Raw genomic sequence first — 112,822 nt, 5'->3', positions numbered from 1 at the left:
TCGGCAGGTTCGGCTTCATCATCTCCCAGACTTCGTTGGACACGGTGATGCCGTTGCCGTTCAGGTCCATCGAGAAGGGGGTGATGATATGCGCCTCGGTGCCGTAACCGATTGTCGCGGCCAGCGGCTGACCGGCGAGCATGTGCGCCCCGTCCAGCGTGCCCGAGATCACGCCGTCCAGCAGCACCTTCCAGTTGGCCTGCGCTTCCAGTGTCACGAACAGGCCCTCGTCATCGAAGAACCCTTGCTCATAGGCGACGGCGAGCGGCGCCATGTCGGTCAGCTTGATGAAGCCGAAGGTCAGCACGTCTTTTTCGAGGTCCAGCATCTCGGCCGAGGCCGGCGCGGTGAGCGCGGTCGAAGCGGCAAGAGCAACGATCAGTTTCTTCATGGTTTCAGGTTCCCTTTGTGTGTCCCGAAGGCCGAAGCCAAAACGAAAAAGCCGCTCGAATCGTCATCGCGGGGAGGAGGTCGCGACACGGTTCGAGCGGCTTTGCTCAGTATGATCCCAGTCACTGGGAGGAATTCGTAGGCGGACATCGTTGCCCGCCTGTCATCATGAGTGCGCCCGTTTCGCGATGCGCTCAACAAAACCTTTGCCGCAGACAACGAAAAAACGCTGCGGTGCAGAAAGTGCTTAATTCTTGTGCGTGATTTTCGACCGGATCGTCGCGTCCGGGTCAAAAGTGCGCCGGTCGAAGAACAGATCGGGCGGCAGGGTCAGGCGCCCATACTCGCTCGCCACCGGGGTTTCGACCTCGATCGAGCCCTCGATCTTCGAGGAAGCGCCGGGCAGATCGAGGGCGATTCCCTCCAGCGCGGCGCGGTAAAGATCGGGGCGGAAGACCTGCGCCGCCTGTCGCAGCGACTCTTCCCGATCAAGCCCCATACGCGCGGCAAGCTGGTTCGCGATCCACTGGGCCTGACTGCGCCACGGAAAGTTCGCCGCGCCTTTGTGAAAGCCGACGAACCCGTCGACGGTGCGCTGCTCGCCCCGGCTGGAAATGATGAGATTGCCGGACAGGGCCCGTTCGATCACCTCGGGCGGCAGGTCGAGGTATTCGGGCCGCGACAGAAGCTCGGCGGTCAGAAGCCGCGATTCCGGGTCCGCGATCCAGCGCCCCGACCGATAGACCGCGCGGATCAGGCGCGCGGACAGCCCGGTTTCGGCGGAGGCCCAGTCCGAGCGGACGGCCAGCACCTTTTCGGGCGAGAAACTCCAGATCGACTTGCCGGGCAGCAGCAGTGCGCCGACGCCGTTCTCGACGGCGATGGACCCCCACGGTTCCCCCACGCAGAACGCGTCGATCTCGCCCGCCTCTATGGCATCGGCCATAAGCGGCGGCGGCATCGTCTTGATGTCCACCCCCTGCGGCGCGGGCAGACCCAACGAGGACAGCCAGTAATAAAGCAGTTCGGCATGCATCGACAGCGGGAAGGGAACGCCGATGCGCAACCGGTCCACCTTGGCGGCGATCAACGCCTCGCCCGCCGATCTGGCGTCGCGAAAGTCGAAGCCGTGCCCGTTGTCGCGCAGCCGGTCCTCAAGCGCACGCGACACCCCGATGACCGTGCCGTTCACCGACAGAACGGCCAGCGCCGACAGATCGGCCCCGGCCCCGCCCAGCCCCATCGCGGTCGCGACGGGCACAGGCGACAGCATATGCGCCGCATCGACACGGCCGAACACGAGCATGTCACGCAGCGACGACCAACTCGGCGCGCGCACGAGGTCGAGCGTCAGACCTTCTTCGGCCGCGAACCCCATCTCCTGCGCCACGATCAGCGGCGCGGCATCGACCAGCGGGATGAACCCGACGGACAGCACAGCACCCTTCATGACAACAGCCCCGCCGTCGTCACAAGCGCCTGCGCCACGTCGGCCACGCGCTTGTTCTGGTCCATCGCGGCCTTGCGCAGGATCGCATAAGCCTCGTCCTCGTCCACCTTCCGCGCCTTCATGATGATCCCCTTGGCGCGGTCGATCAGCTTGCGCTCTTCCAGCGCCCGCTTGGTCGTCTCAAGCTCCACCCGCATCCTTTGAAACATATTGAACCGCGTGACGGCGGCATCGAGGATCGGCTTGAGCCGGTCCGATTTCAGCCCGTCGACCACATAGGCCGACACCCCGGCCTCGATCGCGGCCCGCGTCAGCCCCTCGTCCGACGTGTCCACGAACATCGCCACGGGCCGTTCGAGCGGACCGGAGGCCAGCGCCAGTTCTTCCAGCGTGTCGCGCGACGGGTTCTCGATATCGACCAGAACCACGTCCGGTTTCAGATCCTTGATCTTGCCCGCAAGGTCGTTGGTTTCCGCGACGACCGTCACCTCGAAATCCCCGGCGACGCGCAGGCTTTCCTCGATCAGGATGCCGCGTTCCCGGTTCTTTTCGACGATGACGACGGAAAGCTTGTCTTTCATGCCCCTAGGCCAAGCCCGCCCCGGCGGATAAGTAAAGGCCCTCCCACAAGGGAAGGGCCTCTTTTCCGACCATTTGCCTAATTTCTAGGCAGCGGGGTCGCTATGCGGCATGGGCCACGGCGGACTGCGACACGCGGCTGACGATGGCGGGGGCCTGATGCACCAACGTGTCGTCCGTCAGGGCGCTGACCATGAAAAGGGCGAAGTCGGTGCGCCGCACCAGCTTCGAGGCGAGCACGTCGTCCTGCGCGTGATGCGACCAGACCGGCAGCCCCTGGCTTTCGCCTTCTTCGAGGTCCGGTCCACGCACCACGGTCCAGAGCCGGTTCGACGCGAAGATCGCATCGGTCGCGCGGTATTGGTCTTCGATATCCACCAGCCGGGTGATGCGGGCGATCCGGGCGACGACGAGGGCCGCCTTGACCTTCCAGCTGAACCGATCCTGCCCGTCCATCGAGATGTGAAGTCCGCAGGAAAAGACGAGCCGCGCGCCGGGATCGGCAAAGTCGAGAACGGCTTTCGCGGTGCCCGAGGCGTAATCGTCGACCCCCCAGGGGACCAGCACGGTGAGAACGCCGTCGCAGCCCTCGACCGCCTTGCGGATCACCTCACGGTCGTTGGTCCGGCCGGGAAAGACTTTGATGCGGTCGCCGAAGCGGGCCAGCTTGCCGACGCTCTCGGGGCGGCAGACCCCCTGGACTTCGTAGCCCATCTTGAGGGCGTGTTCGGTCATGTACTGACCCAGTTTGCCGGAGATGCCGATGATGCAGATGCGTTTCATGGTTTGAGTTCCTTTCGGGTTCATGGTTCAGGCAGCGGCCAGAGCCGGGTTCAGGGGGGTGGGTTCCTTCGGCCCGCGAATTGCGAGCCAAAGGGCAAAGCCGACTTCCGACAGGGTGACGATGGCGAGGAAGCCGATGCGCAGGGTTCCGAACCAGTCGGCATCCGGGAAGGCGAAGGCATAGACGCTGTCGAAGATGTAGCCGAAGCTGCCGACGATCAGGCCGTAGCCGAACAGGCGCGGGACAAGACCGGACTTCAGGACGAGCGTGCCGAGCAGCATCAGGTGCATCCAGAAGAACGCCTGCCAGACCCAGATACCGGCATGGTGCGTGTCGATCATCAGCGCCGCGAGCGCGTTCCTGATCTCGTCGTTCGCCACGATGTCTCCTGTGGCGAGGCTGGTCAGACCGGCCTGGAACAGAAGCATCGCACCCATCACGGCCACCATGGCGAAGCGGGCGAGCATGGCGGCGAAGGCCAGCGTTTCGTTCGTGCGGCGGAAGATCTGGAACAGCATGGTCATGGTCATGACCTCAATCAGCATCACCAGCGTGTCGGCCCCGATCCCGGCGTTGTAGAGGCCGCGCTTGGCGACGAGGTTCGCCATCGTGCCCGCCGGATCGCCGGTAACGATCTGGCTCGGCACGTAACCGATGGCGAAGGCGCCGAAGACGGCGATCGAGAAATAAAGACCACCGGCGAGGCGGCCGTAGTTGCGGGCGGTGGGATCGTTGAAGACTTTCATGACTTGGACCTTTCGGGCAAAGGGGCATCGGTCCGGTGCAAGCGGTGCTCCGGCGGTCAGTCCCGATTTCGTTTTGAATGTTGGTCGGCCTCTCATCGGCCGGTGAGGATGTTTTAGCGCGGGGGCGTCCTCAACAAAATTGACCAATATCGTGGAATTGGTATGCATATCCGTATGGATTGGAAAAACGTCAGTTTCGACTGGAACCGCGCCCGTGCCTTTCTGGTGACGGCGGAAGAAGGCTCTCTCTCCGCCGCCGCCCGCGCGCTTGGCCTTGCCCAGCCCACGCTGGGGCGGCAGGTCGAGGCCTTGCAAGAGGAGCTCGGCGTTACCCTCTTCGAGCGCGCGGGCCGGGGGATGCAGCTCACCCCCGCCGGTCACGCGATGATCGAACATGCCCGCGCGATGGGCGAGGCGGCGGGGCGGCTTTCAAACGTCGCCTTCGGTCAGAACGACACGATGGAGGGGCCGGTGACGATCAGCGCCTCGGATGCCTACGCCGGTCTCCTCCTCCCCCCGATCATCGAAAAGATGACCGAGGCCGAGCCGCGCATCACCGTGAACGTCGTCGTGTCGAACACCGCCTCGGACCTGCTCAGGCGCGAGGCCGACATCGCGATCCGAAACTTCCGGCCCGAAGAACCCGACCTCATCGCGCGCAAGATCCGCGACGCCGAGGCGCGGATGTTCGCCTCACCGGATTACGCCGCCTCCCTTGGTCGGGTCCAAAGCAAGGACGACTTCGCAAAGGCCCGCTTCGTCGGTCTCGACCGCACCGGGCATTTTCTGGGGATGTTGCAGCAGATGGGTTACCCGATCTCCGAGGCGAACGTGCCCGTTCACACCGAGAACTTCCTCGTCATGTGGGCGCTGGTGAAACGCGGCATGGGGATCGGCATGATCGACTCGGTCATCGGCGACGCCGATCCGGGCGTCGTCCGGCTGTGGGAGGATGAACCGACCCTCGGCTTCCCGATCTGGCTCGTCGCCCACCGCGATCTGCACCAGAACCGCCGGCTCAGGTTCGTGTGGGATTTCCTCGCGGACGCCCTGCGATAGGCGGCAGAAGCGTGCCGCGCACAAGCCGGGCAAGCGCCGCGGGGATGGGCGGCACCGTGGACAGGGGATAAAGCAGGCGGTCACGAAGAAACGCCAAGGCCCGGCTGTCCGACTGGTACTGCGGTGTGAAGACGGCCGAGAGCAGTTGATAGCCCCAGACATGCCAGCGGCGGGTGAGGACATAGGCCCTCAGCGCATCGTCCAGATTGCCATGCCGCTCCATCGCCCAGGCCAGAGCACTCGCATCCAGAAGCGCCATGTTCGCCCCCTGCCCGAGTTGGGGCGAGGTTCGGTGCGCCGCGTCACCGATATGCACCATCCCGTCGCCCGCCGTGCGCCAGAGCGTGCCGTGGCCATAGCGCGCCATCGTGAAATCATCCGTCGCACCGATCTGATCCGCGAAATCCCAAGCCTCTGGCCAGTGCGCCTGCGCCTCCCGCTTCCAGGCGTCCAGACCCGCCGCGCGCCATGCGTCGTATCCGCCCGAGGGCAGAGACCAGAACAGCGCCGCCTTGGGCCGATCCGCGCCCGCGGGTGTCCCGATCGGTAGCACTCCCATCATCCGGTCGGCATGGCTGTAGCGTTGGGTCAGCCGGTCCGGCTCGATCACGCCGGGCACCCAGTCCACGACGCTCCAGAGCGCGCCATAGGGAAGCGCCCGCGCCCGGATGGGCGACAGCATCGACCCCGACCCGCTCGCATCGATCAACAGGTCGAACGCCCCGGTCCGCCTGCCACCCTCCAGTACGAAGCGTTGCCCGTCACGCCCCACGACCAGCGATCGCGGCGTGACCCCGACGCCTTCGGCCATGCAGACCTCATGCAAGACCGAGAACAGGCTTGCCCGGTGAATGCCCAGCCCCTGATGCGCCGGGTCGGTGCCGTAGTCGGCAGCCAGCACGATACCCGCCTTCTGATGGCTCGTGCCCTGAATGCGGGTCAGCCCCTGCCCCTGCGCTTCGGCCTTGTCGAGAACGCCAAGCTCGGCCAGCACCGCGCGGCCCACGGGCTGCACGACCAGCCCCGACCCCACGGGGGCGGGCGCGTCGAACTGGTCGAAGATCTCGACCCTGTGACCGGCGCGGGCCAGAAACGCGCCGACCGCCAACCCGCCGATCCCGGCCCCTGCGATTCCGATGGCTCGTGGCCTGCCCGTTCGGACCATACCGATCCCCGCCTGAATTAAGTGGCTGACTGATAACCGCTTTTATCACGGCCTCACGCGAAATGAACCCGCAAGCGATACCTGCTTCCGCAAGCTTCAGCCAGTCGCCGAACAGGGGGTTGTGGACCTGAAACCGCTTTGCCAAATACGGCCCATGTCGAACCTCCTGAACCTTGTCGGCCGCATCCTGATCGCGCTCATCTTTTTCGGTGGCGCGATCCAGAAGGTTGGCGATCCGGCCCCCGTGACCGGGATGATTACCGGCATCGGCCTGCCCGAGTGGCTGATCTGGCCCGTGGCGGCGTTCAACCTGATCGCCGCCGTCGCACTCGTCACCGGTCCCGGCATCAGGATCTGGGCGCTCATGCTCGCTGCCTATTGCATCTTCACCAGTTATTTTCATTGGGATCTTCGGGCGGACCCGTGGCAGGTCACGATCATGGTCAAGAACTGGGCCATCGCGGGCGGTCTTCTGATCCTCGCCAGTCAGGATACGGACGGGGTTTCGACCGGCGGCCGGCGCGCCGCAAAGACCGGGTTCCAGCCGGACCAGAAGTAAGCGAACCGGCGCTGAACACAGCCGCGTGCATTGTCGGTTCACCGCCCAGCCCCTACATTTTCAGGGACTGCAACGGGTGTGGCGGGGAAACCGGTGACTTCGAAAGACGCAAGCACGCGCTCGGGCGAGCGTGAAGGGGTCCGCTACGCGCGGGAACTGAACCGCCATATCACGTGGCTCGACAGCTTCACGGGCGTGGCCCTTGGGGTGCTGGCCGCCGCTTCGGGCATCTACACCTATCTCGGCGTTCGGTCCTTGCTGGACGACACCGGCGCGTGGACGACCTTTGCCGCGCTCAGTTACTCGCTCGCCGTGTCGGTCGGTATCTTCGTGTTCTGGTCCTACATGCTCCGGCTCTTGCCCGCGATGCGCACCGCTGCGTCCCGGCTTGGCCTGATGCTGTCGATGGCCCTCGGCTCGGTCGCCATCGTCGCCATGTCGTCGTGGCTGAACGCCGCCGCGCTTGCGGGGGCCGCCGCCGTCGAACAGCATCTCGCCCACACGGTGCAGGACTATCAGACCGCCCTCGAACGGGCGCATTCCAAGACCATTGCCGGTCAGGCGCTGCAACGGGATGTCGCCCGGGCGCGCGAGACGTTTCAGGATCTCTCGGCGCAGGAGGACAGCGGAAACCTTTCCGGTCTCGCCGGGCGTGGCGCGGTGTTCCGGGTGCTCACCCAGAAATCCGCCGAACTTCAAGGGCTCGAAGACCAGATCGCCGCGCAGGAGCAGGAGGTGGCTGAAGCTTTCGCACAGGGTAACGCCGTTCTCAGCCGGATGCGCGCGCTGTCGGTCGAACCCGGCGCGGTCGAAGCCCGCTCGGTCCGGTTCGCGGAAGAGGCCGTGCGCCTGTCCGGCCTCATCGCGGAATTGCGCCAGTTGAACGTGGCCCCGCTGGTCGCCCGTGCCTCGGCCGACCTGCGCGACAGCGTGGTTCTGCCCGACCTCGACGCTGGTTCCGCCGAGGGGCGTGCAAGCCAGCAATCGACCATCGCCAGCGTCATGACGCTTCTGGCCGACCGCGCCTCGACGCTGGAGACGGCAGCGGCCGAGGTTCAGGCGCTCCCCGATGCCGAAGAGATCGAGTATACGCCCCTGTCCGCCGCCGACGCGGTGATCCGCTACGCGGGCAACTTCGTGCCGTCGTGGGCCGGGGCCATCGCCATCGACCTGTTGCCCGCCGTTCTCGTCTTCGTCCTTATGGTCACCCATGCGGCGATCCGGCAAGGGAACGGAGTCCAGACGGTCGAGGACACCATGACCGTGGCCGAGATGCGGGCGGCGCTCGACGCGGCGCGAAGCCTCGACATGATCCCGCACGACCCCGACCCGACCCCGCCGGAGCGCGACTCCGACAAGCGCCATGTCCGGGCGGTCGACTGAGATGAGCACCGAGACGACCGACGCCGCCGACCCGGCACCGACCGGCATCCGGCGCGCCATCGCGGGGATCGTGGGCGTGCAGGTGGCGATTGCCGCCGCGCTCCTCATCACCGATCTGGCGGGCAGCCTGCCCCGGATCGACCCGCTCACCCGGCAGTCGCCCTCCGGCCCCTCAACACGGCCCTATTCGCCCGACCGCGCGCCATCGACCCTGCCCGGCGAACGGCCCGATACGGGGCCGATGCCCGAACGGCTGGAAGTGTCGGCGGACGGCCCGACGCTGACCCTGACGGGGCAGATCGCCCCCGGTGACGGGGCGCGGATCGGTGACGAACTCCGCACCCAAGCGGGCGCCGGCCAGACGGTCGCCACCATCCGGCTGGACAGCCCCGGCGGCTCGGTCTCGGATGCGCTCGAGATCGGCGAACTCATCCGGGGCAGCGGCATCGACACCGAGATCGCCGCGAATGCGATCTGCCTGTCGGCCTGTCCCTATATCCTCGCGGGCGGGGTCGAACGGACGGTCGCCTCGACGGGACGTGTCGGGGTGCACCAGCATTATTTCGGGGAAAGCACCATCCTCCCCGCCTTCATCGCGGTCGAGGACATTCAGCGCGGTCAGGCCGAAGTCATGGCCTATCTCACGCGGATGGGAATCGGGCTGGGCATCATGGAACACGCCATGCGCACGCCGCCCGATCAGATCTACCTTCTGTCGCAGGAAGAACTGTCGGAATACGACATGGTGACGGCGGCGCAATAGTCCCTATCCGGCCTGCTCGCCCTCGAACGCGTCCGCCTTGACCGCGCCGCGCTGACCCCTTGGACGGTCCCGGCCAACGGTCGTGTCCATCAGGTGCTGCGCCTCGATCTCGGCATTGAGCTTGGCACCCAGAAGCACGACCAGCGCCGAAATCCAAAGCCACATGAGCAGGACGATCGCCCCGGCGAGCGTTCCGAAGCTTTCCTGATAGCTCCCGAAATTGTCGGCATAGATCGAGAACCCGACCGAAGCGGCGCCCCACAACAGACAGGCCAGCACCGCGCCCGGCAAGATATAGACCCAGCGCGCCGACCGACGATCCGGCCCGTAGCGGAACAGGATCGAGAACGCGCCGATGGTGAACATGAGCAGCACCAACCACGGCACGATCCTCACCACCGTCTCGACCACGCCGCCGAGGGGCAGGACATTCAGCACGATGGGCAGCACCACCATGACCCCAAGCGAAAAGATCACGCCGATGACGAGGAAAACGGTCAAGGCGAACACCGTCAGTTTCGCCCGGATCAGACCGCGCTCGTCCTTTTCGGCATAGGCCACGTTCAGCCCCACCATCAGGTTTTCGACCCCCTTCGACGCGGAATAGAGCGCAAGAAGCAGGCCAAGGATCGCGGCGAGCCCCAGCCCGCTTTCATCCGATCCGGTCACGGATGTCGCCTGATCCAGTATGATGCTTGCGGCCCCGTCGGGCAGCACCGCCGCGAATTCCTGCAACGGGTCCGTGATTTCGGCGGGATCGAAGAACAGGCCCGCAACGGCAATCGTGGCGGTGATTGCGGGAAACAGCGACAACAGCGCGAAGAACGCGACGCCCGCCGCGATCAGGGTCAGACGGTTCTCGTTGAACCGCGTCCACACGCGTTTCAGGATCGCGAACCACTCCGCCCCGGAGAACGCGAGCGAGCGATTGGAGTGTTGCACTGTGTCGACCATGACGTCTCGGTGCCCCCTTCGTGTCATTCAGGACTTACCAGACCAACCATGCTTGAATTCCATTGTTCCGAACATGCGCTATTCGGCCCGGCAAAACATGCAGCCACCGAAAGAATTTGCGTGATACGGGGCGTTCCACCTAACGTGGGACATGAACCCTCCGCAGGGCCCGATGGCGAGTCGGCCCTGCAACGTGGAAGTGGAACCCCGGTTGCTCAGACGCCAGCCCCCCGTTTTCAACAAGGCATCGTTTCTGTCCGGTTCGGGCGAAATGGCGGGCCGGATGCGCGATTTCGACTGGACGAACCATCCGCTCGGGCCGCCCGAAGACTGGCCGACCGCGCTGCGGTCCGCGTTGGGTATCGCGCTGAACTCCACCTTTCCGACCTGCATCTACTGGGGGTCGGAACTGCGCCTGCTCTACAACGACAGCTGGTCGACGATCCCCGGCCCGCGGCACCCGGATTGCCTGGGCGAACCCGCGGCCGAGGTCTGGTCCGACATCTGGCACGTCATCGAGCCGCAGTTCACCGAGGTGATCTCGACCGGCGAAGGGCTGTTCGTCGAGAACCAGATGCTGCCCATGCGCCGCTTCGGGGTCGAAGAGGAGACATACTGGACCTACAGCTTCACCCCGATCCGCATGGATGACGGGTCGATCGGCGGGATCTTCAACTCGGGCAGCGAGACGACGACGCAGCTTCTGCAACAAAAGAACACCGCCTTCGTGCTGGAACTGAGCGACGTGTTTCGCAATGTCGCTGATCCGACCGCGATCCGGCCCAAGGCGCTCGCCATGCTGGGCCAGCACCTCGACGCCGACCGGGTCGGCCTGCGGGAACGCGCCGCCGCCGGGCCCGCGACCCAACTCGACATCACCGAACAATGGTGCGCGACCGGAATCAATCCCGTGACACCGCGCCCCGGCGCCGCGACGCTCGACCACAAGATGTGGGCGAGCCTTCTGGACGGCCACGTGATCCGGCTGGACGGAACCGATGCCGACCGGCTGGCCGTCGAGAAGCAGATCCTCGATTCCATCGGATGTGCTGCGGCCCTCGCCGTGCCATGGGCCGAGGATGGCGAGACGACGGCGGTCATCTTCGTCCACTCCATGACCCCGCGCCACTGGACCGATCTCGAGGTCGAGGTGGTCGAAGCCGTTCTCGAACGCACCATGCACCTCGTCGCCCGCGCCCGTGCGGCCGAACGTGAACGCGTTATGACGAACGAGATCAACCACCGCGCCCGGAACCTTCTGTCGGTCGCGCAGGCCATCATCCGGCTCGCGCGGCCCGAAGACCCCAAGACGATGCGCGACAAGCTGGTGTCCCGGATCGGCGCGCTGTCGAAAAGCCACTCCCTGCTGGCGGATTTGAAGTGGGAGCCGGTGGCGCTTAGAACCCTGCTCGATCAGGAACTCGCGCCTTATGTGTCCGGCACGGACGGAACCGCCGAACTCACCGGCCCCGATGTGGTCCTGTCGGCCACCCAATGTCAGGCGCTCGGCCTCGTCCTGCACGAGCTTGTCACCAACGCGGCCAAATACGGTGCGCTCAACGACACCGGCGGTCGTCTGCGCGTGCGTTGGGACGTGACCGACCGCAACACTCTGCGCATCGACTGGTCGGAACGGTGCCGCACCCCGGTCCAGACCACCGACAAGGTCGAAGGCGGGTTCGGCTCACGGCTTCTGAACCTGATGATCGAACGGCAGCTCGAAGGCTCGTATGAGCGTGACCTGCGCCCCGACGGCCTCCATTTCGTCATCGAAATCCCGTGGAGCGCCGCACCGACCCCGGTGCTTGAGCCGCAGGATTAGGGATCAACGGGTAAGTTCGACCGCCGTGATCGCATAGGCGAAGGTGGCCGGGTCCAGTTCGTCGCGCGGCTTTCCGTCGATCTCGGCCTGCGGGTACATCAGGAACGGCACGGTTGCGTTCTCCGCCCCCGGCAGAACGACGTCATGGGCGAAGTTGTAGCCGATCCAGTTGCCTTCCCAGCTTCCGAACAGCCCGGCCCGCGCTTCTTCCACCAGCGGATGATCGAGCGGCAGGTTCCCCTCGCCCTCCTGCAACATCACCTTGCGCACGTCGGCAGGATCGGCCGGAATCCAGCCGTATCCATCGACGAACACCTCGGCCCGGCAATGCTGCGCCTTGGTGACATCCTCGGACCCGGCGCCAAGGCTCTTGTAGCCGAAGGCAGAGGGCGCCACGCGCAGGCCATACACATCGCGCGCCGGAAGCCCGGCGGCCCGCGCCAGCCCCACGTAAAGCGCATTCAGGTCGGCGCATTTGCCCGTCAGATCGCCCACTTCCAGCATCGAGGCGATATCGCCCAGCCCGCAGCCCGGCGTGTCCGGGTTGCGCGCGGTGTTCTCGACGATCCACTCGTAGATTGCCCGCGCCTTGCGCAGATCGGTGTCGGCATACCGGGTAATCATGTCGGCGGTTTCCTTGACGATCCCGTCGGTCGGCAAAAGCTCGGTCGCCGCCGTGTAAAGCGCGCGCTCCTCCGCGCTCAGGCTGGCATCGCTTGTCGGCGCGCTCAGATCCTTGGCCCGGTCCTGCGTTTCGACCCGTGCGACGATGTTCAGCGTCGCCGTCTCGACCCCCGACCATTCGGCGTGCAGATACTGTGCCCCGCTCGGCCCATCCGTCACGATCTCGGCCCTGTCCGCGTTCGTCGTCCACTCCACCGCCTGCGGCTTCATCCAGCCGTCTTCGTGGACCGACGGCACCGGCACCCAGGCCTGTGCGGGCTTGCCGCCCGCTGGCAGATCGACCCGGGTGGTCAGTTCGAACAGGCGCCAGCCCGACGGCTGCGGCTGGAACGCGGCCAGCCCCGCCTTCGGCAGCATCGCCGCGAAAGGGGCCGCCGCGCCAAGTTTCATGAGGCTGCGCCTGTCGATCATCGTCTCGTCTCCTGTTCACGCATCGGCCTTGGGCCGCTTGCTTGGCTTATCGCGTGCACGCGGTCCGGTTTCAATCCGTCCTCGGATGCGCAACCCGGCTTTGCACCGGCCACGACCACGACGCCCTAGACCGGCGCCCCCCGCTCCGGCGTCAGCATGTGGCGGATCAGCGCGATGGGGTGCGAGCGCAAGGTCAGCCGCATCGACACGAAATCCTCGACCACCTGTTCGCCCTCGCTCATCTCGGGGAAATAGGCGGCAGGCTCCACGATCCCCTCGCCGTCCAGATCGCCCGCGAACAGCGGCAGGGGCTTTTCGCCCGTGATCGCCCGCGCCTCCCACAACGCCTCGCGCCGGGACAGCCCGAGGTCGGCGAAAGCATCCGCCTCGGCCAGCCGGGCCAGCAGCCGGGGCGACACGCCGGACCGGCGCCACACGTCCTCGACCACCGCATAGCCGTTGCCGCGCGCCGCCGTGATCCAAGCGGCCTCCTCCTCGGCCATCCCGCGCAACTGCCGGAACCCCAGCCGCACGGCGAGCCCGCCCTTGCCATCCGGCTCCATCACATTGTCCCAATAGCTTGCGTTGATGCAGACGGGCCGCACCTCGACCCCATGTTCGCGCGCATCCCGCACGATCTGCGCGGGCGCATAGAACCCCATCGGCTGCGCGTTGAGCAGCGCACAGCAGAAGATGCCGGGATGGTGACACTTGATCCACGCGCTCGCATAGACCAGCAGCGCGAAACTCGCCGCGTGGCTTTCGGGGAAACCGTAGGAGCCGAACCCCTCGATCTGGCTGAAACACCGCTCGGCAAAGTCCAGATCGTACCCGTTCGCCCGCATCCCCCGAATGAACCGGGTGCGAAAATCACTCACGCTCCCATGCTTCTTGAAGGTGGCGAGCGAGCGGCGCAGCTGATCCGCCTCCTCCGGCGTGAACCCGGCCCCGGTGATGGCAATCTGCATCGCCTGTTCCTGAAACAGCGGCACGCCCAACGTCTTGCCCAGAACCGCCCCCAGCGCGTCGGACGGAAACTCCACCGCCTCCTCGCCGTTTCGCCGCCGGATGAAGGGGTGCACCATGTCGCCCTGTATCGGCCCCGGCCGGATGATCGCCACCTGAATGACGAGGTCGTAGAACGTGCGCGGCTTCATGCGCGGCAGGAAATTCATCTGCGCACGGCTTTCCACCTGAAACACCCCCAGACTGTCGGCCCGGCAGAGCATGTCATAGACGACCGGGTCTTCGGGCGGCAGCGAGGCGAGCGTATGGTCGACCCCCAGATGGCTCTCCATCAGCCCGAACGCCTTGCGGATACAGGTCAGCATCCCCAGCGCCAGAACGTCGACCTTGAGGATACCCAGCGCGTCGATGTCGTCCTTGTCCCAGCAGATGACCGTGCGATCCTCCATCGTCGCGTTCTCGATCGGGACCAGTTCATCCAGCCGCCCTTCGGTGATGATGAACCCGCCGACATGCTGGCTCAGATGCCGGGGAAACCCCTGTATCTCGTCCACCAGATCGAGCACCTGATCGAGCTTGGGATCCTCCGGGTCCAGCCCGATCTCCCGCAGCCGCGCCGACCGCATCCCCGTGCCGCCCCAGCCCCAGACCTGAGACGACATGGAGGCGATGGTGTCCTCGGTCAGCCCCATCGCCCGGCCCACCTCACGGATCGCCCGCTTGCCGCGATAGTGGATGACCGTGGCGCACAGCCCGGCCCGGTGCCGCCCGTAGCGTTGATAGATGTGCTGGATCACCTCCTCGCGCCGCTCATGCTCGAAATCCACGTCGATGTCCGGCGGTTCGTCCCGCGCCTCGGACACGAAACGCTCGAACACCATCGTCCCGATCTCGGGGCTGACGCTGGTGACCCCCAGTGCATAACACACGACCGAATTCGCCGCCGACCCCCGCCCCTGACACAGGATGCCGCGCGAGCGGGCGAAAGCGACGATGTCGTTCACGGTCAGGAAATAGGGCTCGTAGTTCAGCTTGGCGATCAGCGCGAGTTCATGCTCCAGCATCTTCGACACCCGCTCCGGCGCCCCCGCCGGATACCGTTCGCGCAGCCCCCGCCGCGCGAGCCGCGACAGCCGCGCCGAGGGCGTCTCGCCATCCGCGATCTCGGACGGATACTCATAGCGCAACTCGTCCAGCTGAAACCCCAGCCGATCCGCAATCTCACCCGACCGATGCACCGCATCCTCGTGCCCGGCGAAAAGCCGCAGCATCTCACTTTCCGAGCGCAGACGCCGCTCGGCATTGGGTTGCGCCAGATGCCCCAGCGCCTCGACCCGCACGCCTTCGCGTACCGCGCTCAACACGTCGACCAGCTTGCGCCGCCGCCCGTGGTGCATGATCGGCTCGGCACTGGCCACGGTCGGCAGCCCCAGTTCCTCTGCCAGCGCCGCGAGATGCGTGAAGCGCGCCGGATCCCGCCCGTCATAGCGCGGCGCGAGCACCAGATGCATGTCGTCCCGGTATCGCTTGAGCAAAGGCCCGACCCTCTTGCGCAGCCCGGCCCCCGGCGGATGCAACAGCAGTTCCATCCCGTCGAGCGCCCCACCCAGATCGCCGAGCCTGAGCAGACACGATCCCTTCTCGGCCCTGAGCCGCCCGGTGGAAATCAACCGCGACAGCCGCCCCCACGCCGCCCGGTCCCGTGGCAAGGCGGTGATCGCCAGCCCTTCCTCGGTCACGATCCGCGCGGCGGGCAGCAGACGGGGCGCATTGTCGATGGGCAGGCGATAAGGCTCGGGCAGATGCGCGGGCTTCGGCGGACCTATGATGCCCTGCTCGGCCTCCAGCCGCGCCCGTGCCTCGGCCATCTTCGCGATCTCCCGGCTGAACGTATGCGCGCGCACGATCCCGGCGACCGAATTCACATCGGCCACCGCCAGCGCCCGCATCCCGGTCAGCGCCGCCCGATCCACGTATTCCTCGGCATGGCTCCCGCCCGTGAGAAACGTGAAATTCGACGTTATGCAAAGCTCCACGAACATGAGTCGCAAGTATATTCACGTTTTGTTCTCATTTGGAGTCCGATCTAAGGCGCGCCCGCGTCCCTCTTCTCTGGTCTGAAAATACCTCGGGGGTGCGGGGGCAGAGCCCCCGCCTCGGTCGTCGCGGGCTTGCCCGCGGCGAAACTACTGGGCCACCGGCGGGCAATCCCCGGCCATACAGGCCTCCATCGCCTCGAAATCCGCCTCACTCGCCTCGGCAAAGTGATGCGGCATACAGGGATTGACGTCGAGGTAGATCGCCGCCCCATCCGCTTCGACCCTGAGAAACATCAGCGCATCGTCCGAGGCTTGCGGTATCCCGCACCACGGGCCGATGCAGCCCACGACCACCACGATGTCTTCGGCAAACTCGTTCAGAAACCCGTCTGCCCCCAAGGATTTGCCGACCACGCGCCCGTTCGTCAGCCATTCCTCCGGCGCGTCCTCGTCGTAGCTTTCGGGCAGGCCCTCGGCATCGAAACTCAGCGCGCCCCGCACCACCATGTAGCGTTTGGCGGACTCGTCCGCCTCTTGGAACGCCGTCACCGGGTCATAGCGCATGCACGACAGCGCCGCCGCCGGCCCCGGCAGGACCATCGCGGCCAGCGCGAGGCTCAGAGCCGCGCGCGAAATTCGTCCAGAACCGCGCGGTAGATGTCGCGCTTGAACGGCACGATGCGCGCGATCATCTCGTCGGGGTCGATCCATGTCCATGTGCTGAACTCCGGGTGCTCGGTCGCGATGTCGACCTGGTCGTCAGTGCCCTTGAAACGCATCAGGAACCACCGCTGTTCCTGCCCCTTGAACTTGCCCTTCCAGACCTTGCCGCTCGCGACAAGCTCCGGTGGCAGATCATAGGTCAGCCAGTCGGGATGCTCGGCCTCGATGTCGACGAGGTCGGCGCTCACCCCGGTCTCTTCCCAAAGCTCGCGAAGCGCCGCATCGCGCGGCGTCTCGCCCTTGTCCACGCCGCCCTGCGGCATCTGCCAAGCGGTCGCGTCGGTGCCCAGATCCTTGGCATCGATGCGCTGCCCGGCGAACACCTTGCCCTCGGCATTCGCCAGCACCACGCCCACGCAGGGCCGATACGGCAGCGCCGCGATCTCATCCGGTGTCACGGACGGATCACTCGCGCCCGAAGGTCGACAGACCGTGCAGCAGGTCCACGGCGTAGGACAGTTGGAAGTCCTCGTCGCGCAGCGCCGCGGCGGCTTCCGCCTCGGCCCGCTCTTCCTCGATCTGGCGGATTTCGTCCTCGGTCAGGCTGTCGTTGTTCAGCGACCCGCGCAGATCGGCCTCGGTGCGGGGCGGACGACCGTTGGTCTCCTCCTCGTCCTCTTCGGCGCTCGGGCTCGGGATTGGCTGTTCGACCACGATGTCCGGGCTCACGCCCAGCGCCTGAATCGAGCGACCCGACGGGGTGTAATAGCGCGCCGTGGTCAGACGCATCGCGCCATCGCCACGGAGCGGCATGACCGTCTGGACCGACCCCTTGCCGAACGACTTGGTGCCGACGACGACGCCGCGGTGATGATCCTGAAGCGCACCGGCCACGATCTCGGACGCCGAGGCCGAGCCGCCGTTGATAAGCACGACCAGAGGCTTGCCTTCGGTGATGTCGCCGGGCGTGGCGTTCACACGGTCGGATTCTTCCGGGTCACGGCCACGGGTCGACACGATCTCACCGCCTTCGAGGAAGGCATCCGACACCGCGATCGCCTGCTTGAGCAGACCGCCGGGGTTGTTGCGCAGGTCGAGCACGACGCCTTCGACATTGTCCATGCCGCCCATTTCCTCGACGACTTCGGCGAACCCTTCGGTGACGTTCGGATAGGTCTGGTCGTTGAACGTGGTGATGCGGATCACGACCGCCTCGCCCTGCTGGCGCACGGTGGCGGCCGTCAGCTTGATGGTGTCGCGGATGATCGAGATATCGAACGGCTCGTCCTCGCCCTCACGCACGACCGTGATGATGATCTCGGACCCGATCGGCCCGCGCATCAGATCGACCGCTTCGTCCAGCGTCAGGCCAAGCAGGCTTTCGCCGTCCACATGGGTGATGAAGTCACCGGCCAGCACCCCGGCCTGATCGGCGGGCGTGTCGTCCATCGGCGAGACGACCTTGACGAAGCCCTCTTCCTGCGTGACCTCGATCCCCAGACCGCCGAACGAGCCGCGCGTCTGCACGCGCATGGCATCGGCATCGTCGGGCGGCAGGTAGGAGCTGTGCGGGTCGAGCGACTGAAGCATCCCGTTGATCGCGGCTTCGATCAGTTCGCTTTCCTCGACATCCTCGACATACTGGGCGCGGATACGCTCGAACACGTCACCGAACAGATCGAGCTGCTGGTACACGGTCGTCGACCGGTTCCCCTCTTGCGCGAGAAGCGGACCCGCCACCTGCGTGGTCAGAACTGCCCCTGCGAGCGTGCCGCCGACTGCGGCCATCAGAAATTTCTTCATGTCTCGTCTGCTCACTTTCGTCTCGTTTCGGTCGCGCAATCGCGCCGCTCACTCCCCGGATACCGCAAACCAGTCCGCCGGGTCCACAGGCTCGCCGTCTTTGCGAAGCTCCAGATACAATGTCTGGTTCGCTTCTGCGCCTCCTGCGGTGTCGTTGGAAATCAAAAACGCTTGAGGGTCCGTGGGCGCAGCCCCGCCCATGAGCCCTATGGGCGCCCCCTTCGGCAGCACCTCGCCCACCTCGCCGAACAGCTGGCCGAGCCCTGCGAACACCAACAGATAATCCTCTCCCGGCTCCACGATGGCCACCTGACCATAGTCCAGAAGCGGGCCGAGATACCGGATCGTGGCAGGCCACGGAAGCGTGACGAGGGTGAGAGGACGGGTCGCGATCACCCAGCCCGGACGGCGCACGCCTGCCGCGTCCGCCTCGTCCATCCGGCGGATGATCCGGCCAAGCACCGGCAACTCCAGCGTGCCCTGCGCTTCGGTGAAATCCGGGTTGGCGATGGAAACGCTCGTATCCTCGACGGTGGCCGACATCAGGCCCGACGCGAAACTTTCCAGCGTGTCGGCGGTGGCGATCAGGTTCTCCATCGCCTCGGGGTCGGTCGTGATCCGCTTGGGCAGGTCGGTGCGGTTCGACATCGCCTGACTCAGTTCCGTGCGCGCCTGCTGCACCCCGGTCAGACCCTGTTCCAGCGTCACCACCGCCGATTCCTGCAAGGCCCGCAAGACCGCGACCTCCTGCAAGGCGGCGCGCAGCCGCCCCGCTTCGGCATTCAGCGCCGGGGTCACGTCGGACAGGATCATCCCGGTCCGCGCGGTGCCCACCGGCCCCTCGGGATGCAGGAGCAGATGCGGCTCGGGCGACGCTTCGATGGCCTGAAGCACGCCCAGAAGCTGTGCGAGCCGTTCGCTCTCGGCCCGGAACACGCCGTCGATCGCCGCCTCACGCACCCGCGCCTGTCTCAGCCCTTCGCGCAGCGCGGCGAGCCCTGCCTCATAGGCCTGCACGGTCTGCGTCAGCGCCGCCACACGGTCGCCCGCGCCGTCGGCACCGTCCAAAGCCTTGGCGGCTTCCTGCAACAGAAGCATGGCCTGACGCGCGCTTTCCGTGGGGTCGGTCTGCGCCGTCGCCGGGGCCGTCATCGCCAGACACGCGGCGAAAAGGATCGCCGCCCGTCTCACCGGACGATCAGGCTTTCGCCGGTCATCTCGGCGGGCTGTTCGAGCCCCATGAGGTCAAGCAGGCTGGGCGCGAGGTCGGCAAGCCGCCCCGACTTGATCTTTGCCCCCACAGGCCCGTTGAACAGCGCGACCGGCACGGGGTTCGTGGTATGCGCCGTATGCGGCCCGCCCGTGGCCGGGTCGATCATCATCTCGCAATTGCCGTGATCGGCGGTCACGATCATCGTCCCGCCCTCTTCCTTGAGCGCGATCATGGCTTCTAGAACCTGTTTGTCCACGGCTTCCACGGCGGCGATGGCCGCGTCCAGATCGCCGGTATGCCCGACCATGTCGGGGTTGGCGAAGTTCACGACGATCAGGTCGTATTTCTCGCGGATCGCACGCACGAGTTCCCGCCCCACCTCGGGCGCGCTCATCTCGGGCTGCATGTCGTACGTCGCCACCTTGGGCGACTGCGCCATATAGCGATCCTCGCCCTCCTCCGGGTCTTCTTTGCCGCCATTGAGGAAGAAGGTGACATGGGGGTATTTCTCGGTCTCGGCCAGCCGGAACTGCCGCTTGCCCTGCTTGGCGACCCAGGCCCCCAGCGTGTTCACGATGTCCTCGCTCGGAAACACCGTGGTCATATAGTCGTTGTGACCCTTGGAATACTCGACCATCCCCAGAAGCGCGGCGAGCTTGGGCCGCTGCCCGACATCGAACTCCGCGAACCCCGGCTCACCGATGGCCCGCAGAATCTCGCGCGCCCGGTCGGCCCGGAAGTTGACGAAGAAGACGCCGTCGCCGTCATGGATGCCGGTGTGCCCGTCGATCACGACAGGTTCGATGAACTCGTCCGAAACGTCGGCCTCGTAGGACGCCGCAATCGCCGCATCCGCGCTTGCCGCCGTGCCGCCCATGCCCTTGACCATCGCGTCATAGGCGCGGCTCACCCGCTCCCACCGGTTGTCGCGGTCCATTGCGTAATAGCGCCCGGTGACGCTGCCGATGGTCACGCCATCCGGCAGGTCCGCGACGAACTTGGCCACCTGCTCGCGGGCCGAGCGCGGCGCCACGTCGCGCCCGTCGGTGATGACATGCACGCAGACCGGAACCCCCGCCTGCACCAGCGCCTGCGCCGCCGCCACGATGTGATCCTGATGCGAATGCACCCCACCGGGCGAGGTCAGCCCCATGAGATGCGCGGTCCCGCCCGACGCCTTCATGTCGTCGATGAACCGCATGAGCGCGGCGTTCTGAAAGAACGACCGATCCTCGATGGCAAGGTCGATCTGCCCAAGGTCCATCGCCACGACCCGGCCCGCACCGATGTTCGTATGCCCGACCTCGGAATTCCCCATCTGGCCCGACGGCAGGCCCACGTCGTTGCCATGGGTGATGAGCGTCGCGTTCGGGCAGATCATCATCAGCTCGTCGAACGCGGGCGTCTCGGCCAGCGCCACCGCGTTGCCGGAGCTTTCGACCCTGAGGCCCCAGCCATCGAGGATGCACAAAACGACGGGTTTCGGGGTGGTCATGTCTGCCTCGCTCTTGCCTGACGTAGTTCTAGGAGGTCACCGCCGCGAGGGCAATGCGGGAGGGGTTTCGAATGGGCTTGCGCCCATCCGACTGGCTGGGAGGGCCAGCCAAAGTCATGTTTGCAGGCGAACATGACCAACCCAGACCCTCCCGAGGTACTTGTGGACCAGAGAAGGGACACGTTCACCTTTCATTAAGGTTAACGCGCTATACCGAAGTCACGGTACAGGCTGAGGAGCCGATGACCGAGACCGGAGAAGCCCCCTGCGTCCAGCGTAGGGGGTGGACCCCGCCCCCCCCCCCCTGCTTCTCTGGTCCAAAAATACCTCGGGGGAGTCGCGCTTCAGCGCGACGGGGGCAGCGCCCCCCTCAGGCCCGCGCTTTCCGTCCTTCCGCCAGAATGGCCTGCGCATCCCGCAGGAATTCCGCTTCGATATCGCCACGCGCCGCCCGCAGCCCTTCGATATAGGCCTCGTTGTCGAGGATCGAGATCGCCGGATCGTAGTGCTCCGCCGCGATCAGCATGGCGCTGCGGTCCATCTCGGCGAACATCTCGGTCACCCGGTCCGCCTGATCGCGCGAATAGCCCAGCGCCTCCACCGCCGAGCGGCTCATCCGCAACGAACTGTCATAGGTCTCGCGGATGATGTCGCGGCACCCGGCCCACCACAGATCGTAGACATGGGGCCGGTCCACCGCGCGTGCGATCACATGCACATCGGGGTAGTGCTTCTTCACATAGGTCACCAGTTCGGTGATCTGGTGCTTGTCGTCGATGGCGATCACCAACAGCTTCGCGTGCTCGATTCCCGCCGCATGCAACAGATCGGGCCGCGTCGCATCGCCGTAATACGCCTGCACGTCGAATTTCTTGAGCATCTCCAGTTGCCGCGCGCTGAAGTCGATGACGGTGGGCGTGAGCCCGGCCCCGCGCAGCATCCGCGCGACGATCCCGCCCACGCGCCCGTGGCCTGCGATGATGATGTCGCTCGCCTCGTCGATCGCATCCATCTCGCGCTCTTCGGCTTCGGAGAACCGCGGCGCGACCACCCGGTCGTATAGGATGAAAAGCGCAGGGGTCAGCAGCATCGACAGCGCCACGACCAGCAGCAGCCGATCCGCCAGATCGCCGGGGATCACCGCATTCGTGACCGTGAAGGACAGGAGGACGAAGCCGAATTCCCCGGCTTGGGCGAGACCCAGTGAGAACAGCCAGCGATCCGCCCCGCCCACCTTGAACACGTAAGACAACACGTAAAGCACGGCCATCTTCGCCACGATCAGCCCCAGCGTCAGGGCGAGGATCAGCGCGAAATCGTCGAACAGCAGGGCGAAGTTGATCCCCGCCCCCACCGTCATGAAGAACAGTCCCAGCAGAAGCCCCCGGAACGGGTCGATGTCACTTTCCAACTCATGCCGGTATTCGCTGTTGGCCAGCACGACACCTGCGAGGAATGTGCCGAGCGCGGGCGACAGCCCGACGAGGGACATGAGGAGCGCGATGCCGATGACGAACATCAGCGCCGTCGCCACGAAAAGCTCCCTCAGGTTCGCCCCGGCGATGAACCGGAAGATCGGACCGACGAGGTAGATGCCCGCCCCGACCACCACCGCGATGGCCCCCACCGTCACCAGCGCCACGCCCCAACCCGGCAGACCGTCGACAAGGCTCATACCCCCGCCGTGGTCGCCGTCCTCGGCCGCATGGCTCAGACCTTCGACCAGCTCCGGCATTGCGAGCAGCGGGATCAGCGCCAGCATGGGGATGACCGCGATGTCCTGAAATAGCAGGACCGAGAACGACGACTGCCCGCCGTCCGAGCGCATCAGCCCCTTCTCGCCCAGCGTCTGAAGCACGATCGCGGTCGAGGACAGCGCCAACACCAGTCCGACCGCAAGGCTCACCGACCACGGCTGACCCAAAACCAGCGCCACGCCCATGACCAGGAGCGCCGTTAACCCGACCTGCCCGCCGCCAAGCCCCAGAAGGCGCGCGCGCATCTCCCACAGCCGCCGCGGCTCCAACTCCAGCCCGACGAGGAACAGCATCATCACGACGCCGAATTCGGCGAAGTGCTGGATCTGGATCACGTCGACATGAAGCCACGCCAGAACCGGGCTGATGACGATCCCGGCGATCAGGTAGCCGAGCACCGATCCAAGCCCAAGGCGCGAGGCGATGGGCACCGCCACCACCCCCGCGATCAGAAAAACGAAGGCAAGTAGCAGAAAATCGGTCATGAGCAGTCCCCTGTGCGCCGGTCCAGCTTGGCGAAATGCGGGCGCATGTAAAGCTGCTCCGTGCGACGCAACGCCCGTTGACAGGGCGGCGATCCGGGCAGACACCGACAGGATATTGCCCTGACGCCGGTGTTTCCTCGTGAAGCCGAAAATCCTGACGACGCTCGCGAGCTATTCGCGCGACCAGTTCTTCGGCGATCTGATCGCCGGGGTCACGGTCGGGCTGGTGGCGGTTCCCCTCAGCCTTGCCATCGCCATCGCGTCGGGCGCGACGCCGGAACAGGGGCTGGTCACGGCCATCGTCGGCGGCGCTCTGGTATCGCTTCTGGGTGGCAGCCGCGTGCAGATCGGCGGACCGACGGGCGCGTTCATCGTCGTCGTCTACGGTGTCATCGCCGCGCATGGGATCGACGGTCTGATCGTGGCGACGCTGCTGGCCGGGTTGATCCTCGTCGTGGCCGGCGTGCTGCGGGCCGGGAGCCTCGTGGCCCATGTGCCCGAAGCGGTCATCAACGGCTTCACCCTCGGCATCGCCGTCATCATCGCCACCAGCCAGATCGCCGATCTGTTCGGCCTTGCCGTGGCGGACAAGCCGGCGGAGTTCACCGGCAAGATCGCGGCGCTCTGGGCGGCGCGCGATACGCTTCAGATCGACGCGCTGGGGATCGGCGTGGTCACCGGCGCGCTGATCGTCGCGTTGCGCCGCTGGCTCCCGCCGAAGGTGCCGGGCCTGATCCTCGCCGTCGCGGCCGGATCGGCCCTCGCCGCCCTGCCGGGGGTCGAGGTGGAGACCATTGCGGCCCGGTTCGGCGCGTTGCCCGACCACCTGCCCACGCCTGCGATGCCCGACATCACTTGGGCTCTGGTGCGCGAGGTGTTTCCATCCGCGCTGGTGATCGCGTTCCTCGCGGGGGTCGAATCGCTTTTGTCCGCCGTTGTGGCCGACCGGATGATCGGCGGGCATCACCGCCCCCGGGCCGAGCTGGCCGCGCAGGGTGTCGCCAACATCGGATCGGCCCTGATGGGCGGACTGCCGGTGACAGGGGCCATCGCGCGGACGGCGACGAATGTGAAGGCCGGGGGGCGCACGCCGGTCGCCGGGCTGTGGCACGCCGTCACGGTTCTGGCGCTGATGCTGTTCGCCGCACCGCTGGCCGGTCGAATGGCGTTGCCCGCCATGGCGGCCCTGCTGGTCATCACCGCGTGGAACATGGCCGAACCGGATAAGTGGCGCGGATACCTGTCCGCGCCGGTGCGGGACCGGGTTCTGATCTTCCTGACCATGGCGCTGACCGTTCTCGTCGATCTCACGGTCGCGATCGGGGTCGGGGTCGCGCTTGGCTTTGCGCTGTCTCGGGTCGCGGCGGGGCGTGCGCCGCGCGACTGGACTCCGCGCGACCGCTAGACCCGGTGATAGGGGCTTCCGGTCAGGATCGAGGCTGCGCGGTAAAGCTGCTCGGTCAGCATGGCGCGGGCCAGCATGTGCGGCCAGACCATCTTGCCGAACGACAACGACGCTTCCGCCTGACCGCGCAGGGCCGGGTCGATCCCGTCCGCGCCGCCGATGACGAAGGCCACGTCACCCCGCCCCTGATCGCGCCAGCCCGCAAGTTGCTCGGCGAATTGGGGCGAGGTCTGCACCTTGCCTCGCTCGTCCATCGCGACGATCACCGCGCCCTCCGGCACGGCACGCGCCAACAGGGCGGCCTCGGCGCTCATGCCGCCACCCTTCTTGTCTTCGACTTCGTGGATCGTGAGAGGACCGAGACCCAAGCTGCGCCCGGTGCGGTCGAACCGGGTGGTGTAGTCGTCGATTAGGTCGCGCTCGGGGCCGGCACGAAGCCGCCCCACCGCGACGATGTGAACCCGCATCAGGCCTTGGCCGACGCCGGAGCCTCAGGTGTCATCCACATTTTCTCGAGTTGATAGAACTCGCGCACCTCGGGCCGGAACACGTGAACGATCACGTCGCCGGTGTCGATCAGAACCCAGTCGCCCTGATCCTTGCCCTCGACCTTGCAGATGATCCCCATGCTTTCCTTCAGACGATCGCACAGCTTTTCGGAAATCGCCGCGACCTGGCGCGAGGACCGGCCCGAACAGATCACCATGGCATCGGCCATCGCGGATTTCTTCCGCAGGTCGATGGTCACGATATCCTCGGCCTTGTCGTCTTCGAGTGAGGAAAGAACGGTGTCGAGGATATTGTCGCTCGACGGGTTCATGGGCGGCTTTTTCATTCCGCCCGATCCTGCGGCCGACAGTGCGGCCGCGTCTGGATGATGAGACAGGACATAGTCCTCCTTCGTTGCGCGCCGATCGTTTCCCCGACGCCGGGACAGGTTAAAAGTAACATGCTGGTCCGGTATTTCAATTCTAGCGTTGCTCCGGCTCGGCCACTTTTCGCGGATCGTTGAGATGGCGCACCTCCCGTTGCGGGAACGGGATCGAGATGCCGTTCTCCTGAAACGCGTCCCAGAGCGCAAGATAGACATTGCCGCGGATGTTGGTCAGGCCCCCGGTCGGGTCGTCGATCCAGAAGCGCAGGATGTAATCCACGGAGGAGTCGCCGAAGCCGACGATATGGCAGACCGGGGGCCGGAAACTCAGCACCCGGTCGACGCTCGCCGCCGCCTTGATCGCCACCTTGCGCACCAGATGCGGGTCGTCGCCGTAAGCCGTGCCGAAATAGATGTCGAGCCGCACAAAGGCGTTGGTGTGCGACCAGTTCACCACCTGCCCGGTGATGAGATCCTCGTTCGGGATCAGATACTCCTTGCCGTCGCGGGTCACGACGCTGACGTAGCGCGCACCAAGCTGTTCGATCCAGCCGAAGGTATCGCCAAGGCTGATGACGTCGCCGGGCTTGATCGACTTGTCCAGAAGGATGATGACCCCGGACACGAGGTTCGAGACCACCTTTTGCAGGCCGAAGCCAAGACCAACACCGATGGCCCCCGACAGGACGGCAAGGCCGGTCAGGTCCACGCCCACGGCACGCAGCCCGATGAAGATCGCCGCGCCGAACAGCACCAGTTGCAGGATCTTGACGATCAGCACCTGCATCGAAGGGCTGATGTCTTCGTTCTTCCTGATCCGGGCCGCAGAGCTTTGGGTCAGGAACCGCGCGGCGAAGACCAGAGCACCGAGGATCGCGATGGCCTGAATGACCATCCAGATCGACAGGCGCATGTTGCCGGTGTTGATCGCGAACCCATCGAGGATGGAAATGGTTTCATCCTGTAGATTCAGGATGTTGACCGTGACCCAAACCCAGCCCGCCGTCCGCACAACGCCACGCACGAAGGCGTTGGCGATGAACCGGGCGAGGATCGCGATGACCAGCCACGCCAGCGCCAGTTCCGCGATGATCGACAGCAGGTAGGAGCGTGAGGGCCACGTCGCCTCGCGCATGATCCAGACCGTCGGCCAGATCAGCGCCACGAAGACGATCAGTTTCATCCGGCGATGCAGCATCACGCCGAACCGCATCCGCCACTTGGGCCAGTTTTCCCGCCCGCGCAGCCAGCCGTGATATTTCGGGGCGAGCCATTTCGCGATCAGCCACGCCGCCAGTGCGAGCCCCACGGCGATCGCGACCTGATAGGCATTCCAGGGGCGCATCAGGCCCTGCACGAAAACCGTAAGCTGGTCGAACAGGTCGAGCGCCACGTCTTCGGGCGCCGGAACGGGGGCGGCTTGCGGGGTTGCGGCGCCGACCGTCCCGGACTCCGTGGTCGCATTCGGCGTCGCCTGCACCTGGGTGGGTGCGATCGTCCGGTCCCAAATCGTATTCGGGCTGCGCGTGGCCATTTTACTCCCTTTTTCAGGAGGTTGGCAAATGAACCGGCCAGCGTCCAGTTCTAAACCCACCCTCCCGCAACCGTGTCAGCGCGTGATGCGGATGTCCGAGGCCGAAAAGTTGACCACCATCCGATCCGGCACCTGTTCCAGCCCGCAGGCCCTGAGCACCGCGCGGGATGCCGCGTTGTCCGCCGCCACGAACTCGACCGCGCCCGCCGCGCCCAGTTCATCCACCGCGATCAGGTTTGCGATGGCATCGGCCATCTTGCCCAGACCCAGACCGCGGGCCGCCGGATCGACCGCGATCAATCCGACGAACGCCATGCCGGCGAGCCACGAGTGTTCGTTATGAACCAGCGCGGCATAACCGGTCGCGGCGATGGCGCCGTCCGCCGAACGCAGAATGACCGGCCGCGCCGGGATCAAAGCGCCCGAGAGCGCCGGCTTCGAGAAGGGCGCGATCCCGTGCTCGGTCAGGAAGCCCTGCATCTCGTGCAGGACCGTGGCGTCGATTTCCTCGTCCGGGTGCCGCGTGATCCCGTCCGGCAGACCGCCTGCCACGATCTGCCCGCACGCCGCGCGCACCCTGTCGGCATCCGCAAGGAACACGTCCCAGAAGTGCTGTTTGGGCGCGAACCCGGCCAGTTCGTGCTCGGCCTTCAGGATCACCTCGGGGGTCGCGCCCCGGATCTGGACGATCCCCTCGCGACGCATCGCTGCGCGCAAATCGTCCCACCCGAAGGCGTCCGGGTCGTCCGAACTCGTGACCCGGCCATGCACGACCGCGCCGGGCCGATTGCGAAACCCCGCGACCTCGCCATCGCGGGCCGCCTGCAAGGCGCGCATCATATCGTCCCCGTAGAAGGGGTCGTCCTCTGGTTTCATCCGACGTCTCCCAAGCCCCTCGGACCAGCATAGCATGGCATCCGACGCTTGCGAGACTCACGGCCAGCGTATAGATGCTCCCGCATGACACGGATTTTCGACATGGACGACCGCGCCCGCCTGCCTTGGCGGTTCTATGGCGCGACGCTGACGATCCTCGCCCGACTTTGATCGCGGCGCACCTTTCCGCACGTCCAGAATTCGAACATTTCCCCTAGGAGAAAACCCCATGGCCGGGAAAACACTCTACGACAAAATCTGGGATGCCCACGTCGCTGACGAAGCCGACGACGGCACCTGCCTGCTCTACATCGACCGTCACCTCGTCCACGAAGTGACCAGCCCGCAAGCCTTTGAAGGGCTGCGCATGGCGGGCCGCACCGTGCATGCGCCGGACAAGACCATCGCCGTGCCGGACCACAACGTGCCGACCACGCTCGACCGCGTGAACGGCGTGATCGAGAACGAGGAAAGCCGGATTCAGGTCGAGGCGCTCGACAAGAACGCCAAGGACTTCGGCCTGCACTACTACCCGGTTTCCGACGTGCGTCAGGGCATCGTCCACATCGTCGGCCCCGAACAGGGCTGGACCCTGCCGGGCATGACGGTCGTGTGCGGCGACAGCCACACCGCGACCCACGGCGCCTTCGGGGCGCTGGCCCACGGCATCGGCACCTCCGAGGTCGAGCATGTTCTGGCCACCCAGACGCTGATCCAGAAGAAGTCCAAGAACATGAAGGTCGAGATCACCGGCAAGCTGAAGCCGGGCGTGACCGCCAAGGACATCACCCTCGCCGTGATCGGTGAAACCGGCACCGCAGGCGGCACCGGCTATGTCATCGAATACTGCGGCGAAGCGATCCGCGATCTGTCGATGGAAGGCCGCATGACCGTCTGCAACATGGCGATCGAAGGCGGCGCGCGGGCCGGTCTGATCGCCCCGGACGAAAAGACCTTCGACTACGTCAAGGGTCGCGCCCACGCGCCCAAGGGCGCCCAGTGGGAAGCCGCCATGAACTGGTGGAAAACGCTCTACTCCGACGACGACGCCCATTGGGACAAGGTCATCACCCTCAAGGGGGAAGAGATCGAGCCGGTCGTCACCTGGGGCACCTCGCCCGAAGACGTGCTGCCGATCTCGGCCGTCGTCCCGTCGCCCGACAGCTTCAAGGGCGGCAAGGTCGAAGCGGCCAAGCGGTCGCTCGAATACATGGGTCTCGAAGCCGGAACGCCGCTGGACCAGATCAAGATCGACGCGGTCTTCATCGGCTCCTGCACCAACGGCCGGATCGAGGATCTGCGCGAAGTCGCGAAGGTCGTGCAAGGCAAGAAGGTCGCGGAAGGTGTCCGCGCCATGATCGTCCCCGGCTCCGGCCTTGTGCGCGCTCAGGCGGAGGAAGAGGGTCTTGCCGAGATCTTCGAAGCCGCCGGTTTCGAATGGCGCCTCGCCGGTTGTTCGATGTGCCTTGCGATGAACCCGGACCAACTGGCGCCGGGCGAGCGTTGCGCGTCGACCTCGAACCGGAACTTCGAAGGGCGTCAGGGCTACAAGGGCCGCACACACCTCATGTCCCCCGGCATGGCCGCCGCCGCCGCCGTCACCGGTCACCTGACCGACGTGCGCACGCTCAACTGACCAGCCAGCTTGTCCGGCCCGCGCGGGCCGGGTGAGCGAGCATAAGGAAAAGTAGAATGGAAAAATTCGAAAAACTCACGGGCATCGCAGCCCCCATGCCGCTGGTCAACATCGACACGGACATGATCATCCCCAAGGGGTTCCTGAAGACGATCAAGCGCACCGGGCTTGGCGTGAACCTCTTCGACGAGATGCGCTATGACCGCGAAGGCAACGAGATCCCTGATTTCGTGCTGAACCAGCCGCAGTACCGCGAGGCCCAGATCCTCGTCGCGGGCGACAACTTCGGGTGTGGCTCGTCGCGCGAACACGCGCCTTGGGCGATTGCGGATTTCGGCATCAAGTCGATCATCTCGACCTCTTTCGCCGACATCTTCTTCAACAACTGCTTCAAGAACGGCATCCTGCCCATCGTGCTGCCGGAAGAGCAGGTCGAGGTGCTGATGAAGGACGCCGAGAAGGGCTCCAACGCCCGCATGATCGTCGACCTCGAGGCGCAGACCGTGACCACGTCGGACGGCGAGGTTTTCCCGTTCGAGGTCGACCCGTTCCGCAAGCATTGCCTGCTGAACGGTCTCGACGACATCGGCCTGACGATGGAAAAGAAGCCTGCCATCGACGCGTTCGAAGCCAAGGCCGCGCAGGAACGTCCCTGGGTCTGATCGCAGGCCTTATGAGTCAAGAAACGGCGGGGCTTCGGTCCCGCCGTTTTCCTATGGGCGCAGCTCGCGCGTCAGACGCATCGACACCGGAACCATCACGGCGGACAGGCCGAGGCACCAGAGGCCCAGCGCGACCCCCTGCACCGGGAACGCCACGCCCGCGTCGATCAACACGCCGGTGATGCCCGGCCCGATGGCGGTCGACACGACCATGATGACGGTCTGGAGCGAGCGTACGGCCCCCAGATGCCGCGTGCCATACACCCGTGGAAGGAACGCCCCGAGAAACGCATTCGCCGCGCCCATCGACACGCCGCCGATCGCCAGAACCGCGAACCAGACCTGATAGCCTTCGGCGGGGCCGAGCAACAGCAGGGCTGCGCCCATCGGCACCACGACGAGCGGAAGCAGGCGTTCGGGTCCGAACCGATCGCAGGCCCAGCCCGCGACCAGCGCCGACACGACCGAGACGCTGGCCCAGAACACGTAGCCGGGGGCCATTTGCGCCAGGGTCCAGCCCTTCACCTCGGCAATGTTCACCTGCTGAAAGAACAGGACCGTTCCGATGAAGGGCGGCGTCAGGATCAGGGGCAGGATCGCCCAGAACAGCCAATGCCGCACCAGCATCCCGCGGGTCCAGTGGGCACCGTTCAGCCCCGCGCTGGCTTCGGGCGACTGCGCCTCGCCCGACGGCTGGCGATCCTGCGCCAGAAGCACCATGAGCAGGGGAATGACGACGATCAGAATCGCACCCGCCGCCACGCCCCATGCCATGCGCCAGCCGATCCCGCCGATGAGCGCGACGAAGATCAACGGCAGCACCGCCTCGCCCAGCGGATGCCCCATCGAGGCGATGGCGACGGCGCGGCCCCGCGTGGCGTGGAACCAGCGTCCCATCGAGGTGATCGACATATGGGGAAACATCCCCTGCCCGCAGAACCGGAGCAGAAAGACGCCCAGCCCGAGCATCCAGACATTCACCGAAAACGCCATGATCCCCGCCGCCAGCGCGAAAAGCAGGCTCACCAGAAGCGCCAGCCGCGACAGGCGCATCGTGTCCACCAGCGCCCCGCGACTGAACAGGAGCGCGGCCGAGGCGAGCGTCGCGATGGTGTAGAGCCCGCCCCAGCCCCCGTTCGACAGCCCGTGCGCCGCCCGCACCTCGCCCGCGAAGAGCGAAATGAACCACGTCTGCCCGAAGGACGACGCGAAGGTCAGCAGGAAGCCTGTGGACAGCCAACGGGCATTGGCGGTGAGAAACGACAACATACCTTCCGCAATATTCCGCATTCGGGGCAGAGGAAAGTCGACGTTCTGCGCGCCAACGCACTGATACCGGGGGAGTTATCCGATAGGCGGTGACAGGTGCCCGCGATGCCACGCGCCACGGTTTCCGGTATCGAAACAGCTATTTTCCTTGGCCTGAACGATGCAGGTTCTACATCTTGTGGGCGATTTCGTTCTCCGCACCACACGCGGTAGACATACCGACCGCGCCCCATTCCGGCCACAGCATAGGTGCAAAATCGCACCACTCCCCCCACAATACCGCCCTGAATCTTTCGTCAATTCAGACCGTTACTTGCAGCGGGACACGAATGTGGGCAAGATTGTGACAAATAAGAGGCAGGCCGCCACAATTGGCGGCTTCGGTTTGGAAACAGGGAAGCGGCATCGTATCGCGCCCGGCCAGAGCGAGGGTAAAGAGCAGTGACTTCGCGTGTAATCGGCGCGCTCGTACGCGCATGTTTGACGGTCATCCTGATTTTGACCCCGTCACTCATGATTCCGGGCATTCATTCCGAAACGGTCCAGATCGTCGCGCTTGCCGCGATCTTCGCGTTCGCCCTCACAACCTTCGAATACGCATCGACATACCCCGGCCTCGTGGAATTCCGCGAAGCGCCGCCGTTCAACCGGATCAGGTTCGTGTCGCTGTTCTTCACCGTTTTCCTGCTGTCCGCCGTTGCGCGGCACTCGACCGATCCGTCGACCTTCACCGCCTTCGTCGGTGCCGTGGGCAACCTGATCGGCAATGCGATCGACATCCCCTATTCGCCCGTTCGGCTCATCGTCCTGATGCTGCCCGACAACGCGACGGCGGCCGAGATCATCAGCCTGCGCATGGCGGCTGGCATGGCCTATCTCATCTCGCTCATCTCGCTGGCCGTGTTCATCATCACGCTTCGGATCACCGGCTGGCCCAAGCGCAAGGGCGGGTTCAACGTCTGGGTGAACCTGCCGATGTTCGACCCGACCGCCGGTGGCGACGTGGTCGAGCGGCTGGAGCGTGACGCGCGGTTCAACGTGGCGCTCGGGTTCCTGCTTCCGTTCCTGACCCCGGCTGTCATCAAGGCCGCGTCGGGCGTGTTCGGATCGGTCGCGATCACCAACGATCAGACGATGATCTGGACGATCACCGCTTGGGCGTTCCTACCCGCCTCGCTGTTCATGCGCGGCATCGCGATGCAACGGGTCGCGACGCTCATCAGCGAACAGCGTGCGCGCAATTCGTCCCGTGCCGAAGGCGAAAGGCTGGCGCCAGCGTGAAGCTCGGGGGGGCATTAACCTTAATATCCCTTCTGTCCGGCAGCCTCCTCGCGGCCGAACCCGTGATTGTCGCGACGTATGACGCCGAGCTTTACCGCGACGGTCCCGGTCTTCTGCTCGACGACATTCTGGATGGCGACCCGCAGGTCGAAGCGGTGGCCGAAGTCATCGCCTATGCCGATGCCGACATTCTTCATCTGACCGGGTTCGACTGGGATCTGGAAAACCACGCGCTGACGGCTTTTGCCCGGGTGCTGGCCGATCAGGGCGCAGCCTATCCCTACTTCTATGCAAGCCAGCCGAATACCGGCGTGCCTTCGGGTGTCGACCTCGACGGCAACGGGCGCGTGGGCGAGACGCGCGACAGCTTCGGGTATGGCAGTTTCACCGGGCAAGGCGGCATGGCGATCCTGTCACGCTATCCCATCGGCGAGGTGCGCGACTTCTCGCAGATGCTGTGGGCCGAGTTACCGGACAACCCTGCGCCACGGGTCGATGGACTGCCCTTTCCCTCGGAGGAAGCGAGCAAGGTTCGCAGGCTATCCTCGGTCGCGCATTGGGACGTTCCCATCGACGTCGCAGGCACGACGCTCCACCTGCTCGCATGGCACGGGTCGACCCCGGTGTTCGACGGGCCGGAGGATCTGAACGGCGCGCGCGGGGCGGACGAAGCGATGTTCTGGATCAAACTGTTGAACGGATCGCTGCCCTTCCCGTCGCCCGAGGGTCCGGTCGTTCTGACGGGGATCTCCAACATCGACCCGGTGGACGGCGACGGGCGCCATGTGACCATGGCCCGCATCCTGCGCGACCCGTTGATACAGGATCCGATGCCGACCAGTGCGGGCGGGTCTGCCGCCGCGAACCCCGGACATGCCGGCGACCCGGCGCTGGATACGGCGGATTTCGACGATCCGCTGCCGGGCAATCTGAGGGTGGATTACGTGCTGCCGGATGCGCGCCTCAGGGTGCTGGCAAGCGGGGTCGTCTGGCCCGCACCGGACGAGCCGATGGCGGAGACCGTCGAAACGGCCAGCCGCCACCGGCTTGTCTGGGTCGAAGTCGATCTGCCTTAGGCAAGGGCCTGCGTCGTCGCCGGTCGTGTCGTGTCCTGCGGCAGGGCGGCGCGGATCACCTCGCGCAGCGGCGTCGGCTCGAACTCCGGCAGCAGATGGGTCAGCCGGTCGGGCGACAGGCTGTGCGACACCTGCCACAGATACCGCATCTCTTTCAGCTCGCGAGCGAGCTCCCACACCGGGCTGGCGACCGTGATGAGCCACCACGGGAACCGGGTCGCGCGCAGGGGCCCGCCCGTGACCCTCTCGACCTCGGCCTTCAGCGCATCGAGCGTGAGGGCATGGCCGGGGAACGGCACGTCCTCGAACGTCGCGAGCGTTTCGCGCTGTTCGGCGAGCGCGACGGCGGCGCGCGCCCAATCGGGGAGGTAGCACCACGGCTGCAACAGGTCACCGGGACCGGCATAGGTGAAGCGCCCCTTCTCGACCCCGTTCAGAACCATGAGCGACATCACGTCCCCGCCCGCATCCGGGTCGATGAAGTTGCCGCCGCGCAGGATGATCGTCTGGACGCCGCTGTCGCGATAAGCCCGCTCCATCTCGGCCCGGATGGCCCCTTTGCGGGAGTTCGGGCGATGAGGCGTCGTGCCGGACCATTCGCCGGGCGTGTCGCCGTAGACATAGACGTTTCCCGGCACGATCACGGTCGCGCCCGAGGCACGGGCGGCGTCGAGCACGTCGCGGGTGATCTGGGGAATGATCTCGGCCCAGTTGTGGTAGTTGGGCGGGTTCATTCCGTTGACGATCACGTCGCAGCCCATCGCGGCCTGTGTCATGTCTTCGGTGGCGCGGTTGAACCGGCGGACGGTCCAGCCGTTCGTCGCAAAGGCGCGGGCGGCGTGGGTTCCGATCTTGCCGGAGGCGCCGAGGATAAGGACGGTCTTGGTCATGGCTTTCTCCAATGCTTGATAACCTCAAACTAGCCATTCACCGCCAAACAGGAATTGCGAGAAATCGAAGGTCTGGTATTCAGGATTGAATGGAAAACCTCGACTGGTCCCTGATCCGCGCCTTCCTTGCCGTGGCCGAAACCGGCTCGCTTTCAGCGGCGGCCCGGACCCTGGGGTCGAGCCAGCCCACGGTGGGGCGGCAGGTGCGCGAGGTCGAGACGGCCCTTGGGGTGGAGCTGTTCCAGCGGCACGCCAAGGGGCTGTCCTTGACCGAAACGGGTGCTGCGATGTTACCCGCGGCAAAGAGAATGCGCGACTCGGTCGGAGAGATCGCCCTGATCGCAGCCGGGCAGGACATGAGACCCACGGGCACGGTCAGGATCACGGCAAGCGTCATCGTGGCGCATTTCGTGCTGCCGCAGATCCTTGCGCGACTACGCAGGGACGAACCCGGTATCGAGATCGAACTGGTGGCAACCGATTCCAGCGACAACCTTTTGTTTCGCGAGGCCGACATCGCGCTGCGCATGTATCGCCCGGACCAGCTGGACATGGTGACGCTGCATGTTACCGACCTGCCGCTGGGGATCTATGCCGCCAAATCCTATCTCGACCGCGTGGGACGGCCGGACGCGGTCGAGGATGCGTTCAAGCTCGATTGGGTCGGCTATGACCGTTCGGACCTGATGCTGCGCGGGATGCGGCGGCTGGGCTGGGCCGTGGACCGCACCTTTTTCGCGACCCGCACCGACGATCAGGCGGGGAACTGGCAGCTCATCCGCGCGGGCTGCGGGATCGGGATCGCGCAGATCGCGACGGCACAGGATGCGTCCGAGGTCGAGCAGCTGTTTCCCGATATGGCGCTTCCGTCCCTGCCGGTCTGGCTGACCGCGCACGAGGCGATGCGCCGGACGCCCCGGATCGCGCGGGTGTGGGATGCCTTGGCCCAGGGGTTGAAGTCTGCGGTTTCTTGACCCTTCCCGGCCTGCGGGCTAGGCACACGCGAACAGTATTCAGCCCAAGGACACAGTGATATGAGCGTTGGCTCCCTCCTCATCCTCCCCGGCGACGGGATCGGCCCGGAAGTCATGGCCGAAGTGCGCCGCATCATCGATTGGTACGGCGAGAAGCGCGGCCTGACCTTCGACGTGTCCGAAGACCTTGTGGGCGGCTCGGCCTATGACAAGCACGGCGTGCCGCTGGCGGATGAGACGATGGCCAAGGCGCAAGAGGTCGATGCCGTGCTGCTGGGCGCCGTGGGCGGCCCGAAATACGACGATCTGGATTTCTCGGTGAAGCCCGAGCGCGGGCTTCTGCGCCTGCGCAAGGAGATGGACCTGTTCGCGAACCTGCGCCCGGCCCAGTGCTTCGATGCGCTCGCCGATTTCTCGTCGCTGAAAAAGGACGTGATCGCCGGGCTCGACATCATGATCGTGCGCGAGCTGACCAGCGGCATCTACTTCGGTGAGCCGCGTGGCATCTTCACGGAAAACAACGAGCGCGTGGGCGTGAACACCCAGCGGTATACCGAGAGCGAGATCGACCGGGTCGCGCGTTCGGCCTTTGAACTGGCCATGAAGCGGGGCAAGAAGCTTTGCTCGATGGAAAAGGCCAACGTGATGGAATCCGGCATTCTGTGGCGTGAGGTCGTCACTGAGGTCGCCAAGGATTACCCCGAGGTCGAGCTGTCGCATATGTATGCCGACGCGGGCGGGATGCAGCTTGCCCGCTGGCCCAAGCAGTTCGACGTGATCGTCACCGACAACCTGTTCGGCGACCTTCTGTCCGACGTGGCCGCGATGCTGACCGGGTCGCTGGGCATGCTGCCGTCTGCGAGCCTCGGCCTGCCGATGGCGAACGGCCGCCCCAAGGCGCTTTATGAGCCGGTGCATGGCTCGGCCCCCGACATCGCGGGTCAGGGCAAGGCCAACCCCATCGCCTGTATCCTGAGCTTCGCCATGGCGCTGCGCTATTCCTTCGACGAAGGCGCGGAAGCGGATCGTCTGGAAGCGGCGATCGAGACGGTGCTGGCCCAAGGCAAACGCACCGCCGACCTGCTGGGCGAAGAGGGCGTCACCCCGGTCTCCACGACCGAAATGGGCGACGCCATCCTCGAAGCGCTGGAGGCGAGCCTCTGAGGAAAGACCTTTTCCGCGGGGAAAACGCGCGGAGGGTTTTCTTTTTCTAAATCAATGGGAAAGCATCCTGAAAGGCTTGCTCTCCCGCCGCTGAGAACAGAACCGCGCGCCCCTCGGGTGCGCGGGTCGCCCATTTCAGGGTGATAATCCGGTCGAGAAGCGCCGCGCCGAGGCTGCCCGCCAGATGCGTGCGGCGTTCGGACCAGTCGAGGCAGGTGCGGCAGAGCGGGCGGCGCTTGGCCTCGAGCAGGGCGAGGTCGATGCCCAGCGCGGCGATACGCGCGCGCCCCGCATCGGTCAGGTCGATCCGGTCCGCCGTCAGGACGAACCCGCCCCGTCCCGCAAGACTGTCGTAGATCCGCACCCCGGCCGTGCCCGCGAGATGGTCGTAGCACACCCGCGCCTGCCGGAGTTCGGGGTCGCGCGGCCCAGGCCGGTTCCGCAGGTGGCCGTGATGCGCGGCAAGGCCCGCGACCGCTTCGAGCATTTGCGCGACCTCGTCACCGGCCAGACGGAAATAGTGATGCCGCCCCTGCTTGAGCCGGGCGATGAGGCCGACCGCCTCAAGCTTGCGCAGGTGTTCGCTGGCCGCCGCCGCGCCCACCCCGGCCTCGCGCGCAAGTTCACCGGCGGTCAGCGCCCGGCCCGCCAACAGCGCGGTCAGCATGTTGGCGCGGGCCGGGTCGCCGATCATCGCGCCAATGCGGGTTATGTCGGGGCCTTCCTTCATATCCGCGACAGTGGACGCGCGCCCCGCGTCGGACAAGCCGCGACGCTTCGGTCCGGGCCGAAACATCGGTGCACGCCGCCGTGGCAGAACGGCGCGAAAGGAGACCCGACCATGATTACCTGTTTCATCCGGTACGAGATCGAGCCGACGCAAAAGGCGGATTTCGAGACCTATGCCCGCAACTGGGGTCAGGCGATTCCGCGCTGCGGGGCCGACCTGATCGGCTATTTCGCCCCGCACGAAGGCTCGTCCACCCTGGCCTATGGGGTTTATTCCCTGCCGTCGCTCGCCGCATACGAGGACTACCGCGCGAAACTGGCGGCAGACCCGCTGGGGCGCGAGAACTACGACTTCGCCATGCAAAGAAAGTTCATTCGGCGGGAAGACCGCACATTTCTTCGGCTGGCATCCGCTCCGCACGGAAAACCCTGACCGGACGACTTGCATGCGGCGCGAAAACGGGGTTGGGATGACCGCAACCACGGAGCATTCCCATGAACCTTGCAGGCCCGCTCTACGCCCTTCTGGCGTTCGCGCTCTATGCGACGCATGACGTCATCATCAAGTTCCTGGGCGGGACCTATTCCCCGTTCCAGCTGATCTTTTTCTCGACGCTGTTTTCGTTCCCGCTGGTGACGTTCATGCTGATGAAGGATGCGACGGCGGGACATCTGCGCCCGGTTCATCCGTGGTGGACGGCGCTGCGCACCGTGCTTGCGTCGATCACCGGGTTCACGGCGTTTTACGCGTTTTCGGTTCTGCCGCTGGCGCAGACCTATGTGCTGCTGTTCGCCTCGCCGCTTCTCATCACGCTTTTGTCGATCCCGATGCTGGGCGAGCGTGTCGGCATTCACCGGCTGGGTGCGGTCGTGGTCGGGCTGATCGGGGTGCTGGTCGTGCTGCGCCCCGGCGCGACCGATCTGACGCTCGGCCACCTCGCCGGGATCACGTCGGCGGTGTGCAACGCGCTGGCCAGCGTCATCGTGCGCAAGATCGGGCGGGACGAGCGGCCCGTGGTGCTGATGCTCTATCCGATGGCCTCGAATTTCGTGCTGATGGGCATATTGCTCGCCTTCGTCTACAAGCCGATGCCGATCGAACATCTGGGCGGGCTCGGCGTGATCTCGGCGCTAGGATTCGTGGCGGGGCTGGTGCTGATCGCGGCCTACAAGAACGGCGAGGCCGCCATCGTCGCACCGATGCAGTATTCGCAGATTATCTGGGCCAGTGTGTTCGGCTTCGTCATCTTCGGTGAATCCCTGGAAACCGCCACGATGATTGGTGCCGGGATCATCATTTTTTCGGGTCTTTACATCGTCTTCCGCGAAGCGCGGCTGGGCGCGGACTCGCAGACCCCGGTGCTGAGAACCCGGTCGCGCGGGGCCACGGCGGCAAGCTTCCGCATATCACCGATCCTGCGCCGTTCGCGGCCGCACGAACCGGCCGAATAACCCCTTGCCAAGCAAGGCAACGTGGGCTATCCCGCCCGCCACGGTCGGAGTGTAGCTCAGCCTGGTAGAGCACTGTCTTCGGGAGGCAGGGGTCGGAGGTTCGAATCCTCTCACTCCGACCAGATAAACAAGGCGCCTTAGGGCGCCTTTTTTGTTTTTAGACAGTGCTCTGCGGTTCGTTGAACCTGGGCTTAGTCGAACTCCAACGCGCTCGCCGCTTTGCGAAGGTGCTCCGGGCTGTAGCGCGCATACGTCGAGGCCGTTATCCGCGTGTCAGAGTGACCGAGGAACTGGGCGATCTCGTCCATTGAAATGCCGGCTTCGGCCATATGCACGGCCGCCGTGTGGCGCAGCACGTGCGGCGACACATCAGACAACTCGGCCGCCGCGGCAGCAGCCTTGAAACCCTTTTTGATGGACTTCACCGGCCCACCGCCCCATTCCACGACGTGGTTTGACAGAGCGGCCTTGCGCGCTTCAAGAAGAGCAGCACGAACGCCATTCGTCATCGGCACGATCGCCCTCCCTTTCCGGCGTTCATCGCCAGCACGCAGATTGATCTGCCCCTTCTCGAAATCCACGCGATCCCAAGTCAGCTCTAGCACGGCCGTCACCCTCGCGGCCGTCGCCAGCATAAGCCTAATGGCCAGCTTGATGTGCGGCGCGCACTCAGCACTCAGCAACCGCTTAACCTCGTTACGTGTCAGATACCGCTCTTTGGGTGCAGGCTTGCTGGGACGTTCGATATGGGGCGCCCTCTCAATCAAGCCAGTCTTTGCTGCCCAGTTGAGGCAGGTTCTCAATTTGTTGAGCTGCGTCCAGATCGTGCCGTCGCTGATCCGTGCACGCCTTCGATCTGCTGCATAATCCTTACAGTCCTGCACAGTAATCTGGTCAGGGCGAAACGCACCGAACCACGGCAAGACTGAACGTCCCGTGAATTCCATACTGTCGTGCACCGGGCGACCGACGACTGTATCACTATACGCGTTCCAGATCGATCTGACGGTCAGCTCGCTTTTCTCTGCTGCGTATGCGAGCACGAGGTCGCGGGCCTCGGCCTCTGCACTTTCCCGATCGTCCGCTTCAAGGCGAAACCTGCGTCGATTTCCACCTGGCTCATACCAATAGACGACGAAGCGGTCCTTGAGACGACCGATACTGTATTCCTGCATTTCTCATACTCTTCTACGGCTTCAACGGGGATGCGGAACTGGTTGCCGACCAGGAAGTGACCCAGATCATGGCTCTTGCACAACTTGCGCACAGTCTCATCGCTGCAACTCCATCGCTCAGCCAAGGTCTTCGGTGTGTAGGGCGGGGACACTTGTTGCTCTCCTTTCGTCATGACTGCATTTGCTATAGCGCTGGCGACGAGGAACTGCTGATTCAAACTTCACAGATGCGTGATCTGTGATCGCCACATGCCCAGGCGGATGGGGCCCAACAAGAGGCGGACGTGAACCATGAAGCCTCGTTAGGCTTCAGCCTGTTGAAACTGAAACCGAAAAGAAGTTGTGTCGGATAAGCTCGCGAAAAGCGTGTCGCACATAACAGAAGGCTTGGGGTAAGTATGGCGATCAAGAAAAGCGACATTTACAGGTCACTTTGGGACAGCTGCGATCAGCTGCGTGGGGGGATGGATGCGTCCCTCTACAAGGACTACATCCTCACGCTGCTGTTCGTGAAATACGTCTCTGACCGCGCGGGCCAGCCAGACGCGCTGATCGAAGTGCCCGAAGGCTGTTCGTTCTCGGATCTTCGCAACCTCCGGAACAAGCCCAATATCGGCGAGGGTATCGACGAGGCGATCAAGGCGATCGCCGAAGTGAACGATCTCGCCAACATCGTCGACCGTGCCTACTTCAACGACAGTGAAAAGCTCGGCAGTGGTGGGAAGAAGGTCAAGACCCTGACTGCGCTCATCGACATCTTCAGCCGTGAGGAACTTAACTTCACACGCAATCGCGCAGACGGCGACGACATCTTGGGCGACGCATATGAATACCTCATGCGCAACTTCGCGACTGAGTCCGGCAAGAGCAAAGGCCAGTTCTACACGCCGGCCGAGGTCTCTCGTGTCGTCGCGGCCGTCGCAGGAGTGAACCGAGCGACCAGCCCACAGCAGACTGTCTACGACCCCACATGTGGCTCCGGGTCACTGCTGCTCAAGGCCGCGGATGCCGCAGATGTCCGGCTGACCATCTACGGTCAGGAATTCGATATCACGACGCGCGGTCTGGCGAAGATGAACATGATCATGCACGGGCGGGAGGATGCCGAGATTGCGCCGGGCGACGTGATTGGCGAGCCGCAGTTCCTTGTATCGGATACCGCGATCCAGACCTTTGACTTCGTTGTCGCCAACCCGCCCTTCTCATCAAAAGCGTGGAACTCTGGCCTGACCAAAGCGACACAGTTTGGTCGCTTTGACTTGGGCATGCCGCCGGAGAAAAACGGAGACTTCGCGTTCCTTCTCCACATGCTCGGGTCGATGAAAGCCACGGGCTCGGGCGCGATGATCCTACCCCACGGGGTGCTCTTCCGCGGCAACAAAGAGGCCGAGCTGCGCGAAAAGATCCTCAAACGGGGATACATCAAGGCGATCATCGGCCTGCCCGCGAACCTGTTCTACGGGACCGGCATCCCCGCCTCGATCATCGTGCTCGACAAGTCCGGCTCGACCACCGATCGCCCCGTGTTCATGATCGACGCATCCCGCGGTTTCATGAAGGACGGGAACAAGAACCGGCTGCGCGAGCGCGACATCCACAAGATCGTCGACGCCTACACGAGGGAGGCCGAGATTGCCGGATACTCGCGGCTCGTGCCTTACGATGAGATCACGCGCAACGACTTCAACCTGAACATCCCGCGCTACATCGACGGGTCCGAGCCTGAGGACCTCCAGGACATCGAAGCGCACCTCAAGGGCGGCGTGCCGGATCGCGACCTCGACCTCCTGTCGGATTTCTGGGATGTGATGCCGGGCGTGCGCACCACCCTGTTCGGCCCGAACCCGCGCGAGGGGTATTCCGACCCATTGGTCGAGCCTGAGGATGTGCGTAGCACCATCCGCAACCACCCTGAGTTCGAAGCCTTCCGCGAACACGTGCACGGCATCCTCGATGGCTGGGCGCAGGCAAACCGCCCTGCCCTCGTGAGTATCCAGCCCGGGGATCGACCGAAGGCGCTGATCCACACGATCGGCGAGGACATTCTGGCCCGCTTTGCCGAAGCGCCGCTCATCGACCAGTATGAGGCCTATCAGCGGCTCATGTCCTACTGGGCCGAGACGATGCAGGACGATGTGTTCATCATCGCGGATGCAGGTTGGGAGGCCGCCAAAGATCTGCGCGAGGCGCGCAAGGAGACCGACGGAACCAAGGTCAAATGGCTGGAAGAGGCCGATCTGACGGTGAACAAGGTGCGACTTGTGGCCGATGTCATCCCGCCCCGGCTGATCGTCGCGCGCTTCTTCCCTGAATTACAGCAGGCTGTAGATGGCGCGCAGGTCAAGGCCGAGGAACTCGGTCGCGAGATCGAGGAATTGGTCGAAGAGCACGGGATCGAGGGCGGCCTGCTGGCCGATGCGCTGACCGAAGCGGGCAAGCTGACCGCGGCATCGGTCAAGGCGCGCCAGAAATCCGGCGAGGCCGAGCCGGAAGAAGCAACGCTTCTGAAACAGGTGGCCAAGCTGATGACGGCGGAGACGGCGGCGAAGAAAGCGGTCAAGGAAGCCGAGGAGGCGCTGACCACGGCCACGCTGAAGAAATACCCCGAACTGACCGAGGAAGAGATCCGCGCGCTGGTCGTGGATGACAAATGGCTGACCGACATCGCCGAGCTGATCGAGGCAGAGATCGAGGCCCGGACTGAGCAGATGACGGCCCGGGTTCGGGTGCTGACGGAGCGGTATGGGCACACGCTGCCCGAGATGGGAGGGAAAGTCGACGAGCTTGCCAAGAAGGTGACCGGGCACTTGGCTGCAATGGGCTTCAACTGATGGGCCAGACAGCTATCCGTGCGAACCTCATTCGTCGCTCTTGCATCGGCACAATTCCAGACGATTGGAAAGTTGTTTCTGTTTCCGACATTGTTGATCGTAAACCCAATGCGATCGTTGGGGGGCCTTTCGGATCGGATCTCGTCTCAACCGACTATGTTCCCGCCGGTATTCCCGTGGTTCGTGGTGCGAACATGTCGGCATCCACCGTGTCAGGTGATTTTGTTTTCGTTTCTGAGGCGAAAGGCAAAATCCTCGCTGCGAACATGGCCTGTCCAGGTGATGTGGTTTTCACACAGCGGGGGACGCTGGGACAGGTTGCCATTGTTCCAGAGGCACCTTTCGAGAAATACCTGATTTCCCAGAGCCAAATGAAGCTAAGTGCAAACTCCGAGGTTATCCATAAGCCTTATCTACTACACTATTTTGCGAGCTTCGCTGGGCAAAAGCAAATTCTGGATAGCGCCATTCAGACAGGTGTGCCGCACACGAATTTGAGTATTCTGCGAAACTACGCAGTGCCGCTTCCTTCACTGAAAGAACAGGAAGCCATCGCGGAGGCGCTTTCGGATGCGGATGCGTTGATTGAGGGGCTGGAGCGGCTGATTGCCAAGAAGCGGCTCATCAAGCAGGGCGCGATGCAGGACCTCCTGACTGCCAAGCGCCGCCTTCCAGGGTTCTCGGGGGTGTGGATGGAAACAACAATCCAAGACATTGCCTCAGTCGACCCCGAAGCTCTCGGTGCGGGCACCCCGAAAGACCGGATCATTAAGTATATCTCGCTGGAAGATGTGAATCGTGGGGCGCTCAATGGGTGGTCCGAAACGAAGTTCGCAGATGCACCTTCCCGAGCGAGGAGAATCTTGCGAGAAAATAATGTCTTGCTGGGGACAGTCAGGCCAAATTTGCAGTCACACCATCTGTTCGTGCAGCAGGGTGAAGACTGGATTGGCTCGACCGGTTTCGCAGTTCTCCGGGTGCGACCGGAGCTTTGCTCTGCTCGATACCTGTTCGAACTCATCATGAGCAGCATTATTGGCCGTCAGATTGACGAACTCATCGCAGGATCGAACTATCCGGCGATCAGCAATAGAGACGTGAGGAAGCTTGCGGTATCGCTCCCGTCGCTGGCGGAACAGGAAGCCATCTCCCAAATCCTTGGAGACATGGACGCCGAAATCGCAGCTCTCCAAAACCGCCTCGAAAAAGCGCGGCAGATGAAGGAGGGCATGATGCAGAACCTTTTGACCGGACGGATCAGGCTGGTCTGACAATAATTTCACAGACGTATTTTTAGCATGAGGGAGTAACGAGGGATGCCACAGATCGGAGAGGCGGAGCGCCGGGCGCAGAACAGGTTGATCGGCCTTTTGACCGACCGTCAGACGGACGGTCCCGGCGGCCTCGGCTGGCGTTATCTCGGGGACTGGCACACCCGTGAGGGCAACGCCAATATCGAGGATGAACTTTTGCGCCCTTGGCTCCTCTCCCGCGGCTACGAGGAGGAGGTGGTCGCTCAGGCGATCACCAAGCTCAAACGCGAGGCGCGGATGGAAGGCGTCAAGCTCTACGAGGCCAACAAGGTCTTCTACGACGCCCTGCGCTACGGCGTAGACGTGAAACGCGACGACAAAGCCCCGATCACGGTCAAGGTCATTGATTGGGACGATATCACCGCCAACGACTTCGGCGTCGCCGAAGAGGTTGCGATCAAGGGCAAGACCGCCAAGGCCTACAACAAGCGGCCCGATCTGGTGTTTTTTGTCAACGGGATCGCCCTTGGTGTCGTCGAGTTGAAACGCTCGACCGTGGGCGTTGCCGAGGGCATCCGCCAGACGCTGGACAACCAAAAGGCCGAGTTCATCCGCCACTTCTTTACCACCGTGCAGATGGTCTTTGCAGGCAACGACAGCGAGGGGCTGCGCTACGGCACGATCCAGACGCCGGAGCCCTATTGGCTTAAGTGGAAGGAAGAGAGCGACATCACCTCGCGCCTCGATCGCGACGTGACGCAGATGATGGAACCGGGGCGGTTCCTTGAACTCATCTACGACTTCATCCTGTTCGATGCGGGGATCAAAAAGGTCGCCCGCCCGAACCAGTATTTCGCCGTGAAGGCCGCTCAGGAGCGTGTGAAGGCCCGAGAAGGCGGGATCATCTGGCAGACACAAGGGAGCGGCAAGAGCCTGATCATGGTAATGCTGGCGCGCTGGATCCGTGAGAACCATGCGGATGGGCGCGTGCTGCTCCTGACCGACCGCAAGGAACTCGATGACCAGATCGAGACGGTCTTCGGCGACACTGGCGACAAGGTGCGGAAGGCGCGCAGCGGTGACGACTTGATGGCAGCTTTGGCCGATCCGGTGGACCGCGTTATCTGCTCGCTGATCCACAAGTTCGGTAAGCGCGAGGATGACGAGATGGGCGAGCTGATCTCGCAGATCAAGTCCGCGAATATCGGCGCCCCGGTCGGAGACTTCTTCGTCTTCATCGACGAGGCGCACCGCACGCAGTCGGGCAAGCTCGCACGCGCGATGCGGCAGGTGCTGCCCGAAGCGATGTTCATCGGCTTCACAGGGACGCCGCTGTTGAAGGACGACAAGGCGACGTCGCTCGAGACGTTCGGCCCTTACATCGGCATTCCTTACCGCTTCGACGAGGCGGTCGAGGATGGCGTCGTGCTCGACCTGCGCTACGAGGCGCGCGACATCGATCAGCGCATCACCTCGCCAGAGAAGATCGACCAGTGGTTCGAGACGAACACGCGCGCTTTGACGCCGGTGGCCAAAGCGACACTCAAGCAGAGGTGGGGCACTTTGCAGAAGGTGCTGTCGAGTCAAGATCGCCTGAAACAGATCGCCGCGGACATCGTTTTCGACATGAGCACCAAGCCGCGCCTCATGTCAGGTTCCGGCAACGCGATGTTAGTGGCAGGATCCATCCCCGAAGCTTGCAAGTTTTTCGAGGTCTTCAAAAACTCCGGCACCGTTCTCGCCGACAAATGCGCGATCGTCACGTCGTATGTGCGGGGGGCGTCGGAGATCACCGGCGAAGAGACTGGCATGGGCGAGACAGACAAACAGTATGTTCATCGCGTCTATGACGACCTGCTGGGGAATCAGTCAGAGGCCGACTACGAAGAAGAAGCCCTGAGGAAGTTCAAAAAAGAGCCGGGGCAGATGAAGCTCATCATCGTCGTCTCCCGCCTCCTTACAGGCTTCGATGCCCCGACGGCGACTTACATCTATCTCGACAAGCAGATGCGCGACCACGGCCTTTTCCAAGCCATCACACGCGTGAACCGATTGGATGGGGATGACAAGGATTACGGCTACATCATCGACTACAAGGACCTGTTCAAGAACATCGAAGGCGCGGTCGAAGACTACACATCCGAAGCTTTCGACGCGTTCGAGAAACATGACGTCGAGGGGCTCATTGCTGACCGGGCGGAAAAAGCGAACGAAGACCTTCATGCTGCTCGAGAAGCTTGGCTCGCTCTTCTCGACCTTGTCGACCCACCACGCGGCGACGATGAGATATATGGCTATTTTTCAAGCCCGCATGGTATCGACTCCGATCCTGACGCAGATGAGAAATCGAAGCGCAGACAGGTGCTCTATAACCTGGTGGGCAAATACGCGCGGGCATTCGGGAACGTCGCTGCTGACCCAGCGGAATCCGGCTTCAACGATCTGGAGATCGCCGACTTCCGAAAAGAAGTCGAACGGGCAATCGCCATACGTGATGCTGTTCGGCTGCATAGTGGCGACGCCGTCGACATGAAGCAGTTCGAGCCGGCGATGCGGCATCTTATCGACACATACATCAGAGCTGATGCGTCCGAGAAGATATCGGACCTCGACGAAATTAGCCTTGTCGACCTCGTGGCGAGCAAAGGCGCCCAATCAGCCGAGGAGATTGAAAGACGTGTCGCTGGCAAGCGCGAGAACGCAGCTGAAGCAATCGAAAATAACGTCCGCAAGCTCATCATTGATGAAACTCCGGTGAACCCAAAATTCTATGAGAAAATGTCGGAGCTTCTATCGGACTTGGTCGCTATGCGGAAAAGCGATGCCATCGAATACGCCGAGTATCTGGAGAAGATCGCGGCACTGGTGCGCGACGCCAAGGCGGGGCATGGCGACACGTATCCAGATGAAATCAACACGCCGGGCCTCAAAGCCATCTTTGATAACGTTGATCGCGATGTAGATCTTGCTCAGAAAATCCATGACGCGATAAAGACATCCGCTCAATTTGGCTGGCGTGGGAACCTGATGAAGGAACGCCGAGTGCGTCGTAGTTTGGAAGCAGTCTTGGCGGATGAGGACTTGGTCGAGCTCATCCTTGAGATTTTGAAGAACCAAGATGAATATTGAAGTTTTCCATATCGGCGAGACGGCGATCGAAGTGCGTCGTAAGGGAATCAAGAATCTGCATGTTGGAGTGTATCCGCCAGATGGGCAGGTGCGCGTGTCAGCTCCCGAAGAAATGAGCATCGACGCGGTCAAGATGGCAGTGCTGATGCGCACAGACTGGATACACCGAAAACGCCGATCCTTCCTGGCGCAAGAACGGCAGACAGTGCGGCGATACGTTTCTGGAGAAACCCATTTCGTATTCGGACGGCCCTATCGCCTCGAGGTCATCGAGACGAAGAGGAAAGGCGCGAAGCTCTTCACCACAGCCTCTGAACGTATGGTATTTGAGGTTCCGAATGGCGCAAGTGCGGCAGATCGAAAACGGTGGATGACGTCATGGCGGCGATCAGAACTCCGGCGCGCCGCTGGGCCGCGCGTGGATCTCTGGTCTAAGCGCATAGGCGTTGCGCCATCGTTTTGGGGCATCCGCGAAATGCGGACGAAGTGGGGGAGCTGCAATCACAAAAAACGCCTAGTTTGGTTGAATTTAGACCTCTCCGCGAAGCCGAAAGAGGCACTGGACTACGTCATTGTGCACGAGCTAGCTCACCTCGTTTCTCACAAGCATGACGACGTGTTTCGGGACCTCGTTGACCACCACTTTCCGCGATGGCGTCGCGTCCGCTCCGAGCTGAACGCGATGCCGCTGCGCGCTTGGGACGAATAGGTCTCTGTGTCACAAGAACTGTTCCAGGCCGCAGCGCTATGAACTCCACATCCTCAAGGCCGTTCTTTGTCCAGCATCTTGAGCGCGCGCGCGACGTTCTGCTCGCTCCATCTCTTGCCGCGGCGCGTCAAGAGGCCGGCGCCATTTGCTCTTGCGGCAATGTTCTTCAAGGTATCTCGATCACCCGCGCGCCGGAGTTCTTCACGAATGCGATCCAATGCTAAAGCGTTCGCATGTGCGCTTTTTCTCCGGATGGCAGCGGACGATTGTTGGGCCTCGTCGGTCCACCCCGGGCGGCCTTGCAGTGCTAGAGATTTCGACTTTTCCGGGTGCAGCAGGAGGTTATGACTCTGCTCAGATGAGAAATCTTTCAGTGCCAAACCGTGGCGAATTGAGAAGATGGCGGCTTCGTAGTGTCGCAAACTCGATAGAAGCGCTTCCCGCTTGCCGAGGTCTGTGATGCGGAAGAGGCGCGAAAGGTCGTCGATTCGGACTTTGACCCCTGGGTGAAGCAACACAAAATCAAGCAAAGTCGTGAGATTTGGTAAATCATCAATACTGGCTATTCTTCGTGCATAGTCAAAACAGATCTTTTTCGCCGGGATCGCGTGCTTTTCTTCGATTCGGCGGATCAACCGAAGTTGACTTCGCGCAGCCGGATGGTCATCGATAGATCCATGCGGCTTTGCGCCATAGCTAAGAAGCACGTAAAAAAGCATTGTTTTCAGCAATTCATGTTTGTGTAGGCCTACACAAACATGAAAATCCCTCTCTTGCCAAATCTCGGAGGCGAACCGGTATCTGAAAACAGAAGTAGAAGGAACTCCTGAACGCCGGAGACTCCTCTTTCCGTTATGCTCCCAAAGCCGCGTAACTACTTATAGTATTATTATAGATAATAGGTATTTCTAACTACTAACATAAAGTAGACGGAAGCTCCTCTTTCCGGAACGCTTCTCCGGCTCGCGAAGGAACGACTCGGCGCTCAATGGTGACGTAGCCGGCTGTTGGCAGTGCCCTCAAGCGAAACGCGCGTCCGGCCCGCTGAAAATCGTCACCGGCGCGCTGCTTGATCTAGAACCTGCGACGTCATGCGCTGCCAGGCTGGCTGAGCCGCTCGTAGGGCGCGACCAGCGATCTTTTTGATACCCGATAGCGGCCAGCATCAGGTTGACGCACTGAGCGCTCCCCAGCGCGCCTGTGCGGATTGAGCATGTCCATCCTAGGTGACTGTCATCCGCCATGTCCTCCATTCTCACGGACTTGATCGTCAGGACTTGGGACCAACAAGCCGGTGTAAGAAACCTAATCCGTGCGGCGTGTTGCAGGCAGCGCTGGTCCGCGCGTGAGCCGTGCCACCACTGCGGCCGACGTGGTGACGAGCAGTTCCGCCAAGGACTTGGACGAGCGCTGCTCCTTCGCGACCAAGTGCAATCGAACCCGCCGCGCTCTCAGAGGCGCTGTGCTGCTCGCTGAGTGCATCCGGGCCGATTTAGGTGCTGGGAGTCCGAATTGCACGAGAGTGCGCCCTCAGCGTGCGCAGAGCCCAGTCGCAATGAAGATCGAATGTCCGCGCAGCAGCTGCTACGGTCTACAAAAACCAAGCCATTTGAAATCACGAACTTGGATACTCCCAATGCGCGCCCTACACACCGCAGATTGGCACATCGGTCAGACCCTGAACGGCTGGTCGCGCGAGGCGGAACACGAAGTGTTTCTGAATGCGCTCGCTGAACTCCTCGAGACCGAGGAGATCGACCTACTGCTCGTCGCAGGTGATGTTTTCGACACCACCAACCCGTCGGGCGAAAGCCAGCGTCTGTTCTATCGGGCCCTGGCCGGGTTCAAGCGGCGGCGGCCAAATTTGACCGTGGTGATTTCAGGCGGAAACCACGACCCGGCGCTCAGACTCGAGGCGGCAGGCGACTTGATTGAGGCGTTCGACATCCACACCATCGGCACGGTGCGGCGCAAGGACGGCGCGGTCGATGTCGATGCGCATCTGGTGCCCGTGCCGGGACCGGATGGGGATCCTACGGCGTTTGTGTTGGCCATCCCGTTCCTGCGTGCCGCCGACCTGACCGGGATCAGTTTCTCGGTCGACGATCAGGACCGGTCGATCATCGAGACGGCGCGCCGGTTCCATGCCGAGCTGACCGACGCCGCTGCTGCGAAGGTCGGCGACCTTCCCCTGATCGCGACGGGCCACCTTCATTGCGCCGGCGGGCTGGAGAGCGAAGGGGCCGAGCGTCGGATCCTGATCGGTGGCGCGCATGCGGTGCCGCCCGACATCTTCCCGGAGCGGCTCGACTACGTCGCCCTTGGCCACCTGCACGGGCCGCAGGGTCTTGCAGGCGGGAGGGTGCGGTATTCCGGCAGCCCGTTCCCGCTGTCGGCGTCCGAAATCCGGTATCGTCACGGCGTCACCATCCTCGACATCGACGGGAGGTCGGTTACGGCCACACATCGGGAGATCGGGTGGCCTGCCCCGGTGCTGCGCCTGCCGGAGTCGGGGATTACCGACCTTGCCGGGCTCGAGGCTGCGCTGGCCGGGATCGCGACCGATGCGCCCACCGAGCTGCGCCCGCTGGTCTATGTCGAACTCACCGCCGAGGATGCTCCTGCGGTGGTGCTGGGCAGGGCCGAGGTCATGTTGCGCGAGGCGCCGGTGCGGACCGCAGGGGTGCGCATTCACCGGCCCCAAACGACGGCCGAGGCCAGTGCGGTGCCGCCCGCCGTCGCGCTGTCGGACACTGACCCCGAGACGCTGTTCAGCGCGGCATTTGAGACCCAGAACGGCTTTGCGCCCGAACCACGCCACCTTGCGGCGTTCCGCGACGCTGTCGGGGAGGTCTGAGCCGTGCAGATCCTGTCGATCCGGGGCGAGAACATCGCGAGCCTCGCCAAGCCGTTCGAGATCCGGCTCGACGCGCCGCCGCTTGTCTCGGCCGGGCTGTTTGCCATCACGGGCGAAACCGGGGCCGGGAAATCGAGCCTGCTCGACGCTCTTTGCCTCGCGCTTTACGGAAATTGCCCCCGCCTGTCGGGTGATGGCACGTCCGAAGCCGTGGCCGATATCGGCGGGCAGGAGCTGCGGTCGACCGACGCGCGCATGGTGCTGCGCCGGGGCGTGGCGTCGGGGTTCGCCGAGGTCACGTTCCGCGCCGCAGACGGGGAAATCTATGTCGCCGGGTGGCAGGCCCGACGGGCGCGCGACAAGATCGACGGCCGCCTTCAGGCCATCGAGCGCAGCCTTGCGCGCGGTGCCGACGGGCAGATGTTGGAAACCCAGATCTCGCGCGTGAACGAGAGGGTCATTGACCTGACGGGCCTGACCTACGACGAGTTCCGCCGCACCGTTCTCCTCGCACAGGGCGATTTCGCCGCTTTTCTGGATGCCCGGACGCAAGAACGCGCGGCGATCCTCGAGAAAGTCACGGGCACCGGCATCTATCGCGACATCTCGCGCCGGGTGTTCGAGCGGAACCGCGAAGCTGTGGGCACCCTCGACACGCTCGAGACCCGGCGCGGAGAGCATCAGCTCTTGTCGCCGGACGAGCGGACGGAGATTGCCGACACGATCACCACGCTGCGCGCCGAACAGGCCGCTGCGGTGACGGCGCTCGAGGCGGTTCGCAAGGACCTCGCCCAATATGCAGCGGTCGAGGCTGCCGAGGCCAGCCTCGACAAGGCGAAAGCACGGGTGGACGCCGCCGAGCGGGCGCACGCCGCACTCACCGATGACCGGGTCTGGCTGGATGACTGGGACCGGGCGCAGGCCTTGCTGGGCGAGGTGCGCGAGCGCGCGGAGGCAAAGCGGGCGCTAGACACGGCGCGGGAGGATCATGCTCGAATCACGGCAGAGCTCGCGACCCAAAAAGGGCTCGTTGCGGAGGCCCAAGCGCGGTTCGACGCCGCGAAAGCCGCACGGGACGAGGCGGAGCGCGTGTTCAAGGCTTTCGCGCCGATCTGGGATCAGGCCTCTGCGCTTGACGAACGGGTGGCCGGTGCCGTGGGCGAACACACCAAGGCGGTGGATGCGCTGACCGAAGCGCGCGGGGTCGAGACAGGCACGCAGGAGGCGCTCACGGCGCTTGTTGCCGACGAGGCTGCGCTGAAGGACGCGGTGGAGGAAGCCGAACGGACTTTGGCCGCGGTGAAGGGGCACGAAGTTCTGCTGGCGAACCGGAGCCTGATCGAGGAACGCCTTGGTGCGCGGATCGAACAGGCCCGGTTGGCCAGGACGTCAGATGCCGAGGCCGCGCGTTTGTCGGCCACCATCGCGGCGGACCGAGAAAAGCGGCAGGCTCTTGAGGATGGCGCCAGGACTGCGCGTGGTGAGATCGACGCGGCGCGAACGGCGCAGGGAGCCATCGGGGACGAACGCAAGCGGCTGACCGAGGCGGCACCGGGTGCGCGTCTTGAACGGCTCGCGCAGGCCGAGGCGGACCTGCGAACGCTGCGCGCCGCCGCGAATGACGTGCGGCTTGCGGATCGGGCATTGGCGGACAGTCAGGACCGGCTTGGGGCGGCGCAGAAAGCCTATTCCGAACAGAAACAGGTTCTGGACGAAGCGCGCGCCGAGCAGAAGACCGCGCTGGAACTGGTGCAGGCCCTGCGCCAGCCGTCACAGGCCGCGAGCGCTGCGGCCTCGAGTGAGGCCGAGCACCTGCGCCAGCACCTTGTCGAAGGCACCCCCTGCCCGGTCTGTGGTGCCACGGCGCACCCGGTCATGGCGGATGGTGAGATCGCGGCGCTTGCCGAGGATTTGCGAAACCGTCTGACCGAGGCACAGGACCGGGGCGACAAGTCCGAGACCACGGCCACGCAGGCGGCCCTGCGGATCGAGGCCGCCGAGACGACGATCAAGGCCGAGAACGATCGCGCGCCCGATCTGATGTCGCAGGTCGCCGAAGCCGAGGCGAGCTTTGCACGGGCGTCGAAGCCTCTGGAGGATGGCCCGCTGGCGGGCGAGATACCGGAGGGGCCGCGCGCAGAGGACGCCCGGTTCGACGCTCTGACGGCGCGCCTTGTGGGGTGGCGCGAAGGGCTTGAGGCCGACCGCGACCGGCTTGCCGCGCTCGACCGGGCGCACCGGGAGGCTGACGCCGCGATCGACGCGGCCAAGGCGCGGATCACCGAGGGCGAGGACAGGATCCGCGAAATTGCGGAGGTGCTCACGACGAAGGAGCGGGAGATCGCGCGGCTCGAGCAGGCCAGAGATACGGCGCAGGGCACGATTGCAGAGATTGATCGCAGGCTCGCCCCGCTGCTGGAGCCGACCGAGATACGCGCCGAGGCCTTTGGGCCGGATGCCACGCTCGACGACCTGCGCGCAACGTTCATGACGCTCGACGCCGCGCGTAACACGATTGAAGCCACCCGGAAATCGCTGGCAGATTTGTCCACAAGTCTCGCCAAGGCGCAGGCGGACGTCTCAGGCGCGAGGATCGCGCGAGAGCGGGCCGAGGCGACGGAGCGCAGCCGGTGCGAGACGCTGGAGCGGCTTCGAGCCGACCGTGCCGAGCTGCTGGGCGGCGAGGAGACCGGCCCCCACCGGACCCGCCACAACACCGCGCGCACGACGGCGCAGGCGGCGTTTGATGACGCGCGCGAGGCATTGGACAACTCTGCCCGTGCCGAGACCGCCTTGGCGAGCACGCTGGCAGCAGCAGACAAGGCACAAACCGGCGCGGCGGCCCGTGTCACGGACGCCGAAGCGGCGCTCACGGCTGCCTGCGAGGCCGCCGGGATCGCGGAAGCGCACCTGCTTGCGCTTCACGCCACTGAGACGGCGACCGTCGAGGCGCGGCGGCAGGCGCTCCGGTCAGCCGACACTGAACGCGCGGCCGCGCAGGGTGCCATGCAGGAACGTGACAACGAATTCGCGGCGCTGAAGGCTGAAGGCCTGCCGGACACGTCGAAGGCCGAGCTCGAAACGGCAAAGTTGACGATGGACACCGAGATCCAGAGCCGTGGTGAGACGCTGGGCGGGCTTGCCCAGAAGCTCGAAACCGACACCGTGGCGGCCAAGGCCCTCGCCGGTCTGGAGGCCGAGATCGAGGCCGCGCGCAAGACCGCCGAGACCTGGGCGGCGGTGAACGACGCCGTGGGCTCCGCGAAGGGTGACCGCTTTGCGCAGATCGCCCAGGCCGTCACCCTCGCCCTGCTCGTAGAGCGCGCCAACCTGCACCTCGACGACCTGAAACCACGCTACCAGCTCAAGGTGGCGGCAAGCGACCTTGCGTTGCACATCATCGATCGGGACATGGCGGACGATGTGCGCCCGACGCGGCTCTTGTCTGGCGGCGAACGCTTCCTCGTATCGCTTGCGCTTGCCCTCGCCCTGTCCGGCATGGGCACCCGCGGCGTGCTCGCTGGAACACTCTTCATCGACGAGGGGTTCGGCTCGCTGGACACCGACAGCCTGGATCTAGCGATCGACGCGCTGGAGCGTCTGCAGGCCGAGGGCCGCACGATCGGCGTCATCAGCCACGTCCAGGCGATGAAGGACCGAATCCCGGTTCAGCTTCAGGTCCAGAAAACTGGTGGTGGCGCGAGCGAGATCGACCTGGTCGTTCGATGATCATCCCAACAGAACGGCACGGCTACATCTGAAAATGGGGATGGGCCGCAGAGGTGCCCCCCTGCAGCGCATTTGCGGCACCAAAAGATCTCGCCATGCTCTCAGGGGCTCTGTGCCGCCCGCTGAGCGCATCCAAGTCGTTTCGAGCACTTTGGGACTCCGAACACCCGAAGGCGCCCCTGAGCGCGCGCAGAGAGTCTCTGTGGTAGCACCGCGCCGAGGTGTAGGGGGCGGAGTCGGTTTGCTCTCTCTAGCCGTCGGCTTCTTCGATGTCGTCAACGGCGCACCGGATGGCGGCGCGCAAGACGTTGATGAAGGTGTTGGTTCGGTTGGTAACGCGCCCTGAGCCTCTACAGAGAGTCTCAGCGAAGCCTGTCGAACTAGCCATTCCGCACTCGGGCTAGTGAACCATGTGCCAAGCAATCGTCACAACCGGCGCCCAGAACACGATCGAAATGACCAGAGCGCATGCGTAGCCCAACGCGCGCAGTCTGGATCTGGATGGGCTATGCTTCGGGTCTTCCATGTCAGTTCACCAAGGACTTGCGTGCTGGGTTCCACCGCACCTTGCCGAGTGCGAACTCGGCCTCGCTGCACGGCGAGCACTGGCGTGCCGACTTTTGGACCAAACGAGACGGATCGGCGATCTGGGTTGCGCCGAGCGTTTCGGCATATGCGCCCTTCTGCAACCTGGTCAGTGAGTTCAAGACCATCTCTCCGAGAAGAAGAGACTCGACGTAGCAACCGGCGGCGCGAATGATCTGGTGCTGCTGGAAGCCAATATGGAACCACTCGATTGATCGTGCGCCTTTCATCTCGCGGATGTTCGGGAACAGGGTGAGCGCCTTGGCGGGCACGAGTGTTTCCTCACCGTATGCATCCGGTATCTGATCGAACCCACCCACCAACACGCGGTGTTGCGCAGACAGGACAAGATCTTTCGTCGGGCATCCGGGCGCGAAGGCGTGGGCGGAGATGAGGATAGGCTTTCGCTCGGTGGGTGCATCTTCGAGGTCCACCCTTCGTGCGCTCTTGAAGAAGATGGGCTGCGCCCCGTGGTCGAGCGTGTAGACGAGATCCCCGATCTGAAGGTCTTCGATGGGACGCTCGCCCTGCGGCGTGGAGATGAGCGTTCCGCGCGCGAAGCAGGGAATTGTCCCCGGGTTCGGGCTCGCCTCGACCACATAGGTCCCACCCTGATCGTTGGTGACGATGGACTGCCCGCCCGAGGTCACGGGGCCGGCAATGCTTGTCTCGCCGACCGCCGGGCCGTCACTGGCGGTCATGACGCTGCCTTCGCCGGACACGAACTGGAGCACCGTGCCGCCGTTATCTATCAGGGCGACGCCCCAATTCTGTCCCATGTCGGGGATGCCGGCGCCCATGTCGACGACATATCCGTCGTTCCCCAGTGTCGTCACGACGGGGGAGCCTAGACCGAAAGAGCCGACGTATTTGCCGGTGCTATCGTAGATTCCGACCGTGTAGCCGGTCATGTCGGTGCCCGTAGGGGCAACAACTTCGATGAAGTCCGAAGCATTCTCGAACCGTATTTCCGACATGAAGATCGGCATGATGTGGTCTCTGGGCGTTCCGTTCAGCGAACTTGGGGGTGTGCGGGAAACGGGATGGACTGGTCAAAAGCACACTGGGCGAAGCGCGCAACTGATCCGGCGCCTGGACCCGATTAGTGAACGATTGACAACAAACCGGACCAAACTGGGGCATTGATCAGGAATCCTTGCGACAAAATCCGTCGCACGGACGCCGTGATCCATCGGATCTCGGTGCGGACTATGACCTTCGAACCGAACCGCAACGACGGGGGGAGCGCGTCTGGAAAAGACGGCCGACCTTTTCTGCTACCTGACCAGAAATGGGCTTCCACGGAGAGATGCAGCAACGCTCAGGACATGGCGGCCGGTGGCGCGGCGCGAAGAACAGCGACACGCCCACCCGGCAATCGCCCATGCCCTTTGATTTCAGCTGGAGTTGGCCCTGGAACGCGTCACGACCCTGAAACACTGCATATACAGCGCGCTGAAGTAGAACGCCGTCGAGGTCAGTTCCAGATATTCTTCCATCCATGACAGCGTCATGCGGCTCAGAGGGAGCTGGAAATAGTCGCCGTCACCCAAGTCGACCATCAAGTAGAAGAAGTGGGCGGCCACGCCGCACCAGAGCAGAACAAGGGCCGGCCTGTGCAGACGTTCGATCTTGGACAGCACATATACTCCGATCCCAGCACAGGCGATCAAAAGGATCTTCGGGTGATCGTCATCCCCGGTGATATCGATCGCCTTTTCATGCAGCATGAGCGCGCACAGAGAGACTCTGCGGCCCCATCACGCCGAGGGGCTGGTGCGAAGTCAGGTCACGCTCGCTATCCGTCGGCTTCTTCGATGTCAGCGACGGCGGACCGGATGGCGGGGCGCAAGACGTTGATGAAGGTGTTCGTGCGGTCGGCAAGCCATGCCAGCGCCTCGGCGCGTATCTTTTCGTCTGACAGGTCCCCGAAGTGGCGCTCGTCCATCGGCGGGCCGAAAGCTTTCGTTTCGCTACGCGCAGCGGTGCCGCCGAGGTCAGGAATGAGGTCGTCACCGACCTCGCGCATCAGTGCTTCCACCGCCTGCGATCCAATTGTGTCGCGCATGTAGGCTAAGTGCAGCCCCACGTTCCCCTTCGTGATGTTGCGGTAGACGTTGATCCACGCCGAGCCACTGGGCGCCGGAAGCACGAAAGCGATGAATCCTTGACGTGGTGCGCGTGGAAGCGGCTGATCAGGATCGTCGAGATCAAGAACGGCGAGAAACTCGCGCCAGAACTGTGCGCGGTCGTCGCCGAGGGCGCGTGTATCCGGATCGATCTGATCTTCGGCCCGCGTCTCATCTTCGAGCCTGAGGCCGTCAGGAAGTTCTATAACGTGCCGCACTTCAACCGGCGCTTTCGCCAGCACGCGCGGCAGGGCGAGCTGTCCGCCGCCAGGGACGTCGTAGATCGGCATCTCGACCAAGCCGAAGGAGAACTGAAGTGCACCTTGGTCATGGAGATGTTCGAAGATCGCCTCAACGCCACCTCGAATACCATCGCCAAGAATGAGCAGCAGGCACCTGCCCCGCTCCAGCGACGTGGTCAACGTATCGTGGAAGTCAGCCTCATCGACCTCGGGGTGTCGCATGCGAACAATGTCGATGATCGAGGGCACGCCGCGCCGGGCGGCTTCACGCTCGATATCAGCCGACGACCAGCGTGCGAGCTCTTTCGCATAATCGAGCACCTGGCCCACCACCTCACGGCGTGCTTGTGGGTTGCGCCATAGCTTGCACTCGACGATGACCGGGAGACCGGAAGGTGTGATGAGGAAGTTGTCGATCGGGCCGGCGGGTGTGTTCAGCTCCCTGCAGATCGAAATCGCACCCTCGAAGGCCGCGTCGATCTCGTTAATAGGAAGAGCATCGGGGTGCTCGTGGACTAGTTGTTGAAGCTGATCCTCATTGAATTCGCTGTTCGTCGAAAGAACGACCCCGGGCGCATTCTTGTTTGCGATAAATACGGGGTGTCCATGTTGTCGTGCCAAATCTTGCCTCGTTCAGAAAACCACGTGGTATCACTGGCTTTTCAGCTACTATGAAGCAAACAAAAACGACCGGAAATTAGAAACGAAAACATGGGAGCTTTGGAACTTGATGTCGTTGCGGCACCTGGCTGCATCCTCATTGCGAACTGCGTTATTTTCTAGGACTTCGCGTGCAATGTGTGCAGAAGGTTTCACGTTCGTGGCATGTAGCAAGCAGCTAGCCATGCTCACTCACTCGGCCGTTGGCCTCGCTCGCTGCGCTCAGCGCCTCCGTTGTCGGCGCTGAACCATTCCTTCGATCTATTAATAGCGGAGCTATCAAACATAGCTTCGCCATTACGACCAGAGCGAGGTCGATGGAAATGCCAAGAATCTAGATGCCCATGACCTACCTGAAGCGTCGCAATCAGGCTGTCTTCGAACCCTAGATGTTCATGACCTCCCTGGAGAGCACGAACTTTTCCAGATACGCCGTGTCGGCGCTCACCTTGGTAACATACTCGATTATTCCCTTTGATTCAATGCGCTGTGCGTCGAAGGATCCTTGGTAACATAAGTCCATCCAGTGCCGCCTGCCGTAGATGTGAAAATCTGCAAGGCGCGCAGCACGAGCGGCCGTCTCAGCGTAGTCATCAACCGCCACCAGGAGGTGCCAGTGCGGATTGGTGGTGAGCTTCTCCGGGAATGCGAACCAAACCAGGCGCTCGTCCGGTCTTTTTTGCCACCGCCGGCCGTTCAGAGAGTGGTTTACGCGCGCATCCCACTCTCTCAACTGTTGCTTCATCCACTGGTAGCTGAAGCTCTGGTGATTGGACGACAAAGTGACGAAGTGCGTGAAAGTGTAGCGTTCGAGCCATATGCGCAACTCGCGTTGGAGCAATTTCCTGTTCGCGACCGAAGTCATTCGTGTGATGTCGAGATGTCGGTTCATTAGCATCGTCTTTCAGATCTTCAGTCTCTCCCATTATAGCAACCTGCACGACGGGATGCGGTTCGCGGCGAATTTTTTTTCAGGCAGGAGCATCCAGGTTTCGGCCCGCAAGCCATGATGCACGTCAGTGCGCGACTTCTGCTCCTATGGACCTTCGCGTAACTGGTTCGACATCGACTTGGCCACACGTCCATGGGTCGTCAGGGTGATCGTAGGACGCGCTCGGATGCACCGTTAAAGGCCTTTGCGCCGATGCGCGCGGACGTCGATCGCCGTCACCGCCGAGGTCGATGTAAACCTCCGCCTGACCTGCTCTGATCGCAGATGCCTGTTTTGTTGGGGTTTTCGCATCGCAGGGTTTACATGGATTACCAAAAAACGTGGTTCTGGGGTGAAATCTGTCAACTTTATGTAAACTCCATGTAAACCCGAAATGAGAACAAATCGTGAATATGGCCCCTCGCGGCGTCCCGCGAGTTGACATTGGGCAACCCGGAACGGGCGCTATGTAAACCCGATGTAAACCCTCTATCCGGGTCTCTGCCTTGGCGCGCAGCCAAGGAGGAGAGTCATTTCGAAGATGCAAGGGACCCGGCGCGGCGTGTCGATCCAGCCATTCCTGGCCCGACCAACACGAGGCGCGATCGAAATGCTAGTGGCCGCTCTTGGTCACAAAGATGAGGTGGTCGCCGCCGTCCGCCGAAATGTCGACGAATGGCAACCTATCTCCTCTAGCTCGCGTCCTTGAACTCGGCATACTCACCTTTGACCAGCACGATCACAGTGACGGGCACGATGTCGCGGTTGCGCCAGAACCAACCGTGTTCACCGACGGAGTCGCCGAGGATGGTCGCCTGTGAGCGCACGGTGAGCATAGGTCTAATGTATCCAAGGGCGGACCGAACTTCGCGTAGCGGCTGGGTCTGTCAGGTCGCTCGCACGCTCGGGCGGCGGTGGCGCCAGGCGCAGAAGCTCCGCCCCTAAGCCTTTCCCCGTGCCACGCACGGTTGCGGTCTTTGCGTGATGACGACGCGCTCGGGCGACGGGGCGCATGACGGCCTTCTATGCTCAGACCTGCCCACCCAAGGCCTCTACGCGACCTTGCGGCGGATGGCCGACGGCACGGTCTATGTCGCGACGTGGCAAGGCTGTTTCGACGCGCGATCACACGGCGTGCTTTGTCAGGCGATCCACGCCGTTCTGTAGGTTCTCACACGGCTCACCCCCTTCACCGATGGCGAAACCTGACCTGCCCTGCAGGTCCAAGCCCGAGATTTCCCTTTTGTGATTTATGCAAAATGTTGCACCATTCACAGGCGAATAGGGAGATTCTCGCACTATAACGCAGTAAATCAAAGGATTTCTGCGGAATCTTAGGGAGGAACTATTGGAATGAAGCGAAATATTGCATCCGCAATCTGTCTCGGGCTTGGGCTCGCCGGTCCGGCGATGGCGCAATCCGCAACCGATTGCGCCGATCTCACCGGCCTGTCGTCGGACGGCGTCACCATCACCACGGCTGAATTCATCGACACCGGATCGTTCACGCCGCCGGGTCAGGAGCCGCTGACCGATCTGCCGCCCTTCTGCCGCGTGGCGCTGACGATCGACCCCGAAATATCGGTCGAGGTCTGGATGCCCTCAGAAGGCTGGACCGGGCGGTTTGTCGGTATCGGCGGCGGAGGCTACGCCGGGTTCATCGAATATCAGGAACTCGCGGGCGGTCTGCGAGAAGGATCGGCCGTGGCAAACACCGACACCGGCCACCCCGGCAACCCGATCCTCGGTGGCTTTGCCTTCGACGACACCGGCACCGTCGATATGGACAAGGTCGTCACGTTCGCATCGCGCGGGATCATCGAGATGACCCACAACGCCAAAAACGTCGTCGCAGCCTTTTATGGCGAGCCTGCCGCCTATTCGTATTGGAGCGGCTGCTCCACCGGCGGGCGGCAGGGGCTGATGCAGGTCCAGCGCACGCCCGACGCCTATGACGGCGTGATCGCCGGGGCGCCTGCGATCAACTGGGAACGCTTCATCGCCGCGGAAATCTGGCCGCAGATCGTCATGCATGAAATGCTCGGCGGCCCGATTGCCCAGAGCAAATGGGACGCGGTCAGCACCGCCGCACGGGCGGCCTGTGACGCGGGCGACGGGCTTGAAGATGGTGCGGTGGCAAATCCGGCCCGCTGTGATTTCGACCCTGCGGAGCTTCAATGCGGTGCCGAAGGCGGCGACGCCTGTCTGACCGCCGACGAAGTCACAGCGGTGCGCGCCATCTGGGACGGCCCCATGCGCGCCGACGGCACGCCGCTCTGGTTCGGGCTCGACCCGACAGTGCCAATCGGCGGTCTTGCCGGCGAACAGGCGTTTCCGATTGCCGTCGAACACGCACGCTGGGTCATGGACGATCCCGATTTCGACTGGCGCACGATCACGATGGCCGACTTCCCGGCCTATTTCGACGCGAGCAATGCCAAATTCAACGACGTGATCGGAACGGACGAAGCGGACCTGTCCGGCTTTCGCGACGCAGGCGGCAAGCTGATCATCTGGCACGGCTGGGAAGACCAACTGATCTTCGCACCCGGCAGCATCGACTACTATGACCGCGTGGTCGCCAACACCGGCGGGTTGGACCGGACGCAGGATTTTGCCCGGCTGTTCATGGCGCCGGGTGTCGAGCATTGTGCAGGCGGAACCGGGCCAAACGCCTTTGGCACCCGCAACGCGCGCCTGCCCGTGACGATGCCGCTCAAGATGGATGCGGAACATGACCTGTTCCACGCCATCACCCGCTGGGTCGAAGAGGGCGTCGCCCCGGACCACATCATCGCCACGCGTTATACGGACAACGACCTGGCGAACGGGGTCGAGCGGACGCGCCCGCTGTGTCCCTATCCGCTCGTCGCCATCCACGACGGCACCGGCGACATAGACGATGCGGCCAGCTTCACCTGCGGCGAAGACCCCGGCGCGAAATGACCGGGTGGCCGGGCGATTGTTTCGCCCGGCCACACGTCTGGCCTTTGGCACGAATGTGCGCCTTGGGACCCCGACGTCTGTGGTGAGGACGGTGTCTATTGCCGCTTTCTCTCACAGACCCGCCTGAGCAACTGCACCCTGCGCAAAGTGATGGCGACATCCCGACCGTTCGAAATGTCGCGCAAGAAACGAAGCCAATCGCGCTCGTTCGGCGTCAGTATCTCATTCCCACGATACTCCATGACATCACTTCCCGAAGATGGCGCGGATGAACAACACCGCCTAGAGGCACATATTGCGCTAACTCATATCTGCGTTGCCCAAGTTGACGACCGCTCTATGACTCGACAACACTGGGGTGACAGTGGTCTTCGTGGAGGTGCCTTTTGCCCATTGATCCTTGCTTCGCGGATCTTCTTGCCGATCCGCGCAACGCCGTGCGTCCGCCGCCTGTCGCGGTGCCGATGGACAAGGTCCGTCGCGCTGCGGATGGAGCCATGGCGCTGCCGGACGCGCCGGAGATGGCGCGCGTCGACGAGCGTTCCGTTCTGCTGCCGGACCGGGAGATCGTGGTTCGGCACTACCGGCCGACCGATGAGGAAATGCTGCCTCTCATCCTTTTCGCACATGGTGGCGGTTGGGTCTGGGGCAGTCTCGACACGCACGATCCGCTGTGTCGCGAGCTTGCCGACCGCACCCGTGCAGCAGTCATCAGTGTGGCCTATCGGCTCGCTCCCGAACACCACTATCCGGCTGCGCCAGACGACGTCTGGGCGGTCCTGGCTGACATCATGGCCCGGCCTGAAGCGTATGGCGTGGACCCAGGACGGGTTGCCCTGGCCGGGGACAGTGCCGGGGGGCAGATCGTCACAGAAACGGTGGCACGAGCGCTTGAAGCCGGCCATCGGCCGCGACATCTCGCGCTTTTCTATCCCGCGCTCGATCCGGCCTGCAACACTGCCAGCCACGACGAATTCGCAGAGGGGGCGATGCTGACCCACGAGGGTATGCGGTGGTTCTGGGACTGCTACCTTGGCGCCGACCGGAGCATTGAGCTGCGCGTGCTCGATGATGCGACTGTCGCTTCATTCCCCTCTGTCACACTACAGACCGCCGGATGCGATGTGCTTCGCGATGAGGGCCAGGGCTTCGCCGACCGGCTTCGATCGCTGGGTGTTGATATCGAGAGCAGGGATCACGCGGGGATGGTGCACGGTTTTCTGTCGCTCGGCGTGAAAACACCCGCGATCGAGGCAACCCTCGTGCTGGCCGCCGAACGCCTGCGTGATAGCTTGTCGGCGAGCTGAATGCAGAGCACCCGCGCAACGAGCGCACGGGTGCGGTTTTTTTTGAGTGGTGACGTCGCGCGTGATCAGTCGTTTGCCGCGGACAATTCCGCGCGGAACGAATCGAGGAGGGCCTGAGGATCTTCGACCCCCGCCGCTTTCGCACGTGCGATCCAGTCGGCCTCGACCGGCGCCATCGCGTCGGTGAAGTTGTTGAAGAACTCGTCCGAAACTTCGTGGTAGGTGAAGCCGCCGATCTCCTCGAGCTGGGCCTCGGCATTGTCCTCATCTTCCTGCCAGACGCGACCGATAATCTCCGCCAGTTCAGGCCCCGACACACTCGTAATGGCCTCCTGGTCTTCGGCTGAAAGCGAGTCCCACCGGTCCTGGTTCATCAGGAGCGCGATCACAGATTGCCCCATACCGCCGGGCATCATCGTAATCTCTTTGAAGATGTCCTGCGTTTTCCAGGAAATGATCGGCCCGAGCGAGAAGAACGTCCCGTCCACGACGCCGGTGGAAGCAAGTTCGTAGATTTCCGTTACCGGCTTTTGCACGGCGACAGCGCCAACGGCATCGATCACGGCGCTGGCGGTTGTCGACGGCGCCCGGAGCTTCAAGCCCTCGAAATCCTCCATTGAGGTGACAGCGTTGCCTTTCGTGGTCGTGACGCTGGTCGGTGCCGAGGCGAATACAGTCAGAACGTGAGTGCCCTTGAACGGCTCGTATTGTGCGAGCTGGTCGTCATAGACACGGTTGAAAACCGGGGCGACCGTAGCCTGGTCGGTCGGGACTAGAAGCGGCAATTCGCCCATTTCCATGATCGGGAACCGACCCGGCGTGTAGCCTGGCAGGATCAACACGATATCGGCCAAGCCGTCTACGGCGACGTCGAACTGGTCACGCACCGCACCGACAGTCGCCGGCAGGTATTCGACCGTAACGCGCCCGTCCGTCGCCTCCTCGACGTTTTCGATCCATTCGGCCAGCGCTGTGTTGAGCGAGTGGCTCGGCGGGAACCACGACGAGTAGGTCAGAGTGGTTTCCTGTGCAGTAGCCAAGGTTGTGCCCGCCAAGAGCATGGCGGTGGCCGTTGTCGTCAAAGCGAATGTCTTCATTTGGTCCTCCCTGAAGAGCCCGGGCCTTTCGCCCGAGCGAAAAGTTCGCGAATGCCTCAGAAGAAAAGCCGTGGCAGCGCCAGAGCTAGCGTCGGCACGAGTCCGATCAGAAGCAGCCGGCCCAGGTCCGCCAGGACGAAGGGCAGAATGCCGCGGATGATGGTTCCCAGAGGCACTTCGGGAACCACGGATTTCAGAATAAATAAGTTGATGCCGATCGGCGGCGTAATCAGCCCGAGCTCGACCAGCATGACCACCATGATGCCGAACCAGACCGGGTCGTAGCCGAGGCCGACAACGATTGGAAAGAACATCGGAAGCGTCAGCAGCATCATCGCGAGGCTGTCGAGAAGACACCCTAGCAGGATGTAGATCAGACAGATCACCAACATAACCATCGCGGGGCTGAATCCGCTATCCTGAACGAAGGACAGAACACCGCGATGTGCGCCGGAATAGTTGACGAATTCAGCGAAGATCTTCGCGCCGATGATAAGGGCGAACAGGACCGCTGTGGTTTCGGCAGATTCGACGAGAATGCGGATGAATTCGCGCCACGGCATCCGGCGTATGATTGCAAAGACGAGTGCGCCCGACGCCCCTATACCGGCGGCTTCCGTCGCCGTGAACAGACCTGCGTAGATGCCACCCAACACGACGGCGAACAGGACCGCCACGGACCACGTCTTGCGCAGTGTCGCGCGGCGCTCCGCGCGGCTGGCGCGCTCGATGTCAGGGGCCGCGTCCGGGCGACGGTAGAGTGTATAGCGCACTGCAAGGCTGTAGCCGACGATGCCCACAAGACCGGGAATGACGCCAGCGGCAAAGAGCTCGCCGATGCTGGTTTCGGTGGTGATACCGTAGACCACCATGATGATCGACGGAGGGATGAGGATGCCCAAGGTGCCGCCAGCTGCAACAGTCGCAGTCGCAAGACGGTCCGAATAGCCGAATTCGCGCATTGACGGTATCGCAACCTTGCCCATCGTCACGGCGGTCGCAACGGACGAACCGCAGACGGCGGCGAACCCGCCGCAGGACAGGATGGTCGCGATGCCGAGTCCACCCCTTAGGTGTCCAACATAGGCCTGTGCGGTGCGGTAGAGTTCTTTTGCGATACCTGCGCCGGCGATCAGGTTGCCCATGAGTATGAACAGCGGAATGACGGCAAGGTTGTAGCTCAATGTCGAACTGACGGCAGACATCCCGATCATCGACAGGGCAGGCTTAACACCCACGAGTATTGCGTAACCGACCGCGCCCGATAGGGCCAACGACAGGGCAATCGGCACACGCAGGAATATCAACGCGAACGCCGCTAGAAATCCGATGACCGCGCTCAGCATTATTCGATCCCTTTTGTCGCCTTGCCCGTAAACTCGGGCAGGCGTTGCGGCATGACGAAAATTAGGACGACGCGCATCGAATACATGATCGCTGTGACGCCTGAGAGAATGCACATGCCGTAGTAGACTGGGCCCAAGGGCAACCGCAGGTAGGGCGTGACGTCGCCATATCCAGAGATCCGGTCACCGAGCAGCCAAAGCCGCCATGCGAGGACACCAAAGACGGCGACACCGATCAATGCAGCGAGGAGCCGTTGCAGCCACTTGGCGTGCGGCCCCATGATACCGTCTAGCAGGTCGACGGAAATGTGAGTGTCGCGCCACGCCACGCGTGGGTAGAGCAGAAAGGTGATTGCGACGAGCGCCAGTTCCGTGAGCTCCGTCGCGCCTGGAACGGGCGCGTTCAGGAGATTGCGTCCGACGACATCCGCGAGCGTGAGAAGCGCGGTCGCGAGCAGCAGAACCCCCGGCACAAGTCCGGCCAAGGTCCCCGCGTGTCGTGCGATCTTCGGCATCTCCATTGGCTTTCCTATTTGTCGGCGTCCGCCGCGCCGAGCATCAGCATCGTCGAGCGTGTGATGTTTGAGGCGATTTCATGGGGCTGAAGGCGGCCGCCTTCGCGATACCAGAAGGCCATCCAGGTCACTGAGCCGCCGAGAGTGAGGGCGCTGAGAAGCGGGTCGTCGCTCTTGAAGACCCCTTCGTCGCGGCCCCTTTCAATGAAATCGGCGATCATGGAGAAGAATTGGCGGCGCTTTTCGTTCGCGCGGATCGCCTCGTCGGCGGGCAGGCTCTTCTCCTCGCGCGTGTAGACGGCGATGTATTTCTGGTATTTGAGCACCGAAGAAACGTAGCGCTCCACCACCAGCGCAAGCGTGGTGCGGGTATCGAGGCGTAGGTTCAGTGCGCCCTCGACAGCCTCATGCACGTGGGCAACGCCGCGGATGCAGATCTCGACCAGCAGTTCGGGCTTCGATGAGAAGTTAGAGTATATGAAGGCCTTGGAGAAACCCATCTGCTCGGCAACCGCATCGAGGGTCGTGTTGGCGTATCCGTGCTCGTAGAACAAGTCGGCGGCCGTATCGACGATGCGATCACGTTTTAACTGGGCGACTTCATCGCGGAATTTCAAAGGTCTTTCTTGGGGCACGGCAACGGGCTCCTTTGAGGAAATGGCCTCGCCGTTATGCCCGTTAGCCTTTGCCCGCGAAAGCGCGGCCCGGTTCGCGTTATCCACATGTTTCGAGGTCATAGCGACATGATGTCCCTTAGTTCGCGCATGTAGAGCAGACCGCTATTCACATCGGTCACGGTTACTTCGTGCCGCACGTAGCGGCGCCCACGCTTTTCGTATTTGTCCACGGCCTTGGCCGAGATGGTAACGGTCGCGCCGACCGGGATGGGTTCGTGCAATTCGGTCTCGTGCATGGTGTGGACCGAGCCGATGGCGAAGGGCTTTGTGTGGTCGAATTGCACGGACAGCACGAAGTGGCTGACCATCATCGGCGGCACGATCGCGCCGCCGAAGGGGCTGTCACCCTCGATGCGCCACGTGTTCATCTTCCAGCCCTCATACCAGGGCGTGTAATCTTCGACCGCATCGGCGTAGAGGATGACCAGCTCCGGCGTGATGGTGAGGTCGCGCGACAGCACGTCGCCCACTTCCACCATGTCCCAATAGGTCTGGCAGTCTTCCTTCAGGCTTTCGATGAATTCCCGGGTCTGACGAACCTGGACCTCGGTCATCGGACGAAGGCTGTCGGTGGCGATGGACTTGTTCATTTCACTCTCCTCACGCGCCCACTGTGGCTTCGACGGATCCGATGGACTTGAGCTCGCCAGCGTCGTTCTTGGCCCAGACCTCGAGCGTGAACCGATAGCCATCGCCATCTGGCTCCTTCGCGGTCACGCGCCCGCCCGTCTCGATGATCTCGTTGGCGAGGATCGAGGCCACGTATTTGCAGTTGAACCGGGCGCCCTTGAACATCGCGGCGCCCAGGTAGTTGACGCACATCTCGGCGATGTAGGCCGAGCTCATCTCGCCGGTCTGGATCGGCGCATCGAGACCGGTTTCGTCGGCATAGACCGGGTCCCAGTGGTTCGGGTTGAACCGCCCCCAGAGGCGCGACCCCATCAGCTGGATCGCCGCTTTCTTCTTCACACCGATCAGCTCGAAGCCGACGGCCGTATCCGGCGTGATGCGGTAGGCCTCTTCGGCCGTCATCTTGTCGTTCATCTGGTTGTCCATTCGTTTCAGCATTTCGGCCCCCCGGTGACGTAGAGGATCTGGCCCGACACGAAATCCGAGCGCGGGTCGGTGAAAAAGGAGATCGCGTGGGCGATGTCGTCCGGCGTTCCGAGGCGACCGACGGGGATACTCTTCAGAGCGTCCTCCGTCATGGCGTCCACGCCTTCGCCGGTGCGGCCTGACATTTCGTCGATCATGGTAGTCAGGGTCAGGCCGGGTGCGACCGCGTTCACGGTAATCCCGAATCGGCCCAACTCGATCGCCAGCGACTTGGTCAGGCCGTGCAGCCCGGACTTGGCAGCGCTGTAGGCCGAGAGTCCGGTTGCGCCGAGTGCCCCAGTGCTGGTGATGTTCACGATACGGCCGTGACGTTCGGCGCGCATGCCCATCTGCACCGCCTGGGCCATGTTGAACGCGCCCGCGAGGTTTACATCGAGGACCGAGTTCCACGTCTCGGACGAAGTCTTTCGCAGCGTTCCCTCGCGCAGCAGGCCGGCGTTGTTCACCAGCACGGTGGGTGTCCCAAGCCGGTCGGTGACCTCGGCAACAGCGCGCGCTGCCGCTTCAGGGTTCGACACGTCGGCCGCGACGGCGACCGCCTTGCGACCGCGGGCCTCGACATCTGCGACAGTCTGTTCACAGGCCTCGACCGTCAGGTCGAGGACCGCGATGTCGTTGCCGTCATCGGCCAGTCGAAGGGCAGTCGTCGCGCCGATCCCGCGGGCCGCGCCTGTGACGAGGGCGACCCGGCTCATGCGTCGATCTCCAGTTCGCGGATTGCGCGGTCGGATAGCAGGAATTTGCGAGCCCGCCCCGAGGGCGTCACCGGGAGGTCCGTCTGGTCAATGAACAGAACATGCTTGGGCACCTTGAACCGGGCGAGCGAATTCTTGCAGCGTTCGACCAATTCGTCCTCGGTGACCGCGGCGCCGTTTCGCGCGACGATGTAGGCCACGCCGACCTCACCCATGCGTGCATCGGGCACCGGGACGACATGGGCCTGCATCACATCCGGATGCGCCGTCAGCACGTCCTCGATCTCGGTCGGCATCACCTGTTCGCCGCCGCACCGGTAACTCTCCTTGAGCCGGCCATCGAGCACGAGATAATCGTCTTCGACAAGGTGCCCGAGGTCTCCGGTATGGATCCAGCCATCCGCGGTATAGAGTTCTTCGGTCTCTTTGGGCTTGTTGTAGTAGCCTTGGGTCACGCACAAGCCGCGAGCCTGGAGTTCGCCGGTCTCGCCGTCGGGTAGAACAGTGCTCGTTTGCGGGTCGACAACGCGGTAGAGGACCAACTTGCCGCGCAGGTCCTCGCTTCCCGCCGGTCCTGCGTCGCGCATGCGTCCGTTCGTCTCCCGCAACTTATCGTCAGGGTCGCCGACACGTGTCAGCGCCATCGTTGCCGTGACTTCGCTCATCCCGTAGCCAGTGGTCAGCTCGACATCGCCGAAACGGGCGCGGATCTCGTCCCAGATCCCCTTCGGCGAACGCTGCCCGGAGCTGATGACCGCCACCAGGTCGGGCATCTCGGTTGGGCTGGCTTTCAGATGCTCGAGGATCGCGAGCGTCATCGTCGGGACCAGTAGCACGTCGTGTGCCTTGTGCTCGACGATGGCGCGAACGGTCTCGGCCGGGTCGAACGCGGTCTGCGGAATGATCGCGCCGCCGACCCAGGGGGCGGTGAGCATGCCTTCGACGTAGCCGTAGACGTGATACATCGGCAGCGAGAAGGTCACGCGCCAGCCATCATCAAAGCCACGCGTCAGCGCACTGGTGAACGAGGCCCGCGCCAGCATGTCGTGCGTCATCATCACGCCCTTGGGCTGCCCGGTCGTCCCGGACGTGTAGATGATGTCGGAGACGAGTTCGGCGTCGGAGTTTACGGAGGCCGGCGCGTCGCCGTCGACATCGGCGAGTGTCCGGACACCGTCGCGGACCGCGCCGGCGTCGGGGCGCACGACGACATGCGACAACCGGGGCAGCGCGTCGCCACCACCGGCGCTTTCCCAGCCGGGCGCAATGTCGTCGAGCATGCTGATGTAATCGAGGTCGCGAAACCGATCCATTGTGATCAGCACCTTCGCGTCCGACTGCGCGAGCACGTAGGAAAGCTCATCGCGCCGGTTGAGGAAGTTCACCGGCACGCAGACCGCGCCCAAGCGCGAGATGGCATACTTGATCCAGACGAAATCGGGATGGTTCGCCATGAGCAGCGCGACGTGATCGCCCTGCGCCACGCCGAGCGCGGCCAGTCCTCCGGCCGCCTGCTTGGAGCGCTCCGCGACATCCGCGTAAGTGTAAGTGACCGCATCGGTGATGATGAACGGTCGGTCGGGTGCCTCGGCCGCCGTCTCGTCGAGGATCTCGTGCAGCATCCGCGGCCGCCACACGGGGTGGCGCTTCAGAATATCTGCGTGACGGTCCCTGAACGTGCGGGCCATGGAGTCCTCCCAGTATCTTCGCGGCGAGCGATCCGTCGCACCCCTCCCGAAGCGTGGAATCGGGCGCTTGCCGCAAAACAGATACTGGCACGTATATTTTCATCTATCAAGTATCGATACCCCCGGCGCGCCATTCTTGCCGGTCGCGTGAAGGTCTTGTTGAACGCAACATCTATAATTAGGAAACCTTTTCAGTAACTTATGGGGTAACACGGGAGAACTTCGTAACAGGCTGTCGCTCGACGGGGGCAGAAAGGGCCAGCTCAGTTCTCAGATGATATACGGATGAGTATGCTTAGAAACTTGACAGTTAGTCCGCCCATGTGCCAGCGTTCGGCAGCATTGTGGCCAGGGCACGCCCCGCGCCGCACCAAGTGGAGGAGTGCGCATGGCAAGCCAGCCAGAATTCGACGCGATCGTCATCGGAGCCGGGATCAGCGGTCTCTACATGCTCTATCGCCTGCGCGAGATGGGCATGACCGTTCGCGGGGTCGAGGCTTCGGACCAGGTCGGAGGGGTCTGGAACTGGAATCGCTACCCTGGGGCCCGGGTGGATTCCGAATCCGAGACCTACGCCTATTTCTTCTCGCGCGAGCTGCTTGAGAATTTCGACTGGTCGGAACGCTTCGCCGCCCAGCCGGAAGTGCTAAGCTACATCAACAAGGCCGCGGACGTGATGGACGTGCGTAAGGGCTACACGTTCAACGCACGCGTCACGGCCGCCACCTGGGACGACGATGCCGCAACCTGGACGGTCTCGTTCGAAGACGACCGGCCTGACATGACCTGCCGCTTCCTCGTCTCCGCGCTCGGCCCCCTTTCAGCGCCGCAATACCCCAACATCCCCGGACGCGACACGTTCGAGGGCCTCACGCTTCACACAGGGCTCTGGCCGCGCGACCCCGGAGGGTTCGGACCCGCCCCGCTCGACTTCGAGGGCAAGCGCGTCGGCGTCATTGGCACCGGGTCGTCCGGCGTGCAGGTGATCCAGGAAATGTCGAAGGTGGCGGGCGATCTGACGGTGTTCCAGCGGTCGCCCAACTGGTGCACGCCGCTGGGCAACGGGCCGATCACGACCGACGAGATGCAGGAAATCAAGGCAAACTACGACGACATGATCGGCTTCCTCGATACGACACTCGCTGGGTTCAGCCATATCTTCCGCGACCAGAACACGTTGGAGGCAACGCCAGAAGAAAGGCGTGCGCTCTGGGAGGAGCTCTACAAGGGCCCCGGCTTCTCACTATGGTTGGGTAATTACAAGGACGTGCTCTTCGACAAAGAAGCAAACGATCTCGTCTCAGAATTTGTCGCCGACAAGATCCGCGAACGCGTGTCCGATCCCAAAACCGCCGACAAGCTTATCCCCAAGGATCACGGCTATGGAACCAAACGGGTGCCGCTCGAGACCAAGTATTTCGAATGTTACAATCAGGACAATGTTCACCTCATCGACGTGAAGGCCGACCCGATCACGCGCATTTCAGAAACCGGGATCGAAACCGAGTCCGGGAAATTCGACCTAGATGTCATTATCTTCGCGACGGGCTTCGACGCCATCGTGGGCTCCTGGAACCGGATCGACATCCGGGGGCGCGACGGCGTTTCGTTGAAGGACCGCTTCGATGAGGGCATGTCGACCTATCTCGGGATGCAAGTCGCCGATTTCCCGAACTTCTTCATGCTGGTCGGCCCGCAGAACGGGGCCACCTTCTGCAACATTCCGCGGTGCTCGGCCCTGATGATCGATTGGCTGGACGGGCTCATGCGCACGGCGCTCGAGCAAGGCACGCGGGTGATCGAGCCGACCTCGGAGGCACAGGCCGATTACACACGCCTTTGCCAGAAACTCCTGTCGAGGACCCTGATCGGCTCCACCAACTCGTGGTTTACCGGCATCAACACGAACCTCGGCCGCGAAGGCCGCGACGCACTTGTGTGGATCGGCGGCAACCCAATGTATCGAGACCTTTGCACGCGCATCCGCGAAAACGGCTATGAAGGCTTCCTGTTCGACGGGGCGCCATTGGCGCAAAGGCCCAGAAAGGCTTTCGCATGAGCGACTTCTTCGAGCGTTACGACCATATAGAGTTCGAACGGCAAGGCCGCATCCTCACCGTTCGGCTGAACCGGCCCGAAGCGATGAACGCTGCCAACGCCGCGCTTCATACGGAGCTCTCGCGGCTCTTTGCTGACCTGGACGACGATCCCGACAGCGACGTGATCGTGCTCACCGGAAATGGGCGCGCATTTAGCGCCGGCGGGGACCTAGACTGGATGCAGGACGCCATCGACGAACCAGAACGTTTCCATGTGACGATCCGCGAAGCCAAACGCATTCTCGTCGGGCAGCTTTCCATGGAGAAGCCGATCATCGCGCGGGTGAACGGTCACGCGATGGGGCTTGGCGCGTCTATTGTGGTGTCCTGCGACGTCGCGATTGCCGCCGAGACCGCAAAAATCGGTGATCCGCATGTCGCTGTTGGTCTCGTTGCCGCAGACGGCGGCGCACTGCTCTGGCCGCAAATGGTCGGCTATCTGCGTGCACGCGAATACCTTCTGACGGGGGACGCGATCCCGGCTACCAAGGCAGCCGAAATCGGTCTGCTTACAGACGCGGTGCCCGCCGAGGACCTAGACACGCGAGTCTATAACCTGGCCGAACGACTCGCGGCTGGAAAAACGAGGGCGATCCGTTGGACCAAGATCGCGATCAACCGTCCCCTGGTCGCTCTGGCCTCACATCACGCCGATGCAGCATTTGCCGACGAGATCAGATCGAACGAGACAAAGGAACACGCCGATGCCGTCCGCGCCTTCGCAGACAACAAACGTGGGTAGGTATATTTCGCTCGACTGTGAGCGACCGATAGGTGGAGGTCGCCCATAACCGCAACATCGGTGTCGAATGGACGCTCCACAATGGGGGGGGCGCACGGGTGCGTGTCACATTGGCGTTTGCGCACCTGAGTTTGCCTTAGTATCTGCGCCTACTTTTCAGTTATCTCGACGGCTATGCCCGTCTTCTCTCACACATACGCCTGAGCAGCTGCACCCGGCGCAACGTGATGGCGACATCCCGACCGTTCGATATGTCGCGCAAGAAACGAAGCCAATCGCGCTCGTTCGGCGTCAGGATCTCATTCCCACGATACTCCATGACATCACTTCCCGAAGATGGCGCGGAGCGCCGCCTGGGAGCGCGCGGTGAGCCTCGGGTCGGCATGTCCAGAGGCGGAGCGGATTTCACGCAACCATGCCTGTTCGTTCGCGGTCACGGGGTCGCCGAACACCTCAATAAGCGTTGCCGCCGCCGTGCCGCCGATCGCCTGTTCGAGCGCGAGGCGCATGAGGTAGGCCGAATCGCATTCGAGAGCCCCTGCGAGCGCCGGGATGCGATCAAGCGCGACCTTCGAGCGGCCCTGTTTGATCATCGTGATCATGTTCTGGTTAACATATCCAGCCTGGGCGGCGATGTCGGCCTGGGTCTTCTTTGATTTCAGTTCGAGAACCCGGCGCTCGACAAATTTTGCAAGTTCAGTGTGCTCGTGCGGTTTCGTGGTCATGTTGTTCCTCGCTGATATCGCGCAGCGCTTGCTGCATGTGTTTGTTATAGCGACGGGTCAGTGGGGAACTGTGGCGGGAGAGAAAGCAGTTGACCCGACAGTTTCTCGTGCACATCGACGTTGAAGCCGGATAAGGATGTCGAATTCGAGCGACTGGTGGCGCGGAGGAACGAGACAGTGCTCTTTGGTTCAGTGAACCTGAACGAACCCAATCCGATTGGAAATATGGGAAGTATCAGCCGCTAAACAGTGCTCTCTTAACCAAAAATCAATGGCTTGGCCGACACGCCCTTTCTTCGGGAGGCAGGGGTCGGAGGTTCGAATCCTCTCACTCCGACCAATAAAACAAGGCGCCTTCGGGCGCCTTTTTTGTTTTCTGGGCTCCGGCTGCGGCCGTTCAGGTCGGGGTTTTGTTCGATCCGGTCACTGGGAACAGAAAGCGCGCCCGGATCACGATGCGGGCGCGTTGAGGTGTGTGTCAGGCGTCACACCGTCAGGGGCACCGTGGCGGGCCGCGGCGCGAGGCGTCTTGCTCACTCCACCAACGGCAGCCCTTCGACGGACGCGGCAAAATTCCGTCCAGAAGGCGATCACCGCTCGTGCTTTCGGTGCCACGGGATCACCAGCCGTTCGAGGAAGTCGACCGCGTAGGAGAAGCCCAGCCCGAGGATCGCGATGACGAGGAAGCCGACATACATCGTGTCGACCCAGAACACCGTCCAGGCCCACCAGATGCGATAGCCGACGCCGCTGTCCGCCGTCGAGAACTCGACCGCCACCAGCAGGATCAGCGCCGTGCCCATGCAGATGCGCAGCCCCGTGAAGATGCCCGGCAGCGCACCGGGCAGCGCCACGGTGAGATAGGTCTTGAGGCGCGTGGCTTTCAGGTTCTGCGCGACTTCGAAGTAGATCTTCGGCGTGCTGACCACACCCGCGAAGGTGTTGATCGTCATCAGGAAAAAGACGTTGATCGCGATGGTGACGTATTTCGACGTTTCACCGATGCCGAAAATCAGAAGCAAAAGCGGCAGAAGCGCGATTTTCGGGATTGGGAACAACGCCGCGATCAGAGGGTTCAGCGCCTCGCGCACGGGGCGGAAAAGACCCATGGCCAGACCGACCAGCACGCCCGGCACCGCGCCCATGACCAGACCGACCGCGATGCGTTGCAGACTGATGCTAAGGTCGCCCCAGAACTGCGCGGTCTGTGCCTGCGCGAACCCTGTGGCAAGGATGGTGGACGGCGCGGGAAAGAACGTGACGTTGATCGCCCCGGTCCGCGCGGCGATTTCCCACAGCCCCAGAAGCACGATGGGCGAGATCAGCCCGATCGGCATCCCCAGCACCCGCCGCGTGCCTTTGCGCGGCGCGCGGCTGACGTCGATGGTTTCGATGGTCGCCATCCCTACCTCCCCGCCGCCTGAATACGGTCGGCTTCCTGCTGGCGCGCTGTGCGCACCTCGTGCCCCAGAATGTCCCACAGCTCGGCGGTGAGCGCCCCGAACTCCGGCGTGCGCCGGATCTCGGCCGATTTGCGCGGACGCGGCAGGTCGATGTCGAGGCTGTGAATGAACCGCCCCGGCGCCGACGACATGACCACGACGCGGTCGCCCAGAAGCACCGCCTCGTCCAGCCCGTGGGTGATGAAGACGACGGTGGAGCGGAACTCTTCCCAGAGCGTCGCAAGCTCTTCCTGCATGATAAGCTTGTTCTGCTCGTCGAGCGCGGCGAAGGGTTCGTCCATCAGCAGCACTTCGGGATTGGTCGCAAAGGCGCGCGCGATGGACAGGCGCTGTTTCATCCCGCCCGACAACTGGTCAGGGCGGAAATCGCGGAAGGAATAAAGCCCGGTCTTTTGCAGGAAGTAATCCACCCGCTCCTGACTTTCGGCGCCCCTCCACGTCCCCGACGCACGCAGGCCGTAGGCCGCGTTGTCGGCCACGGTCAGCCACGGAAACGCGCTTTCCTGCTGAAAGATCATCGCGGTCATGGGCCGGTCCGGAATGTCATGCGCGATCCGGATCTGCCCCTCCGAGGGGTGCTCCAGCCCGGCGAACATGCGGATGAGGGTCGATTTACCGCAGCCCGACGGGCCGACGATGCAGACGAATTCGCCATCCGCAATCGTCAGGTCCACCTTGTCGATGGCCCGGAAGCCCCGCTGGGGGTCGCCGAACACCTTGGCGACCCCGTCCACCTCGATCTTGCCTGTCTTGCCTGTCATCGCACCCGGACCTAGTTCGACGCCTGATCGAGCAGGGCCGTGTTCAGATGCGCGTCCAGATCGGGCGCCTGCGGGATGAGCCCGGCGTCGATGAGCGTCTGCATCTGCCAGCGCAGGCCATAATCGCCGTCCAAGTTCACGGCGAGGCTTTCGGAGGCCGTGCCCATCGCGATCTTCTCATAGACGCTCGCGTCCTTCGCGGGCACGTATTGCTGATAGTATCCGGCAAGTTCGGTGCGCCCCTCGGGCGTGGCAAGTGCCTCGCGGATCCAGTCGTTCGTGGCCTTATAGGCGCGCAGGAACCGCACGGCGACGTCTTCGCGCTCCATCATCCCGTTCGAATAGACCATGAAGGCCTGCGAGGTGCCCGGCATCACCTCGGACGCGCGGACAAGCCGCGTGACGGTGCCGCCGCCCAGCGCGATGGACTGGAACGGGTCGATCATGATCGCGGCGTCGACCGATCCGTTGGTCAGCGCAGGCACCATGTCGGGCGGGGCCATGCCCACCTTGGTCACGTCTTCCGGGTTCACGCCCGACTGCACGATGTATTCGTTCACGATCATGTCGAGGATCTGCCCCGGCGCAGTCACGGCGATCTTTTTGCCGGCAAGGTCCGCGCCGCTTTCGATCCCGGCGTCGCTGCGCACCATGATGGCGGTCGGATCACCGCCCGGCGCGCCCGGTTCGATGTTCAGCGCCTCAGCCACAATGGTGAACTCCGCCCCCCGCGCCAGCGCATTGAACAGCGCCGCGCCCGAGGTGGTGATGGCCGCATCGACCTGACCCGTGGCGACCGCAGGCGCGATCTCGGACCCGGACTTGAAGAACGTCGGTTCGACTGTGATCCCCTCGGCTTCGAAGAAGCCTTTGCCCATCCCGGCATAGACCTGCACCGGCACCCTGAGGCTGCCGAACTTCACCACGTCCTCGGCCAGCGCCGGGGCGGCAAGACCCGCGGCTACGGCCAGCGTTGCAATCAGTCGTTTCATCTCTCTCTCCCTGAAAATGCGCCGTGTCGGGCGCTGTCACATCGGATGACGTCCGATGAAAAAGTCGCGGAACGGCTCCATCGACGGGGACAGCCCGGCGTCGATCAGCCCCTTGCGCAGCGCGTTCATCTGCGGATCGTGGATGCGCTGGGTCGGCATCCGAAGCGGCCCGCCGTTGTAGCCCTGAAGCCAACCTTGGAATTTCCAGACGTAGCGGTTGATGAAGAACCCGCCGTGCATCTGCTGCGCGACCATCCCCTTGGCCTTTCGCGCCGGATGCATCCGCCAGTAAATCTCGGTCGCCGCGTCGTATTCGCCGTTCCGCAAATGCTGCATCACCTGCGGGATGAGCGGCCCCCAGTATTCGTGATCCGACGTGGCCGACAGTTGCAGCGGCATCACCTGCGACAGCGGGATCAACTCGCCCTCAATGGGCATCGAGATGACGACCTCATCCCCGAAGAGACGGTGACATTCGATCACGCTCTGGATCGACGGAAAGCCCCCCTCGGCCTTGATCGCCGCCACGTTGGGGCAATCGTCGATCAGCCGCCGCATCACGCTGGTCGGAATGTCCGAGGGGTGAACCCGCGTGTTGAAGCCCCACAGGAACATCGGAAACAGCATCACGGCGAGGTTCGTCGCATCGCAGATCGAGCGCGTGTAGTCGTAAATGTCATCCTCGCTCTCGGGATAGAACGCGGGCGGATAGGACAGGAGCACGAACTCCGCCCCGGCCTCCTCTGCCATCTGCACGGCCTCGATGTTCTGCTCCAGCGTGTTCCAGCTTGCGTGATGCACGATGACCAGATCGTCGCCCGCCTCGGCCTTCATGATCCGCATGAAATCGATGTATTCCGGCAGCGTGATCGACACTTCGGACACGGCAAGCGAGCCGACGAAGCCGTGTTCGATGGCCCGCCGGGTGTCGTGCCGGATCGCGGCCTCGTTGATCCGGGTGAGGTCGTTCGAGAACGACGGGATCGTGCAGTTGACCGCGCCCACCAGCGTCTCGCGCACCCATTTGCGCGCCTCATCCTTCATATATCGTGCCATCAGCCCAGCTCCGCCTCTCCTGCCCCGGCCCAGGCCAGGTATTTCTGTTCCATGAATTCGTCGATGCCGTAGACCGAACCTTCGCGGCCGATCCCCGACTGTTTGATCCCGCCGAACGGCGCGACCTCGTTCGAGATGAGGCCGGTGTTGACCCCGATCATTCCGGCCTCGAGCGCCGCCGACACACGCCAGAGCCGCTCGCCATCGCGGGCGAACAGATAGGCGGCCAAGCCGAATTCGGTGTCGTTGGCCATGGCGACGGCCTCGGCTTCGGTCTCGAATTTCACGACCGGCGCGATAGGGCCGAACGTCTCTTCCCGCGTGATCTTCATCGCCTGCGTGACGCCGGACAGTACGGTCGGCTGGAAGAACAGCGGCCCGCGGTTGTGCGTGGCCCCTCCGCAGACGACCTGCGCCCCATGGGCCAAGGCGTCGGCGATGTGATCCTTGACCTTCTCGACCGCCGCCGCGTCGATCAGCGGGCCTTGCTGGACGCCGTCCTCGAACCCCTCGCCCACCTTGAGCGCGCCGACCTTTTCGGCGAGCTTTGCGACGAACGCGTCGTGGATACCGGCCTGCACATAGGCCCGGTTCGCGCTGATACAGGCCTGTCCGGTGTTGCGGTATTTGGTGGCGATGAACCCGTCGACGGCGGTTTCCAGATCGGCATCGTCGAACACCAGAAGCGGCGCGTTGCCGCCCAGCTCCATCGACGCCTTCTTGATCGTCGCGGCAGATTGCTCGAGCAGCAGCCGCCCGACCTCGGTCGACCCGGTGAAGGTGATCTTGCGCACCTTGGGGTTGGCGGTCAGTTCGCCGCCCACCACGCTCGCGCGCCCCAGCACCACGTTGAAGACCCCCGCCGGGATGCCCGCACGGTGGGCGAGTTCGGCAAGCGCCAGCGCGGTCAGCGGGGTCTGCCCGGCGGGCTTCACGACCATCGTGCAGCCTGCCGCCAGCGCCGGCGCTGCCTTCCGCGTGATCATCGCCGCCGGAAAGTTCCACGGTGTGATCGCAGCGCAGACGCCCACGGGTTCCTTCAGAACGACGATCCGCCGCCCGGCCTCGGGCGCGGCCATCACGTCACCCCGGATGCGCTTGGCCTCCTCCGCGAACCATTCGACAAAGGACGCGGCATAGGCGACTTCGCCCTTGGCTTCGGCGAACGGCTTGCCCTCTTCCAGCACGATGAGCCGCGCCAGATCGTCGGCGTGCGCGGTCATCAGATCGAACCACCGGCGCAGGAGCTTCGCGCGGTCCTTGGCGGGGCGAAGCCGCCACGGCCCGAACGCGGCCTCCGCCGCATCGACAGCATCCCGCACCTGCCCGGCGTCGAGCTGCGGCAACGTGGCGAGCGTGGCCCCGGTCGCCGGATTGCACAGGTCCATGGTCCCCGCCTTGCCGTCCGACACCCACGCGCGGTTTACATAGGCCGCATCGCGCCATAGCCCGGCATCGGAGAGGATATCTCTGCCCGTCATTCGCCCCGCCCTCATTTCAGAACCGGACGGATGGTGTCCGGCAGCATCACGCCCAGACCCATCGCTTCGGCCCGGTGAAAACACATCGCCGCGACCGCCAGATCCTGAATGGCCCCGCCGACCGACTTGTAGAGCACGATCTCATCCGCGCTTTCCCGCCCCGCGACGCGGCCGCCGATCACATCGGCCAGTGCGACGATCCGGTCTGTCAGGTCAGCACCGTCGGCCTTCGCGGCGATCAGGTCGCCCGTGTCATGCGCCACCTCGTTCGGCATGTCCGCCACGATCCGCGCGGCACGGCTGAGCGTCGTCACATCGACCTCGCGCTGCTCAGGCAGGGTCGATCCTATGGAGGCGATCGTCATGCCGGGTGCAAGCTGCGCGCCGTCAAAGAGGGGCTGTTCGTCCCGCGCCCGCGCCGCGCAGATGAGCATGTCGGGGGCCGCGTCGACGACCGCGTCCGCACTGTCGCATCCCGCCACGTTCAGCCCCAGATCGGCCACCGCCGCGATGAACCGTGCGCGGCTGTCGGGCGACGGGCTGAACACCTCGACCCGGTCGATCTGGCGGATCGTTGCAAGCGCGCGCAGATGGTTCTGCGCCTCGAACCCGGTGCCGAGCAGCCCGACCCTTACCGCGCCCGGGCGGCTGATCGCGTCGAGCGCAAGCGCGGTGGTCGCCGCCGTGCGAAACCCGGTGATCGCGTTCCCATCCAAGAGCGCCCGAAGCTCCACCGTTTCCTGATCGAAGAGCGGGATCAGGTAGCTCGCCCGCCGCGCGCGGATATTGGCCGCGATCATCTTGGCCCCCATCATCCCGCCGTCCGGGGCAATGCCAGACAGCGTGCGCAGCCAAAGCCCGTCGCCCCGCGCCATGGTCCGGTCGGGAAACATCGCCTCGGTCACGTCGCCCGCATAGGCCGTGCGAAGGGCTTCGATGGCCTGCCCCCAATCGAACGCTCGCTCGACAGCGTCGCCGCCGACGAACCGCGTGCCCAAGGTCAATTCCGCGCTTGTTCCGCTCATACCACCCTCATTTCCATGTCGAAGCGTGGTAAATACATTATTGATGCATGTCAATTAATTGATTGATATTGATTGAGCGAAGCGGCGGCACCCGTTAAAAACGGGCAATCACAGGAGGCCCCTTGGACGGCATCGACGATCTTTCCCGGCTGCGCGCCTTCATCGAAGGCGAGGCCGAACGCGGAAATACCCAGCTTCCGCCCGAACCGAAGCTGGCCGAGGCGCTCGACGTGTCGCGGGGGCGTCTGCGCACGCTTCTGAAGCGCGTGGAGGACGAGGGGCTGATCTGGCGTCACGTCGGCAAGGGCACCTTTATCGGCGAGCGCGAAGTCGACCCGACCGCGCCCGAATGGGCGGCGGACGTCAGCCTTGGCGACATCATGGATGCCCGGCGCCTGCTGGAACCGATGCTCGCCGGTCAGGCCGCGATCAACGCCCGGCCCGCGGACCTGTCGGCGATGGAGAAATGCCTGACCGAGATGGAAACGGCGGCGTCATACGCGCAATGGAAACGGCTGGACGAACGCCTTCACCGCCTGATCGCGACGGCGACCCGCAATCCGCTGTTGCTTTTGCTGCACGATACGCTGCGCGGTCAGGGTCGCAGCGGGCTCGACACGCGGCTGAACGCCGTATTCGGTCAAGAGACTGCGCCCTCTGCCACCAACCGCCAGCATGAGGCCATCGTTGCCGCGATCCGAAGCGGCGACCCCGAAAGCGCCGAGAACGCGATGCGGGACCACCTGACGTCGGTCCGGGAGCAGTTGTTCGGGCTGAGATAGGGCGCTTTTCGGCGCGCAATGAAAGCGTAGCCCAACACATCGGCAAGGGAATGGGTCTGGCAGGGCTTCGCTTATGCTTGGCCGGAAAGACGTTCGACGCTCGGCGCGGGCGTTAAAGACCGAGCAAGTCCGGACCCGCCGCCTCTCAGCCGCCGGATTGGTGGCTGCGCATATCCTGCACCTCCTGCACACGGTCGGGCCACGTCGAGCGGATGAAGCCGAGGGCATCGCGGATTTCGGCGTCGCTCAACACCTCCTCGAAGGCGGGCATACCGCTTGCGAACCCTTTGACCCCACGCGCCTCCAGCGCCGCCTGCCCGCCAAACTTGGTGTAGTCGAACAGAAGCTGACTGTCGTGATGCCATGTGTGCCCGGTTTCGTCGTGGGGTGGCGCCGGCATCACGCCGTCCGGACCGGGCGACTGCCAGTCCGGTTGCCCCTCGAGCCGCGCGCCGTGGCAGGAGGCGCAGCTTTCGGCATAGACCGCTTCGCCGTTCGCGATGTCCGCGCCGCCAAGGACATGGTCGGCCAGCGCGGCGAACGGGATGACGGACGCCACGCAAGCGATGAGTATCGGCTTCATTCCCGATATTCCGAATGGCAGGATTTGCACGATGTCCCGATGTCGCCCATCAGCGCGCCGAGATCATCGGGAGAGGCCACGGTGCCCTGACGGGTGGCCGCGAGCGTTTCGAGGGCGAGCGCCTTTTCGCTGAACGCCTCCATCTCGTCCCAGATCGCCGGGCGGGCTTCGGACTTGGGCGTGATGACTTCGGTTTCGAAGCGTTCGGGGATGCGTGCCGCGCGCGTTTCGATCTCGGCCAGAGCCGCGTCGATCGCCGCCGAGTCGAAGTCCGTTTCGCCCTTCGCCATCAGACCGATGGTTTTGACGGCATCCGCAATCGCGCTCATGCCGTCCATGCGCGCCTTGACGTCAGGGTCCTTCACCCCGGTATGGGCAAGCGCCGTGGTGGCGAGAGCGGTGAGTGCGGCTGCGATGACAGGTTTAACGAGTTTCATTGGTCCTCCTCTTTCGTTGGGTTCAGGTCACGTCGATCCAGGTGGTCATACCACTCCTGGCGTGTCCGAGCATGTGGCAGTGGAACAACCACTTACCTGGATTGTCCGCCGAGACGGCGATTTCGAGCGGTTCCTCGGGGATACTCAGGATGGTGTCGCGCAAGGGGCCGAGGGTTCCATCCGCCGCGACCTTGCGAAAGTGCATCCCGTGCAGGTGCATGGCGTGCGCGAACACGGTCCGGTTTTCGATCCGCAGGCGGACGACCTCGCCACGGTCGAGTCTGGCAAAGGGTTCGTCGGAAAGCCCGACCTGACCGGAGAGCGACCAGAACTGACCCTGCCCCACAAGATCGCGAAACCCCATGTCGCGGCCTTGATAACGGGCCGTGCCGAGCCGCCCCATCGCACCGCCCTCCATGACCATGTCGAGCGACCGCGCAGCCGTCAGGTCGGGCAGCGCCGTATTGGGATTGGGGGGCAATGCCGCCGGGCGGTCACGACGGGGGCCGGACCGCGTGCCCCGCACCGGGAAGGCGACCTGACCGCGCCACTGGTCGTCATCGTCGAAGCGAAGCAGCGCGGCGGTTTCGCCCTCCGGCGCGGTCACGTCGACGATCAGGTCGATCCGCTGCGCCGGGGCGAGGATGATCTCGTCCATCACGGGTTCCGGGGCGGCGAGCGGCATACCGTCGAGCGCGACGGACCAGCCCGAAAGCCCCTGAAGCCGCAGCACGAAAATCCGCGCGTTGGCCGCGTTGATGAGGCGCAGCCGAAGGCGCGCGCCGGACTGTGCGGGCAGTTCCAGTTGATACTGCCCGTTGGTCCCGATCAGGTTGCCCATGCGCCCGGCATGGGACAGGGCCATGGGCTGGTCGAAGTCATCGAAGAACTGGCCGCTGTCCGGGTCGATCAGCCAGTCGTCGAGCATCAGAACCTCGTCCGCGTCCACCTCGGGCGCTTGGGCTTCTTCCACGATCAACGGCCCGGACAGGCCACGCGCCACCTGCTCCATCGAATTGGTGTGGGCGTGATACCAGTAGGTTCCGGCATCCGGCGCCACGAAGTCATAGTCGAAGGTGTGGCCTGGCGGCACCGCGTCCTGCGTCAGGCCAGCTACGCCGTCCATCGCGTTGTCGATGCGGATGCCGTGCCAGTGGATCGAGGTCGGCACTTCGAGGTCGTTGACCAGACGGCGGGTGACCCGTTCGCCCTGTCCGACGCGGATCGTTCTGCCCGGCAGCATTCCGTCATACGACCACACCTCGGTCATCGGGTAGCCGTCCGGGGCAAGCTGGACGCCGGCTTTGCGCGCTGTCAGGTCATCGGGCGTGGCGGCCCATGTCGGGCGGACGCTGAACGCCGCCACGCCCCCGGCACAGAAACCGCGACGGGTGAGATTGAGGCGCCCCATCATTCGATCCCGTTCGCACGTTGCAGTTCACGAACGTAAGCCGTGATCGCCTGCACATCCGCCCCTGTCAGCCCCTCTTGCGGAGGCATGTTGCCGAATTTCCAGTGGTGCGCGGTGACGCCGTTCTGGACCGCCAGTTGGAACGCCATGTCGGCATGATGGGATGGTTCATAGATCTTGTGCACCAGCGGCGGACCGAACCCCATCTTGCCCTGCGCGTTTTCGCCGTGGCAATCGGCGCAGACCGCGTTGAAGCCGCGCTCGCCCATCTGGGCTTGGTCGGAGAGCGTTTGCGGAAGGGTGACGGTGACGATGGGGTCGCCTTCGGCAGGTTCGGCGACCGCACTGGTGGTTGTGTCCTGGGCAGATGTGCCGGGACGGGTGACGACGTAGATACCGCCAAGGACGGCGGCGGCCAGAACGGCCAGTAGCAGGGGTTTGTTCATGTGACTCTCGATCGAACTGTTCGCGCGCCTCTGCGCGGGTCGGGATCATCGGGTGGCCCCGATGGATGACAAAGGGAACAGTCTCAGGCGCGCGGAGGCGGCAGATCGAGTTGTGGGGTGGTCGAGACGAAGGCGGTATCGGGTGGTAGGCTTCTCCAATCCCGCGCGACGCGGATGAGCACGACGGGCAGTTGCACCGCTTCCACCGCATTCAACATGCAGCTCGCCCCGTTTGCACAGGCTCCGACATGCGCCTTCGCCATGCCGATCTCCGCCGTCTCGGGGCAGGCGTCGCAATGCGCCTTTGCGGAGGTTGCCGCAGGATCGTGCATCTCACCCATATTCATCGTCACGCCCGACGCGCCGGCGAACGCGAGGATGAGCGTCAGGACGATGACCTTGGCGAATGACATGCGGGCCTTTCGAGGCGAAGAACGGGAACGGCGAAGCCTGTGGGCCAGTGTAAAAGCTCGGACCCGGCCACGCAAGCGAAGGCCCGGAAACCGGGGGGTGCCGAGCGCCTTTCCGTGCGGACCCGGTAAGCTTGGCGGTATCCCATACGCGCCGTAGGATAGCGGGCATGGGTTATGTGACGTCGCTTTTCGCACGCAAGGTGGTCGCTGCGGCCGGCGATGCTGTCGACGCCGCGGAAATGCTGGCCCACGTCGGGATCACCCCCGATAGCGCCCCGGACACGGGCCAGATGGTTCCCGCCGAGCTTTATTATGACATGCTCGAAAGGATCGCCGAACGGATCGACGTGACCGACCTTCCGGTGCGCGTGGGCGCTTCCATGCGGCTCGACGAATACGGCGCGCTGGGTCTGGCGTTCAAGGCCGCCACCACCCTTGGCGCGTCCTATGCGCGGGTGGAACGCTACGCGCGGCTTTGGACCAGCGTCGTCGAATACGAATTGCGGGCGGCGATCGGCGGCACGCTTTTCATCCTGCATCGCGACGGCGAACGACGCCTTGGGATGCGGCTGTCGAACGAGGCGACGCTTGCGAGCGCGGTGTCCATCGCGCGGCAGGTCTGCCCCGTGCCGCTCGCCCCGATGGAAGTGCTGGTCCGCCATCCCGCGCCGCAGCATGTCGCCTCGCATGAGGAGTGGTTCGGTTGCCCGGTGCGGTTCGGGGCCGACCTCGACGCGATCCTTTACGCGGACGAAGCGCTTTCACGGCCCAACATTTTGGGTGACGAGGGGATATCGCAGTATCTCACCACGCATCTCGACGCGGAACTTTCGCAGATCACCCGCGAACCGGAGGTCGTGACGCAGGCCAAGGCGGCCATCGCGCAGGCCCTGAGCGAGGGCGCGCCGAAGATGGCCGAGATTGCGCGCGGCCTTGGGCTGAGTGCGCGGTCCTTTCATCGGCGCCTGTCCGAGCATGGGATGAACTTTCAGAGCCTCACCGAAGAGACGCGCCGCGATCTTGCCGAAGGGCTTTTGCGGGATGAGAGTCATACGCTGGCCGAAATCGCGTTTCTGACCGGGTTCTCAGAACAAAGCGCCTTTACCCGCGCGTTCAAACGCTGGGTCGGCACGACGCCCGCGAGTTATCGCAAGGATCTGTCGCTCCGCTGAACGGCGGCGATGGCGGCGCGGGTCAATAACGTGGCCTTGCCGGTCAATACCCCGCTGCATCCACGCGCTTATCCCTTGGCTACCGAAACCCAAGCCAAGGAGATATCCGATGCAAGACAAACCCATCCTCGTGATCGGCGCGACCGGCAAGACCGGCCGTCGTGTCGCCAGCCGCCTCGAAGCGCGCGGCGTTGCAGTGCGGCGCGGCGCGCGCAATTCCGTCACGCCCTTCGACTGGGACGCGCCCGAGACATGGGCCCCGGCCCTGCGCGGCGCGCGTGCCGCCTATGTCACCTATTTCCCCGATCTCGCCTTCCCCGGTGCGGTCGAGAAGCTGGAGTCCCTCTGCGAAACGGTGCGTGACGTCGAGGTCGAACACCTCGTGCTGCTTTCCGGTCGCGGCGAACATCACGCGCGGCTGGGCGAAGATGTGGTGCGGGGGTCCGGTGTCGATTTCACCATCGTCCGGGCCGCGTGGTTCGCGCAGAACTTCTCGGAAGGGTATCTGCGCGATCCGGTCCTTGCAGGCGTCCTGCCCATGCCCGGCGGCGAAGTGGTCGAGCCGATCATCGACATCGACGACATCGCAGACGTCGCGGTTGCGGCGCTGACCGAAGACGGGCACCGGGGCGAACTTTACGAAGTGACGGGGCCACGTCTGATGTCTTTCGCGGACATGGCGGGCGAGCTTTCGCGCGCGACCGGGCGAAGCATCCGCCATATCCCGATCAGTTTCGACGCCTTCCACGAGACCATTGCGGAAGCCGGGGGATCATTCGTCGCCGACGTCTTCACCGCCATCGCACGCGAGACGCTGGACGGGCGCAACGCCCGCACCGCCGATGGCGTGATGCGGGCATTGGGCCGGTCCCCCCGCGACTTCGCCGATTTCGCACGCGCGGCTGCCCGGACTGGCGCGTGGACGAACGCGGCCTGAGACCATCGCACGAAAGGACAACGACATGACGACCACCCCGTTCGAAAAAGCGGCACTCGGCCTCTCGGGTCTCACCGCCCTGACCATCGGCGCTTTCATCCTGTTCGCGCCCCATTCCTTTTACGCCAGTTACGGTATCGCCCTTGGCGACGATGCCAGTCTGTTGAGCGAACTGCGCGCACCCGGCGCCGGGCTTGCCGGGTTCGGCCTTGTGATGCTGCTGGGTATCTGGCGACAGCCGATGCTGTTGCCCGCCATCGTGTCGGCGCTGACCGTCTTCATCGCCTTCCCGGTCGGGCGGCTGGTCGGGCTCGCGGTGGACGGGATGCCCTCTGGCAGCCTTGTCGGCGCGCTCCTCTTCGAACTGCTCATCGCCGCGCTCTGTCTTGCGGCGTTCCGACAGCGCCTTCGGCTCGCCGCCCAACGCCACACCCCGGCACGAACCCCGAACTGATCTCGCTGCGGTGGCGTGGCGCTTACTGCCCCGCCGCCGCTCCAACCACAGGAGCAAATTCCGATGTCACCTCTTATCCTCTATCTCGCCCACCTCGCCGTCCTCGCATATGCGCTGGTCGGTGGCGTCTTCCTCGCCTTTTCGGATTTCATCATGCGGTCCCTTGCCCAGACGGATGGCGTCGACACGATGCAGGCCATCAATCGGGAAGTCTTTCACTGGGCCTTCATGGTGCTCTTCCTCGGTCTGGCACCCGTATCCCTGCTGATCGCGGCCTATGGCGCGATCGGTGTCGGTCACGGGCCGGGAACCGTGATGGTGCTGGCCGGTCTGATCTATTTCGTCGGATGCTTCGGCGTGACCGTGGCCTTCAACGTGCCGATGAACGAAGCTCTGGCGGGTATGGACGCCTCGGAAAAGACGACGGGGGACTATTGGACCCGGACCTATCTGCCCCGCTGGACCTTCTGGAACACCGTCCGCACCGTCGCGTGCGGGCTGTCGGCGGCCCTGCTTCTGTTCTCGCTCGTCTGGGAGGCGCAGTCGCAGGGGTTTTGACGGTCTACGGCGTGCGGACAAGGCCTGGCCCGTCGTCCCGCACGCCGCACCGTCATCGTCCTTGGTCACCATGACCGGCCGCCGAGGACGGGCGTTTGCGCCGGGGCTTGTCGGAGGTTACCGCAAGGCAGATTTTCCCCGCCACAAAAGCGAAGGCGCATACCCAGAGGATGCCTGCGCTTTCGACGAACACGTCACGGTTCACGCCATCGACTTCGGCGATGACGCGCAACAGGGTCGCGAGCGTCAGGGCGACGAATGCCCCGGTCGCGACCGGCCCGGCGATAAGATCGCGGCCAGTGTGGCCCAGCGTCGCCCGGACCATGACGGCGACGGTCATGGCACCCACGGCACCCGCCCCGAACAGGTGAAGCGTTGCCGCCGCGCTGACGCCTCCCGCTGCCGACAGTGCGGCGGACAGGAAGCCCACGGGGATGAAGCCGTATGCGACGTGAAGCATGAAAAGGAGGGGTGAGCGCAACGTCCGCTCACCCCGCCAGCGCGAAAGACGGGCCAGTTGCACGAACCCCGCGAAACCGAGGAGGATCGTTGCGATCGGTCCCTCGATCTGAAGAACCCAGAAGGCAAGCGCGATCACGGCGGTCAGAATGGCGAACCCGTCGAAGCGGTCGAACGGAACGGGAAGCCGTGTGACGCCCTGTTTCACGAGCCAGTTTCGCGTGAAGCTGGGGATGATCCGGCCCCCGATCAGCATGATGAGAAAGATCAGGATCGCGATGCCGATCCGGTGCCCGGAGGATGCCGACCCCGTGGTCATCGCTTCGACGTGGTAGGCGATGTTCGCGGCCCAGAACAGGGTGACCGGCACCAGCACCTTCAGGTTGCGCCAGTTGCGCCCGGCCACGATTTCACGCGCGATCATCGCCCCGACAAGCAGCAGAAAGGCCTGATCGACGCCGAGCACGCCAACGGGACCGAGCGGCAGCAGGCCGGCCGAGGCGAGCCGTCCGGCAAGCCAGACCAGTGCCAGCCCCGCCAGTGGCATTCCGCGTGTCGGCAGGCGTCCGGTCCAGTTCGGAACGGCGGTGAACAGAAACCCGGCCACCACCGCCGCACCGTAGCCGAAGATCATTTCATGGACGTGCCAGTCGACGGGCGAAAAGACCGACGAGAGCGTGATGAAGCCCGTCCATATCGCGAGCCAGACCGCCACCGCCAATGCGGCGAAACCGGAGGCTAGCAGGAAAAAGGGGCGGAACCCGGCGGACAGGATCGCGGGGCCGGTATATGTTTTGCCGTTTGCCATGGGATGCTCCTCGAGGTCGAAAGGGCGACGCATGGCGCCGCCCTTTCAGTGACAGTGACGAAGGGACTGGACGTCACTGAACCTGTGCAATCAGGTCGGCCATGCGGCCCTTGGATTTGCCTTTCTGCTGCACGGCGGCGGCGTCATCGAGGTTGACGGCGTTGCCCACCTGAATCAGCGCGACCATGCCCATGCCGTAGTGCGGCGTGCATTTGACGCCGTAGACGCCTTCGGCATCGACGGTCATTTCAAAATCCTCGTTGAACTTGGTCTTGAAGGCTTCGACGCCCTCGGGAAGCATGCCTTCGATGCTTTCGACATTGTGCCCCTTGTCGGTCGCGACGAAGTGGATCACGTCGCCGGGCTGGGCCTGCACGAATGCGGGCTGGAACACCATCGCGCCGTCGTCACCCTTGTTCAGCATCTGAATTTCGATGGTTTCGGCAGAGGCGGCCCCGGCCAGAAGGGCGAGCGCGGCAGAGATCAGGAGGCGTTTCATCGGTCTTTCCTTTCGGTGTATTCCTATTTCGTCTGACGGCCTTTTCCGTTACTTCCAGAGATCGAACATTGCACTTCGACAAACTTCCGGAGCTATTTTGGCCAAGCTCGATGAAAGCCTTCTTGCCGATCTTCCGCCCTTCAGTCGTCTGGAGCGGGGGCAGATCCGCGACATCCTGAGTCAGGCCTCGTCGCGCCGGTATGACGAGGGCATGGCGATCTTCAGCGAGGGGCACGATGCAGAGCGGTTCTATCTTCTGCTCGATGGCTACCTGCGCGTGATCCGGTCGACCGAGGGCGGGGAAGAGATCATCGTCCTGCACATCGCGCCCGGTCAGCTCTTCGGCATCGCACGGGCGCTTCAGCGCGACACCTATCCGGCGACGGCCATCGCCGCCGCGGAATCGATCGCCCTGTCATGGCCGATGACCCTGTGGGACGAGTTCACGAAGACCTACGATGGCTTCGCGACCGAAAGCTACAAGACGCTGGGCCGCAGGCTTGGGGAAATCCAGACCACGCTTACCGAAATGGCGACTCAGGCGGTCGAGAAACGGGTGGCCTGCGCCGTGCTTCGCATGATGAACCAAAGCGGGCGGCGCACCGAGGACGGGATCGAGATCGGGTTTCCGATCACACGGCAGAATATCTCGGACATGACCGGGACGACGCTGCACACCGTCAGCCGGCTTCTGTCGGCATGGGAAAAGGATGGCGTGGTCGCGTCACGGCGCAAGCATATCATCGTGACGAACCCGCATGAGCTGGTGCTGCTGTCCGGCGCGCAGGGCTAGGCCGGACTAGGGCAACCGGGCCGCCCGCCGCAACTCGGCGCGAAACGCCTCTTCATCCAGTTCGTATTCCTCACAGGCATCGGTGATCGCGTGGAACGGGGCCACCGGGCAGCCGGGGCAGAGCATCTGCTTGGCCAGAAACACCTCCACCATATCCGGCCATTCACCGAACAGGGTGGACAGGGGCAGGTCCGGGTCGTCGAAACGGGGGCGTCTGGGCATGTCGGGCTCCTTTCCCGGCACCCTGCCCGATCCAATCGCGCGTAACTTTGCGTTTCCACAACAAGCGGCACGGTCGCGCCCGGTAGGTCAGGTGCATCGACACCAACAAACGGGACCGTGACATGTCAGACATACTCACGAAATCACGGGCCAGGAACGTCTTCTACGGGGGGAGTATCTTCTTCGTCGTCGTGTTCGTGGCCCTCACGGCGCAAAGCCATCGCTTTATCGTCAAAACCTCGACCGCAGGCGCACCGATCACCGAAGAGGTGCGGCTGGGCAAGGAAGTGTGGGAGCGTAACTCCTGCATCAACTGCCACACATTGCACGGCGAAGGCGCCTATTTCGCGCCGGAGGTCGGCAACGTGATGACCCGCTGGGGCGTCGCGGACGACCCCGAAGGCGCGTTCGACATTCTGAAGGGATGGATGGAGGCGCAGCCGTCGGGGATCGAGGGCCGCCGCCAGATGCCGCACTTCGAAATCACCGACGAAGAGATGCGCGGCCTCGCGGAATTCCTGCGGTGGGCCGATCAGACCAACACCCAGAACTGGCCGCCGAACGACGCGGGCTAAGCCAAGCGCGACGCGCGCAATCGGAGAAAGCACATGAAATACCAATCTCAATCCGTGGCGAAATACTACTTCTTCGCCGCTCTCGCCTTGTTCGCCATTCAGGTGCTGGGCGGGCTTCTCGCGGGCTGGATCTATGTCTCGCCCAACACCTTGTCCGAACTTCTGCCGTTCAACATCGTGCGGATGATCCACACGAACGCCCTGATCGTCTGGCTGCTGCTGGGCTTCTTCGGCGCGGCCTACTACCTCGTCCCCGAGGAGGCCGAGCGCGAGCTGTTCTCGACCAAGCTCGCCTATATCCAGCTCATCATCCTGCTGGTGGGCACGCTGGGCGCGGTGGGAAGCTATCTTGTCGGCATCCACGGCGGGCGCGAGTTCCTTGAACAGCCGCTCTGGGTCAAGTTCGGCATCCTCGTCGCGGCGGTGATCTTCCTCGTGAATATCTCGCTGACCGCACTGGCGGGCCGCAAGACCGCGATCACCAATATCCTGCTCATGGGGCTGTGGCTTCTGTGCCTCTTGTGGGTCTTCGCGTTCATCAACCCGGACAACCTGTCGCTCGACAAGATGTACTGGTGGATGGTCGTGCACCTCTGGGTCGAAGCGACCTGGGAACTGGTCATGGCGGCGATCCTCGGCTTCCTGATGCTGAAGCTCACGGGCGTGGACCGGGAGGTGATCGAGAAATGGCTCTACGTCATCGTGGCGCTGGCCCTGTTCTCGGGCATCCTCGGCACCGGCCACCACTTCTACTGGATCGGCACGCCCGGATACTGGCAGTGGGTCGGCTCGATCTTCTCGACGCTCGAGGTGATCCCGTTCTTCGCCATGATGACCTTCGCCTTCGTCATGGTCTGGAAGGGCCGCCGCAACCACCCGAACAAGGCCGCGCTCCTGTGGTCGCTGGGCTCGTCCACCGTCGCCTTTTTCGGCGCGGGCGTCTGGGGGTTCCTGCATACGCTGCACGGCGTGAACTACTACACCCACGGCACGCAGATCACGGCGGCGCACGGGCACCTCGCGTTCTACGGCGCCTATGTGGCCCTGAACCTCGCCATGTTCACCTATGCGATGCCGCAGCTTCGCAAGCGTGCACCCTATAATCAGGTGCTCAACATGGCGTCCTTCTGGCTGATGACCGGCGGCATGGCGTTCATGACCTTCACGCTGACCTTCGCGGGCACGATCCAGACGCATATGCAGCGGATCCTCGGCGAGTATTACATGGACGTGCAGGATCAGCTCGACCTGTTCTACATCATGCGCTTCGGCTCGGGTGTGGCGGTGGTGCTGGGTGCGATCCTGTTCATCCACTCGCTGGTCATGGTGCGGCGCGAGCTGATCCAGCCCGGCCCGATCGTGGCGCAGGCGGGGGAATGACCATGACCCTGGACATGACCCCCGACCTGCCGTTCTACAGCCCGCACGCAAGCGAGTGCGAGCTGTTCGAGACGGCCCATGAAAACGGTTTGCCCCTTCTTCTGAAGGGGCCGACCGGCTGCGGCAAGACCCGCTTCGTCGAACATATGGCGGTGCGTCTGGGCCTGCCGCTCCACACCGTCGCCTGCCACGACGACCTGTCGGCGGCCGACCTGATCGGGCGTTACCTTATCAAGGGCGGCGAAACCGTCTGGGTCGACGGACCGCTGACCCGCGCGGTGCGCGAGGGCGGGATCTGCTATCTCGACGAGGTGGTGGAGGCGCGCAAGGATGTGACCGTAGTGCTTCACCCGCTGACCGACGACCGGCGGCGGCTGGTCATCGACCGGACGGGCGAGGAACTGGTCGCGCCCGCGTCCTTCATGCTGGTGGCGAGTTACAACCCAGGCTACCAGAACGTGCTGAAGAAGCTGAAGCCGTCGACCCGGCAACGGTTCCTGTCGATCGGGTTCGATTTCCCCGAGCCTGACCTGGAAACCGGCGTTGTCGCCCGCGAGGCCGGGCTGGACACAGACCGGGCGGGCGCTCTGGTCCGGCTGGCCGGGCATATCCGCAAGCTGTCGGGCATGGACCTGGAGGAAGGGGTTTCCACCCGGCTTCTGATCTATGCCGGGACGCTGATCGCGGGCGGTATGCGCAGCGAAGACGCCATCGAGGCGGCCATCGTCGAGCCGCTGTCGGACGAACCGGACGTGCAGCAGGCGCTGCGCGACCTCACGGCCAGCGTATACGGGTGACGCCATGAAGATGCGCGACTTCCTTGAACCGGAAGAGGCCGTAGGCACGCTGTGGCACGGCATGGTCACGCGGCCGGGTGCCGACGCGACCCATGCCGGGGCCGCGGTGACGCTGGACACGATGCAGGCCAGCATCGCCGCGCTCTATCGCGCCTTAGGCGGCGGCGCGGGGGTCGAGATCGGCCCGGTCGCCGCCACGCCTTCGGCCCACCGGATCGCCGGGGCGCGCAGGCTGGGCGGCACGCGCCCCCGCGAACACGTTGCGGGTTTCGACGGCGAAGGGCTTGCCCTGCCGCCCGTGATGGACGTCTTTCCCGACGCGCGGCTCAATCGCGCGGCCTACCTCTGGCTCGCCGCCGTCGCCGCCTTTGTCGCCCTGCCGCGCCCCCATGACGACCCGCTCGCACGCGACCGGGCCGAGATCGCCGCAAATGCGCTGGCCGCCGACCGCGCCTATGCCGCCTGTCCGGGGCTGCGAAGCGCCTATGCCGAGATGTGCACCCATATCCGGGTGACGCGTGAAAGAAGCGGTCTGCCGTCCTGCGAAGCGGGCGTCGAGGCCATTATCACCGGACAACTCGCAGGCGGGCACGACAGCGATGAGTGTCTTTTCTGCGCCGCCCCCCGTGGCTATCGCCCCTATGCCCCGGTTCCGATCTGGCTGCGCCTGACGCACCGCGCGCCGGGCAAGGGTGCCGCCGGAGACGAACCCGCCCCCGCCACGCCTGCGCCCGAGATGAAGGGACGCAAGGCCGCCCAGCGCGAGGACCGCGATCAGGCTGACCGCCGCGACAGCTTCATCGTTCACCGTTTCGAGGCGATCCTGTCCTGGGCCGAGAGCCTGAACCTCAACCGGATGGTCGAGGATGACGTCGACGAGAACGCGCAGAAGGCGGCGGACGATCAGGACCAGATCACGTTGTCGCAAAACTCGAAACGCGCGGCGACCCGTCTGCGTCTGTCGCTCGACCTGTCGCCGCAGGATGCCGACCACGAACGGCTCGCCGGCAAGTTCACCTATCCCGAATGGAACCGCCGCACCGGCGATTACATGGCCGACCACACGCGCGTTCTGGACGCGCCCGGCGAACCTGCGACCGGCTATGTGCCCGATCCACGCCTCGTCGCGCGGGTCAAACGGCAGTTCGCCCCGCTCAACCCGCGCCGGGTGATCCTGCCGCGCCAGTTGGACGGCGATGACCTCGACCTCGACGCCGTGGTGTCGAGCCGCGCCGACATCGTCGCGGGGCATGAGGGCAGCGACCGCATCTGGCAGTCCGCCCGCCCGATGGCCCGTGATCTGTCGGTCGCGATCCTGATGGATTGCTCGCGCTCGACCGAGGCGCACATCGGCGACCGTTCGGTGATCGACGTCGGGCGCGAGGCCCTTGCGGCGCTGGCTGCGGGCATCGACACGGCCGGGGATCGGCTTGCGATCTGGGGCTTTTCCTCGCTGCGCCGCGACCGCGTGTTCCTGCACCGGGCCAAGGATTTCGACGAAGAGATGAGCGGCGAGGTGACCGCGCGCATCGGCGGGTTCCGACCGGGTCACTATACCCGGCTTGGGGCCGCGATCCGCCACGCCTCGGCGCAACTGGCCGAAGAAGGGGCCGCGCGGCGACTGCTGCTTGTCCTCACCGATGGCAAACCCAACGATCTCGACCACTACGAAGGTCAGCACGGGATCGAAGACAGCCGCATGGCGGTGCGCGAAGCGCGCGCATCGGGGCAGGCGGTGCATGGTGTCATCATAGATGCCGATGGGCAGGACTGGTTCGCGCGGATCTTCGGGCGTTCCGGTTTCACGCTTCTGCCGCACGCCGACCGACTGCCGCGTGCGCTTCCCGACATTTACCAAACGCTCACGATGGAGACCTGACATGAAACGCATCCTTTTCGCCGCTGCCGCGCTGCTTCCCGCCCCCCTGCTTGCCGCCAGCTTCGAGCGTCCGGTTCCGCAAGCCCAGACGGATGTGGCCGAGTTCTGGTTCCTCGTGGCCTCGGTCGCGCTCATCGCCGCGCTCGTCGCGGTTCAGATGCTGGTGAGCCGCCGATGAAACGCCCCTCGCCCCGTCTGGTCGCTGCGATCTATCCCCTTGCGGCGGGCGCCGCGGCGGTGAACCTGTTTTTCCTGTCTCTTCTGGGAAGCTGGGTCGGACTGCCCGTCTTGAGCCCATACTGGTCGGTGCTTGGCGGCGCGGTGCTGGGTCTGCCGGCTGCGCGCGCATTTGCACGCCACATCGAACGCCTTATAGATCAGGCCGAGAGATGACTGGCTGGACCGAATACACCCTCGCCCTTGTGGCCTTTACCGCGAGCCATTTCGTCCCGCGCATCGGTGACCTGCGCGGCCGGTTGATCGGGCGGGTTGGGCGCCGGGCGTATTTTTCGGTCTATGGGCTGTTGTCCCTCGCCCTTCTGGTCTGGGTCATCGTGGCGGCCGGGCGCGCCCCGTTTGTAGAGGTCTGGCCGCAGGCGCCGTGGATGCGCTGGGCCCCCAACCTTTTGATGCCGCTTGCGACGGTGTTGATCGTGAACGGCATCGGGATCGCGCAGCCCTTTACGCTGGGCGGCAACCGGCTGGCGGTCTTCGACCCTGCGGACCCCGGTTTCGCCGCGATCTCGCGTCATCCGCTGTTTCTGGCACTCGCGCTCTGGTCGCTTGCGCATCTGGTCCCCAACGGCGACCTCGCCCACGTCATTCTGTTCGGTCTTTTCGCAGCACTCGCGCTGGCCGCGATCCCGATTTTCGACGCCCGCGCACAGGCGCATTTTGGGCCGGACACCGCGCCCGCTTTTTGGCGGGAGACGGGCCTGTTCTCGCTCGCACCGCTCGCCAACCGTTCTTGGCGCAAAAGAAACGGCGAGCGTCTTGCGAAGCGCACCGCCATCGGGATCATCCTTTGGGCAGCCCTGCTGCTGGGCCATACCGCGGTGATCGGTGTCTCGCCCCTGCCGTAGCCTTCAGCCGTCTTTCACCAGCCGGAACCCAAGGTAGTCAGGCGGCAAGCCGACCGCGCAGCCGCCGACCTGCGGATCGCGAACGAAGTCGATGATCGCCGCGCGGTGGCGACCTCCGGCGACCCGGACGGTGCAATAGGGCTCGCTCGCGACAACCTGCCCCTCGGCGTCCAACGTCCCGTTTTCCATGCAACCGGACGTCCATTCCCACACGTTGCCCGACAGATCGGCCACGCCCATCGAATTTTCCCCGAACCCGCCAGCCGGGCGCAACGCCGAACTCGCGGACCCCCGCAGCAGGATGCCGCGTTCGTATTGCGCCAGCATCCGTTGGCCGGGATCGAGGTAGTCCTCATCCTCCGGGGTGGCATCGCCGTAGCGTTCGGCAGCGGCACGCTGCCACTCCGGCTCGGTCGGCAGTCGCCACGTCACGCCGGTTCGTTCGGACAGCCATGCCGCATAGACCTCGGCGTCGTGGAAATTCACATGGGTTTGCGGCTGGTTGCTTTCAGTCACGACTTCGGCCGCGCAGACCCCGTCCGCGACACAGGCCGCAAAGTCGCTGCGCGTGACCTGATACTTCATGATCTCGAAGCCGCGCACCTGCGTCGTCACCGGGGCGGGCGTATGGGTCTTGCCCTTATAGCTGAAGCTGCCGAAGGGCCGAAACGCAACCTCGCCTGACGGAACGGTCACCGTTTCGGGGCTGTCCATCTTGGGCGTGTCGTCCCCGAAGAGGCCGAAGAGTCCGGCCAGAAGCAGCGCGGGCATGGTCATGAAAGGTGTCATCAGCTCTCTCCCATCGAAAAGGGGCGGCCACATCTGCGGCCGCCCCCCGTGTTTCGTGAGTGGTGAACGGGTCAGCCCACGATTTCGGTCGGGGCGACGACCTGTTCCATCAGGTCGTTGTTCCAGTCACCTTCGACCTTGAAGTGCGCCGTTGCGCCAAGGTTCACCGCCTCGATCAGGTTGTGGTTCACGTAGGCGTAGATGCCCGGTTGCAGGAACTCGTAGAGCGCAGCACCGGCGGACCCACCCCGGATGAACCAGGTCTCGAGATCGCGGTCGGGCACGTTGTTGAACTTGCCCGCTTCCCACACGAGGTCACCATGTCCACCGATCAGGTGCGGGCGCGTGTCGCGGTTGCCCTGACTGTGCACGATCAGCACGCGGTCGCCCACTTTGGCGGTCATCGCATTCTCGCCGGTCAGCGCGCCCACGGCCCCGTTGAACACCACGTGGCTCGGGATCAGACCGTTCATCAGCTCTTCGGTCTCGGGATAGCTTTCCGCGACATCCTCGAACCGCTTGTAGTTCCCGTTCTCATCCTTCGGGATGTAGAAGTCGTTCTCACCGACATAGAAAACCTTGTCGTAGGTGACGGGATTGCCCTTGTGATCGGACAGGCCTTCGCGCGGCAGGATCATGATGGCACCGACCATGCCGGACACGACGTGCCACGGGATCATGGGGCCGCCGGGCGCGCAGTGGTAGACGAAGGTCCCCGGACGGGTCGCCTTGAACCGAAGCACCGTGCGTTCGCCGGGACTGACCAGCGTCAGAGCACCACCGCCCAGCGCTCCGGTCGCGGCGTGGAAGTCGATGTTGTGCTGCATCATGTTCTCGGCCGGGTTGATGAGCGTCAGTTCGACATAGTCGTCTTGGTGCACGACCATGAGCGGACCGGGGATCGACCCGTTGAAGGTCATGCCCTGAAGCCATGCGTCATCGGCGACCTGAATTTCCTTTTCGATGATCGGCATCTCGAATTCGACGATGCGCGGTTCACCGGGGGCGACTTGTTCGTGTTCGTGAACGAACGGCGGCGCGACCAGTTCGCGCTTGATGCGCTTCAGCTTCGACAGATCGACGGGAGCCGCAACCGGGGTCATGGCTTCTTCCGCTTTGGCGGCAGTGGCGATCAGGGGCGCGGCGGCAATACCGGCGGCTCCGAACAGGGCGGCTCTACGAGTCAGCATCTTTTAACTCCTTTGGTGTAAGTGCTGCTGTTGAGACCTTTGTAGCGACCGGCCGAAGTCGAATATTGATCAAGCGCAATGTTCAGAGCGTTTTCGCGTCTGCGTGCAGAATTTTCGCCCCGAAACTATCGAATGATTTCAGTAGTTTGTTTTCCATCACTATTGAAGCCGTCGAAATCGCGTCCGCAATGGCGGCGCTGTCGTGGACGACCGAGACAAAGGAATCGCGCCCCCGGCTCTGCCCGCTGGGGTCGAAGATATGGCCGATACCGCGCCCCGGGTCGATCTGGGTGCCCATCCTGTGCGACGTGGCGACCGCTTGGTCGCGCAGGCGGATCTCGGTCCCCGGCAAGCGCACCGCCCAGCCGGGGCCAGTTGGCCCCTGCCCCATCGCCATCACTTCGCCCGCGTTGACCATCACGTCCCGAAGTCCCTGTGCGCGCAGCAGCGCCGCGATCCTGTCCGAGGCATATCCCTGCGCGATCCCGTTCAGGGTCATCGCCATACCGGGGCGCAGGAACCGTACCGCTTGCGGGTCGAACGTCACACGATCGAACCCGACCGCGTTTTGCACAGTCTTAAGTTCGCCCGCCTGCGCCGCACGCCCCTCGGCGGCGGCCTTGGCGTGGAGCGCGAACAGCGGCTGCACCGTCGGATCGAATGCCCCTTCGCTCGCGTGGTGGACCGAGCGCGCGATGGTCAGAAGCTCCAGAAACGCCGGGTCCGGCCGCGCCAGCTCGCCGTCGCGATTGAGCCGCACCAGTGCGCTGTCGGCCCGATACAGCGAGAACAAGCGGTCGATCCGGCCAAGCTCGGCTTCGATGGCCGCGAAGATCGGCCCTGGTGTCTCGATCCCGACCAGTCTCACCTCGGCCAGCGTGCCCAAAGCCGGGCCCTGCCAGCGGGCGACGGGCGCGGCGTCGGAACCTCGGCCCGCGACCACGGCCGCCCCGGTGATCGCGAGGAACCGTCGCCGGGAAAGCATGGCGCGCATCAGTTCACGCCCCCATGCATGTCGTGACCGCCCATGTCGCCCGCTTCCATCACGGGCAGATCGGGGTGAACATACTCCACAGGCACGGCTTCGAAGATGACGATCTGCCCGCCGTTTTCGCGTTGGAACGCCTCGGCCCCGCCGCGCGACCCGAACGGGATGACTTCGGGCACGCCCATGCCCCCCGGCCGGTCGCTTTCGATCACGAACATCGCGTCCTGCACGGTGATCCAGTTCTCCGTTCCCGGAATGGCCCAGCTTTCCGCGCGCTCCATGTCGGACACGAAAATGCCGGTGATCTCGGCGTCACGCTCGGGATCATGGACATAGGCGACGGCGTCCGAGACCTGACTGAACCACAAAGGCGCCGCGTATCCTTTGAGGTGGATCTGCGCCTTGGGGCCTGCGTGGTCGGCGACGAACATCTGGCAATAGTGACCAAGGGCTTCGTCGGTCATCTCGACCGGCTCGGGCGCTTTGGCGATGTCGTCCTTACATGCGGTGAGGGATGCGACGACGGTCAAGAGAATGAGTGCACGTTTCATGGGACGATCCTTTTCGTGCGGTAGATGCCGAGGGCCAGTGCCGCCACCAGCCAGAGAGCGATTGCGGCGAGGCCCGTTTCGGGCGGGAAGGGAAGCGTGCGGGCCAGCCCGTCGATCCCGGCGACCGGGGCCGCGTCGAGGGCTGCGAGATTGTAAAGCCGGAAGGCGTCGGCGGGGTTTGCCACGACCAGCCACGGAAAGACCCGGGTCGCGAAGGCCCCTTCGCCCGACGCCATGATCCCGCCCAGAAGCGCAAGATCGTAGAGCACGACGAGGATCAGCCATGTGCCGATCGCGGCGGCGGCGGCGCGCGCCGTGCGGGCCGCGAAGGCCGACAGCATCAGGCCCACCGCGACGAAGACCGCTCCGAGCCCCACCGCCGAGACGACGAGGCGCGCCCAGGCCGCCAGACCCTCGGGCGAGGTGCCGAAGGCGGTGGCGAGCGCGGCGCCTGCCAGCATGAACGACAGGGTCACGGCCACGGCGACCGCGACCACTTGGGCGAGGAGCTTTCCGGCGAACACCTCCCACCGCCGGACGGGGGTGGCGAAGGTCAGGCCCAGCGCGCCGCGCTCGATCTCGCCCGCGAAGGCGTCGTAGGACATCAGAAGCGCGATCAGCGGGATCAGGTAGACCGACAGGGTGGCAAGACTGGCAGATGTCAGCGTCAGCACGTCGGCCTTGAGCCCCGCGCCCTGCCCCGCGCCGAAGAACCCGAGCGCGAGGGCGAACAGGGTCAGGATCAGGGTGGCCAGCAGAACCCAATGATTGCGGCGGGCCAGCCGGAATTCCTGTGCAAAGATGGTGGCGATCCGGTGGGTCATTGCAGCGCCTCCGCGTCGAGGTTCGAGAAATGCAGATACACGTCGCCCAGCGTGGGCGGCGACATCTGAAGGTCGGTGACCCGCCCCGCCTCGGCCCCCAGCCGGGCGACGAGGCCAAGTTTCGCGTCGGCGGTGCAGTCGATGTCGAGCCGGCAGCCGTTGAACCGGCGCCCGCCGTATTCCGCCTGAAGCCCGTCCGCCGCCCCTTCGCGGGCGGTGACGCGCAGACGGGTCGGAAGGTTCGCTTCGCGGGCCAGCGCGTCGAGCGTTCCGATGGCGCGCATCCGGCCCTGAGACAGGATCGCGACCCGGTCTGTCCTGTGCTCGATCTCGTCCAGACCGTGCGACGACAGAAGCACCGCCGATCCGCGCCCCGCCGCTTCGGCAATCACGCCGTAGAAGTCGTGCCGCGACACGGGGTCAAGCCCGCTTGTCGGTTCGTCGAGCAGCAGAAGGCGCGGCGCGCCGATCAGGGCCTGGGCAAGGCCAAGCCGCTGGCGCATCCCCTTCGAATAGGTGCCCACCGCCCGGTCCGCCGCATCCGACAGGCCGACCCGTTCAAGAAGGTCCGCGATCTGGCGGCGCGGCTCGCCCCTGAGGCCGGTGAAATAGCGCAGCACTTCGCGCCCCGTAAGGCTGCGGGGAAAGGTCACGACCTCGGGCAGATAGTTGATCGCCCGCCGCGCGGCATCGGTTCCGGGCGCGTGGCCCGAAACCCGGATGGTCCCACCAGCGAGCGGCATGAAGCCGAGGATCGCCTTGAACAGCGTCGATTTGCCCGCGCCGTTGTGACCCAGCAGGGCGAGGCGTTCGCCGGGGGCCACCTCGAAAGACGCAGCCTCGACCGCGCGGGTTCGGCCATAGGCGAGCGAAACGGAGGACAGGGAGAGCACGGGATCGGTCATCGGGACGCCTCGGATTGCAATGGGTCGGGTGATGTGAGCGGGTGGCTGTCGATCACGCCGCCGGGCAAGAGCCCCGGAAACCGCGATTGCGACCAGCGCAGAAGTTGCAGCGCAGGCGCGCCCATCAGGAGCTTGGCGGCAGGCTGCGACCAGACAAGCTGATCCACCGCGTCGTTCGGGCGGTAGGGGCTATCGGCGATGCCGTCGCCGTTCACGTCGAAGGCGACATGGTCGGACCAGTAGTTGCCGCGCCCGGCGTCGGACCATTCGAGCCAGCGGGTGCCCACGTATTTCACCTGCGTCCGGTTGCCGACAAAGGCATTGCCGGACATCGCGTTGCCCTGACTGCCGGCGGTGAAATGCACGCCGATGCCGCAGCCCTGAAACCGGTTGGCGGTGAAGCTGTTGTTGTTCGAGTTGTAGATGAACAGGCATTTCTCGCCGCCGTCGCGCACCTCGTTCCCCGACAGGTCCGCGCGGTTGGCGAAGTTCATGAAGAAGCCGTGGTTCGTGTCGCCGGTCGAAAGATTGCCGCGCACCGTGAGATGCGTGGAATACATGAAGGCGAAGCCCATGTCGTTGTCGCGGCTGACGTTGTCGGTCACCTCGATCCGATTCGCGTACATCGAGTGAAAGGCGAAGCGCAGTTCGGTGAAGGTGTTGCGCCGGTAGATGGCCCTGTCCGAGGTGGTGATGAACACCCCGTCGCGCCCGCGTGCGATCATATTGTCCTCGACCAGCAGGCCGGGCGAATTCCAGACATAGATGCCGGGGCCGCGTTCCGCCAGGCGCAGGTCGTTGCGCCCTTGGATGGTGTTCCCGCGCAGGATCACGTCGCGCGCACCGTGCACGTCGATGCCGATGAGGTTGCCGGTGAGGGTCACGCCCTCGACCCGCGCACGGTCGGCGCCCTTGAGCAGGCGGATGCCGCTGTCGAGATCGGCAAGGCTCGCGCCCGCACCGGACACGGACAGCCCGGTGAGCGTCACGTCGGGGGCGGTGATCGTCACGACCGAGCCGTCACCCGGCCCTTTGATCGTGGCACCAGGCCCGGTCAGGGTCAGGGGCCGGTCGATATGGACCGGCCCGGCGTAGGTGCCGGGGGGCAGCACCAGTTCGTCGCCGGGCCGGGCCGTGGCCAAGGCAATGGCGAGCGCATCCGGACCCCGCCCGACCTCGATCCGCTCCGCCGCAAGGGGAGTGGCCAGCGCGAACGACAGCAGGATGAGGGTCAGGATACGCATCGCCACGACCCCTTAAGCGGCCTTGGGTTTCACGAGCATCCGGCCGCGCATCTCCATGTGGAGCGCGTGGCAGAACCACTGGCAGTAATACCAGTGCACGCCCGGACGATCGGCGGTGAAGGTGACGGACGCCGTGGCCTGCGGCCCGACCTCCATCGCGACACCGTGGTTGCCCAGCGTGAAGCCGTGGGTCAGGTCGTCGACCTCGTCCATGTTCGTGACATAGACCGTCACCTCGTCGCCCTGATTGACCTCGAAGCTGTCGAGGCTGAAGGCGGGCGCGACCGAGTGCATGTAGACCCGCACCTTGTTGCCGTCGCGGATCACGTCGGCACCCCAATCAAGGTCCACACCGTCCGCCTCGGCCTGCTTGCGCGCGTCTTCCCAGAGCACGTCGCCACGGTCATAGACCGACACCGGGTTCACCTTGTCGGCGCGCACGAGGATACAGTCGTGCGGCTCGGCAAAGGTCGGGCCGTCGTGCAGCACTTCCATCTTGTCGCCGGAGATCGAGATGAGCTGATCGTTCTCGGGTTTCAGCGGCCCGACGTTCAGGAACCGGTCTTTCGAGAACTTGTTGAGCGAGATCAGGTATTCCCCGTCCGCTTCCAGCGTCTCGCCCATGGTCGTGTGGTTGTGGCCGGGCTGATACATCACGTCGACCTTCTCGATGATCGGGTCCACGTCCTCGCCGTTGAAGGCGCGGATGGCGTCTTCGATGTTCCACTTCACCATCTGGCTATCCAGGAACAGCGTCGTGAAGGCGTTGCCCTTGCCGTCATAGGCGGTGTGAAGCGGGCCGAGGCCCAGCTGCGGCTCGGCCACCACGGCGCTGCGCGGATCGGCGCCCGCGAAGACGTCGGGCAGCTTGGTCACGTCCACCACGGTCACGGTGGGCGACAGCTTGCCGTTGATGCACAGGTGCACCTTGTCGGGTGCCATGTTGCAGCCGTGGGGGGAGTTCGAGACGGGGATATACTGGGTGTATTTCCCGGCCTTGCGGCCATCCAGAACCTTGACCCCGTTGTATTCGGTGTAGTCGCCCGCCGCGACGCCAGCTTCGATGGCGGCGATGTCGAAGATCACGACCCAGTCCTGCTCGTTCTCGGTCATCTCGGCCAGCGTCACGCCGTTTTCCGAGTTGTAGCAGGTCGAGAAGGCGAACTTGCCTTCGTAGTCCGCGTCGCAGTTGTCGAGGTTCCCGTTCACGATGACCTGCCACGCGATGTCCATCGTGTCGCCGTCGATGGCGGTGAAGATCGAGACGTACTTGTCCGGCTCGTCCAGAATGATCCCGTCGTTGGGCAGCGGGATGCGGTGCTCGCCGTTGGCGAAGACATAGCCGGTGCGCGGGTATTTCTGGGGGCGCAGACCGTGGATGTCCGAGGTGTTCGGAATCTCGATGATCTTGTCGGTCTTCATGATGTCGCAGCGAATGCGCGCCACGCGGGTGTTGGCCTTGTCGTTGGCGAACAGGTAACGCCCGTCATAGGTGCCTTCGGTGAATGACATATGCGGGTGGTGCAGGTCGCCGTTCTCATAGGTCTGGCGGCCACGCTTCGCGAGGAACTCTTTCGTTTCGGGCAGCAGGCCCTCGGTCATCACCTTGAGGCTTTCGTTGGTCGAACCCCAGCCCGTTGCCGAGCAGCGGTTGAACACCGGGATACGCATGAGCTCACGCATCGACGGCACGCCCATGATGCGCACCTCGCCCGACTGGCCCGAGGACCAGAAGCCATAGTAGCTGTCCAACTCACCCGGCGCGATTTCGGCACCGGCTGCGGCGGCGGCGCGGGTGGTGGCGAGCATTCCCAGAGTTCCGGTGCCCCCCGTCGCCGCGAGCGCGGCGATGCCGGCGCTTCCCTTGAACAGCCCGCGTCGTGTCAGGCCCTTTTTCTCTTCACTCATCGGAGGTCTCCTTCAGTTGGTTTTCGAGATCTGGTTCGGGTGGCCGAGGTTCGGCCGGTCGTCATGGGCCGCGAGCGATGCCGCAGCGGCCGCATCACGGGCGCGGCGTTTGTCGGTCTTGATGACGACCGGACAGCGCGCGTGATCCTGGTAAAGCACCTGACAATTCAGGCATGAGATACATTCGTTAGGGTTGATCTCGCCCGTCGGGTGGATCGCCTTCACCGGGCAATCGGCCGCACAGAGCTGGCAAGGATTGCCGCATTCCTTGTAGCGGTTGAGCCAGCGGAACATGTGCAGCCGCGCCGGGATCGCGAGGCCGCCGCCCAGCGGGCAGACGTATCGGCAATAGAAACGCTCGATGAACAGGCCCGGCAGAAGTGCCGCGACGGCGATCAGGACGAACGGCAGGGGGCGGGCGAATTTCAGGATGATCGCGGTCTTGAACGGCTCGACCTCGGCGAACCTTTCGGCCAGTTCGAGCGAGTAGAGCGACAGTCCGAACAGCCCGAGGAACAGGATGTATTTCACCGCCCAGAGCCGTTCGTGCAGCCCCCACGGCAGCGTCACCTGCGGCACGCCCAGCTTGCGCGCGACCCTGTTCGACAACTCCTGCATCGCGCCGAAGGGGCAGAGCCAGCCGCAATAGGCCCCACGCGCCCAGAACAAAAGCGCCGCCGCCACCGCGAACCACAGGATGAAGATCAGCGGGTCCATCAGGAACGTGTCCCAGTTGAAGTCGCTGAAGAAGGCGTTGGTGACGGCCAGAATGTTGACGACCGAAAGCTGCGCATTCGCGATCCAGCCGACGAAAACCAGCGTGAAGACGAGGTAGGCGTTGCGCAGGATGGCGAAGGTCCGGGCGTTTCGCGTGGCGAAAGTCTGGAAGAAGAAGATGCCCGAGAGCAGCGCGAGCGCGGCAGAGAGGACGATCACCTGAAGGCGCTTCGTCTCCCATATCCGTTGCCACAGCGCATTGCGCGGGTTCGCGTCGGTCTGCGCCACGGGTGCGGCGAGCGGCTCGACGGTGCGGGTATAGAGATCGGGCAGGTCGTAGGCCAGTTCGCGGGTCAGGAAGACCTTTTCGATGGGCCCCACCGCGCGGCTGACAAGAAACTGAAGCCGGAACGGCGCGACCGGGTCGAAGCCCGCCGCGGCAGGCACGATGAACAGGTCCATCTCGGTGAAATCCGGCGCGCCGGCGGCGGCGATATTCACGATCCGGGCATGTTCGCGGTCGAAGAACCGGTGCGAGATTTCGCCTTGGATCAGCTGGAAGCGGTCGAAGATACCGCCGCGCACGTAGCCCGACCCCTTGAACGACCAGCGCCCGCCGCCGAACACCGCGATCGCCTCGTCCCCCGGTTCCATCCGGGCCACGAGGTTGTCATAGGCCCCGTCGCCCAGCAGGCTGCGTCCGATGGCGGGCTGACTGACGAGTGCGGCCCAGATGTCTACATAGGCCGCATCATCGGGGCCGTCCTCGGTTTCCTTTTCGGTGCGCGGGTCATTGAATGCCGCGAAATCGGCGTTGATCGTGCCCACGTCGATGGTCATGCGCCGCAGCGCGCCGTTTCCGGCCAGCGTTTCCCAATCGGTGACCTCGCCGGCGTCCCGGTCCACTTCGCGCGTCGGCCCGGTGGCCTGGGCGACCTCGAACCCGTCGAGGCCAAGCGCCTGCGCCGCCTTGATACCGGAGCGCAGGATGGAATCGTCGATCACCATGATCGTCACCGTCGCGCCCGACACGATCTCGAGATCTTCTGGCGCCCGTTCGGCCACCTGATGCAGATCGAACCCCGTGTAGTGGTCGATGACGGCGGTGATCTCGCTTTCGGGAATGCCGACCAAAACGATGGGTTCCGAGTGTTTGACCAGCTTCGCGCCGGTCAGCACGGCCTCGGGCGAGATACCGGCGACGACGTGGATCGGTTTGCCGGAATAGCCGGTCGTCGGCACGAAATCTGAGGTGAGGTAGGCCCAGCCGACCAGCTTTCCGCCCTCAAGCGCGGGCACCAAACCGTCCTCCCCGACCGCGCCGAACGCATCCGCGCCCGGCACGATGTCGCCGGGGGTCACCTCGGACAAAAACGTCCCGATCAGCGGATCGGCCGCCGCAACGCCCCCTGTCAGGACAAGCGCGATAGTCGCGAGAGCACGAAGGATGACGCGCATGGATGGACCCCGATGGTTGTTCTGGTTTCGGGGTAAAGGCTGCGGGCAAAGGCAAGTTTGTGATTTCGCAAACACCGGCGCGGTTTAGCGGCCCTCCAACGAAAAACGCCGCCGTGGGTGCGGCGGCGCTTTGTCTGGCGGTTGTTTGGCGGGTGTCAGACCGAGGCGGTTTCATCCTCATCCTTGGCTTCGACGCCCTTACGGAATGACGTGATCCCCTGCCCGACTTCGCCCATGATCGACGATAGCTTGCCGCGTCCGAAGAGAACGATCACGACCATGGCGATGATGGCGAGACCGGGGAGGCCGATGTTGTTCAGCATATTGGTGCCCTTTCGTTTCAGGTGATTTGGGCCTTGGGCCGAAATCGAGTTGTCGCGATGAAACGATACCCAGACCACGGCGCGGAACTTTGCGATTTCACAAAATCCCGACGCCTTCGCGCGCCCTTGAAGCGTTGCCCTTTTGTCGGGCGACCCCCGTTCAACACCTGAAGCGGCACCATCGGACAGGTTACCGATGGACCGCGCCATTCCGGGTTTGGGGTGGCGGCGTTCAGCCGACAGACCGTCAGATGTCGAGGTTTTCCACCGAAAGCGCGTTCTGCTGAATGAACTCACGCCGGGGTTCGACCACGTCGCCCATCAGCTTGGTGAACAGATCGTCGGCATCCGCCAGATCATCGACCTTGACCTGAAGCAGCGTGCGCGCTTCGGGGTCGAGCGTGGTTTCCCAAAGCTGATCCGGGTTCATTTCGCCCAGACCCTTGTAGCGTTGAAGCGTCAGGCCCTTTTCGCCTTCGGCGAGGATGGCCTGCAATAGGTCGGTAGGACCATAAATCTCCTGATCCCGGTCCTTGCGGACGAGCGACGAGGGGTCTTGATAATAGCCGCGCGTCTCTTCGCTGACCTGGCTGAGGCGGCGTGCCTCGCCCGATCTGAGGACCGCGCCGTCGAGCGTGCGGATTTCTTCGACACCGCGTAGGATGCGGCTCAGACGGATGCCGTGATCCTGCGTGATCCGGCCATTCCAGCCCTTTTCATACTCCACCGCGACCTGATCGAGCCGCTCCGCCACCCGGTCGGCGACCGCCTGAAGGTCGCTGTCCGCCGCACCCGGATCGAAAGCCCCCGCAAGGGCCGCCTGTTCAAGGATGTTGCGCGGGTAATGCGTCGGGAAGGCATCGAGGATGCGTTTGAACGACCGCGCGCCTTCGATGATGCGAGCCAGATCGGGACCGGCGATTTCCTCACCCGTCTTGAGGCGCAGGACAGCGCCCTCGATCCCCTGCTGGATCAGATAGTCTTCCAGCGCGGGAACGTCTTTGATGTAAACCTCGGACCGGCCCCGCGACACTTTGTAAAGCGGCGGCTGGGCGATGTAGAGATATCCGCCGTCGATGATTTCGGGCATCTGGCGGTAGAAGAAGGTCAGCAGAAGCGTGCGGATGTGCGCGCCGTCCACGTCGGCGTCAGTCATGATGACGATCTTGTGGTAGCGCAGCTTGTCGATGTCGAATTCATCGCGCCCGATGCCGGTGCCGAGCGCGGTGATGAGCGTGCCGACCGTTTCCGAGCCGAGCATCCGGTCGAAGCGCGCGCGTTCCACGTTCAGGATTTTGCCGCGCAGGGGCAGAACCGCCTGATTGTGGCGCGACCGGCCCTGCTTGGCCGAGCCACCGGCCGAGTCACCCTCGACGATGAACAACTCGCGCTTGGCGGGGTCTTTTTCCTGACAATCGGCCAGCTTGCCCGGCAGGCTCGCCACGTCATGCGTCGCCTTTTTGCGGGTCAGTTCGCGCGCCTTGCGGGCGGCTTCACGCGCAAGCGCGGCTTCGATGATCTTGCCGACGATCATCTTGGCCTCGTTCGGATGCTCTTCGAACCAGTCCGAGAGGCGTTCGTTCATCAGGCTTTCGACCGCCGGGCGCACTTCGGACGACACCAGCTTGTCCTTGGTCTGGGACGAGAATTTGGGGTCGGGCACCTTGACCGACAGCACGCAAGTCAGACCCTCGCGCGCGTCATCGCCGGTGAAGGCGACCTTTTCCTTTTTCGCGAGACCCGAGGAGTTGGCGTAAAGGTTCATGGTCCGCGTCAGCGCACCCCTGAAGCCCGCCATATGGGTGCCGCCGTCGCGTTGCGGAATGTTGTTGGTGAAGGGCAGCACCATCTCGTTGTAGCTGTCGTTCCACCACATCGCGACTTCGATCCCGATCCCGTCACGCTCGCCCGTGATGAAGATCGGCTCTTCGATCATCGGCTGCTTGTGGCGGTCGAGGTATTTGACGAATTCCTTCACGCCGCCTTCGTAATGCAGCTCGGTTTCCAGCGGCTCGGCGGGGCGTTCGTCCTTCAAGATGATGCGCACGCCGGAGTTCAGGAACGCAAGCTCGCGCAGCCGCGTTTCCAGCGTCTTGAAGCTGTATTCGAGGTTCGAGAACGTGTCGGTCGAGGCGAGAAAGCGCACCTCGGTCCCGGTCTTGCCGTTCGCGTCCCCGACGACTTCGAGATGCTTGGCGGTATCGCCACGTTCGAACCGCGCGATATGTTCTTTCCCGTCGCGCCAGATGCGCAGCTCCAGCCAATCCGACAGGGCGTTCACGACCGATACGCCCACCCCGTGCAGACCGCCCGACACCTTGTAGGAGTTACTGTCGAACTTACCGCCCGCGTGAAGCTGGGTCATGATGACTTCGGCCGCCGACACGCCCTCTTCGGCATGCATTCCGACCGGAATCCCGCGCCCGTTGTCATAGACCGATACGCTGGAATCCGCGTGAACCGTGACCGTCACATAGTCCGCATGACCCGCCAGCGCCTCGTCGATCCCGTTGTCCACGACCTCGTAGACCATATGGTGCAGGCCCGAGCCATCGTCGGTGTCCCCGATATACATGCCGGGGCGTTTGCGAACAGCCTCCAAGCCCTTGAGAACCTTGATGGAATCTGCACCGTATTCGGAATTGTTCTGCGCGTCGTCGGCCATGCGAGCCTTCCTGTTTTTTTGTTGCCTGTTTCTAGCGTTTCCGGCCGGGATTGTCACGCGAATGACACCATATTTGGTGGTCGGCCACGGGGCATTGCCCGACATTTTTCACGGTAGTGACACAGGCTGGCCTATTTCCGCTGCGAGATTTTGTTGCCTATCGCAACGAGGTGTCTGTCATGCGTTTTATACGACCCATCCTGTTGTCATTCGGTATCGGTATCGGGGTCGCGGTTCTGACCCATCCGCTTATGGCGATCATCACGATCCTGGTGATGTCGCCCGTCTTACTCATGCTTGACCGGATCATGTTTCCGGTCAGCGACTGAGGCCGCGCAGGGTCAGGTGAACGGGATGATCGCCGCGACGGCGATCAGAAGGGCGCCCGCCGACACGTTGAGCCGCCGGAGTGCCTTGGGCGACGTCAGAAGCCCGCGCAGCTTGCCGATGAAGGCGGCCATGACGATGTTGCCGAACAGCGGCACGATCATCGACAGGGCAACGATCACGCCGATGTCGGGCCATGTCAGCGCCGTCAGATCGAAGAAGCCGGGCAGCATCCCCATGTAAAACAGGATCGCCTTGGGATTGGCGAGGATCACGACGACCCCGGCGACGAACCCGGCCCACATGCCGGGGCGCGTCAGGCGGCTGTCCGCCGCGATCTGTTTGTCCGCGTTGCGAATGATCGTGTAGCCGAGCCAAAGGAAAAAGGCGCTCGCCACGAATTTCAGGATTGTGGTGAGGCCTTCGAACTCGGTCGCGATCCAACTCATCCCCAGAATGGCGAGAAGCGGCCAGAGCGCATCGCCGATTGTCACGCCCAGCGCAAACGGCCATGCGGCGTTGAACCCACCCGACATCGCGCGGGCAAGGAGAGCCATCCAGACCGGCCCCGGTGTCAGGAACAGGACGAGAAGCGCAAAGGCGTACAGCCCCGCGTCAGCAAGCGTAAGGGTCAAGCGATGCGGCCCTCGTCGTCCAGCGTCCAGAACGGGTTGTGGGCGAACTCCCATAGGTGGCCGTCCGGGTCCGCCACATAGGACGAATACCCGCCCCAGTCGGTTTTGAACGGCTGCGTGACGGGCGACGCGCCTGCCGCAACCGCGCGCGCGAACATCGCATCCACTTCGTCGTCGGAGTTGAAGTTCTGCGCCAGCGTCATCGCCCCGGTCTTCAGGTCTTCGACGGTGCGCCCGGTTTCCTTGGCCAGCCCTTCGAGGTGGAAACAGCCGAATTTCATGCCGTTCATGTCGAAGAACAGGGTCTGACCCAGATCCTCTTCGATCACCCACCCGAGCGCCTCGTAATAGGCGCGGCTTCGTTTGGGATCGGACACACCTAGTGTGATGAGCGTCACTCGATTGGCCTTCATGGGGCGACCTCCTGAATCAGGGACTGGCCCGCCTCATCACGGACTTCGATATGCATGGCCCGCGCGCCGAGCTCTGTAAAGAGTTCCGGCCCCGTTCCGGTCAGGAACGCCTGCGCGCCCAGCGCGACGATCTCGTCATACAGCGCGGCGCGGCGGTCGGCGTCGAGATGCGCGGACACTTCGTCCAGAAGCAGCATCGGCGGCGCGCCGAAGTCCTGCGCCAGCGCGCGACCATGGGCAAGGATGAGCGAGACGAGCAGCGCCTTCTGCTCGCCCGTCGAACATTCCCGCGCGGGCATCGCCTTTTCGGCATAGGTGGCCGCCAGATCGGCACGGTGCGGGCCGACCAGCGTGCGCCCGGCCATCAAGTCGCGCGGGCGGCTTTCGGCATAAGCCCCGGCCAGCTCCGCCTCGCCTTCCGGCCCGGTCTCGGCCCCTTCGGCGTGGAGGAGTTGCAATTCTGCCGCCGGAAACGCGGTCTGCGCCGACATCTGCGCCCCAACGATCAAGGCCACAGTGCGCCGCCGGTTTTCCTGTATCGCGGCGCCCGCCCTGGCCATCTGCGCCTCGAGCGCGCCATACCAATGCGCGTCGCGGTGTCCGTCTTTCAACAGCCTGTTCCGGTCGCGCATCGCCTTTTCATAGGTCAGCACCGCCTCGCCATGCCCCGGCTCGAAACTCATCGCCATCCGGTCGAGGAATTTGCGCCGCCCGTCCGCGCCCTCCAACCAGAGCCGATCCATCACCGGGACCAGCCACGTGACGCGCGAGATGCGGCCCAACGCGACCTGTGCCGCCGTCTTGCCGTCGATGGTGACGTTGCGCGAGCCGCCGGGTTCGGCCCATGTCTCGACCTCGTGGACCTGATGCAGCGACTGGAGCACGCCCGTCAGCTTCCACCCCACGCTTTCGGGACGCCGGGCCATATCTTCGGCGGAAGCGCCGCGCAGCCCCCGACCGGGGGACATGAGGCTGACGGCTTCGAGGATGTTGGTCTTACCCGCCCCGTTGCGCCCGAAAATGGCGATCGGACGCGCGTCCAGCGACAGAACGGCCCGCCTGTGGGAGCGGAAATGGGAAAGGGTCAGTTCTCTTAGATAAAGACCCGTCACACGCGCATCGGCATGACGACGTAGACCGCGCTGGTGTCGTTGCCTTCGCGCATGAGCACCGGCTGGCCTGCGTTGTCGAACATGAACACCGCGTTTTCGCGATCCACCTGGCTGGCGATTTCCAGCAGGTATT

Annotated in this window: 106 protein-coding genes, 1 tRNA gene and 1 pseudogene (2 of these 108 cut by a window edge); 40 read left to right on the top strand and 68 right to left on the bottom strand. The window is 64.0% G+C overall.

The window, feature by feature from the left end:
* The 5 genes from FCT00_RS07185 to FCT00_RS07165 all read right to left on the bottom strand — a co-directional run.
* A protein-coding gene (locus FCT00_RS07185; RefSeq protein ID WP_138422409.1) for a CmpA/NrtA family ABC transporter substrate-binding protein crosses the window boundary here: on the bottom strand, window positions 1-391 show its 5' end (the start). Its footprint begins 980 nt before the window's first position; 391 of the gene's 1,371 nt are visible here — the first part of the coding sequence; it begins with the start codon at window positions 389-391; its stop codon lies off the left edge, out of view.
* A gap of 246 nt (window positions 392-637) precedes the next feature.
* Window positions 638-1,840, bottom strand: a complete 1,203-nt coding sequence (locus tag FCT00_RS07180) for a CmpA/NrtA family ABC transporter substrate-binding protein (RefSeq protein WP_138422408.1) — start codon at window positions 1,838-1,840, stop codon at window positions 638-640.
* Window positions 1,837-2,421: an ANTAR domain-containing response regulator gene (locus tag FCT00_RS07175; RefSeq protein ID WP_008332103.1), complete on the bottom strand. Its 585-nt coding sequence runs from the start codon at window positions 2,419-2,421 to the stop codon at window positions 1,837-1,839. Before FCT00_RS07175 ends, FCT00_RS07180 begins: the two co-directional genes overlap by 4 nt.
* A gap of 100 nt (window positions 2,422-2,521) precedes the next feature.
* Window positions 2,522-3,202: an NAD(P)H-binding protein gene (locus FCT00_RS07170; protein WP_148912494.1), complete on the bottom strand. Its 681-nt coding sequence runs from the start codon at window positions 3,200-3,202 to the stop codon at window positions 2,522-2,524.
* Window positions 3,203-3,229: 27 nt separating this feature from the next.
* The gene (locus FCT00_RS07165) at window positions 3,230-3,949 is read right to left on the bottom strand and encodes a DUF4386 domain-containing protein (protein ID WP_138422406.1); all 720 of its coding nucleotides are present in this window, start codon (window positions 3,947-3,949) and stop codon (window positions 3,230-3,232) included.
* Between the two features lie 174 nt (window positions 3,950-4,123).
* Here FCT00_RS07165 and FCT00_RS07160 point away from each other — a divergent pair, with 174 nt between their 5' ends.
* Entirely contained in the window at window positions 4,124-5,008 is an 885-nt protein-coding gene (locus FCT00_RS07160; RefSeq protein WP_235888950.1) for a LysR family transcriptional regulator, read from the top strand.
* Here the strand turns inward: FCT00_RS07160 and FCT00_RS07155 are convergent.
* The gene (locus FCT00_RS07155) at window positions 4,968-6,173 is read right to left on the bottom strand and encodes an FAD-dependent oxidoreductase (protein ID WP_138422404.1); all 1,206 of its coding nucleotides are present in this window, start codon (window positions 6,171-6,173) and stop codon (window positions 4,968-4,970) included. The genes FCT00_RS07160 and FCT00_RS07155 overlap by 41 nt on opposite strands.
* Before the next feature lie 154 nt (window positions 6,174-6,327).
* Here FCT00_RS07155 and FCT00_RS07150 point away from each other — a divergent pair, with 154 nt between their 5' ends.
* The 3 genes from FCT00_RS07150 to FCT00_RS07140 all read left to right on the top strand — a co-directional run bounded on the left by FCT00_RS07150 (window position 6,328) and on the right by FCT00_RS07140 (window position 8,878).
* Complete coding sequence (locus tag FCT00_RS07150; protein ID WP_138422403.1) at window positions 6,328-6,732, top strand: DoxX family protein; 405 nt, start codon at window positions 6,328-6,330, stop codon at window positions 6,730-6,732.
* Window positions 6,733-6,825: 93 nt separating this feature from the next.
* On the top strand, window positions 6,826-8,115 hold the full coding sequence (locus tag FCT00_RS07145) for an AAA family ATPase (RefSeq protein WP_235888949.1): 1,290 nt from the start codon (window positions 6,826-6,828) through the stop codon (window positions 8,113-8,115).
* Between the two features lies 1 nt (window position 8,116).
* Window positions 8,117-8,878, top strand: a complete 762-nt coding sequence (locus tag FCT00_RS07140) for a COG3904 family protein (RefSeq protein ID WP_138422401.1) — start codon at window positions 8,117-8,119, stop codon at window positions 8,876-8,878.
* A 3-nt stretch (window positions 8,879-8,881) separates the two neighbouring features.
* On the opposite strand, the gene FCT00_RS07135 is transcribed toward FCT00_RS07140, so the two are convergent.
* Window positions 8,882-9,832: a YihY/virulence factor BrkB family protein gene (locus tag FCT00_RS07135; RefSeq protein ID WP_138422400.1), complete on the bottom strand. Its 951-nt coding sequence runs from the start codon at window positions 9,830-9,832 to the stop codon at window positions 8,882-8,884.
* Window positions 9,833-9,983: 151 nt separating this feature from the next.
* Between FCT00_RS07135 and FCT00_RS07130 the strand changes: the two genes are divergently transcribed.
* Window positions 9,984-11,654 carry a PAS domain-containing sensor histidine kinase gene (locus tag FCT00_RS07130; RefSeq protein WP_235888948.1) on the top strand — a complete coding sequence of 557 codons (1,671 nt, stop codon included), beginning with the start codon at window positions 9,984-9,986 and terminating at the stop codon, window positions 11,652-11,654.
* 3 nt (window positions 11,655-11,657) lie between these two features.
* Here FCT00_RS07130 and FCT00_RS07125 read toward each other — a convergent pair whose 3' ends face one another.
* The 8 genes from FCT00_RS07125 to FCT00_RS07090 form a co-directional block, all read right to left on the bottom strand.
* Window positions 11,658-12,749: a transglutaminase-like domain-containing protein gene (locus tag FCT00_RS07125; RefSeq protein ID WP_138422399.1), complete on the bottom strand. Its 1,092-nt coding sequence runs from the start codon at window positions 12,747-12,749 to the stop codon at window positions 11,658-11,660.
* A gap of 125 nt (window positions 12,750-12,874) precedes the next feature.
* On the bottom strand, window positions 12,875-15,757 hold the full coding sequence (locus FCT00_RS07120) for an error-prone DNA polymerase (RefSeq protein ID WP_138422398.1): 2,883 nt from the start codon (window positions 15,755-15,757) through the stop codon (window positions 12,875-12,877).
* 144 nt (window positions 15,758-15,901) lie between these two features.
* On the bottom strand, window positions 15,902-16,354 hold the full coding sequence (locus FCT00_RS07115; RefSeq protein WP_138422397.1) for a hypothetical protein: 453 nt from the start codon (window positions 16,352-16,354) through the stop codon (window positions 15,902-15,904).
* Between the two features lie 17 nt (window positions 16,355-16,371).
* Window positions 16,372-16,875 (bottom strand): RNA pyrophosphohydrolase, encoded by a 504-nt coding sequence (locus FCT00_RS07110; RefSeq protein WP_138422396.1) that lies wholly within the window; start codon window positions 16,873-16,875, stop codon window positions 16,372-16,374.
* A gap of 7 nt (window positions 16,876-16,882) precedes the next feature.
* Complete coding sequence (locus FCT00_RS07105) at window positions 16,883-18,220, bottom strand: S41 family peptidase (protein WP_008332126.1); 1,338 nt, start codon at window positions 18,218-18,220, stop codon at window positions 16,883-16,885.
* A gap of 48 nt (window positions 18,221-18,268) precedes the next feature.
* On the bottom strand, window positions 18,269-19,372 hold the full coding sequence (locus FCT00_RS07100; protein ID WP_138422395.1) for a murein hydrolase activator EnvC family protein: 1,104 nt from the start codon (window positions 19,370-19,372) through the stop codon (window positions 18,269-18,271).
* A gap of 35 nt (window positions 19,373-19,407) precedes the next feature.
* The gene (gene gpmI, locus FCT00_RS07095; protein WP_138422394.1) at window positions 19,408-20,928 is read right to left on the bottom strand and encodes a 2,3-bisphosphoglycerate-independent phosphoglycerate mutase; all 1,521 of its coding nucleotides are present in this window, start codon (window positions 20,926-20,928) and stop codon (window positions 19,408-19,410) included.
* 370 nt (window positions 20,929-21,298) lie between these two features.
* Window positions 21,299-23,170, bottom strand: a complete 1,872-nt coding sequence (locus FCT00_RS07090) for a cation:proton antiporter domain-containing protein (protein WP_138422393.1) — start codon at window positions 23,168-23,170, stop codon at window positions 21,299-21,301.
* 139 nt (window positions 23,171-23,309) lie between these two features.
* Between FCT00_RS07090 and FCT00_RS07085 the strand changes: the two genes are divergently transcribed.
* Complete coding sequence (locus FCT00_RS07085; protein WP_138422392.1) at window positions 23,310-24,575, top strand: SulP family inorganic anion transporter; 1,266 nt, start codon at window positions 23,310-23,312, stop codon at window positions 24,573-24,575.
* On the opposite strand, the gene rlmH is transcribed toward FCT00_RS07085, so the two are convergent.
* From rlmH to FCT00_RS07065, 4 genes are all read right to left on the bottom strand, one after another.
* On the bottom strand, window positions 24,572-25,042 hold the full coding sequence (gene rlmH / locus FCT00_RS07080; RefSeq protein WP_138422391.1) for a 23S rRNA (pseudouridine(1915)-N(3))-methyltransferase RlmH: 471 nt from the start codon (window positions 25,040-25,042) through the stop codon (window positions 24,572-24,574). The genes FCT00_RS07085 and rlmH overlap by 4 nt on opposite strands.
* Window positions 25,042-25,410 carry a ribosome silencing factor gene (gene rsfS / locus FCT00_RS07075; protein WP_008332144.1) on the bottom strand — a complete coding sequence of 123 codons (369 nt, stop codon included), beginning with the start codon at window positions 25,408-25,410 and terminating at the stop codon, window positions 25,042-25,044. Before rsfS ends, rlmH begins: the two co-directional genes overlap by 1 nt.
* 136 nt (window positions 25,411-25,546) lie before the next feature.
* The gene (locus FCT00_RS07070; RefSeq protein WP_138422390.1) at window positions 25,547-26,983 is read right to left on the bottom strand and encodes a mechanosensitive ion channel family protein; all 1,437 of its coding nucleotides are present in this window, start codon (window positions 26,981-26,983) and stop codon (window positions 25,547-25,549) included.
* Window positions 26,984-27,058: 75 nt separating this feature from the next.
* Window positions 27,059-27,859 carry a GNAT family N-acetyltransferase gene (locus tag FCT00_RS07065; RefSeq protein WP_008332147.1) on the bottom strand — a complete coding sequence of 267 codons (801 nt, stop codon included), beginning with the start codon at window positions 27,857-27,859 and terminating at the stop codon, window positions 27,059-27,061.
* Window positions 27,860-28,088: 229 nt separating this feature from the next.
* Here FCT00_RS07065 and leuC point away from each other — a divergent pair, with 229 nt between their 5' ends.
* Both leuC and leuD read left to right on the top strand, forming a co-directional pair.
* Window positions 28,089-29,495 carry a 3-isopropylmalate dehydratase large subunit gene (gene leuC, locus FCT00_RS07055; protein ID WP_138422389.1) on the top strand — a complete coding sequence of 469 codons (1,407 nt, stop codon included), beginning with the start codon at window positions 28,089-28,091 and terminating at the stop codon, window positions 29,493-29,495.
* 56 nt (window positions 29,496-29,551) lie between these two features.
* A complete protein-coding gene (leuD, locus tag FCT00_RS07050) occupies window positions 29,552-30,157 on the top strand; it encodes a 3-isopropylmalate dehydratase small subunit (RefSeq protein WP_138422388.1) in 606 nt (201 codons plus the stop codon).
* 51 nt (window positions 30,158-30,208) lie between these two features.
* Here leuD and FCT00_RS07045 read toward each other — a convergent pair whose 3' ends face one another.
* Window positions 30,209-31,426, bottom strand: coding sequence for an MFS transporter (locus FCT00_RS07045; RefSeq protein WP_138422387.1), 1,218 nt, complete (start codon window positions 31,424-31,426; stop codon window positions 30,209-30,211).
* Window positions 31,427-31,939: 513 nt separating this feature from the next.
* On the opposite strand from FCT00_RS07045, the gene FCT00_RS07040 reads away from it, so the two are divergent.
* Both FCT00_RS07040 and FCT00_RS07035 read left to right on the top strand, forming a co-directional pair.
* Entirely contained in the window at window positions 31,940-32,707 is a 768-nt protein-coding gene (locus FCT00_RS07040) for a hypothetical protein (RefSeq protein WP_008332158.1), read from the top strand.
* 62 nt (window positions 32,708-32,769) lie between these two features.
* Window positions 32,770-33,783 carry an endonuclease/exonuclease/phosphatase family protein gene (locus FCT00_RS07035; RefSeq protein ID WP_138422386.1) on the top strand — a complete coding sequence of 338 codons (1,014 nt, stop codon included), beginning with the start codon at window positions 32,770-32,772 and terminating at the stop codon, window positions 33,781-33,783.
* Here FCT00_RS07035 and FCT00_RS07030 read toward each other — a convergent pair.
* A complete protein-coding gene (locus FCT00_RS07030; protein WP_138422385.1) occupies window positions 33,780-34,673 on the bottom strand; it encodes an NAD-dependent epimerase/dehydratase family protein in 894 nt (297 codons plus the stop codon). The two genes, FCT00_RS07035 and FCT00_RS07030, sit on opposite strands and share 4 nt — an antisense overlap.
* A gap of 89 nt (window positions 34,674-34,762) precedes the next feature.
* Between FCT00_RS07030 and FCT00_RS07025 the strand changes: the two genes are divergently transcribed.
* Window positions 34,763-35,647, top strand: a complete 885-nt coding sequence (locus FCT00_RS07025; RefSeq protein WP_138422384.1) for a LysR family transcriptional regulator — start codon at window positions 34,763-34,765, stop codon at window positions 35,645-35,647.
* Window positions 35,648-35,707: 60 nt separating this feature from the next.
* Window positions 35,708-36,811: a 3-isopropylmalate dehydrogenase gene (gene leuB, locus FCT00_RS07020; RefSeq protein WP_138422383.1), complete on the top strand. Its 1,104-nt coding sequence runs from the start codon at window positions 35,708-35,710 to the stop codon at window positions 36,809-36,811.
* Between the two features lie 46 nt (window positions 36,812-36,857).
* Here leuB and FCT00_RS07015 read toward each other — a convergent pair whose 3' ends face one another.
* Window positions 36,858-37,541, bottom strand: coding sequence for an ArsR/SmtB family transcription factor (locus FCT00_RS07015; protein WP_171042915.1), 684 nt, complete (start codon window positions 37,539-37,541; stop codon window positions 36,858-36,860).
* Between the two features lie 111 nt (window positions 37,542-37,652).
* Here FCT00_RS07015 and FCT00_RS07010 point away from each other — a divergent pair, with 111 nt between their 5' ends.
* The 3 genes from FCT00_RS07010 to FCT00_RS07000 all read left to right on the top strand — a co-directional run bounded on the left by FCT00_RS07010 (window position 37,653) and on the right by FCT00_RS07000 (window position 39,114).
* The gene (locus FCT00_RS07010) at window positions 37,653-37,973 is read left to right on the top strand and encodes an NIPSNAP family protein (RefSeq protein WP_008332183.1); all 321 of its coding nucleotides are present in this window, start codon (window positions 37,653-37,655) and stop codon (window positions 37,971-37,973) included.
* A 62-nt stretch (window positions 37,974-38,035) separates the two neighbouring features.
* On the top strand, window positions 38,036-38,992 hold the full coding sequence (locus tag FCT00_RS07005; protein ID WP_138422381.1) for a DMT family transporter: 957 nt from the start codon (window positions 38,036-38,038) through the stop codon (window positions 38,990-38,992).
* Window positions 38,993-39,037: 45 nt separating this feature from the next.
* A tRNA-Pro gene (locus tag FCT00_RS07000) sits at window positions 39,038-39,114 on the top strand.
* A gap of 69 nt (window positions 39,115-39,183) precedes the next feature.
* Here the strand turns inward: FCT00_RS07000 and FCT00_RS06995 are convergent.
* Entirely contained in the window at window positions 39,184-40,167 is a 984-nt protein-coding gene (locus FCT00_RS06995; protein ID WP_138422380.1) for a tyrosine-type recombinase/integrase, read from the bottom strand.
* Window positions 40,168-40,184: 17 nt separating this feature from the next.
* Window positions 40,185-40,340, bottom strand: a pseudogene (locus tag FCT00_RS21810) (excisionase family DNA-binding protein); the annotation flags it as partial.
* A 225-nt stretch (window positions 40,341-40,565) separates the two neighbouring features.
* Here FCT00_RS21810 and FCT00_RS06985 point away from each other — a divergent pair.
* Genes FCT00_RS06985 through FCT00_RS06970 form a run of 4 tightly spaced genes read left to right on the top strand, consistent with a single transcriptional unit; the run spans window position 40,566 to window position 48,089 of the window.
* Entirely contained in the window at window positions 40,566-42,998 is a 2,433-nt protein-coding gene (locus tag FCT00_RS06985) for a type I restriction-modification system subunit M (protein ID WP_138422378.1), read from the top strand.
* Complete coding sequence (locus tag FCT00_RS06980; RefSeq protein ID WP_138422377.1) at window positions 42,998-44,269, top strand: restriction endonuclease subunit S; 1,272 nt, start codon at window positions 42,998-43,000, stop codon at window positions 44,267-44,269. Before FCT00_RS06985 ends, FCT00_RS06980 begins: the two co-directional genes overlap by 1 nt.
* A gap of 45 nt (window positions 44,270-44,314) precedes the next feature.
* Entirely contained in the window at window positions 44,315-47,380 is a 3,066-nt protein-coding gene (locus FCT00_RS06975; RefSeq protein WP_138422376.1) for a type I restriction endonuclease subunit R, read from the top strand.
* The gene (locus FCT00_RS06970) at window positions 47,370-48,089 is read left to right on the top strand and encodes a M48 family metallopeptidase (RefSeq protein WP_138422375.1); all 720 of its coding nucleotides are present in this window, start codon (window positions 47,370-47,372) and stop codon (window positions 48,087-48,089) included. Before FCT00_RS06975 ends, FCT00_RS06970 begins: the two co-directional genes overlap by 11 nt.
* Window positions 48,090-48,142: 53 nt before the next feature.
* Here the strand turns inward: FCT00_RS06970 and FCT00_RS06965 are convergent, their stop codons facing one another.
* Window positions 48,143-48,808, bottom strand: a complete 666-nt coding sequence (locus FCT00_RS06965) for a hypothetical protein (RefSeq protein ID WP_138422374.1) — start codon at window positions 48,806-48,808, stop codon at window positions 48,143-48,145.
* Between the two features lie 917 nt (window positions 48,809-49,725).
* Between FCT00_RS06965 and FCT00_RS06960 the strand changes: the two genes are divergently transcribed.
* Both FCT00_RS06960 and FCT00_RS06955 read left to right on the top strand, forming a co-directional pair.
* A complete protein-coding gene (locus FCT00_RS06960; RefSeq protein WP_138422373.1) occupies window positions 49,726-50,946 on the top strand; it encodes an exonuclease SbcCD subunit D in 1,221 nt (406 codons plus the stop codon).
* 3 nt (window positions 50,947-50,949) lie between these two features.
* Window positions 50,950-54,675, top strand: a complete 3,726-nt coding sequence (locus tag FCT00_RS06955; protein WP_138422372.1) for an AAA family ATPase — start codon at window positions 50,950-50,952, stop codon at window positions 54,673-54,675.
* A 527-nt stretch (window positions 54,676-55,202) separates the two neighbouring features.
* On the opposite strand, the gene FCT00_RS06950 is transcribed toward FCT00_RS06955, so the two are convergent.
* The 5 genes from FCT00_RS06950 to FCT00_RS21745 form a co-directional block, all read right to left on the bottom strand.
* Entirely contained in the window at window positions 55,203-56,249 is a 1,047-nt protein-coding gene (locus FCT00_RS06950) for a Hint domain-containing protein (protein WP_138422371.1), read from the bottom strand.
* Between the two features lie 408 nt (window positions 56,250-56,657).
* Window positions 56,658-56,990: a hypothetical protein gene (locus FCT00_RS06945; protein WP_138422370.1), complete on the bottom strand. Its 333-nt coding sequence runs from the start codon at window positions 56,988-56,990 to the stop codon at window positions 56,658-56,660.
* A gap of 68 nt (window positions 56,991-57,058) precedes the next feature.
* A complete protein-coding gene (locus tag FCT00_RS06940) occupies window positions 57,059-58,252 on the bottom strand; it encodes a PDDEXK family nuclease (RefSeq protein WP_138422369.1) in 1,194 nt (397 codons plus the stop codon).
* Window positions 58,253-58,676: 424 nt separating this feature from the next.
* Window positions 58,677-59,183 (bottom strand): hypothetical protein, encoded by a 507-nt coding sequence (locus tag FCT00_RS06935; protein ID WP_138422368.1) that lies wholly within the window; start codon window positions 59,181-59,183, stop codon window positions 58,677-58,679.
* 731 nt (window positions 59,184-59,914) lie between these two features.
* Window positions 59,915-60,049, bottom strand: coding sequence for a hypothetical protein (locus tag FCT00_RS21745; RefSeq protein ID WP_268920905.1), 135 nt, complete (start codon window positions 60,047-60,049; stop codon window positions 59,915-59,917).
* Between the two features lie 157 nt (window positions 60,050-60,206).
* On the opposite strand from FCT00_RS21745, the gene FCT00_RS06925 reads away from it, so the two are divergent.
* From FCT00_RS06925 to FCT00_RS06915, 3 genes are all read left to right on the top strand, one after another.
* Window positions 60,207-60,389 carry a hypothetical protein gene (locus FCT00_RS06925; RefSeq protein ID WP_138422367.1) on the top strand — a complete coding sequence of 61 codons (183 nt, stop codon included), beginning with the start codon at window positions 60,207-60,209 and terminating at the stop codon, window positions 60,387-60,389.
* A gap of 186 nt (window positions 60,390-60,575) precedes the next feature.
* Window positions 60,576-62,168, top strand: a complete 1,593-nt coding sequence (locus tag FCT00_RS06920) for a tannase/feruloyl esterase family alpha/beta hydrolase (protein ID WP_138422366.1) — start codon at window positions 60,576-60,578, stop codon at window positions 62,166-62,168.
* 386 nt (window positions 62,169-62,554) lie between these two features.
* Window positions 62,555-63,475 carry an alpha/beta hydrolase gene (locus FCT00_RS06915; protein WP_138422365.1) on the top strand — a complete coding sequence of 307 codons (921 nt, stop codon included), beginning with the start codon at window positions 62,555-62,557 and terminating at the stop codon, window positions 63,473-63,475.
* A 65-nt stretch (window positions 63,476-63,540) separates the two neighbouring features.
* On the opposite strand, the gene FCT00_RS06910 is transcribed toward FCT00_RS06915, so the two are convergent.
* The 8 genes from FCT00_RS06910 to FCT00_RS06875 are packed head-to-tail and all read right to left on the bottom strand — an operon-like array spanning window position 63,541 to window position 70,609.
* Window positions 63,541-64,572, bottom strand: a complete 1,032-nt coding sequence (locus tag FCT00_RS06910) for a TRAP transporter substrate-binding protein (RefSeq protein ID WP_138422364.1) — start codon at window positions 64,570-64,572, stop codon at window positions 63,541-63,543.
* A gap of 56 nt (window positions 64,573-64,628) precedes the next feature.
* Window positions 64,629-65,918 carry a TRAP transporter large permease gene (locus tag FCT00_RS06905; RefSeq protein ID WP_138422363.1) on the bottom strand — a complete coding sequence of 430 codons (1,290 nt, stop codon included), beginning with the start codon at window positions 65,916-65,918 and terminating at the stop codon, window positions 64,629-64,631.
* Window positions 65,918-66,439 (bottom strand): TRAP transporter small permease, encoded by a 522-nt coding sequence (locus FCT00_RS06900; RefSeq protein WP_138422362.1) that lies wholly within the window; start codon window positions 66,437-66,439, stop codon window positions 65,918-65,920. Before FCT00_RS06900 ends, FCT00_RS06905 begins: the two co-directional genes overlap by 1 nt.
* An 8-nt stretch (window positions 66,440-66,447) precedes the next feature.
* Window positions 66,448-67,170: a TetR/AcrR family transcriptional regulator gene (locus FCT00_RS06895; RefSeq protein ID WP_138422361.1), complete on the bottom strand. Its 723-nt coding sequence runs from the start codon at window positions 67,168-67,170 to the stop codon at window positions 66,448-66,450.
* Complete coding sequence (locus tag FCT00_RS06890) at window positions 67,167-67,700, bottom strand: MaoC family dehydratase (protein ID WP_138422360.1); 534 nt, start codon at window positions 67,698-67,700, stop codon at window positions 67,167-67,169. The genes FCT00_RS06895 and FCT00_RS06890 overlap by 4 nt, the downstream gene beginning before the upstream one ends.
* Window positions 67,701-67,710: 10 nt before the next feature.
* Window positions 67,711-68,178 (bottom strand): hotdog family protein, encoded by a 468-nt coding sequence (locus FCT00_RS06885; RefSeq protein WP_212747995.1) that lies wholly within the window; start codon window positions 68,176-68,178, stop codon window positions 67,711-67,713.
* The gene (locus tag FCT00_RS06880) at window positions 68,172-68,921 is read right to left on the bottom strand and encodes an SDR family NAD(P)-dependent oxidoreductase (protein WP_138422359.1); all 750 of its coding nucleotides are present in this window, start codon (window positions 68,919-68,921) and stop codon (window positions 68,172-68,174) included. Before FCT00_RS06880 ends, FCT00_RS06885 begins: the two co-directional genes overlap by 7 nt.
* On the bottom strand, window positions 68,918-70,609 hold the full coding sequence (locus tag FCT00_RS06875) for a class I adenylate-forming enzyme family protein (protein ID WP_138422358.1): 1,692 nt from the start codon (window positions 70,607-70,609) through the stop codon (window positions 68,918-68,920). Before FCT00_RS06875 ends, FCT00_RS06880 begins: the two co-directional genes overlap by 4 nt.
* A 388-nt stretch (window positions 70,610-70,997) precedes the next feature.
* Between FCT00_RS06875 and FCT00_RS06870 the strand changes: the two genes are divergently transcribed.
* Window positions 70,998-72,668, top strand: coding sequence for a flavin-containing monooxygenase (locus FCT00_RS06870; protein ID WP_138422357.1), 1,671 nt, complete (start codon window positions 70,998-71,000; stop codon window positions 72,666-72,668).
* The gene (locus FCT00_RS06865) at window positions 72,665-73,450 is read left to right on the top strand and encodes an enoyl-CoA hydratase/isomerase family protein (protein ID WP_138422356.1); all 786 of its coding nucleotides are present in this window, start codon (window positions 72,665-72,667) and stop codon (window positions 73,448-73,450) included. The genes FCT00_RS06870 and FCT00_RS06865 overlap by 4 nt, the downstream gene beginning before the upstream one ends.
* A 323-nt stretch (window positions 73,451-73,773) precedes the next feature.
* Here FCT00_RS06865 and FCT00_RS06860 read toward each other — a convergent pair whose 3' ends face one another.
* From FCT00_RS06860 to FCT00_RS06830, 7 genes are all read right to left on the bottom strand, one after another.
* Window positions 73,774-74,175 (bottom strand): helix-turn-helix domain-containing protein, encoded by a 402-nt coding sequence (locus tag FCT00_RS06860; protein ID WP_138422355.1) that lies wholly within the window; start codon window positions 74,173-74,175, stop codon window positions 73,774-73,776.
* A 590-nt stretch (window positions 74,176-74,765) separates the two neighbouring features.
* Entirely contained in the window at window positions 74,766-75,578 is an 813-nt protein-coding gene (locus FCT00_RS06855) for an ABC transporter permease (RefSeq protein ID WP_138422354.1), read from the bottom strand.
* Between the two features lie 2 nt (window positions 75,579-75,580).
* Window positions 75,581-76,399 carry an ABC transporter ATP-binding protein gene (locus FCT00_RS06850; protein WP_138422353.1) on the bottom strand — a complete coding sequence of 273 codons (819 nt, stop codon included), beginning with the start codon at window positions 76,397-76,399 and terminating at the stop codon, window positions 75,581-75,583.
* An 11-nt stretch (window positions 76,400-76,410) separates the two neighbouring features.
* The gene (locus tag FCT00_RS06845) at window positions 76,411-77,391 is read right to left on the bottom strand and encodes an ABC transporter substrate-binding protein (RefSeq protein ID WP_138422352.1); all 981 of its coding nucleotides are present in this window, start codon (window positions 77,389-77,391) and stop codon (window positions 76,411-76,413) included.
* A 36-nt stretch (window positions 77,392-77,427) separates the two neighbouring features.
* Window positions 77,428-78,447 (bottom strand): dihydrodipicolinate synthase family protein, encoded by a 1,020-nt coding sequence (locus FCT00_RS06840; protein WP_138422351.1) that lies wholly within the window; start codon window positions 78,445-78,447, stop codon window positions 77,428-77,430.
* On the bottom strand, window positions 78,447-79,928 hold the full coding sequence (locus FCT00_RS06835) for an NAD-dependent succinate-semialdehyde dehydrogenase (RefSeq protein WP_138422350.1): 1,482 nt from the start codon (window positions 79,926-79,928) through the stop codon (window positions 78,447-78,449). Before FCT00_RS06835 ends, FCT00_RS06840 begins: the two co-directional genes overlap by 1 nt.
* An 11-nt stretch (window positions 79,929-79,939) precedes the next feature.
* Window positions 79,940-80,953 (bottom strand): ornithine cyclodeaminase family protein, encoded by a 1,014-nt coding sequence (locus FCT00_RS06830; RefSeq protein ID WP_171042913.1) that lies wholly within the window; start codon window positions 80,951-80,953, stop codon window positions 79,940-79,942.
* Between the two features lie 122 nt (window positions 80,954-81,075).
* Here FCT00_RS06830 and FCT00_RS06825 point away from each other — a divergent pair, with 122 nt between their 5' ends.
* Entirely contained in the window at window positions 81,076-81,735 is a 660-nt protein-coding gene (locus FCT00_RS06825; RefSeq protein WP_138422349.1) for a FadR/GntR family transcriptional regulator, read from the top strand.
* Window positions 81,736-81,880: 145 nt separating this feature from the next.
* Here FCT00_RS06825 and FCT00_RS06820 read toward each other — a convergent pair whose 3' ends face one another.
* From FCT00_RS06820 to FCT00_RS06800, 5 genes are all read right to left on the bottom strand, one after another.
* The gene (locus tag FCT00_RS06820) at window positions 81,881-82,318 is read right to left on the bottom strand and encodes a c-type cytochrome (protein WP_138422348.1); all 438 of its coding nucleotides are present in this window, start codon (window positions 82,316-82,318) and stop codon (window positions 81,881-81,883) included.
* On the bottom strand, window positions 82,315-82,755 hold the full coding sequence (locus FCT00_RS06815) for a c-type cytochrome (RefSeq protein ID WP_008332193.1): 441 nt from the start codon (window positions 82,753-82,755) through the stop codon (window positions 82,315-82,317). The genes FCT00_RS06820 and FCT00_RS06815 overlap by 4 nt, the downstream gene beginning before the upstream one ends.
* A gap of 22 nt (window positions 82,756-82,777) precedes the next feature.
* Window positions 82,778-84,166, bottom strand: a complete 1,389-nt coding sequence (locus FCT00_RS06810) for a multicopper oxidase family protein (protein ID WP_138422347.1) — start codon at window positions 84,164-84,166, stop codon at window positions 82,778-82,780.
* Window positions 84,166-84,612, bottom strand: coding sequence for a c-type cytochrome (locus FCT00_RS06805; protein ID WP_008330893.1), 447 nt, complete (start codon window positions 84,610-84,612; stop codon window positions 84,166-84,168). Before FCT00_RS06805 ends, FCT00_RS06810 begins: the two co-directional genes overlap by 1 nt.
* Window positions 84,613-84,695: 83 nt before the next feature.
* Window positions 84,696-85,025: a hypothetical protein gene (locus tag FCT00_RS06800; protein WP_138422346.1), complete on the bottom strand. Its 330-nt coding sequence runs from the start codon at window positions 85,023-85,025 to the stop codon at window positions 84,696-84,698.
* Window positions 85,026-85,192: 167 nt separating this feature from the next.
* Here FCT00_RS06800 and FCT00_RS06795 point away from each other — a divergent pair, with 167 nt between their 5' ends.
* From FCT00_RS06795 to FCT00_RS06780, 4 genes are all read left to right on the top strand, one after another.
* On the top strand, window positions 85,193-86,197 hold the full coding sequence (locus FCT00_RS06795) for an AraC family transcriptional regulator (RefSeq protein WP_138422345.1): 1,005 nt from the start codon (window positions 85,193-85,195) through the stop codon (window positions 86,195-86,197).
* A 109-nt stretch (window positions 86,198-86,306) separates the two neighbouring features.
* Window positions 86,307-87,134, top strand: a complete 828-nt coding sequence (locus FCT00_RS06790) for an NAD(P)H-binding protein (protein WP_138422344.1) — start codon at window positions 86,307-86,309, stop codon at window positions 87,132-87,134.
* Window positions 87,135-87,159: 25 nt separating this feature from the next.
* On the top strand, window positions 87,160-87,588 hold the full coding sequence (locus tag FCT00_RS06785) for a DUF4345 domain-containing protein (RefSeq protein ID WP_138422343.1): 429 nt from the start codon (window positions 87,160-87,162) through the stop codon (window positions 87,586-87,588).
* A gap of 63 nt (window positions 87,589-87,651) precedes the next feature.
* Window positions 87,652-88,146: an anthrone oxygenase family protein gene (locus FCT00_RS06780; protein WP_138422342.1), complete on the top strand. Its 495-nt coding sequence runs from the start codon at window positions 87,652-87,654 to the stop codon at window positions 88,144-88,146.
* A 52-nt stretch (window positions 88,147-88,198) separates the two neighbouring features.
* On the opposite strand, the gene FCT00_RS06775 is transcribed toward FCT00_RS06780, so the two are convergent.
* Both FCT00_RS06775 and FCT00_RS06770 read right to left on the bottom strand, forming a co-directional pair.
* Window positions 88,199-89,413, bottom strand: a complete 1,215-nt coding sequence (locus tag FCT00_RS06775) for an NnrS family protein (protein WP_235888947.1) — start codon at window positions 89,411-89,413, stop codon at window positions 88,199-88,201.
* Between the two features lie 73 nt (window positions 89,414-89,486).
* The gene (locus tag FCT00_RS06770; protein ID WP_138422340.1) at window positions 89,487-89,912 is read right to left on the bottom strand and encodes a pseudoazurin; all 426 of its coding nucleotides are present in this window, start codon (window positions 89,910-89,912) and stop codon (window positions 89,487-89,489) included.
* 97 nt (window positions 89,913-90,009) lie between these two features.
* Between FCT00_RS06770 and FCT00_RS06765 the strand changes: the two genes are divergently transcribed.
* Window positions 90,010-90,705: a Crp/Fnr family transcriptional regulator gene (locus tag FCT00_RS06765; RefSeq protein WP_138422339.1), complete on the top strand. Its 696-nt coding sequence runs from the start codon at window positions 90,010-90,012 to the stop codon at window positions 90,703-90,705.
* A 6-nt stretch (window positions 90,706-90,711) separates the two neighbouring features.
* Here FCT00_RS06765 and FCT00_RS06760 read toward each other — a convergent pair whose 3' ends face one another.
* The gene (locus tag FCT00_RS06760; protein WP_138422338.1) at window positions 90,712-90,927 is read right to left on the bottom strand and encodes a DUF1858 domain-containing protein; all 216 of its coding nucleotides are present in this window, start codon (window positions 90,925-90,927) and stop codon (window positions 90,712-90,714) included.
* A gap of 122 nt (window positions 90,928-91,049) precedes the next feature.
* Between FCT00_RS06760 and FCT00_RS06755 the strand changes: the two genes are divergently transcribed.
* From FCT00_RS06755 to FCT00_RS06730, 7 genes are read left to right on the top strand one after another with little or no spacing between them, the layout of a single operon-like run.
* Window positions 91,050-91,502: a c-type cytochrome gene (locus FCT00_RS06755; protein WP_040884837.1), complete on the top strand. Its 453-nt coding sequence runs from the start codon at window positions 91,050-91,052 to the stop codon at window positions 91,500-91,502.
* A 33-nt stretch (window positions 91,503-91,535) separates the two neighbouring features.
* Complete coding sequence (locus FCT00_RS06750; RefSeq protein WP_138422337.1) at window positions 91,536-92,882, top strand: cbb3-type cytochrome c oxidase subunit I; 1,347 nt, start codon at window positions 91,536-91,538, stop codon at window positions 92,880-92,882.
* Window positions 92,879-93,679, top strand: coding sequence for a CbbQ/NirQ/NorQ/GpvN family protein (locus tag FCT00_RS06745; RefSeq protein WP_171042912.1), 801 nt, complete (start codon window positions 92,879-92,881; stop codon window positions 93,677-93,679). The genes FCT00_RS06750 and FCT00_RS06745 overlap by 4 nt, the downstream gene beginning before the upstream one ends.
* A 4-nt stretch (window positions 93,680-93,683) precedes the next feature.
* Complete coding sequence (locus tag FCT00_RS06740; RefSeq protein WP_138422336.1) at window positions 93,684-95,558, top strand: nitric oxide reductase activation protein NorD; 1,875 nt, start codon at window positions 93,684-93,686, stop codon at window positions 95,556-95,558.
* A gap of 1 nt (window position 95,559) precedes the next feature.
* The gene (locus FCT00_RS21425) at window positions 95,560-95,736 is read left to right on the top strand and encodes a hypothetical protein (RefSeq protein WP_171042911.1); all 177 of its coding nucleotides are present in this window, start codon (window positions 95,560-95,562) and stop codon (window positions 95,734-95,736) included.
* Window positions 95,733-95,951: an NnrT protein gene (locus FCT00_RS06735; protein ID WP_138422335.1), complete on the top strand. Its 219-nt coding sequence runs from the start codon at window positions 95,733-95,735 to the stop codon at window positions 95,949-95,951. Before FCT00_RS21425 ends, FCT00_RS06735 begins: the two co-directional genes overlap by 4 nt.
* Window positions 95,948-96,640: an NnrU family protein gene (locus tag FCT00_RS06730; RefSeq protein ID WP_138422334.1), complete on the top strand. Its 693-nt coding sequence runs from the start codon at window positions 95,948-95,950 to the stop codon at window positions 96,638-96,640. Before FCT00_RS06735 ends, FCT00_RS06730 begins: the two co-directional genes overlap by 4 nt.
* Before the next feature lie 3 nt (window positions 96,641-96,643).
* Here FCT00_RS06730 and FCT00_RS06725 read toward each other — a convergent pair whose 3' ends face one another.
* From FCT00_RS06725 to gyrB, 11 genes are all read right to left on the bottom strand, one after another.
* Window positions 96,644-97,429: an SUMF1/EgtB/PvdO family nonheme iron enzyme gene (locus tag FCT00_RS06725; RefSeq protein ID WP_138422333.1), complete on the bottom strand. Its 786-nt coding sequence runs from the start codon at window positions 97,427-97,429 to the stop codon at window positions 96,644-96,646.
* Between the two features lie 71 nt (window positions 97,430-97,500).
* Window positions 97,501-98,619, bottom strand: a complete 1,119-nt coding sequence (gene nirK / locus FCT00_RS06720) for a copper-containing nitrite reductase (RefSeq protein WP_040884840.1) — start codon at window positions 98,617-98,619, stop codon at window positions 97,501-97,503.
* 82 nt (window positions 98,620-98,701) lie between these two features.
* Window positions 98,702-99,613 carry an FAD:protein FMN transferase gene (locus FCT00_RS06715; RefSeq protein WP_138422332.1) on the bottom strand — a complete coding sequence of 304 codons (912 nt, stop codon included), beginning with the start codon at window positions 99,611-99,613 and terminating at the stop codon, window positions 98,702-98,704.
* The gene (locus FCT00_RS06710) at window positions 99,613-100,158 is read right to left on the bottom strand and encodes a nitrous oxide reductase accessory protein NosL (protein ID WP_138422331.1); all 546 of its coding nucleotides are present in this window, start codon (window positions 100,156-100,158) and stop codon (window positions 99,613-99,615) included. Before FCT00_RS06710 ends, FCT00_RS06715 begins: the two co-directional genes overlap by 1 nt.
* Window positions 100,155-100,982 (bottom strand): ABC transporter permease, encoded by an 828-nt coding sequence (locus FCT00_RS06705; RefSeq protein ID WP_138422330.1) that lies wholly within the window; start codon window positions 100,980-100,982, stop codon window positions 100,155-100,157. Before FCT00_RS06705 ends, FCT00_RS06710 begins: the two co-directional genes overlap by 4 nt.
* The gene (locus FCT00_RS06700) at window positions 100,979-101,887 is read right to left on the bottom strand and encodes an ABC transporter ATP-binding protein (RefSeq protein ID WP_138422329.1); all 909 of its coding nucleotides are present in this window, start codon (window positions 101,885-101,887) and stop codon (window positions 100,979-100,981) included. Before FCT00_RS06700 ends, FCT00_RS06705 begins: the two co-directional genes overlap by 4 nt.
* A complete protein-coding gene (locus FCT00_RS06695) occupies window positions 101,884-103,131 on the bottom strand; it encodes a nitrous oxide reductase family maturation protein NosD (RefSeq protein ID WP_138422328.1) in 1,248 nt (415 codons plus the stop codon). The genes FCT00_RS06700 and FCT00_RS06695 overlap by 4 nt, the downstream gene beginning before the upstream one ends.
* 12 nt (window positions 103,132-103,143) lie before the next feature.
* On the bottom strand, window positions 103,144-105,039 hold the full coding sequence (gene nosZ, locus FCT00_RS06690; protein ID WP_138422327.1) for a TAT-dependent nitrous-oxide reductase: 1,896 nt from the start codon (window positions 105,037-105,039) through the stop codon (window positions 103,144-103,146).
* Window positions 105,040-105,051: 12 nt separating this feature from the next.
* Window positions 105,052-107,214: a NosR/NirI family protein gene (locus FCT00_RS06685; protein ID WP_138422326.1), complete on the bottom strand. Its 2,163-nt coding sequence runs from the start codon at window positions 107,212-107,214 to the stop codon at window positions 105,052-105,054.
* Window positions 107,215-107,369: 155 nt separating this feature from the next.
* Window positions 107,370-107,537 carry a twin-arginine translocase TatA/TatE family subunit gene (locus FCT00_RS06680; RefSeq protein ID WP_040884842.1) on the bottom strand — a complete coding sequence of 56 codons (168 nt, stop codon included), beginning with the start codon at window positions 107,535-107,537 and terminating at the stop codon, window positions 107,370-107,372.
* A gap of 247 nt (window positions 107,538-107,784) precedes the next feature.
* Complete coding sequence (gyrB, locus tag FCT00_RS06675) at window positions 107,785-110,202, bottom strand: DNA topoisomerase (ATP-hydrolyzing) subunit B (protein WP_138422325.1); 2,418 nt, start codon at window positions 110,200-110,202, stop codon at window positions 107,785-107,787.
* A 179-nt stretch (window positions 110,203-110,381) separates the two neighbouring features.
* On the opposite strand from gyrB, the gene FCT00_RS21420 reads away from it, so the two are divergent.
* A complete protein-coding gene (locus FCT00_RS21420) occupies window positions 110,382-110,531 on the top strand; it encodes a hypothetical protein (RefSeq protein WP_171042910.1) in 150 nt (49 codons plus the stop codon).
* Window positions 110,532-110,543: 12 nt separating this feature from the next.
* On the opposite strand, the gene FCT00_RS06670 is transcribed toward FCT00_RS21420, so the two are convergent.
* The 4 genes in view from FCT00_RS06670 to dnaN are tightly spaced (each overlapping or abutting the next) and all read right to left on the bottom strand, a layout consistent with a single transcriptional unit that may run on beyond the window.
* Window positions 110,544-111,164 (bottom strand): LysE family translocator, encoded by a 621-nt coding sequence (locus FCT00_RS06670; RefSeq protein ID WP_138422324.1) that lies wholly within the window; start codon window positions 111,162-111,164, stop codon window positions 110,544-110,546.
* Window positions 111,161-111,577: a VOC family protein gene (locus FCT00_RS06665; protein ID WP_138422323.1), complete on the bottom strand. Its 417-nt coding sequence runs from the start codon at window positions 111,575-111,577 to the stop codon at window positions 111,161-111,163. The genes FCT00_RS06670 and FCT00_RS06665 overlap by 4 nt, the downstream gene beginning before the upstream one ends.
* Window positions 111,574-112,689 (bottom strand): DNA replication/repair protein RecF, encoded by a 1,116-nt coding sequence (gene recF / locus FCT00_RS06660; protein WP_138422322.1) that lies wholly within the window; start codon window positions 112,687-112,689, stop codon window positions 111,574-111,576. The genes FCT00_RS06665 and recF overlap by 4 nt, the downstream gene beginning before the upstream one ends.
* A protein-coding gene (dnaN, locus tag FCT00_RS06655; protein ID WP_008332281.1) for a DNA polymerase III subunit beta crosses the window boundary here: on the bottom strand, window positions 112,686-112,822 show its 3' end. The gene runs 982 nt beyond the window's last position; the window shows 137 of its 1,119 coding nt (coding positions 983-1,119); the start codon falls outside the window, past its right edge; the stop codon is at window positions 112,686-112,688. Before dnaN ends, recF begins: the two co-directional genes overlap by 4 nt.

Source organism: Maritimibacter alexandrii (assembly GCF_005871115.1).
Taxonomy (GTDB): domain Bacteria; phylum Pseudomonadota; class Alphaproteobacteria; order Rhodobacterales; family Rhodobacteraceae; genus Maritimibacter; species Maritimibacter alkaliphilus.
This window is presented reverse-complemented; position numbering and strand designations above follow the sequence as displayed.

What these genes read in the sequence shown, in the direction of transcription:
- FCT00_RS07180 (WP_138422408.1), bottom strand. Translation starts at nt 1,840, where the DNA reads ATGAAGGGTGCTGTGCTGTCCGTCGGGTTCATCCCGCTGGTCGATGCC.
- FCT00_RS07175 (WP_008332103.1), bottom strand. Translation starts at nt 2,421, where the DNA reads ATGAAAGACAAGCTTTCCGTCGTCATCGTCGAAAAGAACCGGGAACGC.
- FCT00_RS07170 (WP_148912494.1), bottom strand. Translation starts at nt 3,202, where the DNA reads ATGAAACGCATCTGCATCATCGGCATCTCCGGCAAACTGGGTCAGTAC.
- FCT00_RS07165 (WP_138422406.1), bottom strand. Translation starts at nt 3,949, where the DNA reads ATGAAAGTCTTCAACGATCCCACCGCCCGCAACTACGGCCGCCTCGCC.
- FCT00_RS07160 (WP_235888950.1), top strand. Translation starts at nt 4,124, where the DNA reads ATGGATTGGAAAAACGTCAGTTTCGACTGGAACCGCGCCCGTGCCTTT.
- FCT00_RS07155 (WP_138422404.1), bottom strand. Translation starts at nt 6,173, where the DNA reads ATGGTCCGAACGGGCAGGCCACGAGCCATCGGAATCGCAGGGGCCGGG.
- FCT00_RS07150 (WP_138422403.1), top strand. Translation starts at nt 6,328, where the DNA reads ATGTCGAACCTCCTGAACCTTGTCGGCCGCATCCTGATCGCGCTCATC.
- FCT00_RS07140 (WP_138422401.1), top strand. Translation starts at nt 8,117, where the DNA reads ATGAGCACCGAGACGACCGACGCCGCCGACCCGGCACCGACCGGCATC.
- FCT00_RS07135 (WP_138422400.1), bottom strand. Translation starts at nt 9,832, where the DNA reads ATGGTCGACACAGTGCAACACTCCAATCGCTCGCTCGCGTTCTCCGGG.
- FCT00_RS07130 (WP_235888948.1), top strand. Translation starts at nt 9,984, where the DNA reads ATGAACCCTCCGCAGGGCCCGATGGCGAGTCGGCCCTGCAACGTGGAA.
- FCT00_RS07125 (WP_138422399.1), bottom strand. Translation starts at nt 12,749, where the DNA reads ATGATCGACAGGCGCAGCCTCATGAAACTTGGCGCGGCGGCCCCTTTC.
- FCT00_RS07120 (WP_138422398.1), bottom strand. Translation starts at nt 15,757, where the DNA reads ATGTTCGTGGAGCTTTGCATAACGTCGAATTTCACGTTTCTCACGGGC.
- FCT00_RS07115 (WP_138422397.1), bottom strand. Translation starts at nt 16,354, where the DNA reads ATGGTCCTGCCGGGGCCGGCGGCGGCGCTGTCGTGCATGCGCTATGAC.
- FCT00_RS07105 (WP_008332126.1), bottom strand. Translation starts at nt 18,220, where the DNA reads ATGAAGAAATTTCTGATGGCCGCAGTCGGCGGCACGCTCGCAGGGGCA.
- FCT00_RS07100 (WP_138422395.1), bottom strand. Translation starts at nt 19,372, where the DNA reads ATGACGGCCCCGGCGACGGCGCAGACCGACCCCACGGAAAGCGCGCGT.
- gpmI (WP_138422394.1), bottom strand. Translation starts at nt 20,928, where the DNA reads ATGACCACCCCGAAACCCGTCGTTTTGTGCATCCTCGATGGCTGGGGC.
- FCT00_RS07090 (WP_138422393.1), bottom strand. Translation starts at nt 23,170, where the DNA reads ATGACCGATTTTCTGCTACTTGCCTTCGTTTTTCTGATCGCGGGGGTG.
- rlmH (WP_138422391.1), bottom strand. Translation starts at nt 25,042, where the DNA reads ATGCGGGTTCACATCGTCGCGGTGGGGCGGCTTCGTGCCGGCCCCGAG.
- rsfS (WP_008332144.1), bottom strand. Translation starts at nt 25,410, where the DNA reads ATGAAAAAGCCGCCCATGAACCCGTCGAGCGACAATATCCTCGACACC.
- FCT00_RS07070 (WP_138422390.1), bottom strand. Translation starts at nt 26,983, where the DNA reads ATGGCCACGCGCAGCCCGAATACGATTTGGGACCGGACGATCGCACCC.
- FCT00_RS07065 (WP_008332147.1), bottom strand. Translation starts at nt 27,859, where the DNA reads ATGAAACCAGAGGACGACCCCTTCTACGGGGACGATATGATGCGCGCC.
- leuC (WP_138422389.1), top strand. Translation starts at nt 28,089, where the DNA reads ATGGCCGGGAAAACACTCTACGACAAAATCTGGGATGCCCACGTCGCT.
- leuD (WP_138422388.1), top strand. Translation starts at nt 29,552, where the DNA reads ATGGAAAAATTCGAAAAACTCACGGGCATCGCAGCCCCCATGCCGCTG.
- FCT00_RS07045 (WP_138422387.1), bottom strand. Translation starts at nt 31,426, where the DNA reads ATGTTGTCGTTTCTCACCGCCAATGCCCGTTGGCTGTCCACAGGCTTC.
- FCT00_RS07040 (WP_008332158.1), top strand. Translation starts at nt 31,940, where the DNA reads ATGATTCCGGGCATTCATTCCGAAACGGTCCAGATCGTCGCGCTTGCC.
- FCT00_RS07030 (WP_138422385.1), bottom strand. Translation starts at nt 34,673, where the DNA reads ATGACCAAGACCGTCCTTATCCTCGGCGCCTCCGGCAAGATCGGAACC.
- FCT00_RS07025 (WP_138422384.1), top strand. Translation starts at nt 34,763, where the DNA reads ATGGAAAACCTCGACTGGTCCCTGATCCGCGCCTTCCTTGCCGTGGCC.
- leuB (WP_138422383.1), top strand. Translation starts at nt 35,708, where the DNA reads ATGAGCGTTGGCTCCCTCCTCATCCTCCCCGGCGACGGGATCGGCCCG.
- FCT00_RS07015 (WP_171042915.1), bottom strand. Translation starts at nt 37,541, where the DNA reads ATGAAGGAAGGCCCCGACATAACCCGCATTGGCGCGATGATCGGCGAC.
- FCT00_RS07010 (WP_008332183.1), top strand. Translation starts at nt 37,653, where the DNA reads ATGATTACCTGTTTCATCCGGTACGAGATCGAGCCGACGCAAAAGGCG.
- FCT00_RS07005 (WP_138422381.1), top strand. Translation starts at nt 38,036, where the DNA reads ATGAACCTTGCAGGCCCGCTCTACGCCCTTCTGGCGTTCGCGCTCTAT.
- FCT00_RS06995 (WP_138422380.1), bottom strand. Translation starts at nt 40,167, where the DNA reads ATGCAGGAATACAGTATCGGTCGTCTCAAGGACCGCTTCGTCGTCTAT.
- FCT00_RS06985 (WP_138422378.1), top strand. Translation starts at nt 40,566, where the DNA reads ATGGCGATCAAGAAAAGCGACATTTACAGGTCACTTTGGGACAGCTGC.
- FCT00_RS06980 (WP_138422377.1), top strand. Translation starts at nt 42,998, where the DNA reads ATGGGCCAGACAGCTATCCGTGCGAACCTCATTCGTCGCTCTTGCATC.
- FCT00_RS06975 (WP_138422376.1), top strand. Translation starts at nt 44,315, where the DNA reads ATGCCACAGATCGGAGAGGCGGAGCGCCGGGCGCAGAACAGGTTGATC.
- FCT00_RS06970 (WP_138422375.1), top strand. Translation starts at nt 47,370, where the DNA reads ATGAATATTGAAGTTTTCCATATCGGCGAGACGGCGATCGAAGTGCGT.
- FCT00_RS06965 (WP_138422374.1), bottom strand. Translation starts at nt 48,808, where the DNA reads ATGCTTTTTTACGTGCTTCTTAGCTATGGCGCAAAGCCGCATGGATCT.
- FCT00_RS06960 (WP_138422373.1), top strand. Translation starts at nt 49,726, where the DNA reads ATGCGCGCCCTACACACCGCAGATTGGCACATCGGTCAGACCCTGAAC.
- FCT00_RS06950 (WP_138422371.1), bottom strand. Translation starts at nt 56,249, where the DNA reads ATGCCGATCTTCATGTCGGAAATACGGTTCGAGAATGCTTCGGACTTC.
- FCT00_RS06945 (WP_138422370.1), bottom strand. Translation starts at nt 56,990, where the DNA reads ATGCTGCATGAAAAGGCGATCGATATCACCGGGGATGACGATCACCCG.
- FCT00_RS06935 (WP_138422368.1), bottom strand. Translation starts at nt 59,183, where the DNA reads ATGAACCGACATCTCGACATCACACGAATGACTTCGGTCGCGAACAGG.
- FCT00_RS06925 (WP_138422367.1), top strand. Translation starts at nt 60,207, where the DNA reads ATGACGACGCGCTCGGGCGACGGGGCGCATGACGGCCTTCTATGCTCA.
- FCT00_RS06920 (WP_138422366.1), top strand. Translation starts at nt 60,576, where the DNA reads ATGAAGCGAAATATTGCATCCGCAATCTGTCTCGGGCTTGGGCTCGCC.
- FCT00_RS06910 (WP_138422364.1), bottom strand. Translation starts at nt 64,572, where the DNA reads ATGAAGACATTCGCTTTGACGACAACGGCCACCGCCATGCTCTTGGCG.
- FCT00_RS06905 (WP_138422363.1), bottom strand. Translation starts at nt 65,918, where the DNA reads ATGCTGAGCGCGGTCATCGGATTTCTAGCGGCGTTCGCGTTGATATTC.
- FCT00_RS06900 (WP_138422362.1), bottom strand. Translation starts at nt 66,439, where the DNA reads ATGGAGATGCCGAAGATCGCACGACACGCGGGGACCTTGGCCGGACTT.
- FCT00_RS06895 (WP_138422361.1), bottom strand. Translation starts at nt 67,170, where the DNA reads ATGACCTCGAAACATGTGGATAACGCGAACCGGGCCGCGCTTTCGCGG.
- FCT00_RS06890 (WP_138422360.1), bottom strand. Translation starts at nt 67,700, where the DNA reads ATGAACAAGTCCATCGCCACCGACAGCCTTCGTCCGATGACCGAGGTC.
- FCT00_RS06885 (WP_212747995.1), bottom strand. Translation starts at nt 68,178, where the DNA reads ATGCTGAAACGAATGGACAACCAGATGAACGACAAGATGACGGCCGAA.
- FCT00_RS06880 (WP_138422359.1), bottom strand. Translation starts at nt 68,921, where the DNA reads ATGAGCCGGGTCGCCCTCGTCACAGGCGCGGCCCGCGGGATCGGCGCG.
- FCT00_RS06875 (WP_138422358.1), bottom strand. Translation starts at nt 70,609, where the DNA reads ATGGCCCGCACGTTCAGGGACCGTCACGCAGATATTCTGAAGCGCCAC.
- FCT00_RS06870 (WP_138422357.1), top strand. Translation starts at nt 70,998, where the DNA reads ATGGCAAGCCAGCCAGAATTCGACGCGATCGTCATCGGAGCCGGGATC.
- FCT00_RS06865 (WP_138422356.1), top strand. Translation starts at nt 72,665, where the DNA reads ATGAGCGACTTCTTCGAGCGTTACGACCATATAGAGTTCGAACGGCAA.
- FCT00_RS06860 (WP_138422355.1), bottom strand. Translation starts at nt 74,175, where the DNA reads ATGACCACGAAACCGCACGAGCACACTGAACTTGCAAAATTTGTCGAG.
- FCT00_RS06855 (WP_138422354.1), bottom strand. Translation starts at nt 75,578, where the DNA reads ATGGCGACCATCGAAACCATCGACGTCAGCCGCGCGCCGCGCAAAGGC.
- FCT00_RS06850 (WP_138422353.1), bottom strand. Translation starts at nt 76,399, where the DNA reads ATGACAGGCAAGACAGGCAAGATCGAGGTGGACGGGGTCGCCAAGGTG.
- FCT00_RS06845 (WP_138422352.1), bottom strand. Translation starts at nt 77,391, where the DNA reads ATGAAACGACTGATTGCAACGCTGGCCGTAGCCGCGGGTCTTGCCGCC.
- FCT00_RS06840 (WP_138422351.1), bottom strand. Translation starts at nt 78,447, where the DNA reads ATGGCACGATATATGAAGGATGAGGCGCGCAAATGGGTGCGCGAGACG.
- FCT00_RS06835 (WP_138422350.1), bottom strand. Translation starts at nt 79,928, where the DNA reads ATGACGGGCAGAGATATCCTCTCCGATGCCGGGCTATGGCGCGATGCG.
- FCT00_RS06830 (WP_171042913.1), bottom strand. Translation starts at nt 80,953, where the DNA reads ATGAGCGGAACAAGCGCGGAATTGACCTTGGGCACGCGGTTCGTCGGC.
- FCT00_RS06820 (WP_138422348.1), bottom strand. Translation starts at nt 82,318, where the DNA reads ATGAAGCCGATACTCATCGCTTGCGTGGCGTCCGTCATCCCGTTCGCC.
- FCT00_RS06815 (WP_008332193.1), bottom strand. Translation starts at nt 82,755, where the DNA reads ATGAAACTCGTTAAACCTGTCATCGCAGCCGCACTCACCGCTCTCGCC.
- FCT00_RS06810 (WP_138422347.1), bottom strand. Translation starts at nt 84,166, where the DNA reads ATGGGGCGCCTCAATCTCACCCGTCGCGGTTTCTGTGCCGGGGGCGTG.
- FCT00_RS06805 (WP_008330893.1), bottom strand. Translation starts at nt 84,612, where the DNA reads ATGAACAAACCCCTGCTACTGGCCGTTCTGGCCGCCGCCGTCCTTGGC.
- FCT00_RS06800 (WP_138422346.1), bottom strand. Translation starts at nt 85,025, where the DNA reads ATGTCATTCGCCAAGGTCATCGTCCTGACGCTCATCCTCGCGTTCGCC.
- FCT00_RS06795 (WP_138422345.1), top strand. Translation starts at nt 85,193, where the DNA reads ATGGGTTATGTGACGTCGCTTTTCGCACGCAAGGTGGTCGCTGCGGCC.
- FCT00_RS06790 (WP_138422344.1), top strand. Translation starts at nt 86,307, where the DNA reads ATGCAAGACAAACCCATCCTCGTGATCGGCGCGACCGGCAAGACCGGC.
- FCT00_RS06785 (WP_138422343.1), top strand. Translation starts at nt 87,160, where the DNA reads ATGACGACCACCCCGTTCGAAAAAGCGGCACTCGGCCTCTCGGGTCTC.
- FCT00_RS06780 (WP_138422342.1), top strand. Translation starts at nt 87,652, where the DNA reads ATGTCACCTCTTATCCTCTATCTCGCCCACCTCGCCGTCCTCGCATAT.
- FCT00_RS06775 (WP_235888947.1), bottom strand. Translation starts at nt 89,413, where the DNA reads ATGGCAAACGGCAAAACATATACCGGCCCCGCGATCCTGTCCGCCGGG.
- FCT00_RS06770 (WP_138422340.1), bottom strand. Translation starts at nt 89,912, where the DNA reads ATGAAACGCCTCCTGATCTCTGCCGCGCTCGCCCTTCTGGCCGGGGCC.
- FCT00_RS06760 (WP_138422338.1), bottom strand. Translation starts at nt 90,927, where the DNA reads ATGCCCAGACGCCCCCGTTTCGACGACCCGGACCTGCCCCTGTCCACC.
- FCT00_RS06755 (WP_040884837.1), top strand. Translation starts at nt 91,050, where the DNA reads ATGTCAGACATACTCACGAAATCACGGGCCAGGAACGTCTTCTACGGG.
- FCT00_RS06750 (WP_138422337.1), top strand. Translation starts at nt 91,536, where the DNA reads ATGAAATACCAATCTCAATCCGTGGCGAAATACTACTTCTTCGCCGCT.
- FCT00_RS06745 (WP_171042912.1), top strand. Translation starts at nt 92,879, where the DNA reads ATGACCATGACCCTGGACATGACCCCCGACCTGCCGTTCTACAGCCCG.
- FCT00_RS06740 (WP_138422336.1), top strand. Translation starts at nt 93,684, where the DNA reads ATGAAGATGCGCGACTTCCTTGAACCGGAAGAGGCCGTAGGCACGCTG.
- FCT00_RS21425 (WP_171042911.1), top strand. Translation starts at nt 95,560, where the DNA reads ATGAAACGCATCCTTTTCGCCGCTGCCGCGCTGCTTCCCGCCCCCCTG.
- FCT00_RS06735 (WP_138422335.1), top strand. Translation starts at nt 95,733, where the DNA reads ATGAAACGCCCCTCGCCCCGTCTGGTCGCTGCGATCTATCCCCTTGCG.
- FCT00_RS06730 (WP_138422334.1), top strand. Translation starts at nt 95,948, where the DNA reads ATGACTGGCTGGACCGAATACACCCTCGCCCTTGTGGCCTTTACCGCG.
- FCT00_RS06725 (WP_138422333.1), bottom strand. Translation starts at nt 97,429, where the DNA reads ATGACACCTTTCATGACCATGCCCGCGCTGCTTCTGGCCGGACTCTTC.
- nirK (WP_040884840.1), bottom strand. Translation starts at nt 98,619, where the DNA reads ATGCTGACTCGTAGAGCCGCCCTGTTCGGAGCCGCCGGTATTGCCGCC.
- FCT00_RS06715 (WP_138422332.1), bottom strand. Translation starts at nt 99,613, where the DNA reads ATGCGCGCCATGCTTTCCCGGCGACGGTTCCTCGCGATCACCGGGGCG.
- FCT00_RS06710 (WP_138422331.1), bottom strand. Translation starts at nt 100,158, where the DNA reads ATGAAACGTGCACTCATTCTCTTGACCGTCGTCGCATCCCTCACCGCA.
- FCT00_RS06705 (WP_138422330.1), bottom strand. Translation starts at nt 100,982, where the DNA reads ATGACCCACCGGATCGCCACCATCTTTGCACAGGAATTCCGGCTGGCC.
- FCT00_RS06700 (WP_138422329.1), bottom strand. Translation starts at nt 101,887, where the DNA reads ATGACCGATCCCGTGCTCTCCCTGTCCTCCGTTTCGCTCGCCTATGGC.
- FCT00_RS06695 (WP_138422328.1), bottom strand. Translation starts at nt 103,131, where the DNA reads ATGCGTATCCTGACCCTCATCCTGCTGTCGTTCGCGCTGGCCACTCCC.
- nosZ (WP_138422327.1), bottom strand. Translation starts at nt 105,039, where the DNA reads ATGAGTGAAGAGAAAAAGGGCCTGACACGACGCGGGCTGTTCAAGGGA.
- FCT00_RS06685 (WP_138422326.1), bottom strand. Translation starts at nt 107,214, where the DNA reads ATGCGCGTCATCCTTCGTGCTCTCGCGACTATCGCGCTTGTCCTGACA.
- FCT00_RS06680 (WP_040884842.1), bottom strand. Translation starts at nt 107,537, where the DNA reads ATGCTGAACAACATCGGCCTCCCCGGTCTCGCCATCATCGCCATGGTC.
- gyrB (WP_138422325.1), bottom strand. Translation starts at nt 110,202, where the DNA reads ATGGCCGACGACGCGCAGAACAATTCCGAATACGGTGCAGATTCCATC.
- FCT00_RS21420 (WP_171042910.1), top strand. Translation starts at nt 110,382, where the DNA reads ATGCGTTTTATACGACCCATCCTGTTGTCATTCGGTATCGGTATCGGG.
- FCT00_RS06665 (WP_138422323.1), bottom strand. Translation starts at nt 111,577, where the DNA reads ATGAAGGCCAATCGAGTGACGCTCATCACACTAGGTGTGTCCGATCCC.